Source organism: Methylobacter tundripaludum SV96 (assembly GCF_000190755.2).
Taxonomy (GTDB): domain Bacteria; phylum Pseudomonadota; class Gammaproteobacteria; order Methylococcales; family Methylomonadaceae; genus Methylobacter_A; species Methylobacter_A tundripaludum.
This window is the reverse complement of record NZ_JH109153.1, coordinates 57,672-173,014: the sequence shown is the minus strand read 5'-3', so window position 1 is coordinate 173,014 and position 115,343 is coordinate 57,672. Positions and strand designations below refer to the sequence as shown.

At 49.1% G+C, this 115,343-nt stretch carries 81 protein-coding genes and 1 tRNA gene (2 of these 82 cut by a window edge); 55 read left to right on the top strand and 27 right to left on the bottom strand.

Features of this window, described 5'->3' with window-relative positions:
- Together carB and greA are read left to right on the top strand one after the other, a co-directional pair.
- Positions 1 to 2,023: the 3' portion of a carbamoyl-phosphate synthase large subunit gene (gene carB / locus METTU_RS13795; protein WP_006892335.1), read on the top strand. 1,196 nt of this gene lie to the left of the window's left edge; 2,023 of the gene's 3,219 nt are visible here — the last part of the coding sequence; the start codon falls outside the window, past its left edge; the stop codon is at positions 2,021 to 2,023.
- Positions 2,024 to 2,109: 86 nt separating this feature from the next.
- The gene (greA, locus tag METTU_RS13790) at positions 2,110 to 2,586 is read left to right on the top strand and encodes a transcription elongation factor GreA (protein ID WP_006892333.1); all 477 of its coding nucleotides are present in this window, start codon (positions 2,110 to 2,112) and stop codon (positions 2,584 to 2,586) included.
- Positions 2,587 to 2,656: 70 nt separating this feature from the next.
- Here the strand turns inward: greA and yhbY are convergent, their stop codons facing one another.
- Entirely contained in the window at positions 2,657 to 2,923 is a 267-nt protein-coding gene (gene yhbY / locus METTU_RS13785; protein ID WP_006892331.1) for a ribosome assembly RNA-binding protein YhbY, read from the bottom strand.
- A 48-nt stretch (positions 2,924 to 2,971) separates the two neighbouring features.
- Here yhbY and rlmE point away from each other — a divergent pair, with 48 nt between their 5' ends.
- The 19 genes from rlmE to METTU_RS13690 all read left to right on the top strand — a co-directional run bounded on the left by rlmE (position 2,972) and on the right by METTU_RS13690 (position 20,953).
- Entirely contained in the window at positions 2,972 to 3,589 is a 618-nt protein-coding gene (gene rlmE, locus METTU_RS13780) for a 23S rRNA (uridine(2552)-2'-O)-methyltransferase RlmE (protein WP_006892330.1), read from the top strand.
- A 172-nt stretch (positions 3,590 to 3,761) separates the two neighbouring features.
- On the top strand, positions 3,762 to 5,687 hold the full coding sequence (gene ftsH, locus METTU_RS13775) for an ATP-dependent zinc metalloprotease FtsH (protein ID WP_217182904.1): 1,926 nt from the start codon (positions 3,762 to 3,764) through the stop codon (positions 5,685 to 5,687).
- A 127-nt stretch (positions 5,688 to 5,814) separates the two neighbouring features.
- Positions 5,815 to 7,155, top strand: coding sequence for a phosphoglucosamine mutase (gene glmM / locus METTU_RS13770; protein WP_006892326.1), 1,341 nt, complete (start codon positions 5,815 to 5,817; stop codon positions 7,153 to 7,155).
- Between the two features lie 55 nt (positions 7,156 to 7,210).
- Positions 7,211 to 7,957, top strand: a complete 747-nt coding sequence (gene tpiA, locus METTU_RS13765) for a triose-phosphate isomerase (RefSeq protein WP_006892325.1) — start codon at positions 7,211 to 7,213, stop codon at positions 7,955 to 7,957.
- 18 nt (positions 7,958 to 7,975) lie between these two features.
- Positions 7,976 to 8,386 (top strand): preprotein translocase subunit SecG, encoded by a 411-nt coding sequence (secG, locus tag METTU_RS13760; RefSeq protein WP_006892324.1) that lies wholly within the window; start codon positions 7,976 to 7,978, stop codon positions 8,384 to 8,386.
- A gap of 87 nt (positions 8,387 to 8,473) precedes the next feature.
- Positions 8,474 to 8,558, top strand: a tRNA-Leu gene (locus METTU_RS13755).
- A 192-nt stretch (positions 8,559 to 8,750) separates the two neighbouring features.
- Positions 8,751 to 9,113 (top strand): response regulator, encoded by a 363-nt coding sequence (locus METTU_RS13750; RefSeq protein WP_006892323.1) that lies wholly within the window; start codon positions 8,751 to 8,753, stop codon positions 9,111 to 9,113.
- Positions 9,114 to 9,304: 191 nt separating this feature from the next.
- Positions 9,305 to 11,413 carry a chemotaxis protein CheA gene (locus METTU_RS13745; RefSeq protein WP_006892322.1) on the top strand — a complete coding sequence of 703 codons (2,109 nt, stop codon included), beginning with the start codon at positions 9,305 to 9,307 and terminating at the stop codon, positions 11,411 to 11,413.
- A 19-nt stretch (positions 11,414 to 11,432) separates the two neighbouring features.
- Positions 11,433 to 11,948, top strand: a complete 516-nt coding sequence (locus METTU_RS13740; RefSeq protein ID WP_006892321.1) for a chemotaxis protein CheW — start codon at positions 11,433 to 11,435, stop codon at positions 11,946 to 11,948.
- 60 nt (positions 11,949 to 12,008) lie between these two features.
- On the top strand, positions 12,009 to 14,342 hold the full coding sequence (locus METTU_RS13735; RefSeq protein ID WP_006892320.1) for a methyl-accepting chemotaxis protein: 2,334 nt from the start codon (positions 12,009 to 12,011) through the stop codon (positions 14,340 to 14,342).
- A 46-nt stretch (positions 14,343 to 14,388) separates the two neighbouring features.
- Positions 14,389 to 14,880, top strand: a complete 492-nt coding sequence (locus METTU_RS13730) for a chemotaxis protein CheW (RefSeq protein WP_006892319.1) — start codon at positions 14,389 to 14,391, stop codon at positions 14,878 to 14,880.
- Positions 14,881 to 14,883: 3 nt separating this feature from the next.
- A complete protein-coding gene (locus METTU_RS13725; protein WP_006892318.1) occupies positions 14,884 to 15,651 on the top strand; it encodes a ParA family protein in 768 nt (255 codons plus the stop codon).
- Positions 15,638 to 16,192 carry an STAS domain-containing protein gene (locus METTU_RS21830; protein ID WP_006892317.1) on the top strand — a complete coding sequence of 185 codons (555 nt, stop codon included), beginning with the start codon at positions 15,638 to 15,640 and terminating at the stop codon, positions 16,190 to 16,192. Before METTU_RS13725 ends, METTU_RS21830 begins: the two co-directional genes overlap by 14 nt.
- A 28-nt stretch (positions 16,193 to 16,220) precedes the next feature.
- On the top strand, positions 16,221 to 17,060 hold the full coding sequence (locus tag METTU_RS13715; RefSeq protein ID WP_006892316.1) for a CheR family methyltransferase: 840 nt from the start codon (positions 16,221 to 16,223) through the stop codon (positions 17,058 to 17,060).
- Positions 17,061 to 17,066: 6 nt separating this feature from the next.
- Positions 17,067 to 17,705 carry a chemoreceptor glutamine deamidase CheD gene (gene cheD, locus METTU_RS13710; protein WP_006892315.1) on the top strand — a complete coding sequence of 213 codons (639 nt, stop codon included), beginning with the start codon at positions 17,067 to 17,069 and terminating at the stop codon, positions 17,703 to 17,705.
- A 9-nt stretch (positions 17,706 to 17,714) separates the two neighbouring features.
- Positions 17,715 to 18,134 carry a response regulator gene (locus METTU_RS13705; RefSeq protein ID WP_006892314.1) on the top strand — a complete coding sequence of 140 codons (420 nt, stop codon included), beginning with the start codon at positions 17,715 to 17,717 and terminating at the stop codon, positions 18,132 to 18,134.
- A 187-nt stretch (positions 18,135 to 18,321) separates the two neighbouring features.
- Positions 18,322 to 19,440, top strand: coding sequence for a protein-glutamate methylesterase/protein-glutamine glutaminase (locus tag METTU_RS13700; protein WP_006892312.1), 1,119 nt, complete (start codon positions 18,322 to 18,324; stop codon positions 19,438 to 19,440).
- 146 nt (positions 19,441 to 19,586) lie between these two features.
- On the top strand, positions 19,587 to 20,195 hold the full coding sequence (locus METTU_RS13695) for a hypothetical protein (RefSeq protein ID WP_006892311.1): 609 nt from the start codon (positions 19,587 to 19,589) through the stop codon (positions 20,193 to 20,195).
- Between the two features lie 29 nt (positions 20,196 to 20,224).
- Positions 20,225 to 20,953 (top strand): oxygen-binding di-iron domain-containing protein, encoded by a 729-nt coding sequence (locus tag METTU_RS13690; protein ID WP_006892310.1) that lies wholly within the window; start codon positions 20,225 to 20,227, stop codon positions 20,951 to 20,953.
- A 923-nt stretch (positions 20,954 to 21,876) separates the two neighbouring features.
- On the opposite strand, the gene rnhA is transcribed toward METTU_RS13690, so the two are convergent.
- On the bottom strand, positions 21,877 to 22,332 hold the full coding sequence (rnhA, locus tag METTU_RS13685) for a ribonuclease HI (RefSeq protein WP_006892309.1): 456 nt from the start codon (positions 22,330 to 22,332) through the stop codon (positions 21,877 to 21,879).
- Positions 22,325 to 23,044, bottom strand: coding sequence for a class I SAM-dependent methyltransferase (locus tag METTU_RS13680; RefSeq protein ID WP_006892308.1), 720 nt, complete (start codon positions 23,042 to 23,044; stop codon positions 22,325 to 22,327). The genes rnhA and METTU_RS13680 overlap by 8 nt, the downstream gene beginning before the upstream one ends.
- A gap of 234 nt (positions 23,045 to 23,278) precedes the next feature.
- Between METTU_RS13680 and METTU_RS13675 the strand changes: the two genes are divergently transcribed.
- Positions 23,279 to 24,757, top strand: coding sequence for a lytic transglycosylase (locus METTU_RS13675; protein ID WP_367301505.1), 1,479 nt, complete (start codon positions 23,279 to 23,281; stop codon positions 24,755 to 24,757).
- Positions 24,758 to 25,066: 309 nt separating this feature from the next.
- Here the strand turns inward: METTU_RS13675 and METTU_RS13670 are convergent, their stop codons facing one another.
- Positions 25,067 to 25,654, bottom strand: coding sequence for a DUF2780 domain-containing protein (locus tag METTU_RS13670; RefSeq protein WP_006892305.1), 588 nt, complete (start codon positions 25,652 to 25,654; stop codon positions 25,067 to 25,069).
- Positions 25,655 to 26,235: 581 nt separating this feature from the next.
- Here METTU_RS13670 and METTU_RS24540 point away from each other — a divergent pair.
- Together METTU_RS24540 and METTU_RS24535 are read left to right on the top strand one after the other, a co-directional pair.
- Positions 26,236 to 26,709 carry a helix-turn-helix domain-containing protein gene (locus METTU_RS24540; RefSeq protein ID WP_254257816.1) on the top strand — a complete coding sequence of 158 codons (474 nt, stop codon included), beginning with the start codon at positions 26,236 to 26,238 and terminating at the stop codon, positions 26,707 to 26,709.
- A complete protein-coding gene (locus METTU_RS24535) occupies positions 26,706 to 27,305 on the top strand; it encodes an IS630 family transposase (RefSeq protein WP_050897785.1) in 600 nt (199 codons plus the stop codon). The genes METTU_RS24540 and METTU_RS24535 overlap by 4 nt, the downstream gene beginning before the upstream one ends.
- 183 nt (positions 27,306 to 27,488) lie before the next feature.
- Here METTU_RS24535 and METTU_RS13650 read toward each other — a convergent pair whose 3' ends face one another.
- Entirely contained in the window at positions 27,489 to 28,613 is a 1,125-nt protein-coding gene (locus METTU_RS13650; protein ID WP_040580771.1) for a fatty acid desaturase family protein, read from the bottom strand.
- A gap of 411 nt (positions 28,614 to 29,024) precedes the next feature.
- On the opposite strand from METTU_RS13650, the gene METTU_RS13645 reads away from it, so the two are divergent.
- Positions 29,025 to 30,959: an NACHT domain-containing protein gene (locus METTU_RS13645; protein WP_006892302.1), complete on the top strand. Its 1,935-nt coding sequence runs from the start codon at positions 29,025 to 29,027 to the stop codon at positions 30,957 to 30,959.
- A 27-nt stretch (positions 30,960 to 30,986) separates the two neighbouring features.
- On the opposite strand, the gene zapE is transcribed toward METTU_RS13645, so the two are convergent.
- The 4 genes from zapE to METTU_RS13625 all read right to left on the bottom strand — a co-directional run bounded on the left by zapE (position 30,987) and on the right by METTU_RS13625 (position 36,850).
- Entirely contained in the window at positions 30,987 to 32,141 is a 1,155-nt protein-coding gene (gene zapE / locus METTU_RS13640) for a cell division protein ZapE (RefSeq protein WP_006892301.1), read from the bottom strand.
- 63 nt (positions 32,142 to 32,204) lie between these two features.
- Positions 32,205 to 32,537, bottom strand: a complete 333-nt coding sequence (locus tag METTU_RS13635) for a GIY-YIG nuclease family protein (RefSeq protein ID WP_040581137.1) — start codon at positions 32,535 to 32,537, stop codon at positions 32,205 to 32,207.
- 580 nt (positions 32,538 to 33,117) lie between these two features.
- Positions 33,118 to 35,676 (bottom strand): bifunctional aconitate hydratase 2/2-methylisocitrate dehydratase, encoded by a 2,559-nt coding sequence (gene acnB / locus METTU_RS13630; protein WP_006892299.1) that lies wholly within the window; start codon positions 35,674 to 35,676, stop codon positions 33,118 to 33,120.
- A gap of 160 nt (positions 35,677 to 35,836) precedes the next feature.
- A complete protein-coding gene (locus tag METTU_RS13625) occupies positions 35,837 to 36,850 on the bottom strand; it encodes an isocitrate/isopropylmalate dehydrogenase family protein (protein ID WP_006892298.1) in 1,014 nt (337 codons plus the stop codon).
- A gap of 215 nt (positions 36,851 to 37,065) precedes the next feature.
- On the opposite strand from METTU_RS13625, the gene icd reads away from it, so the two are divergent.
- Both icd and METTU_RS13615 read left to right on the top strand, forming a co-directional pair.
- Entirely contained in the window at positions 37,066 to 38,367 is a 1,302-nt protein-coding gene (icd, locus tag METTU_RS13620; RefSeq protein WP_006892297.1) for an NADP-dependent isocitrate dehydrogenase, read from the top strand.
- A 187-nt stretch (positions 38,368 to 38,554) separates the two neighbouring features.
- Positions 38,555 to 39,034 carry a PilZ domain-containing protein gene (locus METTU_RS13615; protein WP_150107855.1) on the top strand — a complete coding sequence of 160 codons (480 nt, stop codon included), beginning with the start codon at positions 38,555 to 38,557 and terminating at the stop codon, positions 39,032 to 39,034.
- Between the two features lie 13 nt (positions 39,035 to 39,047).
- Here METTU_RS13615 and METTU_RS13610 read toward each other — a convergent pair whose 3' ends face one another.
- Positions 39,048 to 39,428: a YajD family HNH nuclease gene (locus METTU_RS13610; RefSeq protein WP_006892295.1), complete on the bottom strand. Its 381-nt coding sequence runs from the start codon at positions 39,426 to 39,428 to the stop codon at positions 39,048 to 39,050.
- A gap of 191 nt (positions 39,429 to 39,619) precedes the next feature.
- Here METTU_RS13610 and dnaQ point away from each other — a divergent pair, with 191 nt between their 5' ends.
- Positions 39,620 to 40,345 (top strand): DNA polymerase III subunit epsilon, encoded by a 726-nt coding sequence (dnaQ, locus tag METTU_RS13605; RefSeq protein ID WP_006892294.1) that lies wholly within the window; start codon positions 39,620 to 39,622, stop codon positions 40,343 to 40,345.
- A gap of 141 nt (positions 40,346 to 40,486) precedes the next feature.
- Here the strand turns inward: dnaQ and METTU_RS13600 are convergent, their stop codons facing one another.
- Complete coding sequence (locus tag METTU_RS13600) at positions 40,487 to 42,277, bottom strand: DEAD/DEAH box helicase (RefSeq protein ID WP_006892293.1); 1,791 nt, start codon at positions 42,275 to 42,277, stop codon at positions 40,487 to 40,489.
- Positions 42,278 to 42,397: 120 nt separating this feature from the next.
- Between METTU_RS13600 and METTU_RS13595 the strand changes: the two genes are divergently transcribed.
- The 11 genes from METTU_RS13595 (at position 42,398) to METTU_RS13545 (ending at position 62,976) form a co-directional block, all read left to right on the top strand.
- The gene (locus tag METTU_RS13595) at positions 42,398 to 42,844 is read left to right on the top strand and encodes a YaiI/YqxD family protein (protein WP_006892292.1); all 447 of its coding nucleotides are present in this window, start codon (positions 42,398 to 42,400) and stop codon (positions 42,842 to 42,844) included.
- A gap of 86 nt (positions 42,845 to 42,930) precedes the next feature.
- Positions 42,931 to 43,806, top strand: coding sequence for a 4-hydroxy-tetrahydrodipicolinate synthase (gene dapA, locus METTU_RS13590; RefSeq protein ID WP_006892290.1), 876 nt, complete (start codon positions 42,931 to 42,933; stop codon positions 43,804 to 43,806).
- Between the two features lie 8 nt (positions 43,807 to 43,814).
- Positions 43,815 to 44,459, top strand: coding sequence for an NlpB/DapX family lipoprotein (gene bamC, locus METTU_RS13585; RefSeq protein ID WP_006892288.1), 645 nt, complete (start codon positions 43,815 to 43,817; stop codon positions 44,457 to 44,459).
- Positions 44,460 to 44,551: 92 nt separating this feature from the next.
- Positions 44,552 to 48,421 (top strand): phosphoribosylformylglycinamidine synthase, encoded by a 3,870-nt coding sequence (purL, locus tag METTU_RS13580; RefSeq protein WP_006892287.1) that lies wholly within the window; start codon positions 44,552 to 44,554, stop codon positions 48,419 to 48,421.
- Positions 48,422 to 48,805: 384 nt separating this feature from the next.
- The gene (locus METTU_RS22550) at positions 48,806 to 49,744 is read left to right on the top strand and encodes a PilZ domain-containing protein (RefSeq protein ID WP_006892286.1); all 939 of its coding nucleotides are present in this window, start codon (positions 48,806 to 48,808) and stop codon (positions 49,742 to 49,744) included.
- A 193-nt stretch (positions 49,745 to 49,937) separates the two neighbouring features.
- On the top strand, positions 49,938 to 51,002 hold the full coding sequence (locus METTU_RS13570) for an HD domain-containing phosphohydrolase (protein WP_006892285.1): 1,065 nt from the start codon (positions 49,938 to 49,940) through the stop codon (positions 51,000 to 51,002).
- Positions 51,003 to 51,112: 110 nt separating this feature from the next.
- Positions 51,113 to 51,865: an Hpt domain-containing protein gene (locus tag METTU_RS13565; protein WP_006892284.1), complete on the top strand. Its 753-nt coding sequence runs from the start codon at positions 51,113 to 51,115 to the stop codon at positions 51,863 to 51,865.
- Between the two features lie 43 nt (positions 51,866 to 51,908).
- Positions 51,909 to 55,745: a PAS domain S-box protein gene (locus METTU_RS13560; protein WP_006892283.1), complete on the top strand. Its 3,837-nt coding sequence runs from the start codon at positions 51,909 to 51,911 to the stop codon at positions 55,743 to 55,745.
- A 35-nt stretch (positions 55,746 to 55,780) separates the two neighbouring features.
- Positions 55,781 to 57,004, top strand: coding sequence for an urea ABC transporter substrate-binding protein (locus METTU_RS13555; RefSeq protein ID WP_006892282.1), 1,224 nt, complete (start codon positions 55,781 to 55,783; stop codon positions 57,002 to 57,004).
- Positions 57,001 to 59,790 (top strand): ATP-binding protein, encoded by a 2,790-nt coding sequence (locus METTU_RS21825; RefSeq protein ID WP_006892280.1) that lies wholly within the window; start codon positions 57,001 to 57,003, stop codon positions 59,788 to 59,790. Before METTU_RS13555 ends, METTU_RS21825 begins: the two co-directional genes overlap by 4 nt.
- 99 nt (positions 59,791 to 59,889) lie before the next feature.
- On the top strand, positions 59,890 to 62,976 hold the full coding sequence (locus tag METTU_RS13545; protein ID WP_006892279.1) for a sensor domain-containing protein: 3,087 nt from the start codon (positions 59,890 to 59,892) through the stop codon (positions 62,974 to 62,976).
- Between the two features lie 159 nt (positions 62,977 to 63,135).
- On the opposite strand, the gene METTU_RS13540 is transcribed toward METTU_RS13545, so the two are convergent.
- From METTU_RS13540 to METTU_RS22545, 7 genes are all read right to left on the bottom strand, one after another.
- Complete coding sequence (locus tag METTU_RS13540) at positions 63,136 to 64,071, bottom strand: HD-GYP domain-containing protein (RefSeq protein WP_050897784.1); 936 nt, start codon at positions 64,069 to 64,071, stop codon at positions 63,136 to 63,138.
- Between the two features lie 261 nt (positions 64,072 to 64,332).
- Positions 64,333 to 65,733, bottom strand: a complete 1,401-nt coding sequence (nosR, locus tag METTU_RS13535) for a response regulator c-di-GMP phosphodiesterase, NosR family (protein ID WP_006892275.1) — start codon at positions 65,731 to 65,733, stop codon at positions 64,333 to 64,335.
- A 42-nt stretch (positions 65,734 to 65,775) separates the two neighbouring features.
- Positions 65,776 to 67,566 (bottom strand): bacteriohemerythrin, encoded by a 1,791-nt coding sequence (locus METTU_RS13530; RefSeq protein ID WP_006892274.1) that lies wholly within the window; start codon positions 67,564 to 67,566, stop codon positions 65,776 to 65,778.
- A 74-nt stretch (positions 67,567 to 67,640) separates the two neighbouring features.
- Entirely contained in the window at positions 67,641 to 68,459 is an 819-nt protein-coding gene (locus METTU_RS13525) for an HDOD domain-containing protein (protein ID WP_006892272.1), read from the bottom strand.
- Position 68,460: 1 nt separating this feature from the next.
- Positions 68,461 to 69,309 carry a response regulator gene (locus METTU_RS13520; protein ID WP_006892270.1) on the bottom strand — a complete coding sequence of 283 codons (849 nt, stop codon included), beginning with the start codon at positions 69,307 to 69,309 and terminating at the stop codon, positions 68,461 to 68,463.
- Between the two features lie 655 nt (positions 69,310 to 69,964).
- Positions 69,965 to 70,375, bottom strand: coding sequence for a glycine zipper 2TM domain-containing protein (locus METTU_RS13515; RefSeq protein WP_006892269.1), 411 nt, complete (start codon positions 70,373 to 70,375; stop codon positions 69,965 to 69,967).
- A gap of 92 nt (positions 70,376 to 70,467) precedes the next feature.
- On the bottom strand, positions 70,468 to 70,779 hold the full coding sequence (locus METTU_RS22545) for a glycine zipper 2TM domain-containing protein (protein WP_006892268.1): 312 nt from the start codon (positions 70,777 to 70,779) through the stop codon (positions 70,468 to 70,470).
- Positions 70,780 to 71,038: 259 nt separating this feature from the next.
- Here METTU_RS22545 and rapA point away from each other — a divergent pair, with 259 nt between their 5' ends.
- From rapA to METTU_RS24525, 5 genes are all read left to right on the top strand, one after another.
- Positions 71,039 to 73,855 (top strand): RNA polymerase-associated protein RapA, encoded by a 2,817-nt coding sequence (gene rapA, locus METTU_RS13510; RefSeq protein WP_006892267.1) that lies wholly within the window; start codon positions 71,039 to 71,041, stop codon positions 73,853 to 73,855.
- 156 nt (positions 73,856 to 74,011) lie between these two features.
- Entirely contained in the window at positions 74,012 to 74,842 is an 831-nt protein-coding gene (locus METTU_RS13505; protein ID WP_006892266.1) for a CvfB family protein, read from the top strand.
- 39 nt (positions 74,843 to 74,881) lie between these two features.
- A complete protein-coding gene (locus METTU_RS21820) occupies positions 74,882 to 75,970 on the top strand; it encodes a J domain-containing protein (protein ID WP_006892265.1) in 1,089 nt (362 codons plus the stop codon).
- A gap of 400 nt (positions 75,971 to 76,370) precedes the next feature.
- Positions 76,371 to 76,844: a helix-turn-helix domain-containing protein gene (locus METTU_RS24530; protein ID WP_006893918.1), complete on the top strand. Its 474-nt coding sequence runs from the start codon at positions 76,371 to 76,373 to the stop codon at positions 76,842 to 76,844.
- Entirely contained in the window at positions 76,841 to 77,440 is a 600-nt protein-coding gene (locus tag METTU_RS24525) for an IS630 family transposase (RefSeq protein WP_050897783.1), read from the top strand. Before METTU_RS24530 ends, METTU_RS24525 begins: the two co-directional genes overlap by 4 nt.
- 4 nt (positions 77,441 to 77,444) lie before the next feature.
- Here the strand turns inward: METTU_RS24525 and METTU_RS13485 are convergent, their stop codons facing one another.
- The 3 genes from METTU_RS13485 to METTU_RS13475 form a co-directional block, all read right to left on the bottom strand.
- Complete coding sequence (locus METTU_RS13485; RefSeq protein ID WP_006892263.1) at positions 77,445 to 79,649, bottom strand: putative bifunctional diguanylate cyclase/phosphodiesterase; 2,205 nt, start codon at positions 79,647 to 79,649, stop codon at positions 77,445 to 77,447.
- A gap of 2 nt (positions 79,650 to 79,651) precedes the next feature.
- Positions 79,652 to 80,422, bottom strand: coding sequence for an oxygen-binding di-iron domain-containing protein (locus METTU_RS13480; RefSeq protein ID WP_006892262.1), 771 nt, complete (start codon positions 80,420 to 80,422; stop codon positions 79,652 to 79,654).
- Positions 80,423 to 80,734: 312 nt separating this feature from the next.
- Positions 80,735 to 82,441, bottom strand: a complete 1,707-nt coding sequence (locus METTU_RS13475) for a glycoside hydrolase family 17 protein (protein ID WP_006892261.1) — start codon at positions 82,439 to 82,441, stop codon at positions 80,735 to 80,737.
- A 245-nt stretch (positions 82,442 to 82,686) separates the two neighbouring features.
- On the opposite strand from METTU_RS13475, the gene METTU_RS13470 reads away from it, so the two are divergent.
- Complete coding sequence (locus METTU_RS13470) at positions 82,687 to 83,286, top strand: GNAT family N-acetyltransferase (RefSeq protein WP_006892260.1); 600 nt, start codon at positions 82,687 to 82,689, stop codon at positions 83,284 to 83,286.
- Positions 83,276 to 84,136 carry a carbon-nitrogen hydrolase family protein gene (locus tag METTU_RS13465; RefSeq protein WP_006892259.1) on the top strand — a complete coding sequence of 287 codons (861 nt, stop codon included), beginning with the start codon at positions 83,276 to 83,278 and terminating at the stop codon, positions 84,134 to 84,136. The genes METTU_RS13470 and METTU_RS13465 overlap by 11 nt, the downstream gene beginning before the upstream one ends.
- A 55-nt stretch (positions 84,137 to 84,191) precedes the next feature.
- Here the strand turns inward: METTU_RS13465 and rpoS are convergent, their stop codons facing one another.
- Genes rpoS through METTU_RS13450 form a run of 3 tightly spaced genes read right to left on the bottom strand, consistent with a single transcriptional unit; the run spans position 84,192 to position 86,653 of the window.
- Positions 84,192 to 85,220 (bottom strand): RNA polymerase sigma factor RpoS, encoded by a 1,029-nt coding sequence (gene rpoS / locus METTU_RS13460; protein WP_006892258.1) that lies wholly within the window; start codon positions 85,218 to 85,220, stop codon positions 84,192 to 84,194.
- 41 nt (positions 85,221 to 85,261) lie between these two features.
- Complete coding sequence (locus tag METTU_RS13455; RefSeq protein WP_006892257.1) at positions 85,262 to 86,155, bottom strand: peptidoglycan DD-metalloendopeptidase family protein; 894 nt, start codon at positions 86,153 to 86,155, stop codon at positions 85,262 to 85,264.
- Positions 86,156 to 86,161: 6 nt separating this feature from the next.
- Positions 86,162 to 86,653 carry a DnaJ domain-containing protein gene (locus METTU_RS13450; protein ID WP_006892256.1) on the bottom strand — a complete coding sequence of 164 codons (492 nt, stop codon included), beginning with the start codon at positions 86,651 to 86,653 and terminating at the stop codon, positions 86,162 to 86,164.
- Positions 86,654 to 86,887: 234 nt separating this feature from the next.
- On the opposite strand from METTU_RS13450, the gene mobB reads away from it, so the two are divergent.
- Positions 86,888 to 87,415 (top strand): molybdopterin-guanine dinucleotide biosynthesis protein B, encoded by a 528-nt coding sequence (gene mobB / locus METTU_RS13445; RefSeq protein ID WP_006892255.1) that lies wholly within the window; start codon positions 86,888 to 86,890, stop codon positions 87,413 to 87,415.
- Complete coding sequence (moeA, locus tag METTU_RS13440; protein WP_006892254.1) at positions 87,408 to 88,652, top strand: molybdopterin molybdotransferase MoeA; 1,245 nt, start codon at positions 87,408 to 87,410, stop codon at positions 88,650 to 88,652. Before mobB ends, moeA begins: the two co-directional genes overlap by 8 nt.
- Before the next feature lie 117 nt (positions 88,653 to 88,769).
- Here the strand turns inward: moeA and METTU_RS24050 are convergent, their stop codons facing one another.
- The 3 genes from METTU_RS24050 to METTU_RS13430 all read right to left on the bottom strand — a co-directional run bounded on the left by METTU_RS24050 (position 88,770) and on the right by METTU_RS13430 (position 90,361).
- The gene (locus tag METTU_RS24050; RefSeq protein WP_217182902.1) at positions 88,770 to 88,940 is read right to left on the bottom strand and encodes a hypothetical protein; all 171 of its coding nucleotides are present in this window, start codon (positions 88,938 to 88,940) and stop codon (positions 88,770 to 88,772) included.
- A 29-nt stretch (positions 88,941 to 88,969) separates the two neighbouring features.
- Positions 88,970 to 89,311: a zinc ribbon domain-containing protein YjdM gene (locus METTU_RS13435; RefSeq protein ID WP_006892253.1), complete on the bottom strand. Its 342-nt coding sequence runs from the start codon at positions 89,309 to 89,311 to the stop codon at positions 88,970 to 88,972.
- A 261-nt stretch (positions 89,312 to 89,572) separates the two neighbouring features.
- Positions 89,573 to 90,361 carry a secretin GspD/PilQ domain-containing protein gene (locus tag METTU_RS13430; RefSeq protein WP_006892251.1) on the bottom strand — a complete coding sequence of 263 codons (789 nt, stop codon included), beginning with the start codon at positions 90,359 to 90,361 and terminating at the stop codon, positions 89,573 to 89,575.
- A 323-nt stretch (positions 90,362 to 90,684) separates the two neighbouring features.
- Here METTU_RS13430 and cysC point away from each other — a divergent pair, with 323 nt between their 5' ends.
- The 7 genes from cysC to METTU_RS13395 all read left to right on the top strand — a co-directional run.
- Complete coding sequence (gene cysC / locus METTU_RS13425) at positions 90,685 to 91,335, top strand: adenylyl-sulfate kinase (protein ID WP_006892250.1); 651 nt, start codon at positions 90,685 to 90,687, stop codon at positions 91,333 to 91,335.
- A 165-nt stretch (positions 91,336 to 91,500) separates the two neighbouring features.
- Positions 91,501 to 92,058: an ankyrin repeat domain-containing protein gene (locus METTU_RS13420; RefSeq protein WP_006892249.1), complete on the top strand. Its 558-nt coding sequence runs from the start codon at positions 91,501 to 91,503 to the stop codon at positions 92,056 to 92,058.
- The gene (locus METTU_RS13415) at positions 92,003 to 97,540 is read left to right on the top strand and encodes a non-ribosomal peptide synthetase (protein WP_254257969.1); all 5,538 of its coding nucleotides are present in this window, start codon (positions 92,003 to 92,005) and stop codon (positions 97,538 to 97,540) included. The genes METTU_RS13420 and METTU_RS13415 overlap by 56 nt, the downstream gene beginning before the upstream one ends.
- Before the next feature lie 566 nt (positions 97,541 to 98,106).
- Complete coding sequence (locus METTU_RS13410; protein WP_006892247.1) at positions 98,107 to 99,714, top strand: MBL fold metallo-hydrolase; 1,608 nt, start codon at positions 98,107 to 98,109, stop codon at positions 99,712 to 99,714.
- A gap of 460 nt (positions 99,715 to 100,174) precedes the next feature.
- Positions 100,175 to 103,579 (top strand): non-ribosomal peptide synthetase, encoded by a 3,405-nt coding sequence (locus METTU_RS13405; RefSeq protein ID WP_006892246.1) that lies wholly within the window; start codon positions 100,175 to 100,177, stop codon positions 103,577 to 103,579.
- Between the two features lie 168 nt (positions 103,580 to 103,747).
- Complete coding sequence (locus METTU_RS13400; RefSeq protein WP_006892245.1) at positions 103,748 to 111,637, top strand: non-ribosomal peptide synthetase; 7,890 nt, start codon at positions 103,748 to 103,750, stop codon at positions 111,635 to 111,637.
- Positions 111,634 to 115,343: the 5' portion of a non-ribosomal peptide synthetase gene (locus tag METTU_RS13395; protein ID WP_006892244.1), read on the top strand. It continues 2,965 nt past the right edge of the window; only the first 3,710 of its 6,675 coding nucleotides appear in the window; it begins with the start codon at positions 111,634 to 111,636; its stop codon lies beyond the right edge, outside the window. Before METTU_RS13400 ends, METTU_RS13395 begins: the two co-directional genes overlap by 4 nt.

Genomic DNA, 115,343 nt, shown 5'->3' with positions numbered 1-115,343 from the left:
GCGCGGCTTGGAAATCGGCATCAGCGGTCTCGATGAAATTATCGATTTGAACCGGGAAGACGCGCGGGAAAAAATGCAGCGCGAAATGCGCCATCCGGGACCGGATCGTTTGCTTTATGTCGCCGATGCGTTCCGTAGCGGCATGAGTCTGGAAGACGTGCATGAGGCCAGTAAAATCGATCCCTGGTTTTTGGCGCAGGTTGAAGATTTGGTCATTACTGAAAAGTCATTGTCGACTAAAACCCTATCGACCTTGAAAGAAGGTGAGCTATATAAATTAAAACGCAAGGGTTTTTCCGATATACGTCTGGCCAAATTGCTGGATACGTCCGAGTCTGAAGTCCGCAATGTACGGCATAAACAGAACATTCGCCCGGTTTATAAACGCATAGATTCCTGTGCCGCCGAGTTTTCGTCCGACACGGCTTACTTGTATTCGACTTACGAACAGGAATGCGAAGCGCGGGTTTCCGACAGGGAAAAAATCATTATTCTCGGTGGCGGGCCTAACCGTATCGGGCAGGGGATTGAGTTCGATTACTGCTGCGTACATGCCGCGTTGGCATTGCGAGAAGACGGCTATGAAACCATCATGATCAATTGCAATCCTGAAACGGTTTCTACCGATTTCGATACCTCGGACCGGTTGTATTTTGAGTCGTTAACGCTGGAAGATGTGTTGGAAATTGTTCATATTGAACAACCCAAAGGCGTGATCGTGCAATATGGCGGCCAAACGCCGTTGAAACTGGCGCGCGCATTGGAAGCGGCGGGCGTGCCCATTATCGGTACATCGCCGGATTCGATTGATTTGGCTGAAGACCGTGAGCGTTTCCAGAAGTTGCTGGAAAGACTAAATTTAAAACAGCCGCCCAATGCAACGGCCCGTTCTGTCGAACAGGCGATTAATGCGGCAAAAGAATTGGGTTATCCTTTAGTCGTTCGGCCTTCTTATGTTTTAGGCGGTCGGGCTATGGAAATCGTCTTCAATGAAGAGGGTTTGCAGCGTTATATGAAAGAAGCGGTCAGCGTTTCCAATGATTCGCCGGTATTGCTGGATCGTTTCCTTGACGATGCTGTCGAAATGGATGTTGACGCCATTTATGACGGGGAGCAAGTGTTGATCGGCGGTTTGATGGAGCACATCGAACAGGCGGGTGTGCATTCGGGAGACTCTGCGTGTTCGCTGCCTCCGTATGAATTAGCGCCGGAGCTTCAGGATAAATTGCGTGAGCAAGTGACCAAGATGGCCGAAGCGTTGGGCGTTGTGGGTTTGATGAATACCCAGTTTGCTATTCAGGGCGAAGATATTTACGTGCTTGAAGTTAATCCACGGGCTTCGCGTACCGCACCTTTTGTATCCAAGGCGACCGGTTATGCGCTGGCTAAAATTGCGGCGCGTTGCATGGTCGGACAAACTTTGGCACAACAAGGCATTACCAAAGAGCGCATTCCTGATTATTATTCGGTTAAAGAAGCGGTGTTTCCGTTTGTTAAGTTTCCAGGCGTTGACCCTTTATTGGGGCCTGAAATGAAGTCGACCGGTGAAGTGATGGGGGTGGGCAAAACTTTCGGTGAAGCTTTTGCTAAATCTCAGCGTGCTGCCGGTGTCAACTTGAATCATAGCGGCAAAGTGCTGATCAGTATTCGCGATGCGGATAAAGCAAAAGCGCCTGATGTTGCCAGAATGCTGGTCGATAAGAAGTATGAAATTGTTGCTACCGGTGGGACGGCAAAGTTTCTTAAAGACGCAGGTATTCCTTGTGAAGTGGTTTATAAGGTTAACGAAGGTCGCCCTAACACGGTTGATATGATTAAAAACGATCAGATTCAGCTGATTATTAATACGACGGAAGGCAAGAAAGCAATTTCGGATTCATTTACCATGCGCAGAGAAGCCCTGCAGCACCGCGTAACTTATTACACGACCATGGCCGGAGCAAGAGCGGCCTGTTACGCGCTGGGTGAATTGGATGCAGGCGATGTGAATTGCTTACAGGATCTGCATAAGAGTCTGGTTTGAGGCAAAAGACTAAAGGCTAAAAGAGCGGCGACTTTCGCTGTTTGCCCTTAGCCTTTCGCCTAAAAAATAATTATTGGAGTTTTAAAATGAATAAAGTACCTCTCACCGTCAAAGGTGCGGAAAAATTACGTGCCGAATTGGAAGAATTAAAGTCGGTTGTGCGTCCGCGTATCGTTGCATCGATTGCTACGGCTAGAGCGCACGGCGATTTGAAAGAAAACGCCGAATATCATGCTGCGAAAGAGCAACAAAGCTTTGCCGAAGGACGTATTTCTGAAATTGAAGGTAAACTTTCTAATGCGCAAATTATTGACATTACCAAGGTGGATGCCAATGGGAAGGTGGTGTTTGGCGCGACAGTGGAAATAGAAGATATTGAATCCGAGAGAAAGGTGACGTATCAGATTGTTGGCGAAGATGAGGCCAATATCAAGGAAGGTCGCATTTCAATCGGCTCGCCAATTGCCAGGGCTTTGATCGGCAAAGAGGTTGAAGATGTTGTTACGGTTAAAGCGCCGGGCGGCAATGTCGATTATGAAATTATTTCGATTGAATATATTTAAGTTAAAGGCGAAAGGCTAAAGGAGGCGTGTTTATTCCCTTTTGCCTTTCGCCTTGTATCTTTGGCCTTGTTTATTTATCAGGGTTTAATCTGTAAATAACTGCAATTTGCCCAATACTCTGAATGAGCTCTGCTCCGGTATCAGCGCAGATTTTCTCGCTGATCAGCTTACGATCTTCCCTTTCAGCGCGTATTCGCACTTTAATCAGTTCGTGGCTGTTAAGTGCCAATTCAATCTCTGCCAGCACGGCGGCTGTAAGTCCTGATTGGCCAATCATAATGACAGGCTTTAAGCTGTGCGCTTGAGCCCGGAGTTTTTTCTTGTCTGCAGAGTTCACTCTTTAATTCCTAAATCAAAATCCTAAATTTTACACTAAAATACAGTTATGGGACGAAGTAAAAGCAGTAGTCGTTGGATGCAGGAGCATTTTGAGGACGAATACGTCAAAATGGCGCAAGCTCAGGGTTATCGTTCGCGTGCGGTTTTTAAATTGAAAGAAATTCAGGATAAAGATCAGCTTATTAAGCCGGGGATGAATATTATTGATTTGGGCGCGGCTCCCGGGGGATGGTCTCAGTTTGCACGGCAGATTGTCGGGAAAAAAGACAAAATTATTGCTTTGGATATTTTAGCGATGGATCCACTGGAGGGTGTTGATTTTATTCAGGGCGATTTTCGTGAACAAGCCGTTCTGGATCAATTGTACGCTGTTCTTGACGGGGCTCCGATTAATCTGGTGATGTCGGATATGGCGCCCAATATGAGCGGCAATAAGGGCGTAGACCAACCTCGATCAATTTATTTGGGAGAGTTGGCATTGGAGACGGCCAAGACTGTGTTGGCAAAAGATGGGGTTTTTCTGGTTAAACTATTTCACGGGGCGGGTTTTGAGGATTTTCATAAGGAAGTTCAGCAGTCTTTTACAAAAGTGATTATCAGAAAGCCAAAAGCGTCAAGACCGCGAAGTAATGAAGTTTATATTTTAGCTAAAGGCTTTAAATAATCTTATGTGGCCCTAATATCAGTGAAACGAGGTGCCAGGTATGATGAAGTCGTATTTTTCATGTACGGGTGATCCAGATAAATAACGACAGTCAGGAAAGTTAACTCCTGATATAATTACTTAGTTTTTAAATCGAGAGCCGTTCAGGCCCAGGGTGTGTAAATTGAACGATATGATGAAAAATATAATCCTATGGGTCGTCATTGCAGTGGTATTGATGTCGGTCTTTAATAATTTCGGTCCGCAAAATGATAGGACTGATTCTTCGATGTCTTATTCGCAATTTATCGAGTCGGTAAAAGCAGGCCAGGTTCAGCAGGTGATGATTGAAGACAATATCATCAAAGGCAAGATGCAGGGTGGTCAGATATTTAAAACCTACGCACCTTCAGATCCCCATTTAGTAGACGATTTGCTGGCAAATGGCGTCGAAATCAAGGCCGTTCCGCCCGAGCAGCCGTCTATGTTAATGCAGTTGCTGGTTTCTTTTGGGCCGATGTTGTTGCTTATTGCTGTGTGGGTTTTCTTCATGCGGCAAATGCAAGGCGGCGGCGGTGGCGGTCGCGGCGCAATGAATTTTGGTAAAAGCAAAGCCCGAATGCTCGAAGAAGACCAGATTAAGGTGACTTTTGCTGATGTGGCTGGCTGTGACGAAGCTAAAGAAGAAGTCGTCGAAATGGTCGATTTCCTTAAAGATCCGGCAAAATACCAAAAATTAGGCGGTAAAATCCCTCGCGGCGCGTTGATGATCGGTCCTCCGGGAACAGGAAAAACCTTGCTGGCCCGAGCTATTGCCGGTGAGGCCAAAGTGCCGTTCTTCACCATTTCCGGTTCGGATTTCGTTGAAATGTTTGTCGGTGTGGGCGCGTCCCGTGTGCGTGACATGTTTGAGCAAGCTAAAAAACACGCGCCTTGCATTATTTTTATAGATGAAATTGATGCAGTGGGTCGTCAGCGCGGCGCCGGTTTGGGTGGCGGTAATGATGAGCGTGAGCAGACATTAAACCAATTGTTGGTTGAGATGGATGGCTTTGAGGGTAACGAAGGTATTATCGTTATCGCTGCAACAAACCGCCCCGATGTATTGGATAAGGCTTTATTGCGTCCAGGTCGGTTTGATCGTCAGGTAACGGTAGGCCTGCCGGATGTCAGGGGGCGTGAGCAGATTCTTGCTGTGCATATTAAAAAAGTGCCGATTGCCGATGATGTTGAGGTTAAGTATATAGCGCAAGGTACACCGGGTTTTTCCGGAGCCGATTTGGCTAATTTAATTAATGAAGCCGCTTTATTCGCCGCAAGAATGAATAAGCGTGTGGTTAATATGTCGGATCTTGAAAAAGCCAAGGACAAATTGATCATGGGGGTTGAAAGAACCTCTATGGTCATGAATGAGAAAGAAAAGAAAATGACTGCTTATCATGAAGCAGGGCATGCAATTGTCGGTAAGCTGGTCCCTGAACATGATCCTGTCTACAAAGTTAGCATTATGCCTAGAGGCCGTGCGCTGGGTATTACCATGTTTTTGCCTGAGCGAGATCAGTACAGTGCCAGCAAACAAAAATTGGATAGTATGATTTCCAGTTTGTACGGCGGACGTATTGCCGAGGAAGTGGTTTTTGGTCGGGAACAAGTGAGTACTGGCGCATCTAACGATATTGAGCGTGCTACCGAGTTGGCCAGAAACATGGTGACTAAATGGGGTTTTTCTCAGCGTCTTGGGCCATTGTCATACAGTGAAGAAGAAGGTGAAGTCTTCCTGGGACGGTCGGTAACGCAACATAAAACGGTTGCCGAGGAGACTTCTCATACCATTGATGAAGAGATTCGCTCTTTTATTGACCGGAATTATGAGCGTGCCGAAACAATTCTGAAAGAGAACATAGATATTCTTCATGCTATGGCGGAGGCCTTGATGAAGTATGAGACTATCGACAAATATCAAATTGAGGATTTGATGGCTCGTAAACCGGTAAGGACTCCGCAAGGTTGGGATGATAAGCCCCCATCTTCTCATGGTGATGTCATAACAGATGATGTTAAGAGCAAGGATGATATAAAAAATGAAAAATCAATTGGCGGGACTGCAGAGCAAAGCTGAGGGCTCCCTGAATTGACACTAAAGGAGAGGCGTAATGTCTCTCCTTTTTTTATGTAATTTATAAAGGTCAGGCGGAAACAGTAAGCTGTTATCTTTAGCCTTTTACCTGTTTTTAGATTTTAGAGCTATGATAAAAAAATACTTTGGAACTGATGGTATCAGAGGAAAGGTGGGTGAACATCCAATAACAGCGGATTTTTTCTTGAAGCTGGGTTGGGCCGCTGGGCGAGTGTTTGCGAATGAAGGACATGGTTTTGTCCTGGTTGGTAAAGACACGCGCATTTCGGGCTATATGTTTGAATCTGCATTAGAGGCAGGGTTGACCGCTGCGGGCGTCGATACGCGCTTGTTAGGGCCTATGCCGACGCCGGGAATAGCCTATTTAACGCGTACTTTAAGGGCACAGGCCGGTATTGTCATTAGCGCCTCTCATAATCCCTATTATGATAATGGCGTTAAGTTTTTCTCGGTCCAGGGAACGAAATTACCGGATGAAATAGAACAAAAAATAGAAGAGTATATTGATTCGCCGATGACAACGGTAGAGTCGTCAAAGCTGGGTAAGGCGAAACGGTTGGTTGATGCTCCTGGCCGTTATATTGAGTTTTGCAAGGCCAGCGTGCCGACTCGGCTTGATTTTAGCGGTATGAGGATCATAATCGATTGCGCTCATGGGGCGACTTACCATATAGCGCCGCATGTATTTAGCGAAGTAGGTGCGGAGGTCGTTACGATTGGGGCGGAGCCGGACGGACTTAATATTAATGATGAGTGTGGTGCAACTAAGCCGGAAAAATTAGCCGCAACAGTTTTATCTTATCGTGCCGATTTAGGTATTGCCTTGGACGGTGATGGCGACCGATTGGTGATGGTCGATCACAAAGGCGAAATAGTTGATGGCGACGAGCTTATTTATATTATTGCCAAGGCAAGATTGGATGCAGGATTAATGTCCGGGCCTGTTGTAGGTACTTTAATGACAAATTTGGGTATGGAGCATGGCTTGAAGAAGTTGGGGCTCAATCTGCTTAGGGCTAATGTGGGCGACCGGTACGTCATGGAAATGCTGACAGAACACCAAGGGATTTTAGGTGGCGAAAATTCCGGTCATATCATTTGTCTTGATAGAACAACAACGGGTGATGGCATTATTGCTGCCTTGCAGATTATGGCGGAAATGCAAAGCAGTGGTAAGAATTTACATGAATTGAAATCCGGGATGCAAAAATACCCGCAAGTTTTGGTAAACGTCAAAACTGATAAGAAAATAAATCCGGATGAGAATGAGAGCATACAAAAAGCGGTGAAAGCTATCGAGAAGAAGCTGGGAGATAATGGCCGGGTATTGCTTAGAGCTTCGGGAACAGAGCCATTAATTCGGGTAATGGTGGAAGGTCAACAGGCAGAGTTGGTTAAAAATTACGCGCATCAAATAGCTGATGATGTTAAGAAGGCAATGGGAGCTTGAATTGAACGCTATTAATATATATCATAGATGGTTTGATTCTATGTGAGGAGTAGTGATGCGTCGGTCTCTAGTTGTAGGAAATTGGAAGATGAATGGAACTCTCGCCAGTGCTGAGTTGCTTGCAAAAGGTATTATTGCCGGATTAGGGGGTAATAGTGCGGATATCGCAATATGTGTACCTTATGTGCATTTACCCCGAGTTAGTGAATTAGTTAAAAATACCTCATTGGCGTTGGGCGCGCAAAACGTTGCGGATAAATCTTCAGGTGCTTATACTGGGGAAGTTTCGGCGGCGATGCTAAGTGAATTTGATTGCAAATATGCTCTTGTAGGACACTCTGAAAGACGCAGTTATTACGGCGATACCGATGAATCGGTAGCCGCCCGTTTTTGTCAGGCGCAAGAGCAAAACATTATTCCCGTTCTGTGCGTAGGTGAAACGCTGGAACAACGCGAACAAGATCAGACTTTTGCGGTTATTAATACACAGCTTGATGCGGTTATTAATTTGGCTGGTATAGCTGCTTTTAGTGCGGCAGTGATTGCCTATGAACCGGTTTGGGCCATAGGGACAGGAAAAACAGCGACTGATGAGCAGGCTCAGGAAGTTCATCAGTACATAAGACAGTACATTGCTGCTAAAGATCAGGCTATTGCCGATAAAATACAAATTTTATACGGCGGTAGTGCTAAACCGGATAATGCAAAAGGCTTGTTTGCTATGCCGGATATTGACGGCGGTTTAATTGGTGGGGCTTCGTTGGATGCGGAATCCTTTTTAAAGATTTATCATTCAATTTAGAGTAGTTTAGACTTTATTATGTATCAGGTAATTATTGTTGTTCATGTGCTGTTGGGTTTAGGGGTTGTTGGATTAGTATTAATGCAGCAAGGCAAAGGAGCTGACGCAGGCGCAGCTTTTGGCACAGGATCTTCAGGGTCTGTTTTTGGTGCTCAGGGGGCGGCGTCTTTCTTGTCTAGAGCCACAGCAATTCTGGCAACTTTGTTTTTTATGACCAGCTTGGGGCTTGCAGTGTTAAACGGTAAGCAGGGTGCGGCTTACGACTTAATGAACGCCCCCAAGGTTGAACAGGATACGCTTGGCATTCCTGATGTGAGTGGCGCAAAAGGATCTGGCAGCGCTGCCCCAGTGACTGACCCGAAGTCTGAAGAAGTGCCTGTTGCTGCTCCGGCGGTTACCGGAGCTGAACAGGCAGTTGAAGAAAAGTAATAAATATTGTTTATGACGCAAGTAAATACACTGTAGAAAATAATTAAAATAGTGTGTATTAAATAGTATCTTTGCAATCATGTTTTAGCCGATGTGGTGAAATTGGTAGACACGCCATCTTGAGGGGGTGGTGACGAAAGTTGTGCCGGTTCAAATCCGGCCATCGGCACCAATATATACCCTGCTAGGGATTTTCTCTAGTGGGGTGTTTTTTTGTTTGCTGCAATGAAAATGCAGAAATAAGTTTCTAGATTAGAAGTGCGATACAGAAAAATAATTAGGCTATACTTAGTCAGTTAAATGTAGGGCGCTGTATATTCGTACGGGGTTTTGCTTTGAAAATTAGAGATTAATGGAGAAAACAATGGCAAGTATTCTTGCAGTTGACGATTCAGCTTCAATGAGAAAAATGGTTTCATTTACTTTAAGGGCTGCTGGATACGATGTCGAAGAAGCAGTAGATGGAGTTGATGCTTTAGAAAAAGCGCAAGCCAGGAAATTTGATTGTGTAGTAACTGATGTCAACATGCCAAATAAAGACGGGATTACTTTAATTAGAGATTTACGGGCACTCCCAGATTATAAATTTATTCCCATGCTGATGCTGACGACAGAGTCAGGAATCGAAAAAAAGCAAGAAGGTAAAGCTGCTGGTGCAACAGGGTGGATGGTTAAACCTTTCAATCCTGATCAATTATTAAAAACATTACTAAAAGTTTTGGGTTAGTTGATGCTATCGTGCCTAAGTGTGTTAATCGCATGCAGGAAAGCCTATGCCTATTGATATATTTCAGTCCCATGCGGCTTTATTCTGAATGTTTAGATGAATGCTTTAGGTGTTTATCCAGACAAGGATCAATAAAGAAAGTTTTCGGGTTAATCTTGTTTAAATGAATTTAGGCGCACACAGGTAAGTCTATGTCTATTGATATGTCACAATTCCATCAGGTCTTTTTTGAAGAATGTTTCGAAGGACTGGAAGCAATGGAGTCAGGATTGTTAACGCTCGATATGGGGGATATTGATTCAGAAATAATCAATACCATTTTCAGGGGAGCCCATTCGATAAAAGGCGGCAGTGGAACTTTTGGTTTTACTGTTGTTGCTGAATACACTCATATTATGGAAACCCTGCTTGATGAAATGCGAGACGGGCGTAGAAAGGTAACCCAACCTGCAGTAGACGTTTTACTTGGATCCGTTGATTGTCTCAGAGAGATGTTGACTGCGATACAGAATGAACAGAATGTTAATAATGCCAGTGTAGAAAAACACAAAACAGCATTGGAAGTTGTGCTTAATGGTGGTTCGGTGGCAGAAGAGCCAGCGCTTCCTGTTGAACAGGAATTCACAAGTGAAGAGGTTTCCTTCAATGATGCTCCTGATGTTGATGAAGAAGAATCCGTTGAATTAGAAGAGCAGGGCTGGAAAATAGCTTTTTGCCCTTATTTGGATTTGCTTAAAACCGGTAATGATCCGGTCCGACTCTTTCGAGAGTTGAATGAACTCGGTGAATTGACAACCACTGTTAATATTCAGGATGTTCCCGGTTTTTATGAATTAGATCCAGAGGAATGCAATATTTCTTGGGATTTAAAAGTTGTTGGGGATATTTCCGGCGATGAAATCAGGGAAATATTTAATTGGGTTGAAGGCGACTGTGAAATGGAAATTCAGCCCCTTGCCAAAGCCGTAAAATTACCCCCCGTTGTAAAAAAAATCGATCCTGAACCTACCCCGGTAATCATACCTAATAATCCTGCCCCAAAATCCGTTGAGGTCAAACCTAAGCCGGTTACAGAAACCAAAAAGCCTGATTCTCAAGATTCTGACAATGAAGCGGCAAAAACCACGGCAAAAGCCAGTTCGATTCGAGTAGATACTGACAAGATTGATACTTTAATCAATATGGTTGGTGAGGTTGTGATTACACAATCTATGCTGGGTTTAGTTGGCGAGAACTTTAGCATGGATAAGGTGGGGCAACTTAAAAGAGGTCTTGCTCAATTAGAACGGCATACCCGGGATTTACAACAAAGCGTCATGAATATTCGGATGCTGCCTATTAGTTTTGTGTTTAGCCGTTTTCCACGTTTAGTGCATGATATTAGCAGTAAATTAGATAAAAAAATTGTGCTGAAACTGGTCGGGGAAAATACCGAAGTTGATAAGGCCGTTGTTGAACTGATCAATGATCCGCTGGTTCATTTAATTAGGAATAGTCTGGATCATGGTATAGAAATGCCGGCGGACAGGGTTGCAGCAGGTAAGCCTGAAACAGGAACCATAGAGCTGAAGGCGTATCACCGCGGTGGGCACATCGTCATAGAAATTATTGACGATGGTCGCGGATTAGATAAAGACAAATTGCTAGCAAAGGCCATAGAAAAAGGATTGATTGAAGAAAATAATCTTCTTACCGAAAAACAGATATTTGAATTGATCTTTATGCCGGGTTTTTCTACGGCTGAACAGCTCACTGATATTTCCGGTCGCGGTGTGGGTATGGATGTCGTGAGAAGGAATATCCAGTCATTAGGCGGCAACATAGAAATTATTTCAGAGCTGGGTAAAGGAACGACCATAGCAATCCATTTGCCGTTAACGTTGGCAATTCTTGACGGTCAGTCTGTCGCCGTCGGTGATGAGACCTACATTGTGCCGTTAGTTTCTATTATCGAATCAATTAATATTACGGAAAGAATGCTGAACAAGGTTGCCGGTAAAGGGGAAACTTTTCGCCTACGCAATGAATATTTACCCGTTATTAGAATGCGCAGTATTTTTAATGTCCATTCCGGCAATCCGACCAAGTCGAAAGAGGGTGTCCTTGTGGTCGTCGAGGGGCAGGGTGAGCTGTGTTGTTTGCTCGTAGATGAGTTATTGGGCCAACAACAGGTTGTTATTAAATCATTGGAAGCAAATTACCGGCGGGTGGAAGGTGTTTCAGGTGCAACTATTTTGGGTGATGGTTCTGTTGCGCTGATTCTAGATGTTCCAGGTTTAGTGCGTTTTTCAATTCGCTAATATATAGATAAAAGCAGATATGGCACAAGAAGCTGAAAATAAAGATATAGATCAATATCACTATAGTAGAAACCTGGATAACGCTGTGCAATATCTGAGTTTTGCCTTAGGTAAAGAAGAGTATGGCGTTGATATTCTTAGAGTACAGGAAATACGAAGTTGGGAGCCTGTTTCCAGAATACCTAATGTTCCTTGCTATGAAAAAGGTGTTGTTAATTTACGCGGTTCTATTGTGCCGATTCTCGATTTGAGAGAAAGGTTTAATTTGAGTAAAGCCGAATACACACCATTGACGGTAGTTGTCGTACTGCAAACCGGCGATAGCAACAAAACACGCATAATGGGCGTTGTTGTCGACTCGGTCTCTGATGTCATTAGTGTGGATAAAACCGAAATTCAAAGTGCTCCGGATTTTGGAACTAAAGTAAGCAATGAATTTATTAACGGATTGGTATCGGTTAATGAACGCATGGTGATGCTGCTTGATGTGGACAAATTGCTGAAGTTGGAAGAGCTTGACCAGGATGAAAGTTAATGATTTTCAAACACCCCGTGTGGGTAAATGTATTTGGCATGGTGTGAGAGGTAAGGTAACGTGAAAATTAATATGCCGTTAACTAATAATGAGGTCATTCTGAAAAAAGGCACCATTTTGGTTTCAAGAACCGATTTGATGGGACGTATTACCTACGTCAATGATGCATTTGTTGAAATCAGCGGATTTACCCGTGATGAGTTGATGGGACAGGAACATAATATAGTTCGTCATCCCGATATGCCCGCTGAGGCCTATGAAGATTTATGGATAACCTTAAAACAGCTTAGACCCTGGCAGGGACTGGTGAAGAATAGGTGTAAAAACGGCGACCATTACTGGGTCGAGGCAAATGCCATGCCGTTGTTTAAAGATGGAAAAGTCTATGAATACCTTTCTGTTCGACACCCTCCGAAGCGTGATGTGATTCCGGCAACTGAGCAGTTATACAAGAAAATCAGTGCCGGTGAAGTAAGGTTAAAGCCGACCGGTTTAACTGCAATGTTCAAATCAATTAGCGAAATTGCAATAGCGAAAAAGAATGCTTTTGTAGTTTCCGCTTTCTTGACACCTATCTTTTTTCTGATGTATCGATTGTTCTTGACGCAGGAGTACGTCTTGTTAACAGGTGTGGCCTTGTTAGCTATGACGGCATCGGCACTCAGTATCAATATGACCAAGGTAATAACCGATACGCTGGAAGCTGCAATCACCATTTGTTACCGGTTGAGCAGCGGAAGCTTCGGAAATAAGGTGAACTTGAAACGGGACGATCAACTGGGCGATTTTTTGCGTGGATTGTACTGTATGGAAGTCAAGCTGGGTGTAGATTTGGCCGATTACAAGCAAGGCCTCTCAGAGTCCAAACGGATTACGCAGGCTCTGGATAATGTTCAGTCTCCTGTCATGGTAGCGAATAAGAATTTTGAAATTATTTACATGAACGATAGCGTTCAGAGAATGTTCAAGACAGCGGAAAGCGATATTCGCAGCCAGTTACCTGATTTTTCCGCCGATAAGTTGATGGGGTCAAATGTTGATCTATATCACGCTACTATTAAAAGTGGAAAATTGGAAAAATCACAAGAATCACTTAGATCGCAACTGGTCATTGGCGGTCGGCATATGAGTCTTATCGCTAGCCCCGTTAATAGCGATGGTGAGCGTATTGGTTATGTGACTGAATGGCAGGATAGAACCCATGAAGTTTTAATTGAGCAAGAAATCGATCAATTGGTGCAGGGTGTTAAAGCCGGTGACTTGAGTGCGCGCATAAAATTAAGTGATAAGCAGGGATTTACCAAAGCACTGTCTGCCGGCATCAATGAATTAACGGATGTTATAGAAAGTGTGTTTGGCGACGTTAACAGGGTCATGGAAAACATGGCTGAAGGTGATTTAACCACCGCTATTACTAATGAATACCAAGGTGTTTACGCTGAATGCAAGAATAATATTAATGCTACCTTGGCAAAGCTCAGCGAATTTATCATTCAAATCAGGGATGCCGCTGACTTTATAGATAGTTCATCACAAGAAATGGCCAGTGGTAATAACAACCTGTCACATCGAGCCGAGCAACAAGCGGCCAGTCTTGAAGAGACGGCAGCCAGTATGGAAGAGCTGGCCAGTACCGTAAAAAATAATGCGCAGAATACGGTGCAAGCGACTGAGGTTGTTAATTCAGCAAGTCAACTCGCTCAAAAAGGCGGTGGCGTAGTTAAGTCTGCTATCGCCGCAATGCAGGAAATTAATGAAAGCAGTAACAAAATCGCTGAAATTATTGGTGTCATTGATGAAATTGCATTCCAAACTAATCTATTGGCATTAAACGCATCTGTAGAAGCGGCCAGGGCAGGAGAGCAGGGGCGTGGATTCTCGGTTGTTGCAACAGAGGTTCGTAATCTGGCCCAACGCAGTGCAACCGCTGCACAGCAAAGTAATGAACTGATCCAGAACAGTGTACAGAAAGTGCGTGCCGGAACGGCATTCGTTAATGAAACAGGTGCAGCGTTAACTGAAATTGTCGATAGTGTTGCAAAAGTTGGCGACATCGTTGCGCACATTGCCAGTGCCAGTTCGGAGCAATCAGCAGGTATTGAGCAAGTCAATCAAGCGGTTTCTCAAATGGACGATATTACTCAGCAAAATGCGGCTTTGGCCGAACAGGCCGCTGCCGGTAGCATTGCCATGAGTGAGCAGTCTACCAACATGACCCAGTTGCTTAGTTTCTTTAGAGTCAATTCAAAGAATATTTCTGCAGCGACCAGGCAAGTTGCGCACAGTAAGGCGCCTGTAACACCAATAAGAGCAACAGTAAAAAAACCTGTAGTTTCTGTTTTATCACCAAGTAAGCCTAAAAGCGATAGCAACGACGAATGGGAAGAGTTTTAATGATGTTTAAAGCTGCAAACTATATAACCGACAGGAAACTATAACAATGACAACAGATGTGCAGTCAAATAATAGTCGGGTAGAGCAATTTCTCACCTTTCAACTCGCAGGCGAAGCGTATGGCGTTGAGATTTTGAAAGTACAAGAGATTCGTGGCTGGGAAGCTGTTCGCGTGATACCGAATACGCCGGCTTTTGTTAAAGGCGTGTTGAATTTACGCGGGTCCGTCGTGCCTATCATCGATTTACGGGAACGATTTTCTCTGGAGCATTTCGATTATTCTCCAAAAACGGTAGTTATTGTGCTCTGCGTTGAACATGGCGCAAACCAGTTTGTAATGGGCATAGTGGCAGATGCGGTTTCTGATGTGCTGGATATTAATTTGGAAGACATCAAAAAAGCCCCAAACTTCGGTTCAAAAATTGATACGCGCTACATGCGAGGTATGCATGTGTATAAGAAAAAGATGATTATGCTGCTGGACGTTGATAAATTGCTCAATCCCGATGAGGTTGAGGGTATTGAAAGTTTGGTGTGACAGGTGAGAATTGTCGCAATAATTAATCAGAAAGGCGGTGTTGGCAAGACGACTACGACTGCAAATTTATGCCATGCGATTGCAGAATTGGGATCAAAAGTTACCGCTATCGATCTTGATCCACAAGGCCATTTAGCCGTTTCTTTAGGTATTACAGCGCAGGATATTGGCGGTATTGATGAAGCTATGCTGAAAAAGAAAGAAGTTCATCAGCAGCTCATTTCCGTCAGGGATAATCTGCAATTAATTGCATCAGGATCAAAACTTAAGGATATTGAGCAGTTAACCGGCAATAATTCACCTCGCGGTGTTTTATTAAAAAATGCCTTGCATGGAAATCTTACTGATCAGGACTTTGTTTTTATTGATTGTCCACCCTCTTCAGGATTGCTGGTTGCGAATGCATTGATTGCAGCTGACGAGATTTTAATTCCTATGGCCAGTGATTTTCTTGCCTTGCAAGGGTTATCCCATCTAATGGGTACGATTAAGAGGTTTGAGAAGGCTTTGCAGCGGAAATATAAAACATTATTGGTGATGTCGCGATATTCACCCAATAGAAGAATATCGAGTCAGGTATTAAATGTTTTACTTACGCATTTCCCTGAGCAAATATTAGCAACAGTCGTTAGAGAAACGGCATTGCTTGCAGAATGTCCCAGCTTTGGTAAAACAATTTTAGAATATAGTCCGAAAAGTCGTTCGGCAAGGGATTTTCGTAGCCTTGCTCATGATTTTCTTGAAAGCAAGGTGATGTATGGCAACAAGTGAAGAAAATAATTTAATCGGATACGATCCTCTAGCGTGGATGGATGGGGATACCGATAAAAATGAAGAGCATTTGGTTACGGATGATTTAATAGGGGATAGCGATGAAAGTGCAATTTTAAATATAACTAAAGAGAATGAATTAGTAATAGATGAAATTGAGGACGAAAGCGCTAGTGCTTTGATAGAAGAAATGGCTGACGACTATGCCATGGATACACGCGCGCCGGAAGCAGCTGCCGATGATTCGGTATCAGGGGAAACGGAGGATTCTCAAATTGATTTAGACGCTACGTTGACTATTCAGAATGTAGTCAAGTTACACGAAAAGCTGAAGAATTCATTGGCCATGCATGATGAAATCGAAATAAATGCATCCGACGTATCATCAATAGATACAGCTACTTTACAATTGCTGGTTTCATTGAAAAAAAGTGCAGTTAAGTTGCAAAAGAAAGTAACCATTATTTATCCATCCCCACGATTTGTTGAGTCTGCCCAGTTGCTGGGTTTGTTGGATGTACTCGATGTTCATGACGCGTGATTTTTGACGGACGGGAAATAGTTTAAAGATGGCCATTGTTGAGAAGGTTCGCGAATTTAAATTCACTGCGGATGACTTTAATTTTTTAAGAAAATTGTCCAATGAACATTCAGGTATCCAGGTTCCTGATGAAAGATTTGATATGTTCTATTCCAGGCTGTCCAAGCGGGTAAGGAAACTCGGACTAGCGGATTTTAAGGAGTATTGCCAGTATCTTAAGAATTACCCGGATCACGAGTTTACTGAATTTATCAACGCCATAACAACCAATCTAACCGCATTTTTTAGGGAAATGCATCATTTTGACTATGTCCGTGATGTTGTTATTCCGGAAGTCTTGATTAGGAATAAAACCTCAAAGCAAATCAGGGTGTGGTCCGCCGGTTGCTCGACTGGTGAAGAGCCTTATTCCTTAGCGATTACCTTGTTGGAAAATGTACCCGCCGACTGGGATATTAAGATCTTGGCAACTGATTTGGACACTAATGTTTTACAAACAGCATCGGAGGGTATTTACACCGAAGATCGTGTCAGTGACTTATCAGAAGAGATACTTAAACGGTGGTTTATGCGCGGTAAATCATCGCAGTCCGGCCAAGTAAAGGTAAGGCCTCAATTACAGCAAATTATTCAGTTTAAAAAGTTAAATTTGATGCAAGATTGGCCGATGAAATGCCATTTTGACTTTATTTTTTGTCGCAATGTTCTTATTTACTTTGACCGTGAAACCAAGACATTGCTTGCGCAAAGATATGCTCAAATGTTGTCTAGCGGATCATGGTTATTTATCGGACATTCAGAATCATTAAACCAGCTTTCAAATGAATTCGAGTTGGTTGCATGTACCAGTTACAGGAAAAATACGTAAATACTAATGAGTGCTAGCAATGAGATTGGTCTACCTTCCATCGACGGTTTTGATCACATTAACAGGTATATGGATAAAGAGCGTGGTGTGATTGCCGCAAAGATTTTGCCCGGTGAATACTACGTAACTCAAGATGATGAATTGATTACAACCGTATTAGGGTCTTGTATATCGGCATGTATTAGGGACAAGGTATCAGGATTAGGTGGAATGAATCATTTTATGCTGCCGGAAACCACAGCCGACAAACTGAGACAAGGCAATGAAGCGGTTGTCGGCAACGCAACCCGCTACGGGAATTATGCCATGGAGCATTTAATTAATACCATTTTGATGAATGGCGGCAAAAGAAAAAACCTGGAAGTTAAAGTATTTGGCGGCGGTAAAATCATTCCAACCTTGACTGATGTCGGTCTTAAAAATATTGACTTTATCCTGGAATATATTGATACAGAAGGGTTGCCGCTATTATCTCAGGATTTAGGCGATATTTATCCTAGGAAAATAATTTATTTTCCTAGGACAGGCAAAGTCGGGATGAAGAAAATCGAGCATTTGCATAATGATACAATTGTAAAAAGAGAGCGACAGTATTTTAACAATATTAAAAATGCACCTGTTGAAGGTGATGTTGAGCTTTTTTAAGAGTATGCAATGAACAAAATACGTGTATTGATTATTGATGATTCATTGTTAATCAGAAAGGTACTAACCGAGATTTTAAATTCCTCTTCAGATATCGAAGTAGTTGGCACTGCGGAAGATCCTCTTATTGCCAGAGAGATGATCAAGGAATTAAATCCGGATGTATTGACCTTGGATATTGAAATGCCGCGCATGGATGGAATAACTTTTTTACGTAATTTGATGCGACTCCGGCCCATGCCTGTTGTGATGATTTCAGCGCTCACAGAAAGTAACGCTGAAGTGACTTTAACTGCCCTGGAGTTGGGAGCGGTAGATTTTATAGCTAAACCGACAATGGATGTAGAAAATACATTGAATGACTATGCCGAGGACATAATCGCTAAGGTAATAGTAGCATCGCAGGCTAATATTAGAAGACTTGAATAATGAAGTTTAAAATCGGAAATTCTGAAGTGGCCGCACTGGGTGTTACACGGAAAAAACGTGTGAATGTCGGGGCAAAAAAACTTCATGAATTCCAGCAATGATGCAATCGCTTAAAGTAAAGTGGTAGCAATCGATATTAAAAATGCACCTATTGACGGTGACGATGGGCTTCTTTTAGAGTGAGTTTATGGGTAAGATACGCGTACTGATCATTGATGATTCTGCATTAATCAGGAAAATACTGACTGAAGTGCTAGGTTCGTCACCCGATATTGAGGTAGTCGGCGCGGCAGCAGATCCCCTTATTGCCAGGGAAATGATCAAACAATTAAATCCAGATGTGTTGACTCTGGATATTGAAATGCCGCACATGGATGGGATAACCTTCTTAAGTAACTTGATGCGCTTAAGACCAACTCCGGTTGTGATGATCTCCACACTGACTGAACATGGTGCAGAGGCGACTTTAAATGCTCTGGCACTAGGCGCCGTAGATTTTATTGCCAAGCCTAAAGTTGATGTTGTTAATACTCTGAATGACTATGCTGAGGAAATTATTTCCAAAGTTATCGTTGCGGCACAAGCCAAAGTAGGAAATATTCAGAATAGAGCGGTTAAACCCAAAAGTCCTGCAGCCACAGTTCCTGAGATTTCAGAGAAACATTCAGTTGATGTTATTCTGAAACCGGCCCCCATAAAAACACATATTAGTCCCACCAATAAGATAATTGTCTTAGGGGCTTCAACGGGGGGAACGGAAGCGATTAAAACAGTGGTTAAAGGATTTTCGTCAGATACCCCGCCTATTTTAATAACGCAACATTTACCCGCTGCATTTAGTCAATCATTTGTTCGGCATATCGACCTTGCAACGGAAATGTCAGCTTGTATTCCCCAGCATGGTCAGACGGTTGAACCCGGCAATATTTACCTTTCTCCCGGAGACAGACACATGTTGGTGATCAGAGAGGGAGGTAAATATATTATTCATTTGAGCGATGGACTGCCCGTGAATCGTCATAAACCAGCAGTTGATGTTTTATTTCGTTCAGCCGCGCAATGTGCGGGTGCTAATGCCATTGCTGTGTTATTAACCGGGATGGGCGCTGACGGTGCAATGGGCATGAAAGAAATGCATGATGCGGGCGCTAAAACAGTTATTCAGGATGAACAATCCAGCGTGGTTTGGGGTATGCCGGGTGCTGCATTCAAGTTGGGATGCACTGACTATGTCGTATCGTTAGAAGAGGTTTCGCATAAGGTTTTAAGCTTGGTTAAATCAGGCAATGCCGGCAAGGTTCTTTAACAGTATCTGACCCGTTTTTTCGGATGTAGTTGGCAACGTTTTCTTATATGGATATATTCGTAAGGACTTACCCTAACAGGATCGGTAACGTATTGCGCCACATACAGAATTTTAAAAAATGTTACTTTCACGCTGTGTAATTAAATATGACTAATCAGACTAAATCACAATTTATTGCAGTAGCTTCAATTACCTCGGAGCTAAGTGCGGTCATGGTGGTGGCTAAGGAAATATCATTAGCAGCGGCCAATGCCAAGGCTATTGCATTTAGGGCAGGGGATAAAGCAAAAGGATTTCAGCCGATTACCGACTTTATTAATGAATTGGCTAAGGAAACAATTGAGCTGGTTACTAATATCAATATATATGCGTTGGTGCTATATCGATTAACTGTCGATGAATTCCAAAAAACGGCTGCTTATAATAAATTCGAGTTGGCAGCAAAAATGGCTGAAGGTGCCGTTTATGCCAAATCTATGCAGGAGCCGGTGGATCATGCAAGACTTTCAATGCAAGATTGTCAGAGGCAGTTTAAACGGGATGTTTCGCAACTGCTAGGCCAACTTGAAGCGGTGATGCATCATGCGCGTGCCGCACGGGTTATCGCTGCAAACTCAAGAATCGAGGCATCACAGGCCGGTGAATATTTGCAGAGTCTGCAGGCAGTTGCTGAAAGTGTGGATAAAGCCGCACATACCATTCATGATAATGTGCAGCGTTGCAGAATCGCATTATCCATTTATCGCAATAGCTGAATAGCTTAACTCAAAAGGCATTGTTTTTTATGAAAACGACCAAGATATATGAAGGATCGCATCAATGGATTATGTTTGGAAGGGATGAAGGCAAGCCCAACAATGTAATCGATACCAACCAATATGTAGTACGTACGGCTAACCGCTGCCTGCTTTTGGATCCAGGTGGTGCTGAGCTGTTTGCTCCGATGATGGCGGCTGTGTTGCATCACGCTCCTGTAGATCAAATAACGGATCTATTCGCTTCGCACCAGGATCCTGACGTGATCTCATCGCTGGGTTTATGGGATCAGGCTTTAACAAATGCCAAGCTCCATGCGCCGGCAATTTGGGAAGGTTTTTTGCGGCATTACAGCTGTGAATCAATAGAATATGTGCCTATTCCGGATAACGGCGGAACCATTAAATTAGACTCTGTGGAATTGCAGATTATACCCGCCCATTATTTGCATTCGTCCGGGAATTTTCATGTTTATGACCCTCAAGCTAAAATTCTGATGACAGGGGATGTAGGAGGAGCTATTGAGGGTCCTGATGCCCCTGTGTTTGTTGATAATTTTGCTGCGCATGTTGAAAAAATGCGTTATTGGCATCAGCGATGGATGCCGTCAAATCAGGCAAAAAGAGTCTGGATTGAACGGGTAAGAAATCTTGATATTGATATTTTGGCTCCACAGCATGGGCGGATGTTTAAAGGTGATGATGTCAAACGGTTTTTAGACTGGTTTGATGCTTTACAGGTAGGAATTGCTGTTTAATCAATTTTAAAAACGTGACCAGTTACATTTGAAGAGGGAACGATATCGAAGCCTATTGGTTCATTAACGTTTCGTGTTTGTATTGAGAGCTGGTTACGATCTAAATTAGATAACTGAATGTTGTTAGACTTTTAAGGGCGGTATCAATTTAGCGTCTTTTTTGCTACGAGTCATCTGAAATAAGTCTTTGCATCAAAAGCGTCATCGACCGGATAGCGTAGATAATGCGACTGGTTATGACACAAACCATCACAACTCAGGGTTGAATGTTGGCCTCTTTTAGAGGCAAAGTTCTCACCGCCCCATCTTTCGATCTTTCGCGGAGTTTTTTGGAAATTATTCCAAAATTCCGATCATGCTTAAAGCCTCCAGTTGTAAATAAGCGGGGCGGTATCAATTGTTTTGAGCTGGATTTGAAATACATCTAAAGCGTATCGGGTTAAAAGCGATAAAAAATTGTAACTGGTTAACGGTTGAATAGCTTATCGGCTTATTGGATGTTGTTTATGCACAGATTGATTTTGTTGTAATAAATGCTGAGCCACAGCTTGAGGCAGGTGCCGTTTATTAAGATTTTATAATGGCAACCTATTGATTATTAATTGTAATGATTTTTTGTATAAAAATACTACAATTTAACAAAGAAGCAGGTTTTATCGAGGCTGAACGGCGTTATTTATAGCTTATGCACAAAGTTATACACAGAAGTTGTGGAAAAGCTTGTAGGTGCTTGATTGTTGAATTTGAATGATGAAGTGAGCAGAAAAATTCAAAAAAGGGAAGGCTAATAAACAATTAAGTTTTCCTCTCATAAATAGCCAAGTGGTAGTGGCCTAATAAAAACGGACATCCGATAGGGCTGAGTTGAGTAAATCACCCTAAAAACGGGTGTTCTAAAGATGAATGAATTCCCCCTAAACTGCTCAAGTCATTTCGTGTTCGTTCTTTAACGAATCAATGCCAAGATTAGCCAGTTCATCCGCCCTGTCGTTATCTTTATGGCCTGAATGGCCTTTTACCCAAAACCATTCGATATTGTGCCGTTGAATGGCGGCATCCAGCCTGCGCCACAGGTCTTCATTTTTAACCGGTGTTCTGGAGGCGGTTTTCCAACCGCGTTTTTTCCAGTTGCTTATCCATTCTGTAATGCCCTGCATGACATATTTCGAATCGGTATTGATCTGCACCGAGCAGGGCTTGGTCAGGATTTCCAGCGCCTGGATTGCCGCCATCAACTCCATGCGGTTGTTGGTGGTGTCCGGGTCGCCGCCGTAGATTTCCTTAATAGTTCCCTTGTAGCAGAGTATTACGCCCCAGCCACCCGGTCCAGGATTGCCGCGGCAGGCGCCATCGGTGTAAATAATGACGGAATCAGTCATGTTTGTTTAGTTGTGTAGTCGGTGAGTTAAGTGGGTTTGTCAGAATTAAACGGGGGTTTAACGCGCGTACCGGCGTTAATGGAATCAGGTTGTAACGGCGCTTGATAGCCTTAATCGCATAAGCGGTCGATGTGAGCGAGTGCCCTCGGGTTATAAATTTCCCATGAGTCGATTTCACCGTATCCAAATTAAATTCCGACGATACAGTTACTTCAAAATTTAATAACTTTAGCCAGTCCAAAATTCTTGAGCGGGAAATAAAGTGCCCCCCCCAGGAATCGGCCATTTTTTTATCCCACAAATACTGGTATCGAATCCATAGGCTCCAAGGATTAAAATTCAGTATGACCAATATTCCTTCCGGCTTCAAAACACGTTCTATTTCCCGCATGGTTTGAAATCGAAAGGCATCAAACTCCAATAAATGAGGCACTATAATCATATCAATGCAGTTACTTTGCAAGGGCAGGCTGTATGCTTTGGCCTGGATTTTTCTGGCCTTATTGCAGCCCATGCTTTTAGCATCGAGTACCGTAAAATTTTTGTATAAAGTACAGTCGATAAACTCACTTTCCCAGTCTAATCCGCCAATCTGCAAGATGGTTTGCTGACAACTGACGGTAATGGACCGTTGTAAATAGTCGGCTTCAAGCTGTTGTAGCAGCTTGCCTCTAGGAGTTTGATACCAGGCAAATAAGAAATTACGTTTCATGTGCGAATTCTACACTATCTGACTTTGATGATTTTCAATAAAAACAAGCTATAATAGTAACATTCTAATAATAAACTTCACTCTTAATAGGCTTAGACGATGCGCGTTAACTTTAACAGGTCAGTCAAATTTTTATTAGTGTTGATCTTTTTAATTGCAACAGGCTGCTCTACAACCTCAAAAGACTCTTTTAACGATAGGCCGCCTGCCAGTGCTGAAATGGATAACAGCTATGTGAGACATGCTCTCCATCCGTTCGGCAAACAAAAATACAATGTACCATCAAAATACAAAAATACGGTTTGGGAGCGATTAATATCGTTATATTCGCTACCCGAAATTGAAAACGAGCGGATTGATCGCGAGATAAACTGGTATTTACGACACCCAGCCTATCTTGCCAGAGTTCAGCAACGAGCGGAACCATATTTGCATCTTATACTCGACGAAGTCGAAGCAAAAAATATCCCCGGCGAACTGGCTTTATTGCCTATCGTTGAGAGCGCCTTTCTGCCGGAAGCCTACTCAAAAAGCGATGCGTCAGGACTCTGGCAATTTATACCGGCTACCGGTCGTCTGTATGGTCTTCAACAAAACGCCTGGTACGACGGTCGCCGCGATGTTTATGCCTCAACCAAAGCGGCAACCTCTTTTCTCAAACACTTGGGCGAGACTTTTGACGGCGATTGGCATCTTGCGCTGGCCTCCTATAATTACGGCAAAGGCAATGTAAGAAAAGCGATCGAAAAAAATGAAAACCTCAATCTGGCAACCGATTACTGGTCATTAGATCTTCCCAAGGAAACGGCGGACTATGTGCCGCGGTTGCTGGCTATCGCCAGAATATTTGCCAATGCCGATAAATACAATATTGATTTACAACACATCCCCAATAAGCCTTATTGTGAGCTTGTCGATGTCAAATCCCAACTGGATTTAAACAAAGCTGCGGAACTGGCTAATACGCCGCTGAATGAATTTTTAAAATTAAATCCCGGTTTTAACCACTCAAGCACAGCGCCGCAGGGGCCGCATCACTTACTAATTCCCGTTGCCAAAGCGCAATCATTCAAACAAAACCTGGCTCAACTGCCCTATGATGAACGGGTCGATATGAAGCGTTACCATGACGAGACAATGGCGCAAATTCGACATGATCAAATCCAGACTATCCCAAACCAACACAAAGTTAAAGCCGGGGAAAACCTCGTATCTATTGCCGACAAAAATAATACAACGCCCCAGTCAATTCGTCAGGCCAATCATTTAACCAGTAATTCCATCCACTCCGGCATGCTTTTAAAAATGCCGACGGCACAAAAATCAGCGGATACCCAACTCGCCGTCAAAACAGCGAGCAATAAACCCGGAAGCGCCCAGACCTATGTCGTAAAACCAGGCGATACATTCTGGAATATCGCGCAGAAGTTTTCGGTTAGCGTTAATGATATAGCGAGCTGGAACAAAATCACTGCAAAATCTGCATTGGTTTCAGGCCAGAAGTTGACCATTAAAGCCGCTAATCAACAGGCTGTAGCTGCATCTGCTGCCGGGATTCGTTCAATTAGTTATACCGTTAAGCAAGGCGATTCGCTGGCACAAATTTCCCGTAAATTTAATGTCTCAATCGCAGACCTGCGTAAATGGAATCCACCGACCATAAGCAATGCGCTTACTCCAGGTAAAAAACTGAAAGTGATTCTTAATACTTGATGGGCGGCTGTACAGTCTACGACCTTTTGGAAAGCCTCAACCTATACGATGACATAGGTACCTATACAACTCGGTATCCCTGTTGGGATGATGGTACATTTGTCTCGGTGCCCTTAAAGCCGATATTCGATCTTCAATTTAACATGGAGTATTTAGATTCAGCCGTTCGTGGTGAGCTTGTCGAACCATGAACGGCTAAACGTCTACCCTTTCGACAAGGCACTCCCTGGCAGCGTCGAAGGACTTAGAGCGAATGGTTAAGCCATACGCGCATCCCGCTTTAAGTGGGAAGTCCGATATTCTTCTAGATCAACGCCCGATTAATGCAGTGCTTAAGGTATTTACCAAAGCGTCATTGCCGCGGGCTTTGACGTAATCAATTACCACCGGGATAAACTGTTGAACCATCGCAGGCGACATGCCCTGCTGCTGAAAAGCGGAAACCACAGAAATCAAATTCCCTGCCGTTCCACCCGAAGCGCCTGCTATAGAAGACAATTGTCCCGCCAAACCACCCTGTTGCGATAGGGCGGGCGCAGCAGCCCCCAGCATTCCCTGCATACCCGGAACCGACTGCTCCAGCTGGGTAAATGAATCCGTCGACATCTTGGTTTTAGCAATCTGAAACAAAGCGCCTGCGCCTCCTTGAGCCTGAGCTCCCGTCACGCCTGTTCGCTGCATTAATAACTCGGCCAGACTGCCGGGCTGCACCGTTTGGGCTGCATTAACAGCCTGTTGACCCTGTTGCAATGCTTGGCCTGTATTATTTGCCTGACCATTGACGTTGCTATTGACAGCATTAAGCACATCTTTCCAATTTGCGGCATCGGCATTGTTGACCAAAGCCACAGAAATAGCCAGCGACGCACAGAGCGTTAGAATCATTTTTTGCTGCATAGTTTCCTCTCATTGAGTTAAGTCAGCGTTTTAAAAGCCGATAGAGTACCGGATAAAACTTATATTGAGATTAAGCCGGGAGTTTTCGAATGATGCGCCTCGTACTGCTGTAGAGTGGGATTTTGCGCCAGCAAACCGTCAACAATGCACAATATCAGAAAAGATCGGGCATATTGGAAAAGTCCGGAGTTAAAGGCCCCGTTCATGGCGGATTGCTTAAAGGCGAATCTGCCCAGCTTTATCGCACAATCGCCAGAACAATCGACAGCGCAAAGAAGCACCAGCCCAATACCCGAAATGTATCAGCAAACCGCTTATAGTTTGTTTCATTGTTGCGTTTATCGTAATGGTCAACAACCACGGATAGCATTACAAAAGATGCGCAAATAAAAGCGTCATACATAACCCATGCGGGAACATCGTGAAGATGAATGCCTTTGCTTCGCTTGCCTGGAATGTAGAGATCGTTAACCCAAGTCCCATCGCTGCTGTAGAGCAACAGGATTATCGAGAATAACGTGTTCGTGATCCGTTCATTCGGAGGTAAGTAGTAATGCGAAAGTTATTAGGAAGTAAATTTATTGTGTCAAACTGGAAACGATTGCAATAACAGACAAAAATTAGGAGTCCACCTGAAATTCATCGCCAAACTGACCCCGGAAGAGGAAGTAACGTTAACCGAAGCCTATCGTAACCACCCATTATTCCGGGTTAGACAACGGGCACATGCTATCTTATTGAATAATAGAAGGTATGTAATTGCACGGCTGAGCGAATTGTTTGAGCCCCAGCATGAGACTGTCAGCTCATGGTTAGACAAATGGGAAACAGAGGGATTAATAGGGCTTTACGATTGTCCACGAAGCGGTAGGCCTGTGCGCTTCACGGTTGAGGAACAAGCCGTTTTTCTGGGCTATATTGACAAAAACCCACACCAGCCCAAGGCCGCCGCAGCACGATTGCTGGAGGAGACGGGCAAGGAAGCCAGCCTTGACACCTTTAAACGAATTTTAAAAAAAGTGCCTATGCCTGGAAACGTTGTCGGCAATCAGTGAAGGGAAAGCGTAATGAAGCAGATTTCCAACGTGATAAGGCATATCTGAAGGCCTTGAAACAGCAAGAGGATGATGGGGAATTGAAGCTTTACTACTTTGACGAATCCGGATTTAGCACGACACCCTGTGTACCCTATGGATGGCAACGGATTGGCGAGACCCGACAAATACCCTGCTATCGTAGCAAGCGCATGAATGTGTTAGGTTTTTTGAGTCGCAGCAATGATCTGTTTTTCTACAGCTCCGAACAATCGGTGACAACGGATACGGTTGTCAATGCCTTTGATGCGTTTGTCGAAACGTATGCAGGCAAGTACGAAGAAACTAAAGTGCCGTGCTGTGTGGTGTTGGATAATGCTTCCATTCATCGTAGCGGCGTATTCAAAGAAAAGCTGGCGGGCTGGCAACAACGTGGTGTGTACTTACATTTTCTTCCGCCTTACAGCCCGGAGCTGAACCTGATCGAAATACTCTGGCGTAAAGTTAAGTACGAATGGTTGCCGCTTGATGCCTATCAAAGTTACGGACACTTGAAAAAGTGGGTGTTGGAAATCCTGAGTGACATCGGTAAAAAATTCCAAATAACTTTTGCGTAACTACTTATGTGATTAGGGGTATATGAGTCGCTCATCATGCATCACGAAAAGCTAACCGGGTGCGGTCCGGTTAGCTGAAAAATAAAACGGCATAATAACCTCGCTTCGGTTGCGAGCAAGGTTAGGTATTAGTTTTTACTCTGACTCCAATCAACTTGCAAAAACAGCCCCGGCTTTTCTCATTTACGCAACGACTGGCTTCAACATCGAAGTTTTCCCCACCATAACATCCACCGCTTTCAACAATCTTTTAAAAACGGACTGTTGGAGATAAGGAATGTTATGTTTTTTGCACAACGCCATCACTTGAGGTTGCACTTTTTGATATTGACTTAACGGCATATTGGGCCACAAATGATGCTCGACCTGATAATTCAACCAGCCGTAAAAGAAGTCATTCAAATTAGAACCCGTCGGATAATTCACTGATCCTAAAATCTGCCGCAGATAAAATTCGCCTTTGCCTTTGGCTTTTTCGTCAAACATCATCACGTCATCCCCGGCATGATTCGGGATCATCACCAGAAAACTGTGCATATTGGTGAAAATTTCCGCCAGAATTGAATTGATTAATACGCTGAGAGCGGCAAAACTTCCTAACGGTAAAAACAGCAAAGGCAGCAACACAAAGCGATAGGCGATGTAAGGCAAAATACTTTGCAGCCAGAATGATCTGCCCTGTTCGGTAAACAGACTCCACGCGCCAATGCGGGTCATCACGGGTTTTGGCTCACCTTGCTGCCTGGCAGAATTTAAGTGCAATTCCTTATGGGTTCTGGGCGTGTAGTAAACCAATTTCCATATCCCGGAAAAGAACGCCACGATCACATAGCGTAGCCACATCGGCAGGCCTGATTGTCTTAGCCATTCCATATTGTGTTGCGCATTATTGGGATCGGCTTTTTCACCCAAACTGTAATGATGCAATACGTCATGCTCATGATGCCAGCCCGCGACAGTAAACCAGTCCGGCCAATCCATAAACCGTCGCCAACCTTGCGCGAATTTTTTGCTGGTGTAATTTTTATCGACACCTTCAACTTTGTCGTAGGCTCTATGAACAATCGGATGCCCTACTTGTGTCCAGCGCGTGAAACTGCCTTGGCTGATTAACAGCGCGGAAATGGGATTAGGGAAAATCCAGGCCGTGCCGTAGCCGATGATGGAACAAATTTTCCCCCAGCGTTCCATTCTTGTTAAATGCTCAAAATCGTCAATGCCGATATTGGCTAAAGCTTGTTGATGAATTTCGTTGATGTCCTTGGCTAATTGCTCGCGATCTACCGATTGATAACTGTGTAAACTCAAAACTTGCTGCCCCTGTAAGTGCAATTGGTGGGAGGTTGAATAACTTCGCTGTTGCGGTGAAGTTGGTGATGGTTGAAAAACCGACCAGAATAGGGCTTTATCGGTTATTTTCCTAATTATATTGTCGTCCCGGCGCTCGACGGCGCTATTCACGGTTAGGAATTTATAATTTTATTTTCAACAAGATATTTTGCGGGGGTAACCTTTCATTAGTCGCCGGTAATTTGGAGTACAAAAGAGGGCATATTCAAAGTATCTATGTGTGATATTGCAAGGCCTGACACTGTTTTGTTCGATTGTTGTTGGCATCCGACAAAAGTAATAAAATCAACTGAGCTTGAGCTCCAAATGGTATTATTACAAAGAAAGATCATGTTCAAATGATTAGAAATTAACCAAATTGGAGGATTTATGGCACTAACTACCGCCACAATAGCTGTTTTAGCTAAACCTGTAGCTGATTTATTAAAACCTGTTATTGATAAGTTAACTTCAAAAATTAACGAAGAGCTAAAACTAACTTATCACCATATTTTTAATTCTTATGGGAAATATTTAGAAAATGAATATGAAAGACATTCACGATTTACATCGATAGTATTTAAAAATGAACAAAAACGCCTTGATGATTATTATATTCCGCTAACACTTGTGAAGCATACATCTGGAAGCGATAAAACAGTTGAAGAAAAAATAAATTCATACCCACTCAAAACCGTAAATAAATTAAACAAACTACTTATTGTCGATACGGCTGGAATGGGTAAGTCGACTTTACTTAAATACTTGTTTATTAATTGTGTTAAACAAAAATCTGGAATGCCGGTATTTATCGAACTTCGTAAGTTATCAAGAGAAAAATTGTTACTTGATTTTATTATAGAACAACTGGCAGAAATTGATGGTAGCAGTGAGCGTAGCTTAATCATTAATTTGTTAGAATCAGGAGAGTTTGTGTTTTTCTTTGACGGTTATGATGAAATAGCTGATAGCGAAAGACCTGAAGTAACAGCAAATTTACAAACTTTTATTACGAAAGCTCCAAAGAATAAGTATTTTATAACCTCTAGGGACGAAAAAGGGCTGATTGCATTTGCTGATTTTCAACGTTTCACCATCAAACCGCTATTAAGAGAAGAAGCATTTTGTTTATTACGGAAGTATGCAGAAAATAATTTAGCAGAAAAATTAGTCAGTAAATTGGAACAACCAGAATATAAAAATATCGAAGAATTTCTTGTTAATCCATTGCTGACTTCACTCCTTTATAAGTCTTTCGAGTACAAGGCAATAATTCCTTTGAAACGGCATATTTTTTACCGTCAAGTATTCGAGGCCTTGTATGAGTCACATGACTTGACTAAAGAAGGTGGAGAATTTCAAAGAAATAAACGAAGTAAACTTGATATTGATGCATTTGAACAAGTGTTACGTTATTTAGGGTATTTATCCTACAGAGAACAAAAGGTTGAGTACACAAAAGATGAGCTGCTTAAATTTGTTGATAAGGCAAAACAACTAGCAGCGTTACCTACAGCAATATCCTCCGATATTATTCATGATTTAACTCATGCAGTTCCATTAATGATTCATGAAGGTAATTATATTCGATGGGCGCACCGTTCAATTCAGGAGTATTTTTCGGCTTTATGTATTTGTAGAAATATGCAAGGAAAACAATTAGAAATATTGCTTAAATATTATAAAGAAGTAAACTTTGATAGTCATATTAATTTAGTTTCTTTATGTGCTGATATTGAGTCATCCTATTTTAGACAATCAATTTTAAAAGACATATTAGAAAATTTATTAAAAGAGTTTAACTCAATTTATACGAACATGCCTAACAAAATTAACCGAGAGTTAATTATAAAAAGAAAAAAATTGTTAGTAGGGAATAAGTTGTATCTTATCAATGCCAAAAGTAAAGAGTTATCTGAAAAATTGTGTGATAATTTATTTCGTGATTTAGGGGGAAATAATAAATTTAATTTTGGAGGTTACCATAGGCATTTAGATGGAAATTCCCAAATATTTGTTTTTAATACATTAATCTCTAATTCAATCAATGTATTGCATAGTCAATCAATAGAATTATTTTTTATAAAAAAAATTAAATACTCAGAAGGCCTGGATATTATTTTCAATACTTATAACGGAATTGATGGGGTTTATGAAATTGATGAAAATCAATCAACCATTGTTAATCAAGCAGAATATTTTGAAAATATAAACAAGCTTATTGAATGTAGTATTGAGTGGCAATTTGATGAAATAGCAGCTCAAAAATTACTAGAGGAAATTAATAATGAAATTGATGTGCAGCAAGAGTTTTTAGAATTGTAGGTCATGAGAAGAATCGTCCCAGTAGATTCAACGGCTGGCATGTTCAATATGCAAATAACTCTCCGACTGCATATCGATCAACCTTGACACCGTCCGTTCGAATTCAAACGAGCCTTCGCCGGAGGTGTAAAGTTCCTGGGCTGGGACTTCGGCGGTGCAGATCAGTTTCACTTTATGCTCGTACAGCGCATCGATCAGCGTGACAAAACGCTTGGCTTCGTTACATTTTTCGTTGGTCAGTTTGGGGATGTCAGCCAGGATCACGATGTCGAAGCGGTTGCCGATTTCCAGGTAATCGGCCGGGCCTAAGGCGTGCATGCACAGTTCATCAAAGGAGGTCAGGGCGACATTGCCGTGTACCGCTGACAGCACTACTTTTCTGCCTAATACCTCCACAACGCCCGGTTTCAGCGGGGCAAAATTAGTCAATTCGTTATAACTTTGTCGTATGAAGTTGGCGGCCTGCTCATCCAGCGGATAGTAATAAGTGCTCTTCAGCGCATGTAAATGGCTGAGCCGGTAATCCCGGTTTGCAACCAGTTCTATGACTTTGGCTTTTTCCTGCAGGAGTCCGACAAAAGGCAGGAACAGCTCGCGTTGCAGGCCGTCATGATAGAGTTCGTTTGGATGGCAGTTGGAGGTGATCACGACCACGATGCCCAATTCGAACAGCCTGCGGAACAGCCGCACCAAAATCATTGCGTCGGCTATGTCGGAGACATGAAACTCGTCGAAGCAAAGCAGCAATTCCGATTCCCTGATATGTTTTGCCAAGGCGGAAATCGCGTCGGTGTTGTTTTTCCTGCGCCATTGGTGGATGAAGGCGTGGACTTCCTGCATGAAAGCATGGAAATGCACCCGCCGTTTTTGGCGGATCGGGCAGGCCTCGAAAAACAAATCCATCAGCATGGACTTGCCTCGGCCTACGTTGCCGTAGATGTAGAGGCTTTGGTAGTTGGCAGGTCTGGGTAGGATGAGTTTATGTAGTGTTGATTTTTGCTCGTACTCGATAGTTGCCAGCAAGTTGTCTAGTAAGGTTTGCAGGTGGTGTAAGGCGGTGATTTGCATGGACTCGTGTTGGATGTGGCCTTGCGCTACCAGGCCGTTGTATTGCTTTTCCAGCAAGCCGGGGTTGTCTTGGGACAGTTTTGTGATTGTTTGTTGAAAGGTTATTTCTGGCATGGTTGCTTTTGCAAGTGGAGGAGCATGTTTCCCAGCGAGGGGTACAGATACCAATGTAGCTTGTCATCCCGGCAGGGAATGCCGGGATCCAGCTGCCAGGGATGGCAACCCCAGATCAGGCGACAAGTCATGCCACTGGGGATTAGTCAATTCAATCAACCGCTTTTTTGCCACGCGAGACCAATTTTTGAGTTGTTTTTCCCGCAAGATGGCGCTTTCCAGTTGCTCGTGTGGTTCGTACCAGACTAGGTTATGTACGTTGTAACGCTGAGTAAAACCGGCAATTAAATTCTGACGGTGTTGATATACGCGCCCGATTAGATTGGATGTGACTCCAATATAAAGCGTCCCATTAGGGCGGCTGGCAAGAATATAAACACAGGGTTGTTTTTCCATAGGTTCACTGTAGCACATCCCTGTGTTCTGGTTCCCGGCATTCCCTGCCGGGATGACGTTGATGCAATTTGTGCAATGATTATAAGCACACGATACACGCGGTTGTTTTTCCATACGTTCACTCTGGCACATCCCTGTGTTTTGGTTCCCGGCATTTCCTGCCGGGATGACGTTGATGCAATTTGTGCAATGATTATAAGCACACGATACATGCACGGTTGTTTTTCCATACGTTCACTCTGGCACATCCCTGTGTTCTGGTTCCCGGCATTCCATGCCGGGATGACGTTGATACAATTTTTGTGTAATGATTATAAGTACACGATACACGCACGGTTGTTTTTCCATACGTTCACTCTGGCACATCCTTGTGTTCTGGATCCCGGCATTCCCTGCCGGGATGACGTTGATACAATTTGTGCAATAATTATAAGCACACGATATACGCACGGTTGTTTTTCCATACGTTCACTCTGGCACATCCCTGTGTTCTGGTTCCCGGCATTCCCTGCCGGGATGACGTTAATACGAATTGTGCGATACTTCTGAGTCTCGGTCTAATAATCCAGCAGTCTAAGTTCTATGCGTGGTTAGCCTTTTGCCGATAACTATCCATCCGGTCAAAATTCAAATAACGATAGGTATCCTCGGCTGTTTCGTTAATCTGACTTGCATAGTGCATGTATTCGTCAAAAGTCGGAATTTTGCCCAGAATCGAACATACTGCCGCCAGCTCTGCCGACGACAAATACACATTAGCGCCATTACCCAAACGGTTAGGGAAGTTCCGTGTTGAAGTGGAAACCACGGTAGCGTTTTCGGCGACCCGCGCCTGATTACCCATGCATAATGAACACCCCGGCATTTCGGTGCGCGCACCGGCTTTATCGAAGGTGCTGTAATAGCCTTCCTCGGTTAATTGGGTTTGATCCATTTTAGTCGGCGGGGCTACCCACAATTGGGTCGGCAATTCGCCTTGGTGTTTTTCCAGCAATTTACCGGCGGCGCGGAAATGACCGATATTGGTCATGCAGGAACCCAAAAACACTTCGTCGATTTTAGTGCCGGCGACAGCAGACAGCGTTTTCACATCATCCGGGTCATTGGGGCAGGCCAGCAACGGTTCCTTGATTTCACTCATGTCGATTTCGATGATTTCAAAGTATTCCGCGTCGGCATCCGGCTCCAGCAATACCGGATTAGCCAGCCATTCTTCCATGGCTTTGATCCGGCGTTCGATGGTGCGTACATCGCCGTAACCTTCGGCTATCATCCATTTCAGCAGGGTAATGTTTGAATTCAGATACTCGCGGATCGGCGCTTCGTTCAAGCGCACCGTGCAGCCACCGGCAGAACGCTCGGCCGAGGCATCGGACAATTCAAAAGCCTGCTCCACTTTCAAATCCGGCAAGCCTTCGATTTCCAGGATGCGGCCTGAAAACACGTTCTTCTTGCCCTGTTTTTCAACGGTCAGCAAGCCGCGCTGTATCGCCACGTAAGGAATCGCATTGACCAGATCGCGCAAAGTAATGCCTGGCTGCATCTCGCCTTTAAAGCGGACCAAAACCGATTCGGGCATATCCAGCGGCATCACGCCGGTTGCTGCGGCAAACGCGACCAAGCCTGAACCGGCGGGAAATGAGATGCCGATAGGGAAGCGGGTGTGCGAGTCGCCGCCGGTGCCGACGGTATCCGGCAACAGCATCCGGTTCAGCCAGGAATGAATAATACCGTCGCCGGGACGGAGCGACACGCCGCCGCGGTTCATAATGAAATCCGGCAGCGTATGCTGCATGGTGACGTCAACAGGCTTCGGATATGCCGCGGTATGGCAGAACGATTGCAGCACCAGATCGGCTGAAAAACCCAAACAGGCTAAATCTTTCAACTCGTCGCGAGTCATGGGTCCGGTGGTGTCTTGGGAACCCACGGTTGTCATGTGCGGTTCGCAGTAAGTGTTGGGACGAACACCCGCAACGCCGCAAGCCTTGCCGACCATTTTTTGCGCCAGCGTATAACCTTTGCCGCTGTCTTTGGCGTCAACCGGACGGCTAAAAACCGTGGATGCGGCCAAGCCCAGCACCTTACGCGCACGGTCAGTCAAACCCCGGCCGATAATTAACGGAATACGGCCACCGGCGCGTACTTCGTCCAGGATCACATCGGTTTTCAGTTCGAATTTGCAGATCAGTTCGCCGCTGTCGTGACGCTTAACTTCGCCCGCATACGGATAAATGTCGATCACATCGCCCATCGCCATTTGGGTCACATCGCATTCAAAGGGCAGGGCGCCTGAGTCTTCCATGGTGTTAAAGAAAATCGGCGCGATTTTGCCGCCGATGCAAACGCCGCCTTCGCGCTTGTTGGGGATGTACGGAATGTCATTGCCCATGAACCACAATACCGAATTGGTCGCCGATTTGCGCGAAGAACCGGTGCCGACCACATCGCCGACATAAGCGACCGGAAAGCCTTTTTGCTTGAGTTCGACGATTTGCTGTTCGGCGTTGGTAATGCCTTCGCGCGGCATTTTCAGCATGGCTTTGGCATGTAACGGAATGTCGGGGCGCGACCAGGCATCGGGAGCCGGTGACAGATCGTCGGTATTGGTTTCGCCGGTTACTTTAAACACGGTCACCGTGAGTTTTTCAGGCATTTTGGGCTTGCTGGTGAACCATTCCGCTTCCGCCCAGGCATTAAGCACCTGCTTGGCGAATGGGTTCCCTGCATCGGCTTTTTCCTGCACATCGTGGAAAGCATCGAATATCAGCAGGGTATGGGACAGCGCTTTGGCGGCAATCGGAGCCAGCGCTTGGTTATCCAGCAGATCGATCAACGGCGCGATGTTATAACCGCCCAGCATGGTGCCCAGCAATTCGGTGGCGCGCGCCGCATCCAGAATCGGTGAGCTGATTTCGCCTTTTGCGATGGCTGCCAGGAATCCCGCTTTAACATAAGCCGCCTCGTCAACACCGGCAGGAACGCGGTTAGCCAACAGATCGAGTACGAATTGCTCTTCTCCTGCGGGCGGTTGTTTAATCAGCTCGACCAAAGCGGCAACCTGCTCTGCATCAAGCGGCTTGGGTACGATGCCTTCGGCGGCGCGTTCTGCTACGTGTTTGCGGTATTGTTCTAGCATGGGGAGTTCCTGGAAGAGGGTTTAAAACATTTTATCGTTCCCACGCTCCGGCGTGGGAATGCGGTAAGCGATGCTCCAGCGTCGCATTCAACATCAGTAGTGGACGCTGGAGCGTCCATGACTGCGTTCCCACGCCCGGAAGCGTGGGAACGATGCCGTTTTACTTCATCGCCTCAACAATCGCATTGCCCATTTCAATGGTTCCGCATTTGGATTGCGGATTTAGATCCGGCGTAACAAACTTGCCTTCATTAACCACTTTTTCAACCGCTGCTTTTATTTTAGCGGCCGCTTCGTGTTCGCCGAGATGATCCAGCATCATCACGCCTGCCATGATCACAGCGGTAGGATTAGCCAGGTTTTTCCCGGTGATGTCGGGCGCGCTGCCGTGTACGGCTTCAAACAAGGCCGCATCGTTACCGATATTGGCGCCGGGGATCAAGCCCAGTCCGCCCACCAGACCTGCGGTCAAATCGGACAGGATGTCGCCGAACATGTTGGTGCAGACGATGACGTCAAACTGCGACGGGTCCATCACCATGTGCATGCAGGATGCATCAATGATTTTTTCGTCAAACTGAATGTCGGGGTAGCGCACGGCTGTTTCCCGGGCGACATCCAGAAACAGTCCCTGGGTAAATTTTAAGATATTGGCTTTATGGCAAACGGTTACTTTTTTACGGTTGTTATCCTGCGCGTATTTAAAAGCATAGTCGATCACGCGTTGCGAACCGGTTCGGGTGACGACGGCCAGACTTTCTGCGATGTCTTTTTTAGGGGTTAGATAATGCTCAAGCCCCGCGTAGAGTCCTTCGGTATTTTCCCTGACGATAACAATATCGACATCGTCATAGCGGGTTTTTACGCCTGCCCAGCTTTTGGCGGGACGGACGTTGGCATACAGCTCATACTTCTGCCGCAATGCCACGTTAATGCTTCTAAACCCGGAACCGCCGACAACCGTGGTTAACGGGCCTTTAAATGCCAGACGGGTTCTGTCTATTGATGCCATGGTTTCATCCGGCAGCGGCGTGCCGAATTGTTCAAAAGCGGCCAAACCGGCAAACGCTTCTTCCCACTGAATTTTTACGCCGGACGCGTCAATAACTTTAACAGCTTCATCCATTATTGATGGGCCAATTCCATCACCTTTTATCAACGTAACTGCGTGCATTCATTTCTCCAAGTTTAAAAAAAACAGATCATTGTGTAAATTATAGTGCTTTAGGCCTGTGTTTATCCAGCTGCAGTGGTTAAATGGTGCAAATCGCCAGCCTTTTGCTATGATGCGTTAAGTCCATGGAGACGTCGCCTAATGCGCCTACTGTTGGTGCGGTCCGACGTCGCTACCTTGCGCAACATTGCTCAATATTATTTGAAGGAGTTGTTATGGCTAGTCTCACACTCAACCCACCCGCAAACGGCAGCGCTATCACTCTACAAAACGGCAAGCTGGTCGTGCCGGATAATCCGATTATTCCATTTATTGAAGGCGACGGTACCGGGCCGGATATTTGGCGCGCCGCCGTTCGTGTTTTGGATGCGGCCGTTGCAAGCGCCTATTCCGGGCAAAAGAAAATTCACTGGATGGAAGTGTATGCAGGAGAAAAATCCCACCGCTTGTTTGATACCTGGCTTCCCGATGAAACCGTCGAGGCTTGCAAGCATTATCTGGTGTCCATTAAAGGCCCGTTGACCACGCCGGTAGGGGGCGGCATCAGTTCTCTGAACGTGGCTTTGCGCCAATTACTGGATATGTATGTGTGTTTGCGGCCAGTCAGATGGTTTCAGGGCGTACCTTCGCCGGTAAAAAATCCCGGAGCCGTCGATATGGTGATTTTTCGGGAAAATACCGAGGATATTTACGCCGGTATCGAGTTTGAACAAGGCAGCGACGATGTAAAGATTTTTCTAACACTGTTAAAAGAAAATTTCCCCAAGCAATACGCAAAAATCCGATTCCCGGAATCTTCCGGCATCGGCATAAAACCGGTCTCGCAGGAAGGCACAGAGCGCCTGATTCGCTCCGCTATCGAGTATGCCGTCACCAATAAACGCAAATCCCTGACGATTGTACATAAAGGCAACATTATGAAATTTACCGAAGGGGCGTTTCGTAATTGGGCTTATAAGTTGGCGGAGCGCGAATATCCCGAGCACGTCTATACCTGGGGACACTGGGAAAAAACCCGTGCCGAGTTTGGCGTAGAGGCGGCAAACAAGGTTCAGGCCGAAGCGCTGGCAAAGGGGCGCATTTTAATTAAAGACTCTATCGCCGACATTACCTTGCAGCAGGTTTTGACCCGGCCTGAAGACTTCGATGTGATCGCTACATTGAATTTGAACGGCGACTATTTATCCGATGCCTTGGCCGCGCAAGTCGGCGGCATCGGCATTGCACCCGGCGGCAATATCAATTATCAAACCGGCACCGCTGTTTTTGAGGCCACGCACGGCACGGCACCGAAATACGCCGATTTGGATAAAGTGAATCCCGGTTCATTGATCCTGTCCGGCGAAATGATGTTGCGCTATATGGGCTGGACAGAAGCCGCCGATGCGGTCATTAATGCCATGGATGTCGCTATTGCCGGTAAACGGGTGACTTATGATTTTGCCCGGCAGATGGAAGGGGCGACAGAAGTCAAATGTAGCGAGTTTGCTGATGTATTGATTGAAAATTTGAAGTAGCCGCCAAGAACAGACCATTGCGCCTAATTTTTAGGTAATGATACGAATAGATGAACGTTAGCTTTGACCTTATTATTGAGAACAAGTTGAGTTGCTATCAACTTGTTCTCAATGGATAATTCCTTTTCAACATGGCCTTTAAAACCATCAGCGATTTCTATGAAGATGCTTTATTTGGAAAGGGAATTTGGGTAAATCAAACGCATCTGGAGTAGACGTCATGGTGGAAAAAGCGGCCCGAAAACAAGTACGGTACGAAAGAACCGACATCAATGCTGTTTTGAAAAAAACGCCGGTTTTCTTTCACCGCGAGCAGCCGGTAAAAATACTTAACATTAGTAAACAAGGTATCGCCATTTGTAGTAATCAGGCGTTAAAAAGAAACAACCATCTTAAAATAACGCTTTGTTTTATAAAGGGCGACAGTTTTTTTCTTGATGGGCAGGTGGTGCATTCGTTTAATAAGTCAGGTAATGCCGAGGATGATGAGTTTGTAGAATTGTTTCTTGGGGAATCGGCGTTACCTATTGCGTTGCCTTTTAAATACGGTATTTATTTTGAACAGCATTATCCCCAGTTCAGGGATTATCTTATCGAATCCGGTTGTAAAAACGGCTTTGAAGTTCAGCGACGAGGCTTTTATCAAAGGCAAACGCGTTTCAAATAATGTCCAACGCTTATTATTTCTTGCTACCCAGTAGGGATTTTAGATCTGCGAACGGGTTGTGGGTGGCGACAGGCGCGGTGGATTTACCCGATTTTGAGCTGTCAAAGCGGGTTTCTTCGTATCGTGAATGCTCATTATCATGGCAATAAAGGCACAATAATTCCCAGTTACTGCCGTCGGATGGATTGTCGTCGTGGTTATGGTTTTTATGATGCACGGTCAATTCGGTCAGGGTTTTATGATCGAATTCGCGGGTGCATCGACCGCATACCCAAGGGTATAACTTAAGAGCCTGACCGCGATAAGACTGCTCCCTGAGTTCCTGATTGCGCCTGGCATCGGTCACGATTTGATCCAGTTTATTTCTATCGGGCTGGGTTTTTTTGATGGTCATAACAATGTCTTCTGTAATGTGCGGAAAGGTCACGCTAAACGGTATGATTAAATTCTAACAGAAAAACAGTAAAGGATAGGATTGACTTTTGTTGGGGCGAAGGTGATCGATTGGCTTTGAAAAATTAATAAGTAATGTCGGCTTAAAAAATTTATACTAAAAAATGATTAATAAAAGTCTTAAGGTGACGTGTGGATAAACGAACATTTACAAATCGATTGGTAGTTCTCGATACCGAAACGACCGGCTTAAATCCGCAGGAAGGACACAGAATTATTGAAATTGGCTGCGTGGAGCTGGTTAATCGCCGCTTAACCGGCAAGCGGTTCCATACCTATATTAATCCAGAGCGGATAATTGATGACGGTGCTATTGAGGTTCATGGCATTACCAACCAGTTTTTGGAGGATAAGCCTTGTTTTGCGGATGTTGTTAAGGACTTTATTGCCTTTATTCAGGATGCCGAGTTAGTCATTCATAATGCGCCGTTTGATGTCGGTTTTATCAATTATGAATTTTCACGGCTGAATAGTCAGACGGGAACGGTCACGGATTACAGCAAAGTATTCGACACGCTGACCTATGCCAGAAAAAAACACCCTGGACAGCGTAATAGTCTGGATGCGCTGTGTAAGCGGTATGGGATCGATAACAGCCACCGCGATCTGCATGGCGCATTGCTGGATGCCGAGATTCTGGCCGATGTGTTTTTATTGATGACTGGCGGACAGTCTTCGTTGCTGGATGAAGGGCAGGGAAGGCAGGAAGGGGCGGCTGTTAATAGGGAGATTAAACATTTGTCTGCGGATCGTCCCGCATTAAAAATCATACGTTGTACGGAAGAGGAATTAAACGCGCATCAACAACGTCTGGAGGCTATTGAAAAAGCCGGAGGGGGGTGTATTTGGAATCAGTAAGTGTATTAACTAAAAGCATAAAACCACGAAGAGCGCTAAGTTTTTACCTTGGCTTTCTTCGTGGCTGGTTAAGCAATGTTATTGATTGAATCTGTTTAACCGGATGCGTATGAGGCAGCCGGTCTTTCACAACGTTGTAGGTTATTCAGCCGCTTTTGGCTTTGCCCGTCTGGATGGTGAACCGACCCTTTTTTTGCTTTTATCCACTTTTTTAGCGCTATCGTCGTCTTTCGCCGCTTTTTTAGCGCCTTCACTCATTTTGGAGATGTTAAGTTGCTGTCCGGCTACCCTGACTTTTTTCAATTCCTCAAACAATTCTTTCGGTATGCCTGCCGGTAATTCAACGGTGCTGTAGTCGTCCTGGATTCTGATGCGGGCGATATGGTCGCCGTCAATACCGGTTTCATTGGCTATGGCGCCAACGATGTTACCGGGTTTTACGCCATGGGTGTGGCCGACTTCAATCCGGTACGTTTCCATTTCAATATCCGCTCCGCCGCCGAATGCGCGCTTTGGCTTGCGGTCTTTTTGCGGCCTGTCGGGTCTTGCCGATCTATCGTCCCTGGACGGTCTGTCGTCCCGGCTGTCTTTAGATTTTTTAGGCAGATTTTGCAGTAACAAAGGCGTTTCGCCCTGAACCAGTTTTGCCAGTGCGGAGGCTATTTCCAATGCGGTTACATTGTGCTCTTGTTGGTATTGTTCCAACAGTTGGCTGAAAAAGCTCAGCTCTTCTGCGGCCAGCGTATCGGTAATGTTTTGTTTGAAGCGAGAGATACGTTTATTGTTAATGACCTCGGTTGAAGGCAAGCCCATTTCTTCAACTTTTTGCTTGGTCGCTTTTTCAATATTAGCCAGCAGATTTCTTTCTCTGGGGGCAATAAACAAAATGGCGTCGCCGGTGCGTCCTGCGCGTCCTGTTCTGCCGATACGGTGAACATAAGATTCGGTATCGTAAGGAATGTCGTAGTTAACGACGTGGGTGATACGGTCTACGTCCAGTCCGCGAGCAGCAACGTCAGTCGCTATTAAGATGTCCAGTTTGCCGTTTTTCAGGTTGGCAATGGCGCGCTCACGTAACGCTTGAGACATGTCGCCGTTAATCGCGGCGGCGGAATAACCGCGCGCTTCCAGTTTTTCTGCCAGCTCAACGGTTGAAGTTTTGGTTCTGACAAAGATAATCATGCCGTCAAACGTTTCCGCTTCCAGAATCCGGGTTAGCGCGTCCAGCTTATGTACACCGCTGACCAGCCAATAGCGTTGGCGTATGTTTTCAGCGGATGCGGTGGTGACTTTGATGGTGATATGTTCAGGCTCATTAAGATATTGCTGAGCGATTTTGCGAATAACCGAAGGCATGGTCGCAGAAAATAAGGCTATTTGTCTTTTTTCCGGAATTTGGTCAAGAATCCATTCCACGTCATCAATAAAGCCCATACGCAGCATTTCGTCGGCTTCATCAAGAACCAGAAAGCCGAGACCTTTCAGGTTTAACGTGCCTTTACGCATGTGATCCATAACCCGGCCTGGTGTGCCGACAACCACATGAGCGCCGCGTTTTAGCTGGCGTAGCTGGGTAGTGTAGTCTTGTCCGCCGTAGATAGGCAGAACATGGAAACCTTTTAAGTGCGCGGCATAACGTTGAAACGCTTCTGCCACCTGAATGGCCAGTTCGCGAGTTGGCGCCAGAACCAGCACTTGCGGGTCTTTTTGCTTGAGGTCGATGCGCGACAAAATGGGTAATGCAAAGGCGGCGGTCTTACCGGTGCCTGTTTGTGCTTGCCCCAGAACGTCTTTGCCTTGCAGTAGGAGCGGGATGGTTTGTGCTTGTATGGGCGAAGGTGTTTCATAACCGACATCTTTCAGTGCTCTTAGCACCGGTTCAATCAGAGCTAAATCACTAAAAGAGGGTAATGTAGAAACATCATTGGACATGGATTTACCTGTTGGAAGCTAGAAGGCGCGTAAGCGCGGAGAAATGTGTTTGTTTATCAGAGTATTATAACGCACTATATTAACATTTGCAGCAAAATTAACTGGATAAAGAGCTTGATTATGAGGATTTGGGTTGATGCGGACGCGTGTCCTAATGCGATTAAAGATGTTTTATTTCGCGCGGCGGAACGAAGGCGGTTGCCGCTGACATTGGTGGCCAATCAGTTTTTAACCATACCGCCATCCAAAGTTATCAGTGCGGTGCAGGTCTCGGGCGGCTTCGATGTAGCTGACAATTACATTGTCAAACACTTGCAGAAAAATGATCTGGTGATAACCGCTGACATTCCGCTGGCGGCTGAAGTGATAGCCAAAAATGCCCATGCCATTAATCCCAGAGGCGAGCTCTATACTAAAGAAAATATCAGGGAGCGATTAGCCATGCGTGATTTTATGGAGGAAATGCGCAGTGCAGGACAAACATCGGGAGGGCCTCCGCCTCTTGGACAGCGAGACAAGCAGGATTTCGCCAATGCGCTGGATCGGTTTTTAGCTAAATACCCGTAAAATTACGTATCAGGCTGAGTTTTAGTTATTTGCTTGTTATAATGGCGACAATTTTGTAACAGCATTAATTCTGATCGAGAGATTTCATGATTCAAGGTAGTATCGTCGCTTTAGTAACACCGATGGATGAACGCGGTGCGGTGGACAAGGAAAGCTTAAGAAGGCTGGTGGAATTTCATATCACAGAAGGGACCGATGCCCTGGTTGCCGTCGGCACCACAGGCGAGTCGGCGACGCTGGATGAGCACGAGCACTGCGATGTGATCAAGTCGATTGTTGAATATGTCGGCGGCAGGATACCGGTTATTGCCGGAACCGGTGCAAACTCAACTACCGAAGCGATCAACCTGACCCGCCTGGCCAAAGAAGCCGGCGCCGATGCCTGTCTGATTGTTACCCCCTATTACAACAAGCCGACTCAGGAAGGCTTGTACCTGCATCACAAAGCCATTAGCGATGCCGTCGACATTCCCCAGATTTTATACAATGTGCCGGGACGTACCGCTTGCGATATGCTGCCGGAAACCGTTGGACGCCTGTCTCATGTCAAGAATATCGTCGGCGTTAAAGAGGCGACCGGGGATTTGTCCAGAGTTAAAAAAATCCGCGATCTGACCGGTGACGATTTTGCGATTTATACCGGCGACGATGCGACCAGTCGCGAGTTTTGTTTGTTGGGCGGCAACGGCAGCATTACCGTAACGGGCAATGTCGCGCCAAAGCTGGTGCATGAAATGATTATGTTGGCGATAGTGGGCGATGAAGAAAACGCTTTAGCTATCGACAAAAAACTAGCCGCGTTGCACAAAAACCTGTTTATTCAGTCTAACCCGATTCCCGTTAAATGGGCGGTTGCCGAAATGGGCTTGATGGGGAAGGGCATTCGTTTACCGTTGACGTGGTTGACCGAAGATTGCTTTGATGCGGTTCGTGACGCAATGCGTCAGGCCGAAGTTATTTAACACAGATTATGAAAACTAAAATCAGGTCGCTTATTATCGTTGCTGTTTTGGTCAATGTATCGGCCTGCAGCACTATAAAGAATTTATTTCCGGATAAAGAAAAAGATTATCAGTTTACGACTGAAATTCCACCGCTGATCATGCCGCCCGATCTTGCAGGCGATTCAATCGCAAACGTTCCTGCCGCCGCTCCGGTTGCTGAAAGCCCTGATGTCGCCGCCGCTGTCCCGCCAACTGAAACAGCTCCGACTGTAGACCGGAAATTAACTCAGGTTGAACTGGTTGACGCGGGTGAGGGAACAAAGCGCTTGCGCATCGGTGCGCCCTCAGCAATAGCATGGCGTATGGTGGGTAAAGCATTAAGCAGAAAGTCTATTGAAGTGACCAATCGCAATCAGGACGAAGGGCGGTTTGATGTCCAATATGACCCGAATAAAAAGGAAGTGGAAGACGGTTCCGTTTGGGACGAGGTCCAGTTTTTTTTCAAAGGGTTTGAAGTCACTGAACAAGAGTATGTTCTTAAATTAGTGGAAAACAACCGGCAGACCGATGTTGTTATCTTGAACAAAGAACAAAAACCGGTGGCTGACGAGACGAGTTTAAGTTTGCTGACGCTTTTGCACGACACTATCAAAGCTGATTTGGCTAAGTGATTTATGAGGCGAAAGGCGAAAGGTGAAAGGTTAAAAAACCCTTTTGCCTTTCGCCTTTCGTCTTTCGCCTTTAATTTGAATCTTTTTTACCCATGTTAAAAATCTCTGGAACTTCCGCGCTTTCTGTCTTCCGTATTAATAAATTGCTGGCCGAACTTCAGGCTATAGAACCCGCAATCAAGGCCGTCTCAGCGCGGTTTATGCACTTTGTGGATATTGATAATGACTTGGATGACCGTCAAACCGGGATTTTAAAACAGCTGCTGGCTTACGGTTCCACGGAAGCAGGCGTTGATGTTCCGGGCGCACGTTTACTGGTCGTGCCGCGCCCAGGCACGATTTCACCCTGGTCCAGCAAGGCGACCGAAATTGCCCAACGTTGCGGATTATCCGAGGTTAAACGGATCGAACGGGGTATTGAGTACACGTTGGATGTCGATGGGCCGTTATCGGCATCTGTGAAAGTGTTATTGCATGACCGTATGACCCAAACCGTTTTGGACGGCGACATCGAACCTGAACTGTTCGTTCAGCATCAGCCCAAGCCGTTACTGCATGTTGCTATAACAGTACAGGGACGCGACGCGCTGGTTAGCGCCAATACGGAACTGGGTCTGGCCTTGTCCGATGATGAAATCGATTATCTGACCGAGAGCTTTCAAACGTTGGGCAGGAATCCGACCGATGTCGAATTGATGATGTTTGCCCAAGCCAATTCGGAGCATTGCCGACACAAGATTTTTAATGCCGACTGGACGATTGACGGCGTAGAGCAAGCGCAATCCCTGTTCAAAATGATCCGCAATACTGCGGAAAAAAGCCCGGAAGGCATCTTGTCAGCCTACAGCGATAACGCCTCGGTAGCGGTAGGTTCAACTACGCAGGTTTTTTTACGCAATCCCCAGACCGGCGAATACGGCTATGTCGAAGAAGACGCGCATTTGCTGATGAAGGTGGAAACCCATAATCATCCTACCGCCATTTCGCCTTATCCGGGCGCGGCAACCGGTTCCGGCGGTGAGATTCGCGACGAAGGAGCGACCGGTCGCGGTTCTTCGCCCAAAGCCGGTTTAACCGGTTTTTCCGTATCGCATTTGAAAATACCCGGCTTCCCGCAACCCTGGGAAGCGGATAACGGCAAGCCGGAACGTATCGCCTCGGCGTTAACCATCATGCTGGAAGGTCCGCTCGGCGGCGCAGCCTTTAATAATGAATTCGGCCGACCCAATCTGGCCGGTTATTTCCGCAGCTTTGAGCAATCCGTACCGGGCAAGGACAATGAATTTCGGGGCTATCATAAACCGATCATGATCGCAGGCGGCATGGGTAACATCCGGCCGATGCTGGTCGATAAACACCCGATCCCCGCCGGTTCGTTGATCATCATCCTGGGCGGCCCGGCTATGTTAATCGGGCTGGGCGGCAGTGCCGCTTCCTCGCAGGCTTCCGGCGAAGGTTCGGAAGACCTCGATTTTGCCTCGGTGCAACGGGAAAATCCCGAAATGGAACGCCGTTGTCAGGAAGTCATTAATCACTGCAATGCCATGGGCAACGATACGCCGATAGTCTCCATTCATGATATTGGCGCGGGCGGTTTGTCCAACGCGGTGCCGGAAATCATTCACGACTGCGATCGCGGCGGCCGCTTTGAATTGCGCAATGTGCATAATGCCGATAAAGGCATGTCGCCGATGCAGATCTGGTGCAACGAAGCGCAGGAACGTTATGTGGTTGCGATTAAACCCGAATCGTTGGAACTATTTACCGCTTTTTGCGAGCGCGAACATTGCCTGTTTGCGGTGATCGGCGAGGCGACCGAAGAAGAGCATTTAACGCTCGGCGACGAGTTGTTGGGCGACAAGCCGGTCGATATTCCGATGTCGGTATTATTCGGCAAATCGCCCAAGCTGCACCGTAATGTCGAGCATGTTAAACCCAACACCAAGTCACTGGATTTCAGCGGCATCACGCTGGACGAGGCGGTCAAGCGCGTCTTGTCATTCCCGGCCGTCGCCGATAAGAGCTTCTTGATCCATATCGGCGACCGCTCGGTCACCGGACTGGTTGCGCGGGATCAAATGGTCGGTCCCTGGCAGGTGCCGGTGGCCGATGTCGCCGTCACTGCAACGGGATTTTATGCCGTGACCGGTGAGGCGATGGCGATGGGCGAGCGTTCGCCGATCGCGGTGATCGATGCTCCGGCATCCGGGCGTATGGCGATAGGCGAGGCCATCACCAATATCGCCGCCGCCAGCATAGATTCGCTGAAGAAAATAAAATTGTCCGCCAACTGGATGGCCGCGGCCGGTTACCAGGGCGAAGATGCGGCATTGTTCGATACCGTCAAGGCGGTAGGCATGGAACTGTGTCCGGCGCTGGGTATCGCGATACCGGTGGGCAAGGATTCCTTGTCGATGAAAACCGTGTGGAAAGATGATTCCGCCGAAAAAACCATGACTGCGCCGTTGTCATTGGTGATTACCGCGTTTGCGCCGGTTGCCGATATTAGCCTTACCCTGACCCCGCAACTGCGCCGCGTACCGGATGAAGACAGCGCCTTGATCCTGATTGATCTGGGCGCGGGTAAAAACCGTTTGGGCGGTTCGGTATTGGCGCAGGTTTATAACCAGCTCGGCGATAGCTGTCCCGACCTGGATGAAGCGGGCCTGCTGAAAGCCTTCTTCGATGCGATACAAACGCTTAATAGCCAAGACAAACTGCTTAGCTACCATGACCGTTCCGATGGCGGCTTGCTGGCTACGGTGGCGGAAATGATGTTCGCGAGCCGATTGGGCGTGACCCTGACGCTCGATAGCCTGGGCGATGATGTGCTGGCGGCATTGTTTAATGAAGAGTTGGGCGCGGTATTGCAAGTACGTCAGAGCGACTGTAAGGACGTCGTGGAGCTGTTAAAACAATCGGGCCTGATCGATTGCATTTATGTCATAGGCAAGGTCATGGAAGAACAGCAACTGACCGTTCGCCATTTGGGCGAGGTTGTTTATTCCGCCGGCCGGGCCGAATTGCAGGGCAGCTGGTCCGAACTCAGCTACCAGATGCAGGCCTTGCGCGACAACCCGGAATGCGCGCAGCAGCAGTTTGAACGCATCGCCGATGATCAGGATCCCGGCTTGAATGTTGCGTTGACCTTTGATGTTAACGACGACGTGACAGCGCTGTTTAAAAACGCAATAAGACCCAAAGTCGCGATACTGCGGGAGCAGGGCGTTAACGGCCATGTGGAAATGGCGGCGGCATTCGACCGCGCCGGATTTACCAGTATCGACGTACACATGAGCGATATTGTTCATGGCCGGGTGAGCTTGGCTGATTTCACCGGCCTGGTTGCCTGCGGCGGTTTCTCCTACGGCGACGTACTGGGCGCGGGCGGCGGCTGGGCAAAATCGATTTTGTTCAACTCGCGTTGCCGCGATGAATTCGCCGCATTTTTCCAGCGACCCGACACTTTCGGCTTGGGTGTTTGTAACGGTTGCCAGATGATGTCGGGATTAAAAGACATTATTCCCGGCGCGGAACATTGGCCGCGTTTCATGCGCAACACCTCGGAACAGTTTGAAGCGCGGGTGGCCTTGGTTGAAGTGCAAAAATCGCCGTCCATCCTGTTTGCCGGTATGGAAGGTTCCAGAATGCCGGTCGCCATTGCGCATGGCGAAGGGCGTGCGGAATTCGCAGTGGATCCGGCGGTTGCGCTGGAGGCGGGCGCTGTTGCCTTGTGTTATGTCGATAACTATGGCGAATTAACCACGGAATTTCCCGCCAACCCCAATGGTTCGCCGTTCGGCATTACCGGACTGACCACCACGGACGGGCGGTTTACGATTATGATGCCGCACCCGGAGCGCTGCTTCAGAACGGTGCAAAACTCATGGCACCCGGATGACTGGAATGAATATGGCGCGTGGATGCGTCTGTTTAAAAACGCCAGAGTTTGGGTAGGTTAAAAGCGTTTTATTAACCGATGTTACGCACCGTCCATGAAAACATGGAGGGTAAAAATGGAAACCTAAGGCGCTTTCCGCCACAACGGGAGCGCATCAGGTGCAGTAGACTGTGAAGGCATTATCGGAATCAGGCTAAAGAATTATTTAACACAGAGACAAGAATGACGGCATGGAGCAGTTGCCGAGAACACCAGGTGAATAATTATATTAATTCAATAGAGTGAAAGCTTCGTGAAAGTAGCGGACGAACGGATTGTGCTATAAAGCTCTCTCGTGCCGCCGTCTAAAGGTGCCTACTTGAGGGTTTCCTGGACAGCGTGTAACGATTGAAGTGTGATAAGGGTATTCAAATCCTGGCAATATAAAGTTTAGAGGTTGTAGATTATGGATAAGATCAACGTGACGAAAAATAAAAACCGAAGAGTTTTTTTTCGAATTTATGATGAAGTTAATCTGTTTTACCAAAAAATAGATGAAAAACTGCTGACCGAACCGCAACCTGTTTTCGATAATATTTCAAGCACCCTTTCATCGTCTACAGGTCTTGAAAAGGTGTCTCAGGATTCGGCATTGCTATTGCCGAGGCTGGAAAAAAACTTGCCGGATATCATGGCGCCGGACTTTCAATCTAATGAAAGCGAAACCCGCAACGTTAACATCAGTGCAAGCGGCATGGCTTTTGATTGTGAAGATGCGCTTGAAGAAGGCGACTGTCTGGTCATCAAAATACTGCTGGCATCCGGCATGACTGCCATCGTGACTTACGGCAAGGTTGTTTATTGCAAAAGCATCGGCAGTCAGTATCCTTATTTTGTCGGCACGCATTTCATCAATATGAAAGATGAAGACCGCGAATTATTGGCCGCACATGTCGCTAAAAAACGATCGCAACAAATCAGGGTTAGAGGATTGATCCTGGCCGCTATCATAGCCTTTATCGCTGCCCCTGATGTCGCATTCGGCTTATTGTTCGAACTGGTTCATTTTCTGTTCGAGCATCTCCTCGAGATCATCCATCTTACCTTTGAGTTTATCGAGTCCAATCTTGATCACCTTATCGAACATCTTTTTCATACCGATCTTCATCAAACCCAGGTTATTGTTTTTTATGTCATAGCGTCTTCTGCCGTCTATGGACTTTACCGGCTGTTGCGGGTGCTGCCGTCTTTTTACCGGCGTTGTAAAGACAATCTGTTGGCAGCCTGTGCGCATCAGAAAGCAAGTTGGCTTTATTATTGGCGGGAGCAGTCTTTGGTCAATAAACTCAAACTGGCTGTAATCGGCGTGGCGGTCATTACCGGCTACATTTTTTTTGGCATGTAGGAGTTGCGACTAGATCCCCTTCGTCGTCGGCAACCGCCTCTGCATTTGCGCATGCAATGCTTTATCCCCTCCATCCTTGTAGTCGTAAACGGATTTACCAAGTCGATCAAAAATGAGCGTTAAAGTTTGAAAAGTTGGCGCGTTGATCTACAATCACGGCAGACCGATCAGAGATAAATATAAGGTAAACATCATGTACAAGAAGGAGGTCGCACGTATTCTCATTGTAGATGATGAGTCGGTAAACCTGAAATTACTGGATAAAATGTTGTCGGCTCAAGGCTATAGTAATCTGGTGTTGGTACAGGATTCCAGGCAGGTATTGGAGCTTTACCGACAGGCCCGTACCGACCTGATTTTGTTGGACATTAATATGCCTCATCTGGATGGTTTTGAGGTGATGGAACAACTCAAGGCGCTTGACGACCCGCTATTTCCGCCCGTAGTGATACTCACCGCACAGCATGGTCAGGATTTTTTGCTGCGAGCCCTTAATTCAGGTGCGCGCGATTTCATCACCAAACCTTTTTATTGCAATGAGCTGCTGGCGCGAGTGCGCAATATGCTTGATGCACAATTGATGCATCGTATGCTTTACGATCAAAAAGCCGTGTTGAATGAAATGGTGCAGACGCGTACCGACGAGCTGCGTCGCACCCGGTTACAGGTTGTACAACAGCTGGGCCGCGCCGCCGAATATCGCGATAACGAAACCGGCAACCATATTCTGCGGATGAGCCACATCTCGGCCTTGTTGGCAAAATCCATCGGTTGGAATGAGGCCGATTGCGAACTAATGTTACATGCCAGTCCCATGCACGACATCGGGAAAATCGGCATTCCCGACCATATCCTGCTTAAGCCCGGCAAATTCGAACCCGAAGAATGGGAAATCATGAAGACCCATGCCGTCATCGGCGCCAATATTCTCGAAGGCGATGATTCCGAGTTGATGAAGTGCGCCGGCGAAATTGCGCTTACGCACCATGAAAAATGGGACGGCAGCGGCTATCCTTACGGCCTGTCCGGTGAGGCTATCCCGCTGGTCGGGCGAATTGCGGCGCTGGCTGATGTATTCGATGCGTTGACTTCGGTACGGCCCTACAAAGAGGCGTGGACGGTTGAAGCGGCCGTTGACCTGATCAAGGAAAATCGGGGGACGCATTTTGATCCTGATCTGGTGACTGTGTTTTTGGAGCAATTACCCGGAATCCTCAAGATTCGCGATCAGTTTTCCGAGCCGGAAAATAACGCATGACCGCGAACCAACCCGTTGAGCTGTTGAGCAGTGTTCTCGATGCTGATTCATTCACGTAATGAGTTAGACTTTCTAATAAATGCGAGTTTAAAAATAAAAGAGATTTTTTGATGAATGCTGACTTTGCTCTATTACTTGCCGGGATGCGCGACGAATTCGTGGTGGAACTGCCTGAACGGTGCGACCTTCTTGAAGACGGTGTATTGGCTCTGGAACGGGGTGTGGCGAACGCTTTTGATGAGCTTTATCGTAACGTTCATAGTCTTAAGGGCTCAGGCGGCACTTTCGGCTTGCCGCTTATTGCCCGTATTTGTCATCAGTTTGAGAGTTTCGTCAGTGAGGCTCGCGGGCGATTTGATTCTTTGGCGGTCAGCTATGCCCTGAGTTATGTGGACTTGTTGCGCCGCGTTGCTGAGATGCCGCAACTGGACGGCGTTTTTGCAACGGCTATCGAGCAGGATTTGGAACAACTGCGCATCTCCAGCATGCCGGGGTGTGCGGCAGTGTTATTGGTGGAGCCATCGGTTGCTACACGAAAATTCTGTCAGGGAGTGCTGGAGCCGCTGGCGGTGCGTTTGGTGAGTCAGGACCGAGGGTTGTCCGCACTGGAATTACTGCTTCATCAACCTTTCGATCTGCTGGTCGCCGCACGCGAACTACCCGATCTTAACGCTCTCGCACTGGTGGCGGCGCTTCGGGAATCGGATAGTCGTAACAAGAATATTCCGGTCATACTGATCAGCAGCAACTCAATTCCGGCGCCGGGTTACCTGAATATTCGCACCACCATTAAGCGCGACGCGGAATTTGTGTCCACGCTTGCCCGATGCGCCGGTGATGTGTTGGCTAGCTGTAGCAATTAGGATTTGGCGCGCGGCGATCGACCAGCCGTAACAAAAACTGATCATGGAAAATGCCATTCAGACTACTCTTTTCCAAATGCGGGAGGCGTTTATTGCGCGTCTGCCGGATCGTTTAGCTATTCTCAGGACTCTGCTGGAAGATATTGAACGCGGCCGACATGAGTCGCTTGAGGGCTTGCATCGGGCGGTGCATAGCCTGGTGGGTTCGGCGGGTATTCACCAACTGATGCCGGTTTCCGAGGCGGCGCGCAATTTGGAACGGGTCGTGGCGGCTATACCCGCTGACGAAGTGCAGGATGAACATGGGCTACATGCCATGCGTAAAGCGCTGGCGAATCTGGAAGCTCAGGCGGTCAATCCGGGCCACGGTTTCGTTCCTCAAATATCGAGAAGGCGGACGGAAATTCCACGCATCGTGATTGTGGACGATGACGAGGAACAGGCCGGTTGGCTGCGTTCCATGCTGGAGCGGGCGGGTTACCGGGTTGACGTGTTTCACGAACTTGCGGCTTTTGCCGCCGCCGACCTGACAACCGAACCGCCGTCTGCGGTGATCATGGATAGGGTGTTGCTCGAAGGCGATAATGCCGGTACGCGAGTTATAGCGAAACTGAAAAAGCAGAGCCTTAACGGTTTTCCGGTTATCGGCATCTCAATGCGGCGGGATATGGCGGCGAAGCTTGCGGCCTACCGGGCTGGCGCTAGCTGTTTTCTGACCAAGCCGGTGGATAGCGACGCTTTGTTGCGCGTAGTTGCCGACTCTGCCGCGCTGATGCCGATGGAGCCTTTTCGCGTGTTGCTGGTTGATGACGACGCCGACCAGCGGGCGGCTTACGGCTTAATTTTGCGGCAAGCCGGCATGACGGTGCTGGATGCGGGCGATCCCCTGGAAGTTCCTGAAATGCTGGAGGATTTCGCGGCCGAGGTGCTGGTATTGGATATGGTTATGCCGGAATGTTCTGGGCCGGAGCTGGCAGTCATTCTGCGTGATGATGAGCGATACGCTCAGGTGCCGATTGTTTATCTGTCGATGGAAACACGTGCATCCAGACAATTTTCAGCGCTGAATTGCAGTGGCGACCATTTTTTGGCCAAACCGGTTGAACCGCACCCTCTGGTTGCGGCGGTGGCTTTGCACGCACGGCGTTTTCGGCAAACGCGGGAACAGACGGAGTCATTGCGCGCGACGCTGTATGAGCGGGAACGACAGCAACAGCAACAGGCGCTTGATGCCCATGCTATCGTCAGTGCAACGGATGCTGCCGGTACGCTTATTTATGTTAATGACCGGTTTTGCGAGATCAGCGGTTACAGCCGGAATGAGTTGGTGGGTCAAAATCATCGTATCGTCAAGTCGAGCGAACATTTGCCCGAATTTTATCTCGACATGTGGAATACCATCGTATGCGGCAATATATGGCGAGGCGAAGTGTGCAATCGGCGTAAAGACGGCCGCTTATATTGGGTGGAAACCAGTATTGTGCCTTTTTTGGATAATACCGGGCGACCCTATCAATATGTTTCCATTCGTACCGACATCTCCCGCATCAAGAAAGCCGAGCTGCGCCTGCGCTTGCTGGAGCGGGCCGTGGAGGCCAGCGCCAGCAGTATCAGTATGGTGGATGTCAACAAGCCCGGCATGCCGTTGATTTACGTCAATCCCGCCTTTGAGCGCATCACCGGCTATAGCCGCGATGAAGCGATCGGTCGTAACCCTCGTTTTTTACAGGGCAAAGAAACCGATCAGCCCGGGGTAGATGAAATTCGTGCCGTGTTACAGGAAGGGCGCGCCGGAGGCGCTTTGTTGCACAACTACCGCAAGAATGGCACGCCGTACTGGAATGACTTGCGCATCGCGCCGGTGCATGACGAGCAGGGCCGCCTGAGCCATTTCATCGGTATTGCCGATGATGTCACCGAGCGTCGCGATGCCGGTGATGCTCTACTTAAAAGTGAAGAGCGCCTGCGACGCAGCCAGCATTACGCTAATATCGGCACCTGGGACTGGAATATTCAGACTGGAAAAGTCATCTGTTCTGAACGTATCGGGTCATTGTTCGGTTATCCCGAGGATAAGCGGGAAATTTCCTTCAAGTATTTCCTTGATGGAATACACCCGGACGATCGGCAGAAAGTGATTGATGCGGTTGATGCCTGTGTGCAACAGGGCGCTGAATACAACATTGAGCATCGCTGCGTATGGCCGGACGGCACGGTGCGTTGGTTGCTGGAACGTGGCGATGTGGTACGCGATGGAGACGGAACGCCGCTGAATATGCTGGGCGTGGTGCAAGACATCACTCACCGTAAGTTTGCCGAGCTCAAGATTTTAGAGAAACAGGCTCGATTGGTTATTTTTAATCATATCATCGAAAACGTGGCGGACGCTGTCATCACTATCGATTCTGTCGGTACCATCAGCTCTTTTAATCCCGCCGCGGAAAAACTCTTTGGTTATAGCGCCGCTGAGATAATTAACCGCAATGTTAATCTGTTAATGCCGGAACCCTATCGCAGTAAACATGGTCGATACATTGACCTGCACAATGCCGGACAACCGTCGGGTATCATTGGTAAACAACTTGAACTGCCGGGGCAACACAAGGACGGTACGATTTTTTCGCTGGAGCTGGCCGTTACATTAATGGAAATCGACGACAGCAAACATTTCGTCGGTATCTTGCGCGACATTAGCGAGCGCAAACAGTATGAGCAGGAAATAATCGCCGCCAGGGATGAAGCGGAGAGCGCCAACAATGCCAAGTCCGAGTTTTTGTCCAATATGTCGCACGAATTGCGCACACCGATGAATGCTATTCTGGGCTTTGGACAGCTGCTGGAAATAGAAGCCGGACTTAATGAGGATCAAGCGGACTATGTTGATGAGATACTTAAGGCCGGTCACCATTTGCTTGAGCTTATTAACGAAGTACTGGACCTGGCCAGGATTGAGTCAGGCAACATCAATCTGTCACTGGAACCGTTGTCTTGCGCTGAACTCATCGGGGAATGCCTGACGCTGATTAAACCGATTGCCCAAGTGCGAGGCATTACCATAAATGATGCGGCAATTGGCGATTATGTGATCCGCGCCGACCGCACCCGATTAAAGCAAGTGCTGATAAACCTGCTTTCCAATGCCATTAAATACAACCGTCCGCAGGGGGAAGTGTTGGTTCAGGTGGCTGTACAGGACGGTTTCGTGCGCCTGGAAGTGTCCGATACCGGCTACGGTATCCCGGCAACGCGGCGGCAGGAACTTTTTCAGCCGTTTTCACGTTTGGGCGTGGAAGACGCTGATATTGAGGGGACCGGCATCGGCCTGACCATCAGCCGTCGGCTCATGAAAATGATGGGCGGTGCTATCGGCATGGACAGCGAGGAGGGGCGGGGCTGTACTTTCTGGATTGAGTTGCCGGAAGTCGCTGCGGAGCCGGATATTCGCAGCAATAACGTAGAACAGGTAATGACATTCGAGGCGGCATCCGGCGGTGAATGTCGTTATACGGTGCTTTATATAGAGGACAATCCGGCTAACCTCAGGTTGATTGCCCAGATTCTGGGCAGGAACCCGCAAGTACAGTTGATTACGGCGCATACTTCTGAATTAGGGCTGGAGCTGGCTTCGGCGCATTATCCCGAGCTGATCCTGCTCGATATTAACCTGCCGGGCATGGACGGCTATCAGGTGTTAAATGTATTGCGTTCCCTGGATTCGGTAAAAAAGACGCCGGTGATCGCTATCAGCGCCAACGCCACGCCACGCGATATTGAACAGGGCATGGCGGCGGGTTTCGATGAATACATTACCAAACCTGTTAATGTGATGCGCTTTCTTGCGGTCGTGAATCGTTTGCTTTCCGATAGTACGGAACAATGAGTCATTTAGGCGCGAATAAATTGAATGATTGAGTTGTGAAAAAATACCTTAAAGTCAGCGCAGCACTGGCGCTAATAGCTATCCTGATTGTTGCCGGGTTCATGATGAGGCAACATTATCCGGTTGTTTCAATTCCCATTAAAATCGGCGTATTGCATTCGTTGACCGGCACCATGGCGGTCAACGAAAAACCGCTGGTGGATGCGGTACGCTTGGCGGTAAAGGAAATTAACGCTCAGGGCGGTTTGCTGGGGCAATCGGTGGAAATGGTGGTGGCCGATGGCAAGTCCGACCCGAAAGTGTTTGCTGCGGAAGCCGAACGTTTGATTGAAAAAGACCGGGTCAGTGTCTTGTTCGGTTGCTGGACATCGGCCTGTCGCAAAGCGGTGAAACCGATAGTCGAAAAACACCGACATCTGTTGTTTTATCCTGTGCAGTACGAAGGCATGGAGCAATCAGCCAATATTTTGTACACCGGCGCCGCGCCCAACCAGCAGATCGTACCGGGTACCCGCTGGGCTATGCGGACATTTGGGCCGCGCGTTTATCTGGTGGGTTCGGATTATGTTTTTCCCCGCACCGCCAATATTATTATTGGCGATCTGGTTAACGCCTCGGGGGGGAAGATTCTCGATGAACGCTATCTGCCGTTGGGCGGAACCGACGTGGCAGAAATCATCAAGGATATTGCCCGGAAACAGCCTGACGTAGTGCTCAACACGCTCAACGGCGACAGCAATGCCGCGTTCTTTTCCGCTCTGGTCAAAGCCGGGCTGGGCGACCTGCCGCTGGTATCTTTCAGCGTGGAAGAAAGCGGAATGCAGGCTTGGAACGGTGGGCAACTGACCCGGCACTACGGTGTCTGGAGTTACTTTCAGTCCTTGACGGGGGAAGGGAATGATCGTTTTGTTACTGCGTATAAGGCTTGTTTTGGCGCTGACCGAGTCATCAGTGCTCCGATGGAAGCCGCCTATGCGGGCGTAAATTTGTGGGCGCAAACGGTGCAGGAGGTGAACTCCAGCGAACCGGGCCGGGTCGATCCGGCTTTGCTGCGGCAGAGCATCAAGAGTCCTGCCGGGATAACAGCGGTGGATGCGGATACCCGCCATTTATGGAAGATGATGCGGGTGGGGAAGGTAAGCCCCAATGGCCAGTTCGAACAAGTGTTTGCTTCGAGCGCGCCGCTCCGGCCAAGTCAGTGGCCCGGCTATCGTAGCCGCGATTCATGGCAAGCTTTGCTGGAAGGAAGTCGGCCATGATGACTTTCGGCAAAATTATTCCGCGCCTGATGCTGGGTTTTCTATTGCTCTCGCCATTGCCGCTGGCTGGACTGGCTTGGCTTTACGTCCAGGCTTTTGAGCGCACCTTGCAGCAGTCCGAACAAGAAAATCTTTCTTCCTTCGCTGACAAAAAGGCGGATCAGATTGACGCCTATATTAATGAGCGTATGGCTGATGTCCGGTTGCTGACGCAATTATTTGTCGCTTTCGACGCACTGCAAGCTCATTCCATTCTATTAGCCAACCAAGAAGACCTCGGTTCGTTACGCTACCGGGCAGAGAACGGTGTTTATAGTCATTTTTTTCGTACCCTGTTTGAGAGCAGTCATTACTACGATTTGTTGCTGACCGATACGGCCGGTAATGTGGTGCTTTCTATTCTGCATGAGCCCGATTTCGGCAGTAATCTCAACACCGGCCCTTATCGCGAGACTGCGCTGGCCAACGCTCATCGGGAAGCTATCGCGCTGCTCGACATCCAAATTACGCAGGCCCATTCCTATGCGCCATCCGCCGGCAAACCGGCCATTTTCATCGTGGCTCCGCTGTTTAAGGCAGGCAAGGTAATCGGTACTCTGGCACTGCAAATGGATTTGGATAAACTCACCGCCGTCACCAGCGATACCACCGGTTTGGGCAAGACAGGCGAAACGGTTTTGGCGCAACTCGACGGTGATGAAGCACTTTATGTCGGTGCCTTGCGACACATTCCGGATGCGGCCTTCCATTATCGTGTGCCGCTGGATAAGGTAGCCAAACCGATGCAGTCGGCTCTTTCCGGCGGCCATGACCAGGGTATTACTCGTGACTATGCGGATGTGGAGGTTATCGGCGCGTGGCGGTACCTGCCCGCTTTGCGCTGGGGCATGGTGGTGAAGATGGATGCCGTCGAAGCTTTCGCTCCGCTTTACCGCTTACAAACAATCAGCCTGATCGCGCTGGGTTTTTTGTTGCTGGTTGCAGGCATAGTGGCGCTGCTGTTTGGCCGTACCCTGGTTGCCCCGATCCGGCAACTGATAACCGCCACGGAGCGAATTGCAGGAGGGGATTTGAATCGCCGGGTTCCGCTAGTCGGGTGTGATGAATTTCAGCAACTGGCTGTTTCCTTCAACACCATGGCGGAACATTTACAATTTCATTACACGGATCTTGAACGGCAGGTTGAACAGCGTACAACCGATATCCGGCTGGCTATGGAACAGTTGAATGATGCGCAGCATATTGCCCAAGTAGGAAGTTGGGAGCTGAATTTAAGCAACAGTCTATTGATCTGGTCCGATGAAATCTATCATTTGTTCGAAATCGACAAAGATCAATTTGGCGCGACTTATGAGGCGTTTCTCAATGCCATACATCCGGAGGACCGCGATGCCGTTAATGAGGCTTACAGCGGATCTTTACTGACTCAGCAACCGTACGAAATCACCCATCGTTTGTTAATGCCCGATCGACGGGTTAAGTACGTGACCGAACGGTGCGCATCGTACTTCGATACTGACGGCAAACCGGTTCGCTCGGTGGGTACGGTGCAGGATGTGACCGAACTTAAGCGGACGGAGCTGGCGCTTAAACACCTTAATGAAGAACTCGAACAGCGTGTACAACAGCGCACCGAGCTGTTACTTAAGGCGAAGGAAGAAGCCGATCGAGCCAATAACGCCAAGTCCGAATTTTTATCGCGCATGAGTCACGAACTGCGGACACCGATGAATGCCATTATGGGGTTTGCGCAATTATTGGAGACCGATCGGGAAACCCCGATCACGCTCGATCAGGCTGACAATGTCCGCGAGATCCGCCATGCCGGGCAACACCTGCTGGAATTGATCAACGAGGTGCTGGATTTGGCGCGTATCGAGACCGGCCGGATCGAGTTATCGCTGGAGCCGGTAGAAGTGCCGTTGCTAATCGGGGAGTGTATGGCATTGCTACAGCCATTGACTTTGGGACGCCGGATCGAACTTAAGCTGGATATAGACGGCACCGGTACCGTGCAGGCCGACCGGTTAAGGTTGCGTCAGATTCTGCTTAATCTGTTATCCAATGCTATTAAATATAACCGCGATCGGGGGAACGTCCATATTACCTGTCAACCCGTAGCCGCGGGCCGGATTCGGATTGCGGTGTGCGACAGCGGGCGCGGTATTGCGGTTGATGCCATGACGCGTTTGTTTAAACCTTTCGAGCGTATCGAATCGGCTTATGACGGTATTGAGGGGACCGGAATCGGACTGGCGCTGTCCAAGCGCCTGGTCGAGGCGATGGGCGGAACTATCGGCGTGGAAAGCGTTGTCGGTGCCGGCAGCACTTTTTGGGTGGAGTTGCCCGCGGCTGAGGCAAAAGATTATCTGCCATCGGATTTTCGTTCCACTGAAGACATGCAGAACACCTATGCTACGGCGCGTACTTTGCTTTATATCGAAGATAACCCGGCCAATCTGCGTTTGATACAAAAAATAATTTCTACGCATACCCGTCTGTTGCTGCTTGATGCCCGTACCGCAGAGCAGGGGCTGGACATTGCAACAGCACATCCCCCCGATCTTATTTTGCTCGACATCAACCTGCCGGGCATGAATGGATTTGAGGCATTGCGTCATTTACAGGGCAATCCCGTTACTTGCGCTATTCCGGTCATCGCTATCTCCGCCAACGCCATGGAGCGTGATGTAAAAAAAGGCCTGGCCGCCGGTTTCACCGAGTATTTGACCAAGCCGCTGGATGTTCCGAAGCTTCTGGCTTTGCTGGACACCTTACTGAAATAAAAAGAGATTTACATGTTGCCTGTCGGAGATCAGCCAAGTTGTCCTTGTTTCTGCCGATAACGCCGTCGATGTTTTTTATTCAACTCAATCATCAATCACATGCAAGATTTTATTAACATACCTGCCGCTGGGGAGGCGGCAGCGATTCGCACTGAGCAGGTAAGATCGCTTTACGCCAACACGCCAACGGCGGTGGTCGGGAATGTGCTGGTAGCATTGATTCTTGCGGCTATGCAGTGGAGTATTGTGGCCCCGCCTGCTGTCACCGGTTGGCTGATGCTGCTGATGGTTACATTGGGCGCACGTATGCTGCTGTTTTTTGCGCATCGTCGCGGCGCGCCGGGCGATGATAGCGTCTGGTTGCAGCGTTTCCGTATCAGTATCGCTGCAATCGGCGTGGTGTGGGGGTTGGCAAGTCTATTGATGTTTCCCCCGCATGATCTTCCGCATCAGGTATTTTTGACTTTTGCGCTTGGGGGGATGGCGTCTGCCGCCATTACTACGCTGTCAATTGACAGGGTATCCTTACTGGTATTCACATTGCCTGCGCTGACAGCGGTGATTGTGAGATTGTTACTTGAGGGTACGGAAATCCAGACCGCGATGAGCGTGATGATTACGCTATTTCTGCTGCTCACCGACATGATTTCGCAACTCACCTATCGTACTTTGCGCGAGAATGTGATGCTACGTATTTCCGTCGCCAGCCGCGAGCAGGAACTTCATTCCCTGGTGGACAGTTCGCCGGACAATATCATTCGCTACGATCTGGATTGCCGCGCGGTTTACGTTAACCGTATGATGGAAATGACGGTGGACGTCAAGCCTGAATTGCTGATCGGCAAGACCCCTATGGAAAGCAGATTCGATGGCTGCATCGGCGTAGAGAACTATCAAGCGAAGCTGCAACAGGTGATCTCTACCGGTGAATTGCAAGATATCGAGGTTCTGGTAGTAGCGCCTAACGGCGACCTGCGTATCCATCATGTCCGTTTTGTTGCCGAACGCGGTAGTGACGGGGAAATTATGGGGGCATTCGCTTTTGGCCGCGACATCACCGAGCAAAAGCAGGCGGATGAGGCGGTGCGCCATTCTGAGACAAAGTTTCGCACCCTCTACGATATGACCGGCGATGCAATAATGCTACTGGATGATAAAGGTTTTTTCGACTGTAATAAGGCGACTCTGACAATCTTTGGTTATACGACACCGGAAGAGTTCTATTCAAAACATCCCTCCGATTTGTCACCGCCGCTGCAAGCTTGCGGTATCGACTCGATGACGCTGTCGGCCCGCTGGATCGATGCCGCAATCGAGAAGGGTACGCATCGCTTTGAGTGGATGCACAAGCGAGCCGATACCGGCGAGAGTTTCCCTGCCGATGTGTTACTGAGTGCCATGGAACTGGATGGCAAGACGGTTCTCCAGGCGGTTGTCCGCGACATCTCCGAGCGTAAGCAAGCGGAAGCGGATTTGCGTATCGCCGCAATTGCATTAGAGTCTCTGGAAGCCATAGCCATTACCGATGCAAACCAGGTTATTCTAAAGGTCAATCAGGCCTTCACCCGGATCACCGGATATGCCGCCGAGGAGGCTATCGGTCAGACTCCGGGTCGCCTGCTTAAATCCGATTGCCAGAGCGCCCAGTTCTATCAGGCGATGTGGAAGCGTCTGAATCGCGACAAGTGCTGGCAGGGAGAGATTTTGAACCGTCGCAAGAATGGCGAGGTTTATCCACAATGGCTCAGCATTATCGCTGCGACTGTCGAGGGTAAGCAGGTGACTCACTATGTCGCCACGTTTTCAGATATATCGCAGAAAAAACAGGCCGAAGAAACGATTCACAATCTGGCGTTCTATGATCCGCTTACCGATTTGCCCAATCGCCGCCTGATGCAGGACAGGTTGCAGCAGGCCTTGGCGTTCAGCGCACGGCACCATAACCACGGCGCAATCCTGTTCATCGATCTGGATAATTTCAAGGAGTTGAACGATACCAAGGGGCATCATATCGGTGATTTGCTGCTGATTGAGATTGCTACCCGGATGCAAGCCTGTGTCCGCGCCGATGATACTGTTTCCCGTTTGGGCGGCGATGAATTTCTGATCATTCTGGGTGAGCTCAGTGTGGCAGCCGAAGAGGCAGCGGTACAGGCCGAGACTGTCGCCGAGAAAATTCGCGCGGCCATCGATCAACCTTTCGATTTGCAGGGACACGAATACCATAGTTCATCCAGTATCGGCATTAGCTTATTCCTCAACCATGAACTGACGGCGGACGAACTGCTTAAGCGCTCCGACATCGCCATGTATCAAGCCAAGCGATCCGGGCGCAATGCTATCCGCTTTTTCGATCCGGCCACCCATGCCGCGATGGAGATTCGAATAGCGCTTGAAGCGGATCTGCGTCGTGCCTTGCCGGACAACCAGCTCAAGCTTTATTACCAGATGCAGGTCGATAACCTCGGCGCGATTTTTGGCGCCGAAGCGTTGTTGCGGTGGCAGCATCCGGAACAGGGAATGGTTTCCCCCGCCCAGTTCATTCCTCTGGCTGAGGATACCGGATTGATTGTTCCGATCGGCCTGTGGGTGCTGGAAACCGCATGTAGTCAACTCAAGGCTTGGGAACTCGATCCTGACTTGAGTTATTTGCATTTGGCCGTCAACGTCAGCGCCTGCCAGTTTCACCAGTCCGGCTTCGTCGATCAGGTATCGGCCTTGCTGACAAAGACCGCCATTGATCCCGATAAGCTCAAGTTGGAACTCACGGAAAGTTTGGTATTGGGCGATATTAACGAGACTATTTTTAAAATGCAGGCGCTCAAGAAGATCGGCGTGCGTTTCTCTATAGACGATTTCGGCACCGGCTATTCATCACTGGCTTATTTAACGCAACTTCCGCTTGATCAGTTGAAAATAGACCAGAGTTTTGTACGTAATGTGGCCATTAAACCCACCGATGCGGTGATTGTGCAGACTATCATCGGTATGGCCACCAATCTGGGCATTGAAGTTATTGCCGAAGGTGTGGAAACGGAAGAACAGCGGGATTTCCTGGAAAGTAACGGCTGCTTCACTTATCAGGGATTCTTATTCGGTAAGCCTGTGCCGGTAGAGGAATTCGAAAGCGCGTTCATCCAAAAACACGCTTATGTTTCAGGTACGCGGCAAGTTTCAAGCGTTTAACGGGGGGAGTCTGCCGAGTTTTCTGCCTGAGACCGGTTGAACCGCTTACCCACAGAACAACACAAATCGGCATGGCAGGGACAGCCATGCATGACAAATCTGCCTGGAGCAGATCTGCATTTACCCGGAGGGCGCATGGCAGGGATAGCCATGCATGAATCACTTCACACTCAGGAAAATTTTAATGATGGGATATTTACCGTTGGTTTTTGTTAACCGGGTGACGTTGTCAATTATCGTTTGATCCACAATACAATTTCTAATATAAGGCTCACTCCCAAAATAGATGCTATCCACTTTCATCCCGAGTCTCAGTTGCGGCAATGAAATCTCAACAATTGTCGAGGAATGGAGATCCTTATTCCGCGAATTAAGCAGGACTCCTTTCCTCCATCGCTCTGTAGCCACAGCGAGTAGTTTCGATTTAACGAGTGCGTCTTTGAGTTCATCAACGGTTGCGCCTTTGAGCACATTAATGAAAACGTCGACAACATCAGGATCATAACAGCTGTTTTTCCGAATCATTAATTGACTGAGTGCGGCATCGGCAAACAGTTCTGCCCCTGTCATTGAACCATCAAGAAACGCGATATAGTCACCGACCACACTGAGGATACGCGATCCTAAGGGAATATCGTGTTCAACCAGGCCATCAGGGAAGCCTTGGCCGTCATAGTGTTCGTATTGATGGCGGATTAAAGTAACGGCACCTTTAAACTGCGTCAATCCATGCAATAAAACTTCACCGTCTATCGCGTGCCCTAAATAATGGTATTTTTCGACAGTAGACATTGAATAAAAAGGCTTTATCAGCAACCTATGCGGCAAATTTATCTTGCCGAGCTGTAGCAGCAATCCAGCATAGAGAATATCTACCTTTTCTTCTGCATTCATGTCCAATCCACCCGCAATCAGCAAGGCGTTTTCGGCGATAAATTTTGACTGTCCGCTTTTTATGCCGGGGTGCGTTTCAATGATATGTGAGAGTTTTCTGACGAAATCAATATCCAGTTTTTTCAGACGCATATCTGCATGGTCAAGATGTTGCGTAGCCTTTTTGAACTCTTCGATATATTTATTGATTTTTTCTTCCATTCGTTGAGTTTCTTTAAGTGTTTATTTAGCTGCATTTCCATGCAGGAGCGATACATTGCCATGCATGACAAACCTGCCCGGAGCAGATTTGCATTTACCCGAAGGGTGCATGGCAGGGATTGCCATGCATGACAAACCTGCCCGGAGCAGATTTGCATTTACCCGAAGGGTGCATGGCAGGGATAGCCATGCATGACAAATCTGCCCGGAGCAGATTTGCATTTACCCGGAGGGTGCATGGCAGGGATAGCCATGCATGAATCATTTCTTGCCCATACGAATTTTAATGACCGGGTTTTTACCGGTGTTCTCTCTTAATGAGTTGATATTATTAATTATTTTTTGATCGATAATGCAGTTTTTAATATAAGGCTTGTTCTCAAAATGAACACTTTCGACTTCCATGCCGGGTTTCAGTTGCATCCATGAAATTTCCATAACCGGACGCTCCACGGTAGTATTTTGTGATCCATTAAATAGTTTGCTGTTCTTCCATGATTTTTTAACCGTAGGTGGTTCCACAACCACATCCTCTTCAATGGATGTGTCTTCCTTGAGCACCTTAATAAAAGTGTCGATAACATCAGGATCGTAATAGCTTTCTTTTCGACTCATTAATTGATTGATCGTGGCGCTGACGGACATGGCTTCACCTGTCATTGAACCCTCAAGATAGGCGATATAGTCGCCGACCACATTCAGAATACGGGAGCCCAGGGGGATTTTTTGTTTCGCCAGACCGTCGGGAAAGCCTGAGCCGTCATAACGTTCGTATTGATGCCGGATTAAAATAGATGCGCCTTTTAATTGAGTCAATCCCTTCAATAAAGCTTCACCTTCTACCGCATGTTTTAAATAACGGCGTATGTCGATAAGAGGTATTGAGTAGTAAGGCTCTGCCAGCAAGCTATCCTGCAAACTCATCTTGCCGATTTGTATCAGCAATCCGGCATAAAAAATATTTTGCTTCTCTTCCGTGTTCATGTCCAGTTTGCGCGCAACCAACAAGGATTTTTCAGCGATATATTTCGACTGTCCGCTTTTAATGCCGGGGCGCATTTCAATAATACGTGAGAATGCCTTAATGGAATCAATATATTGCTTTTTTAGATTGTTATTTGCCCGGTCAAGATGCTGCATAGTGTTCTTGAGCTGTTCGGTACGCTGCTCGACTTTTTCTTCCAGATGTTCGTTGAGCTCTTTTAATTCTGTATTTTGTTGGAGAACAATGCCGGATAAACGATCCCGCTCCTCGCGCAGATGCTTTTGTTCCAGGGCATTGCGAACCAGTAATTTAAGTTCCTCATCATTCCAGGGCTTATTGCAGTAATTGTAAATACGGCCCTTATTGACGGCATCAATCGTTGATTGAAAATCGGCATAACCGGTCAGTAAAATGCGGATAGTCTCAGGCCATTGCATGAAAACCTGGGCTAAAAATTCCGCACCGCTCATTTCCGGCATACGCATATCGGAAATAATCAGGTCAACGGCATTTTGTCGCAATATCTCCAGCCCTTCTGCACCGCTTGAGGCAAAGTAGGCGGTATACGGTTCATTATGAAATAAGCGTCGCAAGGCTTTAAGCACATTCGCTTCATCATCGACAAACAATATGGCAGCAGATTTGTCAGGCGCGTCGCTAGCCGGGGCAATTAGCATAATAATAGCTCCGGATTTATGTTAATCGGCATGGCTGCTATGTTACGCATTTTCAAGAATCGCTCCGGCAATAGGCAGGATAATCCGAAAGGTTGTCCCTTGACCTAACTGGCTGGTCAGTTGGATTTCCCCTTGGTGTTTTTTGATAATAGTGTAGGAAACCGAAAGTCCTAATCCGGTGCCTTTACCGACCGGTTTGGTAGTAAAAAAGGGATCGAAAATTTTACTTTGGTGCTCAGCGGCTATGCCTTTGCCGGTATCGCTTATTTCCACCCACGCGCAATCGTTTTCCGTTCCGGTGCGTAAGGTGATAGTGCCTTCGTTTTCAATGGCGTGTGCGGCATTGATCAGCAAATTCATGAATACTTGGTTAAGTTGGTGTGGCAGGCATTTTACTTCAGGCAGGTCGCCATAGGCCTTAACAATTTTTGCTTTGTATTTAATTTCATTGTTAACAATATTGAGCGTACTTTCAAGTCCGGCGTGCAAATTAGTCCATTGCCAGTCATCATTGCTATCAAGGTGGGAGAAGTCTTTAAGATCTTGAATGATTTTTTTCACCCGTGTCGCGCCTTCATGCGACTCTTCCAATAAATCGAGTACATCGGTCTTCAGAAACTCCAGATCTATTTTTTGTTTAAAGGCTTTAACTTGTGCAAGTTGGTCGATATTTTCGCTGGTTGCTTCAGACTTTTCGTAAAGCGCAATCAGTGCCAGTAAATTATCGATATAGTTTTTTAAGGAGGTCAGATTGGAATTGATATAACCAATGGGATTATTGATCTCATGCGCCACGCCGGCAGCCAATTGACCGATGGACGCCATTTTCTCCGATTGCAGCAGATGCGATTGCGCTTCTTGTAATTGAGTATTCAGCAGCAACTGTTGGTTTTTTTCAAATTCCAGGGTTTGATTGGTTTTGATCAGTTCCCGGGTGCGCTTTTTAACTTCTTCTTCCAATTGCAGATTGCTGCGAGCCAGCACCGTTTCGGCTTGTTTTTGCGAGGTAATGTCCATGCCGCAACCCATCAACCCGGCAAAGCTCCCGTTCTTGCGCACTCTGGGGGCTGCTGTTTCATAGATCCAGGTGATTTTGCCGTCGGTGCTCAACAAACGGTATTGAATTTTGAATTTACTGCGTTCTTCAGCCGCACGAATATAGGTTTGGGTTACTTTGTCCCGGTCTTCAGGATGAATGGCGTTTAGCCATTGCTCGCGGCTGGGTATGTCGGGCGGTAAATTAAAAGTGGCGAACCAAAAGTGATTGCAAAAGATCGGTACATGATTAGCGTTGGTGATCCAGATTAATGCGGAAATATTTTCGGCTAATTCCTTAAAGCGGCTTTCGCTCTCGCGCAAGGCCGAGTACAGATTGCTCTGAATGATTTCGCTGTGCTCGTGTTTATCGATGCTGATTTGTGCGGCATCAATACCGCTGATCAGGCTGATCGCCATTTTTTTGTCGGTATTGAGGATATGATGGTAAAGCCAATTGACCATATAATCCATCAGGTCCACTGAGATGGCGTTAATATCGGCCTGGACTTCGAGTTGGACCACCATCATTTTCGCTACAAATTCTTTATGTTCAGCGTCATGTATGGCGTGCATCGTTGGATTGAAATTTGCAGCCGACATCAGTTGATCTTCGTGCTGAAAGTGGTACACCGTATAATCAATCAAGCCGTTTACAATTTTGATGATGGTGTCGCGGTCGGCGCCGATGGCGACAGCTTCGTCTAATTGGTTAGTTAAATCGATAAGATGTTTATGTTGCTTGTCAACGGATTCTATACCTAGTACCAGTTGATTGTTCCAATTCAAAATGGCCATATTGTTTGCAAGAAATTTAAGAAGGGGACTCTATGCATTATGGCACAATCCTTTAATGACATATTTTTTCCTGTTTAATGCAGGGTAAGGATTTGGTCGGCAAACTGTCGCCCACTGTCAGTACAATGTGCAGCTTGGTCAATTGAAACGTTGAGTAGGGTAAGCGCGGTGCAAATGGGCTCGTGTTCCTCCAGAGCGGATTTATTCGGCTGTTCAGTATTGACGATCAACAAGTTGGCGGTATAGACCAGTAATCCGAGCGACTTGGTTGTAGCGGACTCAGGATAGGTTTCATGTTGTTCAATGGCTTCTTGAATCTCCTGAGGAAAATTCCAGTAATGTGCGGCTTTGCCGCCTATGATCGTATGATTAAAGCCTAATACTTTTTGTTCTTCCTCGATTCCGAATTTTTCAGCCATTTTAACCAGTTGGCTGAATTCGTCAGGAAAAAGCATGACAATCACCAAGTCTCCGATGTCATGTAACAATCCGGCTGTGAAGGCAAAATCAGGGCTGGTAGATGTACAGTTTGCAAGTTGCCGGGTGCATTCGGCAACGGCCATGCTGTGATGCAGGAACAGGTCATAGTTAAAATCTTTATGTGGTGCAGGTAACATTCTTGAAAAACATAGACTTATCAACATGTCTTTGATTCGGTTAATGCCCAGTAACACAATGGCTTCGCGCAATGAACCTATTTCCCTGGACATGCCGTAGAAAGGTGAATTGGCAATGCGTAAAATCCGAATCACTATTGATGGGTCTTGACCAATCTTATCAACCAGCAGAGTTAAATTTTGCTTGCCGTTAATCTGCTGTAACGCTTCCATAAGCAGTGTCGGCATTGACGGCAAATTCGCCAAGCATGCAAATTTGTTTTTTAGGGCGGGCATTTCAGCTCTCCTTTAATGGCGACAAGACAATAATGATGCCTTTCGATTGGCTGATATCTCCCATTGTGTTTATTAGCACTCGTATGGAAACGCCTTCATTCAAGGTTACGATTTCGTCGTCAAGTTGTACAAGGTCACCAGGATAGATTTTTTGCAATAATTGTAAAAGCACGTCGGGTAAAGCGTCACCCGCCATAAGGCCGAGTAGGCACGTGCCGGGAGGTTGGCCGAATATTTCTTCGGCGCATTTGTTGGAGACTACTATCATATTCTGTTCGTCGATACCAATAATGCCTATCGGTAAATGCTCAAGGATTTCCTGTGAAATTTGCAATAAATTAATGCTGTGTATAATTTCGTGGGATTTATCGACTACTTTTTGTTCAAGATACTGATTCAGTATGGAAAGTTTTTCATTGGCAGAGCGAAGTTCCCGGCTTAAGCGCAAATTTTCCTGTTCCATTTCATGGTACTGAAATGCCTCGCGAATGTTATCCCGAAGTAAGTCATCATCCCAGGGTTTAGTTAGAAATTTATAAATCGCACCTTCGTTAATGGCGCTGGTGACTGATTCAAGTTCGGTATAACCGGACAATACAATGCGTAATGTCTTGGGATAAAGTAATTTAACTTTACGTAGGAATTCCACGCCGGTCATGTGCGGCATGCGTTGATCGGAAATGATGACGCCCACTTCGTGCTCCGCCAATAAGGCAAGACCTTCTTCGCCGTTATTGGCGGTCAGGATGGTATAGCCATCAGGCCGTAAAGTGCGCTTAAGGGCATTAATGATGTTGACTTCATCATCTACCAGCAGAAGGGTGCGTGAAATTTGTGATAATTCACTCATGAATGGATCTCTAAAAATTGTATTTCAGCGCCCGCCACTAGTGGAGGAGGGCTTCGAAAAATTCAAAAATCAGGACGTCTTATGCAGAATCACAACGGGTTCCAGGCAGAACGTGGAAACGAATGTATTTATATAAAATCTTGCTGATTTTTGAGCTCTTAGATTTAGACGCCGTCTCGGTATATTAGATTAGCGTCTCGGCAGAGTCGAAAGTGTCAATCATAATAGTCGCTTAGATTAATGATAATTGAACGATCCGGCCGCGCAGTTTATCTTGATAATATCAGGTTATTCTGCTTCCAAGGCATTGAGTATAGCACCTTTTTCTCCGGCAGAGGAATTGCCTGCCGGTGTGTTACCTGCTGCGTGATCAAGGCTGCGTGATCAAGTATGTGATACTGCACCGGTTGATGCCAAGGGTTGCTGGAAATGGAAGTTAGCGGTATCAATTGTGTAAATGATTGTTGCCATGCTACCGAAAAATCCTACGATGTATGATGAGTTCGGGTGTTTGAACGCAACGGGTTTCAATCGTTTATCGGGGGATTTTCTTGCTGGAGACAGGTGGTTTGAGTAAGAGGATTCAGCCTCAAAATTCGTGCCGAATCCTCTTGTTTGTTTAGCGAGTCCAATATTTCATGGCTGATTTGGATGACTATCTTTGGTAACCGTCGCTCATTCCATTGCCCAGAAAAGAACCGGCGGCGGCACCCAGTCCGGTAGCAATAGGATCGCCGCTACCCAGTTCATAGCCGAAAACACTGCCTATCACGCCTCCCGCCAATCCCTGATGGGAGCGTGGATCGGCTGAATACTGTGCCTGCCGCTGATAATAATTAACCTGGGGCTGGGGATAATAATTAATTTGCGGCGCCGGGTAATAGTTGACCTGCGGTTGCGGGTAATAGTTTATTTGCGGTTGAGGATAATAGTCGTCGTGATGGTGGTGGCCATGATGATGCCCCCAACCGTGACCACGGTGTCCCCAATCGCCATCAGCATAAGAGGGTGGTGAAAACAGGATTACAGCGGCAGTTAATTGAATTAAAAAGAGTAGCTTTTTCATGGGATTTTTCTCTCTAAATTATTGGGTTTGTTGTTAAGTTAACAAAATCAAGCGTGCCGGTTAAACAGATACGTCATTAAAATCAAATCGGGTTAGCGTCTTCCAGCGACGCCATTGCCGAGATAAGAACCTGCGGCGGCCCCCAGTCCTGTAGCAATAGGGTCGCCGTTACCTATTTCGTAGCCTAAAACGCTACCTACAACACCACCGGCCAAACCTTGGTGAGAGCGTGGATCCTGGTAGTTTGAATACCGGGGCTGTTCCGGATAATACCTAGGCCCTTCGGAATGATGATTGCGGTGTCCTCTGCCGTGACCATGACCTTCTCCCCCAGACGCGCAGGATACAGATGAATAAATAATTGCAAGCATAAACAGTGGGCTTAAAAAGAACGATTTTTTCATGAGTATCTTCCTTAAATAATTGATTTAATATAGGTCTGGATTGAGTCGGCAAAGACGGTTGGCCAGTGATAAACTTTGGATTCATATTATTCGCCTTAACCTTAATGGCCGCTTAACAAATGCAATCGTTTGATGGGTGTTAAAGCCCATTCTCGAATCACAATATCGCCAATTAATTGCCGGAATAATTCCGCTGTGTCGCTTATAATAATAGCTTACTTGAATCAATATTTACCCAATCTTAATGGCATCTTAATAAATGGAACAGTTTATCCCCGGTCAACGCTGGATTAGTAACACCGAGTCTGAGCTCGGCTTAGGTCTTATTCTTGATGTAGCGCACAAGCGGGTCACAGTGCTTTTTTTGGCGTGTGACGAAAAGCGTATGTATGCGCAAGATAACGCGCCGTTAACACGCGTCCGGTTTTCGGCAGGAGACGTTATCGAGTCGATTGATGAGTACAAAGTGATCGTCACCGGTTTAACTGAGCAGGATGGCTTGATTACCTATCTAGGTAAGGATGAGGATGGACAGGACGTTCAGCTGGACGAGGTAGAACTGAATCATCATATTCAATTTAACAAGCCCCAGGATCGGTTGTTTATCGGGCAAGTCGACCCTACTGCCTGGTTTTTGCTGCGTTATGAAACCTGGCGCAGATTGCAACAACATCAGCAATCGCCGGTTAAAGGCTTGCTGGGCGGCCGCGCCTCGCTTATTCCTCACCAGTTGTTTATTGCGCATGAATCGGCTAACCGGTCTGCGCCACGCATCATGCTGGCCGATGAAGTGGGTCTGGGTAAAACCATCGAAGCCGGTTTGATTTTGCACCATCGGCTGATTAACGGCTTGAGCAGCCGGGTCTTGATTATCGTGCCGGAAACATTGTTGCATCAATGGCTGGTGGAAATGCTCCGACGCTTTAATCTGCGTTTTAGTATTTTTGACGAGGCGCGTTGTCTCGATACCTATGCTGAAGACGACATGCTCGCTGAAGCGGAACCGGATGATGACGTTGCCGATAATCCGTTTTTAACCGAGCAATTGATTCTATGCAGTCAGGGCTTCTTTTCCAATTACCCGCGCCGCCAACAGCAGGCCATAGCGGCGGGTTGGGATATGGTGATTGTCGATGAAGCCCACCATCTGGAATGGAGCGAACAAGCGCCCAGCCCCGATTATCTGTTTGTCGAACAACTCGGCCGGATTTCCCCCAGCCTGATATTGTTGACAGCTACGCCGGAGCAATTGGGCAAGGAGAGTCATTTTGCACGGTTAAGATTGCTCGATCCCGACCGGTTTTACAGTTTCGCGGCTTTTGTGGAAGAAGAGCGCTTGTTCGAGCCGGTGGCGAACGCGGCCAAGTTGTTGCTGGCAGAGGAAGCGTTGAACGAAGCCGCGCAGCAACATTTAACCGTGCTGCTCAAAGATGACAATGTTGACGGCTTGCTGAAAAATCTGAATGATCCTGAACAATCGGCAGCGGCACGCGATGCCTTGATTAAGGTGTTGCTGGATCACCATGGCACCGGGCGGATTTTGTTTAGAAACTCGCGGCAAACCGTGCAGGGTTTTCCCGAGCGGGAACGTTATGGATATGCCTTAACCGGATCGGCTAATGTCGATGATTTGCAACAAGATCCGCGCTACGTATGGCTGGTGGACAAGGTTAAACAGTTGGCCGGTCAAAAAGCCCTGGTGATTTGTAAACAGGCGCAAACTGCGATCGATCTGGAGCAAACCCTGAAAAACCGCGCCGGTATTGCTTCGGCGGTGTTTCATGAAGGCATGAGCATTATCGAGCGCGACCGGGCGGCGGCTTACTTTGCCGACCCGGACAGCGCGGCGCGGCTGTTGATTTGTTCCGAAATCGGCAGTGAAGGCAGGAATTTTCAGTTTGTGCATCATTTGATACTGCTGGATTTGCCGACCAATCCCGATTTATTGCAACAGCGGATAGGCCGTCTTGATCGTATCGGTCAGAAACATATTATCCAGATTCATGTGCCGTATCTGGAGCATACTGAGTGTGCCGTGTTGTACCGTTGGTATGACGAAGGCCTGAATGCATTTGCCTGCAACAGTTCATCAGCCCAGCGGGTTGCCGATTTGTTGCACGATGAGCTGGCGGCGGTTTTGGATAGTAAAAATCCAGCCGACATTGATGCACTTATCGCCCGGACCCAAACACTCAGCGTCGAACTTGAAGCGCAAATGCATAACGGTCGCGATCAATTGCTGGAGTTGAATTCCTGTCGCAAGGAATTGGCCGATGAGCTTATCGAGCAGCTGAATAGCTACGAGAAAGAAGGGGTGCTTTGGCCTTATATGGAAGACGTCTTTGAATGCTACGGCGTGGATACCGAGTTTCATTCGCCCGATTGCTTTATTGTCCGTCCCAGCGACCATTTACGCGTTTCGCATTTTCCCGGATTGACTGAAGACGGCTTGACTCTGACCGTTAACCGGCAGATTGCGCTGGCGCGGGAAGACATGCAGTTCATGACCTGGGAACATCCGCTGGTTACTGCGTCGATGGATATGGTGCTGTCCAGTGAGACCGGCAACGCCGCGATCAGCGTGATCAAGCATAGCGATCTTAAAGCCGGGCAGTTTTTTCTGGAATGCTTGTTTATTGTCGAGTGCAGCGCGCCTGCCGAATTGCAAATCGGACGGTTCCTGCCCCATACCCCGATTCGCGTCTTGATCGATCAAAACCAAAAGGATGTAAGCGCGGACATTGATCATCGCGATTTGGTTGAAGTCGGCATCAAGTTTGATAAACATAAAATCATTGCTTTTTTGAACAGCCAGCGTCCGCACCTCATCAATATCTTGAGCGTGGCAGAGCAAAAAGCCAAAACCGATATGCAGCAGTTAGTCGATGAGGCGACCCAAGCCATGCTGGAATCGCTAAGCAATGAGATCAAACGTCTGGTCAGGCTGAAAAAAGTGAACCCGACCATCAGGACTGAAGAAATCGAGCAGCTAAAGGATATGACCATGCTGGCGCATGAAAACATCCAGGCCGCGCAGCTAAGACTGGATGCGGTCAGGTTTGTGATTACCAGTTGATGTTGAAGATTTACCGCGAACGAAGCTAAAAGGATTCACCACGAAGACACGAAGGACACGAAGAAAAATATAAAACTTCGTGACCTTCGTGGTGAGTTAAAAACTCTTTGTTGAAAATGATGGCAATGCATTAAACCCCAATCTATCCAATAAATTATGATAAATATCGGCAAAATAAATAAGCTGAATGTAGTTAAACAACAAGGCGCTGATGTCTACCTTGATGACGGCACCTCCGGAAAAGTGCTGCTGGCGGACAGAAAACTGCCCGCCAACTGTAAGGTCGGCGATAGTCTGGACGTATTTGTTTATGTGGATTCGGAAGGCCATCTGGCCGCCACCGCCAAAAAACCGTTAGCCGAGGTGGGTGATATTGCCTGGCTGAAAGTAGTGTCGCTTAATTATGTGGGGGCGTTTCTGGATTGGGGGCTGCCTAAAGACTTGCTGGTGCCGTTCAGTGAACAATACCATGAGATGGAAGTAGGGAGCTCTTACCTGGTCAAAGTGTTTCTCGACGACAAAAATCGCATCGCCGCGACCACCAAGATTGATAAAGTGCTCAGCGACGAATCGGTCGATTTCGAAGTCGGCCAAAAAGTGTCGTTGATCATCGCCGATGCCTCTGATTTGGGCATCAAAGCGATCATCAACAATAGCCATTGGGGCATGTTATATCAAAACGAGTTGTATCAGCCGGTCAGGAAAGGCCAGAAACTGGACGGCTACATTAAGCAGATACGGGAAGATCGTAAAATCGACCTCAGTCTGCATCAGCCGGGATACGGCAAAGTCGTATCGCTCACTGACAGCATTATAGCCAAGCTGAAAGCCAATAACGGCGAGTTGAAGCTAAGCGATAAAAGCCCTCCGGAAGCCATTTATGCAACATTCGGAGTGAGTAAGAAAGTATTTAAACAGGCGATCGGCGCACTGTATAAGCAGCAATTAATCACCATTGATAAAAGCGGAATCAAGCTTGTTGGTTGATAATCGTCAGGCACAATATCCCACCTAAGTGAAAGCTGTATGGCTAAGATCAGAACCCATTACGACAATTTAAATGTGTCGCGCAATGCACCTGCAAGCGTTATCAAGGCCGCTTATAAAGCACTTTGCCAGAAATATCATCCCGATAAATATATCGGCGGGCATGAAGAAGCGCTTCGGATAATGAAAAGTATCAATAGCGCTTATGCGGTGTTATCCGATTCCGGAAAAAGAGCGGAGCATGATCAATGGATAGACCGGCAAGAAAGGAAACGCGCGACCGATGATGCGCAGCGGATAATGACAATTATTAGCCAAAGCTATGTAGCTCCACCGGTAACGGCCACAAAAAATCTCCCCGCCTACCTTGCAACGATCAATAAACTCAGGAAAAAGGTCAGCTCGGTCGGCAATAAGGTGCGGCTTGGCAGCACCCGGGTATTCAACAAAATAAACACGGCTCTTTGGGGTAAGGGTGTTGTCGGCATCGTATTGGCGGCAACTATTTGGTATGTAGTTGACTTACAAACAACGACGGCACCGGTTAATCAAGATGTCGCGGACCGGCTGCAAAAAGCCAATCAACTGCTTAAACAGGGCCAAGTGGTCAAAGCGTTGCCGCTTTATTTGCCGCTGGCTGAGCAGGGCAATGTAGATGCGCAGTTTCAAGCAGGCATGATATACGCGATGGGAAAGGGTATCGTCGAGGATGATAAACAGGCGGCCGGCTGGCTTGGCAAAGCCGCCGGACAGGGGCATAGGGAGGCGCAAACCAAACTCGGCTTTATGTATGCGACCGGAAAAGGCGTGGCGCAAAATTATAATACGGCCGTTGATTGGTTTTACAAAGCTGCCGAACAAGGTGATGTCACTGCGCAATATAATCTGGCCCTGATGTACGCATCAGGGCAGGGGGCTGCGAAGGATAATAGCCTGGCTTTTTCCTGGTACAACAAGGCGGCTGCACAGGGCGATCCCCGCGCCCAATATAAGTTGGGCGATATGTACGCAAATGGCTTGGGAATGGAAAAAAACAACAAGCAGGCGACCGATTGGTATCGCAAGGCGGCAAAACAGGGTTTGGCGGAGGCAATCGCCGCTTTAGAAAAAGGGGGAAGTAGTGAGTAGCGGCACGATTTTCGCTCCTCACTTACTACCTGATGTTACGCAGTTAGTCGAATTTCGACCGCTTTAACATTAAGGAGTCGCTAGCGCGACACTTGATTGAATCGGGTTGTCGCACCCGAAAGCGAGTTACTTTCTTTTGCTTCGCCAAAAGAAAGTAACCAAAGAAAAGGCGACCCGGTTGCCGCTTACTTCCTGTGCTCCTCGCTTTTATCGAGGGTCAGCAGAAGGGGCTCCTGCCCCTCTGCTGACGCGCGGCATCCCTGCCGCGCCCCTAACGGGCCGCTCTCGATAAAAGCTCCGGTGCTCGGCGCGGCAAACGGGAGAAATACCATCCGTGCGTAACATCAGTTACTACTTTTCCACTAAGTAGTAATGCGAAAGTTATTAGGAAGTAAATTTATTGTGTCAAACTGGAAACGATTGCAATAACAGACAAAAATTAGGAGTCCACCTGAAATTCATCGCCAAACTGACCCCGGAAGAGGAAGTAACGTTAACCGAAGCCTATCGTAACCACCCATTATTCCGGGTTAGACAACGGGCACATGCTATCTTATTGAATAATAGAAGGTATGTAATTGCACGGCTGAGCGAATTGTTTGAGTCCCAGCATGAGACTGTCAGCTCATGGTTAGACAAATGGGAAACAGAGGGATTAATAGGGCTTTACGATTGTCCACGAAGCGGTAGGCCTGTGCGCTTCACGGTTGAGGAACAAGCCGTTTTTCTGGGCTATATTGACAAAAACCCACACCAGCCCAAGGCCGCCGCAGCACGATTGCTGGAGGAGACGGGCAAGGAAGCCAGCCTTGACACCTTTAAACGAATTTTAAAAAAAGTGCCTATGCCTGGAAACGTTGTCGGCAATCAGTGAAGGGAAAGCGTAATGAAGCAGATTTCCAACGTGATAAGGCATATCTGAAGGCCTTGAAACAGCAAGAGGATGATGGGGAATTGAAGCTTTACTACTTTGACGAATCCGGATTTAGCACGACACCCTGTGTACCCTATGGATGGCAACGGATTGGCGAGACCCGACAAATACCCTGCTATCGTAGCAAGCGCATGAATGTGTTAGGTTTTTTGAGTCGCAGCAATGATCTGTTTTTCCACAGCTCCGAACAATCGGTGACAACGGATACGGTTATCAATGCCTTTGATGCGTTTGTCGAAACGTATGCAGGCAAGTACGAAGAAACTAAAGTGCCGTGCTGTGTGGTGTTGGATAATGCTTCCATTCATCGTAGCGGCGTATTCAAAGAAAAGCTGGCGGGCTGGCAACAACGTGGTGTGTACTTACATTTTCTTCCGCCTTACAGCCCGGAGCTGAACCTGATCGAAATACTCTGGCGTAAAGTTAAGTACGAATGGTTGCCGCTTGATGCCTATCAAAGTTACGGACACTTGAAAAAGTGGGTGTTGGAAATCCTGAGTGACATCGGTAAAAAATTCCAAATAACTTTTGCGTAACTACTTACCTGCTTTTCAAGGTTTGCTTCATCTCCGGCAGCGGCATGCCGATATGATAGCCTTGGGCGTAATTGATACCCATATTCTTGAGCGCCTCCCAAATTTCCTGATTTTCGACAAATTCGGCAACGGTGAGAATGTCGATGTCCTGGCATAACCGGGACAGGTTATGCACCAACGCGTAATCCACTTTAGAGGTCAGTATGTTGCGTACGAATGCGCCATCGATCTTGACGTATTCAAAACGCAACTCACGCAAATAATGAAACGAATTATAACCGGTGCCGAAATCGTCCAGGGCAAAGGCAAAGCCTTTGCGGCGCAAATTGGTCAGGAACCGGCGCATGTTGGTCATATCGCCAATTGCATCGCGTTCCAGTAATTCAAAGACAATGCTTTCGGGGGGGAGTTCCAGTTTCTGGCAGAGTTCTTCGGCATAACCTAAAATGCCGCGGCCTTGAATTTCCTGCACCGATAAATTGATAAAAATTTTCGCGTTTGCCTCCGGGCGGTTGGCATCCATGCAAGCGCGTTTAGCGGCAAAAGAGTTGTTGATCATGGCGAGATCGAGTTCACGCGCCAAACCGTATTTGTCAATGGTTTCGATAAACATCGCTGCCGAAGTTGTTTCTCCCGTTGGAGATTTAAGTCGGGCCAGCGTTTCAAAAGCAAATAATTCGCCGGATTGGCAGTTAACAATCGATTGATAATAGGGGACGATACGCCCTTCCTTTAAGGCTTCGCGCAGGTTTTCTGCATTATCGCGCGTTTCGCGAATACTGACGCGTGTTTCCGTTGCGTCAAAGGTACAGACGCTATCTTTACCCATGTCCTTGGCTTTGTACATGGCGGCATCGACACCCTCCAACAGGGTATCTATGGTTTGCCCATCAACGGGATAGCTGGTCACGCCTATGGAGACGGTTAAATGAAAACGGTTGCCTTGTGACGATGTTATAGCCATTTCCCGTAGCGCACGGCTTACATTTTCGGCGACTACCCGCGCGCCTTCGGGGCCTGTTTCAGTCAGGATAATGGCAAACTCATCCCCGCCAATGCGGGCGCACAAATCGCCATTGCGAGTATGCTCAAGCAGGGCGTCGGCGATTGCGCACAGCGCTGTATCGCCGGTGGGGTGCCCGTAGGAGTCGTTAATGTCCTTGAAGTCGTCCAGGTCGAGCATCAAGACACTAAACTCATGTTTATGGCGCTCGGAACGACCGATTTCGTAGTGCAATATGTCATTAAACTGGCGGCGGTTGTGCAACCCGGTAAGGGGGTCATGCACTGCATAGTATTCAAGTTCCAACAGCGTACGCGATAACACCTTGCTGGACCCCACCACCATCACCATGACCGCAAGTATCGCGCGGATGACGCTGGCTTCTTGCGCGGATAGGTTGTTTTCAGCGGCGTAAGCGACCCCCAGTAAGCCCGCCAAATTGGGGGAATGATCAGGCACAGGTACACTGATCATGCGAATATTGAGATCTGTTTTGGTTTTGATTTCGGCTCCACAGTGGATATTGAATTCTTCAATATCCAGTGCCGAATCAGCGGGCAAGCCGATACTTTGAAGCATCTGTTGACTCAGTAAGCCGCGCGCCTGTGCGCGCACCTCGTCCGAGCACTGACCCAGGTAATACAAATAGAGGGATAAGCCATTCGCTTCTGCAAAAGCGATGTAAAAAAAGTTAAACGGGAAGATGGCGTAAAAATCCGCCAGAATTTCTTGCACAAACTCTTTCCATTGCGAGATGTGTTCGTGCGACAGGATGATTCGTTCCAACACCCGGCTTTGTCGTTCCAGCAAGTCTTTTTCAATCAAGACGGAAGACAGCTCAAGCAAGGTTTGGTTAAACTCGATCATCAGGTTCTGGATGTGCTGATCGCTCGATGCCCACTGCTGACTGCGTTGCCGGAATAATAAGTCAAGACTTTGATCCAGCCGGGAGCAGGTATCAATGACCTGTGAAATCGTTGGGATCATGGCAATCATGGCAATCATGGCGGCAGAGTCGTCGGTAGCCATAGTCGCCATGGCCGCTACTAATTTACTGACAATCTCTTGATGCATGTTATGGTTAAGTTCGGATAAACCTATTGCATAACGTTGGGTGTGAGTTTGATTTTCCAGGATTTCGGCAATCTGGCTGATAATTCTCAAGCGCAAGGCTTCAAGATGAGTGGGCTGCGATAGATAACTCATAATCAGTCCTCAGGCGGAAAGTACCCGCCAGGTTGCATGATATCAACGCCGCATTGCAGGTCTTTGAGCCAGTTTAGAAAATCCTGCACCGCAGCGCCCCGGTAAATCGGGCCGTGTTGCGGGGCGATCATCGCAATATCCAGGTCGGCAATGGTGTCCAACCAACAGCGTATCGCCTTGTTAGAGCACATATAGCGGCGGTGAAATCCCTTGATATAGGGGATGTGAGCGGCAAAATCATCTACAAATGCTTCGTTTTTATCTACGGGCAGCATTGCCGCACCGATGTCGCCGGTGAACAGGATTTTAGAAATCGGGTCATAGACATTAATCTGGCCTTCGGAATGCAAAAAATGCGCGGGTACGATTTTTAGTTTAAAACCGGGTGCCGGCTCGCAATCCTTGCCTTCGTTGGGCACCCCGATAAATCGCGTCATGTCTTTTAAACCGTAATGGGGCAAAAAGCGTATCCAGATGCTGGAAACATAGACGGGCGAGTGACACAGTTCCAGCCAGGTTGACAGACCGCCGACTATATCAGGGTCTTGATGAGACAGAAAAATGGCTTTAATTTGCTCCGGCCCCACGTAACGCAACATTTCCGCCAGTACCCGGGGCATTACCCCAAAACCGCCTGGATCAAGTAACACGCCGTCATTATGATGTGTGATGAGGTACTGGTTGGAACGTATGCCGTCCTCTTCGCCCGGTTCACTCTCGTTGAGCAAAATAAAACGGTGATCAACGGATTCAAATAATTTAATGTTGCGCATATTTTCCCTAATCTTCTGGCAGGCTAGAATTTTCACATTTTCCCTAGTTTACTTCAGGTTATTTCAAAAAGTATAGGTATAGTCTTTTTTTAATAAATAAGATTGGAAAATCGTGTATTGCCGACGCAAAACGGATGTTAAAAATAGCCATGAGCCATGAGCCATGAGCCATGAGCCATGAGCCATGAGCCATGAGCCATGAGCCATGAGCCATGAGCCAGGCGATCGGCGACAAGACGGTGTGCCGATTATTTCTCGGCACACCGCGCTACACATGCTCCATGCATTGCTGTTCGTGGAGGGTATTGCTTCTTATCCGTGCAGTCGTTTGCCGGTTTTATTGCCGCTAACCAGAAGCGGTAACGCAAGAATGGCAAGGCACATTAGCCATACCATCAGTTGACAATTGGTTACGGAAAAAACAAAAGCGATGCCAAGTCTCTCGCCGACATTAGGATAAGCAAGGATAAAGTCGCGGCTTATCAGGAATGCTTTGGTTTCCCAGATAATAAGAGTCAAGCCTACGACCAGCAAGGCGTAGCCCATTATCTTATCTTGATCGGCCTTGGCCTTAAGGTGTCCACCCAATCGGTTAATCTCAATGGCCTTTAGCGACCACGGACGTTCAGTCATATAGCTGATGAGCATTAAGCCGAAGATACCTATAACAGGGATGTAAACGGCTACCGTGGGGAAACTGATATAACGCCCATTTATTGCCAGGCCGAAGGTTTTATAAACGGCATAGCCGGCAAACAGCATGCAGAGTGTATATATCCAGGCGCCGAATTTGGGATTGGCGGCCTTGTTGGCTAACAGGCCGTAGCCGCGCTGCAATATCAATCCGGCCAAGATGGCGTTTAAGCCCACGATTAACAGGGTCTGAAAACGCTGCCAGTCGCTATAACTGGTGTACCACAGGTTTTCGAGCATGTTGGGCAGCAAAAAAGACAGCAGTTGCGAGAAGGCCAAGAAAAACGCTAGACGCATTGTGGATAAAGCTTTTAACGATTTCCAGCCGAAGGCAACGATGATCAGGAACAGTATCGTTGACGCTATAACGCCGTTAAGCCAATCAGGATTTTCGTAGACCTTGCCGGTCAGGGGAAAAACTTCTTTACGATCAACCGAAAAAAGCCCCCAGTTAGCGCCGACCACGCCTTCAAGTTCGCTTTTCCATGATTGGTTAAAGGCTTCGACAATGTTGTAATCAAAGCCGTTTTTAGTGGCGACTTTAATTAATGCACGGATGAATTTCGCTTCGTTGACCACGCTCGGCACCGACCAGCCGCGTTGACGACCTTCGCCCGGCCATCCCGATTCGCCGATCAGTATGGGTTTGCCGGGAGCAATGGTGTCGGCCTCCTGCTGAACCTGCTTGAAAATACGTTCGATATGCGCCGGCGCCTGGTCTACGGTGATAGGTTCGTCTTCCCAGTAAGGCAGAATGTGGATGGTAATAAAATCCACTTCCTTGATTAATTCCGGGTATTTCATGTACATGGACCATACATCCGCATAAGAAACCGGTTGTTTAACAGACCGCTTTACTTCCCGTATGTATTCAATCAGTTTCTCCGGTTTCAGGTCGCCGCGCAACAATACTTCGTTGCCGACGATAACCCGCTTGACTACATCGGGGTTTGCGTTGGCGGAACGGATGACTTCGGCGATTTCCACTTGATTGTCTTCTTTAATATTGCCCAGCCAAGCGCCTTGAATCATCTTCAAACCATGCTTTTGCGCCAAGGAGGGAATGATCTGCATACTGCCTTCCGCACTGGCATAGGTGCGGATAGAGTGGGTTGTTTCACCCATCAAACGCAAGTCAGCGTCAATTTGTTCGGCAGTCGGAAATTTTTCATCCAAGGGTCCTTGGCCTTCCCGAAACGGCGCGAATGATAGGCTGTTGAGTTTTCCTGATGGGACGTCCGGCCCTACATCTTGGGGTAAGTTGATTGACCAGCTCAGCAAGCCGTTGAGCAAAACAACCAATAAAGCGAATGAAGCAATTTTCATAAATAAAAGTAAGTAGGGGTTGTGAGTCGTGAGTGGCGAGTGGCGAGTGGTGGCTGTGTGATTTTCACTCTCCACTCACTATTTTCTACTCCCCGCTTTTCATTGCTCATCATCTCATAATTACCACTTTTTGAATACGGGCAGCGGTGTTGAGAAGGCTGGCGGAAATCGATTTTTTACCGCTTAAACTACGCAAACCATGAGCAGTTCAGCTAAAATGCGATTCTTTTTGCTTTTGTAATCTTATGGCTAAAGATATTCGTATTGAAAGATGGAGCGGCCCGGCTTTGGAACAATTTATCCCGGAACTGGCACGGCTCAGAATTGAAGTGTTTCGCGACTTCCCGTATTTGTACGACGGGGATATCGATTATGAAAAAAAATATTTACAGACTTATATTAACTGTCCCGAGAGCGTTATTGTCATCGCTTTTGATGGCGATAAAGTGGTCGGGGCATCGACAGCCATCCCGATGAAATATGAAACCGATGAACTGAAAAAGCCGTTTCTCGACCAGGGTTACAATCTTGACGAGGTGTTTTATTGCAGTGAATCGGTGCTGGACAAAAATTATCGCGGCCTGGGTATCGGCGTGCGTTTTTTTGAGGAGAGGGAAGCTCACGCGAAAGATTTGGGCGGCTTCAAGTATATTTGTTTTTGTTGTGTAGAACGGCCTGTAGATCATCCCAGGCGACCGGCCGATTATGTGCCGTTGGATCAATTCTGGAACAAACGCGGCTACGTCAAACATCCTGAGCTTAACACAACCTATATCTGGAAAGACCTGGATGATGTTAATGAAACGCCTAAACCCATGACCTTTTGGCTGAAACATGAACGTTAAAATTGCGACCGCCCAATACGACATCAGTTTTCTGGAAAACTGGTCTTCGTATCAAAGCAAAGTTGAACGCTGGGTTGTTGAAGCGGCTGAACAGGATGCGAAAATTCTGCTTTTTCCCGAGTATGCCAGTATGGAACTGGCCTCGCTATTCGGCGAGGCCGTTTATTCATCGTTAAGCCGGCAACTGGCCGCCATGCAGTCATTGCTTGATGATTATCTGGACTTGTTCCGGAGCTTGGCTAAAAAATACCAATGCATCATCCAATCGGGTACGTTTCCGGTAAAAACGGATTCCGGCGCTTATCGAAACCGGGCTTACCTGTTTATGCCGGACGGTCAGATTGATTATCAGGATAAACTGATGATGACCCGTTTTGAAAACGAGCAATGGCTGATTCAAAAAGGTGAGGAATTAAGGTATTTCGATACCGAATACGGAAGAATCGCCATCAACGTTTGCTATGACAGCGAATTTCCGATGCTGGCCAGAAAGCAGGTCGAAGCCGGAGCGAATCTGATTTTAGTGCCCAGTTGCACCGATACGCTTGCCGGTTATCATCGCGTTAAAATAGGCTGTCAGGCAAGAGCCTTGGAAAATCAGTGTTATGTCGTTCAATCCACACTGGTAGGCCATGCGCCGTGGTCTGAAGCCGTGGATGTCAATATCGGCGCGGCGGCTATCTATACGCCTGTGGACCGCGGTTTTCCTGATAACGGCATTCTAGCGGAGGGCAAGCTCAATGCCGTGCAATGGGTCATTGCCGAAGTATCGCTCAGTGCTTGCGGTACAGTTCGGGAACAGGGGCAGGTTTTTAACTACAGGGACTGGCCGCTGCAAAATGCATTTTAGGTTCAAGGTTCAAGGAATTATTGCGCCCTTCACCTTGAACCTTTTACCTTTATCATCAATTAAAAATAGCTTCAAAAGAATAGCCGTTAAATTCCAGAATTTCCTTCATTCTTTTTAAGCCATCCATTTGAATCTGTCTGACCCGTTCCCGGGTTACGCCCAGCTCTTGAGCAACTTGCTCAAGGGTTGAGCCTTCATAACCGCAAAGTCCATAGCGACGGCAAATGACTTCGCGCTGTTTTTCGGAAAGTTGGAATACCCATTTGGCAATATTGTGTTTAATGCCGTCTTCTTGTATTTTTTCAGCGGGCGACAAGCTCTCGCCATCGGAAATGGACTCGACTAAAGGCTTGTCGAAATCCTTGCCGCCCGGCATATCGATGGATGTAACCCGCTCATTGAGTTTGAGCATCTTTTCAACTTTATTGACCGGTATATCCAGATGCTCCGCTATATCTTCGGCATTGGGTTCATGCTCGAGTAATTGCGACAAATGGCGTTGGGCTTTAAGATAAGTATTCATTTCTTTCACGATATGAATCGGCAAACGAATGGTTCGCGTCTGATTCATAATGGCGCGTTCGATGGTTTGCCTGATCCACCAAGTTGCATAGGTTGAAAATCTAAAACCTCTTTCGGGATCGAATTTTTCAACTGCGTGCATCAGGCCAAGGTTACCTTCCTCAATCAAGTCAAGTAACGGCAAGCCTCTATTCAGGTAACGGCGGGAAATTTTAACGACTAGGCGTAAATTACTTTCGATCATGATTTTGCGGGCAGCCTCATCGCCCAGCAAGGCCCTGGAACCGTAGATTTTTTCCTGGTCCGCGGTCAGTAATTGCGAGCGGGACAGCTCATTTAAATAAACCCGCGTCGCATCCATGCTTTTGTCTTGCCGCGATTCAATGGTAATTATCTCATCAATATCATCGGCTTGCGCTCCATGCACTGCTCTGCTTCCTGCATTCATGCCATCGAATACTTCACTGATAGCTGATGTCTGGAGTTCATCGTCGAAAGACAAATCGTCATCAAATAATACACAAACATCATCGTCTAATAGCTCAACCAATTCTGCTTTCATGATAACCTCTACATTGTTCGACCTAAGTCGAAATGGTTTTATTATTTTTCCGGTAAAAAACTAAGTGGATTCACCGGTTTGCCGTTTTTTCTTATTTCAAAATGCAGCGATGTTTTGTTTGATCCTGCTTGCCCAACTTTTGCAATAACCTCACCTTTTTCTACGGTGTATCCTTCGGCAACGAGCAGTCGGCTATTATTTGCATAAGCGCTTAAATACAAATCGTTGTGCTTGATAATCAGCAAATTACCGTAGCCAATCAGGCCTTGTCCGCTATACACAACTTTACCCGCTTCCGCCGCACTTACGTCCTGCCCCATTTCGCCGGCTATATCGATGCCTTTGTTATCGGCTTGAGAAAAAGATTTTAAGACTTTTCCCCTTACCGGCCATTGAAAGTTTAACTTTAACATGTTTCCATTATCAATTGAAATAATTGGTTTTTTTTGTGGACTACTTCCGTTTTTTTCAGTGATATTATTAAAAGGTTGGATCTTATAGGGCGGTTTGTAAGTTGGACTGGGTTTATTATTTAATGAAATAGCGGTTTTTTTCTGTGAGCTGATTCTATTTGTTGCAGTGGCAGTTACGAGGTTTTGTTTTGTTTTTGTTGGTGCACCCGCATCCGTGCGATCATGGATGGGCGTGTTGTTTCCCAAATTCGGGTCGGAGAGCCTTATTTTTTGACCTATTTCTATCGTATAAGGTGGCGCAATCCGGTTCCATTGCGCTAATTGCCGATAATCCAGGTCATAAATCAAGCTTATTGCATATAAGGTGTCGCCTTTTCTTACCTGATGATATTTTGTCTCGTCTTTAGCAATATCAGGATAATTTGTGCTGACAGGGGCATAGTTTGGGCTGACAGGGGCACAGCCATTCAATAAAGCCGACAGCATGGCAAGGAAAATAAGCTTTGAAGTAGTGGATGTCATAGCGGGTTATTTTTTTAACAAAAGCTTTTTAGCCAGATTTATTTTTGCGGCCAAATAATCCGATCCACCACGATCGGGATGCATTTTTTGCATCAATTTGCGATGCGCGGCAATAATTTCAGATTCCGATGCGCCCATCTTTAAACCCAATACTTCATAAGCCTCTTCAACCGACATGTCGCCTTTGGCGCTGGCTTTATTTTGCCGTTGCGAGGTGTTCTGTTTTGCAGCGTTGAAGTCTGACCATAGCCGCTGTAAATAGGGCGAATAACGTAACAATACCGGCATTAAGCGGAATAAGAAGGCGATAATCACCCCCGCCAACGCAAAAAAACCGTTCAAGCGTCCGGTTGCGGCCAAATAAAGCACGATCAGCCCGGTAACGAATAGAAATAAGACCTTGCTATAACGGGCCAATACGGTCGGCGAGGTTTTTAAAAGCTTACGTATCCCAAAAAATGCGATGATAAATAACAAAATCAGATAAATTCGAATCAAGGTTTACTCCTGAATTAATGATCTGTTTAAGATCGTTCACAAGGCTTCCACTCCTTGGCAATTGCTCCCGCATTACTCTCTACCTCCTGCATCCCTTACCTGGATTTGATCGCCCTGGAGGGTGGAAATATAGCAAGACCCCAACAGCAGCCACAGCCATGTAGGCATAGTATTTGGATAAATAATACCTTAGAATATGACATCTTATGATAACAATCTAATAATTTGGTTGATATGCAGAATGCTCAAATTCCGATTTTAGGTTTTGTTGCCGCAAGCGGAACCGGCAAAACTACGTTACTGACCGAATTGATCCCGATTTTAAAACAAAGCGGCTTGCGCATCGGCCTGATCAAACACAGTCATCATGATTTTGAGATTGATCAGCCCGGAAAAGACAGCTTTCGTCTGAGGGAAGCCGGTGCCTCGTCCGTCATGCTGGTATCCCGGTACCGACGCGCGATCATTACCGAATTCACCCCGGAAAAAGAACCCCGCTTGGATGAGCAGTTAAAGCAATTCGATCAATCTGAACTGGACCTGATCCTGGTTGAAGGCTTTAGGGCGGAACAGTTTCCTAAAATTGAATTGCATCGACCCTCGCTCGAAAAAACCTTGCTTTACCCAAACGACCCGGACATCATCGCGATAGCGACAGATGCCGCACTGGACACGCCGGATTATTTAGTGCAACTTGAACTTAACCGGCCTGAAATGATTGCCGCCTTTATCCAAAACCATGTTATGAAAAGCCATGATTGATGCATGCAGCCAGGAATCCAGGCCGTTATTGTCTATTGACGACGCGTTGGGCAGAATCAAGACGGCCGTAAACCCAGTAAACGGCACAGAAAAAGCGGCGTTAAAAAACGCCTTGGGGCGGGTGCTGGCAGAATCGGTTTATTCACCGGTCAATATTCCCCATGACCGGAATGCGGCTATGGATGGCTATGCTTTTGCAAGTCGAGATATGGCTGACGGGCAAGCGTTTACGTTGGCTTTGGCCGGAACTTCCTGGGCCGGGCGGCCATTTCAGGGACAGTTGCAAGCCGGTCAATGCGTCAGGATTTTTACCGGCGCGGTGGTGCCGGAGCAAGCCGATTCAGTGATCATGCAGGAACATGTGCAGGTTCAGGAACAAACCGTACATTTTCCGGCTGACACACGAGCGCTACAAAATGTCAGGAAAATCGGCGAAGACGTTAAACAAGGCGAGTGCTTAATAGCCCAGCCTAAAAAGCTGACAGCGGTTGATCTGGGTTTACTGGCCTCAGCCGGTATTGATGAAGTTACCGTTAAGCGCCAGTTAAAAATCGCTCATTTTTCCACCGGCGACGAACTGACCTCATTAGGCCGACCGCTGGAGTCGGGTAAAATCTACGACAGCAACCGCGCTATGCTGGGCGGATTGTTGTCGGATCCCGGCTACAGCGTTGTTGATCTGGGTGTCATCCCCGACAATAAACAGTTGCTTGAAGACCGCTTTATCGAAGCGTCCCTGAGCTATGATGTGATCATAACCACCGGCGGCGCTTCGGTCGGCGAAGCCGATTATGTCAAAGAAATCCTGCAAAGCTGCGGCGAAGTCAATTTCTGGAAAATTGCGATAAAACCCGGTAAACCGCTGGCTTTCGGCAAAATAGGGCAGTGTCATTTTTTCGGGTTGCCCGGCAATCCGGTAGCCGTCGTCGTGACCTTTCAGCAGATTGTAGCGCCCGCGCTAAGGCAGCTTTCCGGCGCACCGTCTGTCAAACCGTTAAGGTTTACTGCGACTTGCACCTCGGCATTAAAAAAATCTCCCGGACGGCAGGAATATCAGCGCGGCATCCTCAGTCAAGATGAAAACGGCGAGTTCTTTGTTGCTTCAGCAGGTCAGCAAGGCTCGCACATCCTCAGCTCCATGAGCCAGAGCGGCTGCTACATCGTCTTGCCGGAAGGGTGCAAGGGCGTACAAGCCGGTGACAGGGTAACGGTTGAACCGTTCAGTTTGCTGATATAGCGGGTTGCAAGCGGACGGGACTGTGAAGGTATCATCTAAATCAGGCTAAAAGCGTTATTCACCACGAAGGCACGAAGAACACGAAGTTTTCAGGTATTTTTCTTCGTGCCTTCGTGGTTATACTGGTGTGGTACGTTCACAGTCTCTGATGTCCTGAAACACGGATTTTCCGGCATCACACAGCTTGTTGCCGTTGGTTTCGCGCTCGCCATGGTCGGGTCCGTGACGAAGCTCAAACAAATTATAAAAACGGGCGCATTCGAGTAACGCAAAGCGTTCGCTCTTCATCAATTCCTTAATGAGCTCGAGCTTATATATCAGGCTTTTTTAACAAATTCCGATTTAAGTTTCATTGCGCCAATACCTTCGATTCTGCAGTCAATATCATGGTCGCCGTCGACCAGACGGATGATTTTGACTCGAGTGCCGACTTTGACCACCGACGATGAGCCCTTGACTTTAAGATCCTTGATTACGGTGACGGTATCGCCGTCTTGCAACACGTTGCCGTTTGCATCCTTAACGATACGGACATCGGAGCTATCTTCGGCTGTCCCATCTTTTGGCCATTCGTGTGCGCATTCAGGGCAGACATACATCATATCGTCTTCGTAGGTAAATTCTGAGCCGCATGCGGGACATTTGGGGAGACTATTCATTGCTTTCCTTAATGTAGAGTTGTTTCAACCTTGTGGAATACAAGGCGTATTGAGGCGACATAATGCCAGATTTAGGCGTTTATTTCCATTTCACGAGGGATTATGTCTATTCGGGACGTGCAGATTCAGGCCATTATGGGGGAAAGCGGCGGTATGCGAAGAGGGCATTCGGCGATTTTAGATAATGCTTATTTCATTCCGCCAAAAACTAAACAACCACGGGTTTTTGCAGCGCCGGTTTCAATTTTGTAACAAGACCCACTAATCCACCCGCTCGACTTTAACCAAAATATGCATCTGGCTTTTGTCGCTTTGGCGGGTATTAACAAGTGCGCTGTTTGTACTGCTGCTACTGCTTTCGCCAGCGCCCCCAAGTTCCACCCATTCGCCAAGATTAATCCTGATTGTTGATTGCGCATCCCGGGTCTCGATCTGTCCCCGTCCGTTCATTTTGTCCGACCAGGGCGATACGCTCAGAATGACTTGTTGTCCGGCCAGTCTGGGTATTACCGCAAAACCGGTGGTTGCTTCAGTATATTCGGTCGTCGTGGGGTAACCGTAACCGGAAAAATTTTGTCTCGGGTAAACATTGCCCGCTTTAATCTGAGCCGGGACGCCTTCCATGGTTCGAACGGTCTGGGTGTTTTCGTCGGCGCCTTTATCTTGAGTCTGATACAAATGGCCGATTATCCTGCCGCCGGATCTTGATGGGTCATTGACCGGGATATTCAGTTGAGCCCTGGCGGCCGCGTTAAGTTCATCGGCGGTAGTCTGCCTGCTCTGAATGACGGTGATGAGCAGATTGCTTTGGCGCACATCCAGTTGATTAATGATGGCCTTGATTTCAGCCAGCTTATCAGGCGTAGTTTTGACCAGTAGATTGGAGCCGTTATCGACCAGTTGGGCGGTATCCCCAAGCAATGGCGCGAGCAACGGCACTATCTCGAACGCCGGTCGATTGGTTAAGGGAATTACTTCGATAACTGTTTCTGCGGCAACAGCACTGCTGCCAAGCAGGGTTATAAAAATCAAGGCTAAAAGTTTTTTCAAGGCGATGCTCCGGTGCAGTAACCATTAATCGCTATGGTATAACGTTGTGTGTGCCATCCGAAATTCTTTTTCGCGATACCGGTCGGGTGATTTGATGCCAGCTTCCGGCAGCCGATTTTTCCATGGCCAAGCCGGATCGATTACCTGGAAAACAGTGGTGAGGGAAAAATCACAATCAATCGTCCACCCTGTGTTGGAGCAATTTAGTTCCGAACGGGTATTGAGTTTTCAAATATATTGGGGACGTTTATGAATGAACCACAACGTATCGAAGCGGCGAAAACCGGCGACGCTAATCGGCGGCAAGCCGGACAATTGTTGATATGAATGCACAACTATCGGTCTCAACCAACGTCGTCTGGCATCGCGCCACCGTAACCCGCGCTCGGCGTGAAGCGCAAAACGGCCATCGCGGCGCGATCTTATGGTTCACCGGATTATCCGGGTCGGGCAAATCGACGCTGGCTCATGCCGTCGAAGAGGCGCTGCACCATCGGGGCTGTCGCACCTTCGTGCTGGATGGCGATAATGTTCGCCACGGCTTGTGCGGCGACCTGGGCTTTTCGGCGCAAGACCGCCAGGAAAACATTCGTCGCATCGGTGAAATGGCCAAGATTTTTATGGAAGCGGGCATCATTGTGCTGACCGCCTTCATATCGCCCTATTGTGCGGACCGTGAACGGGTGCGCGGCATAGTGGAGCGCGGCGACTTTATCGAAATTTATTGCGACACACCGATCGAAATTTGCGAGTCGCGCGACGTAAAAGGCCTTTATAAAAAAGCTCGGGCCGGACAATTAGCGGAATTCACCGGCATCACCTCACCTTACGAAATACCCGAAAATTGCGAACTCACCGTGGATACCGGAACAACAGAGCTGGGCGCCTGTGTGCGACAGGTTATCGATGAAATGACGCAGCATGGCATTATTGCCACTGCAAATTCCAACCGGGAACGCGGCAGAAAAGCATGAGCCTAAAAACTGCAATCGGCTCACGAATAGGCAACTATGAGGAAAAAATTACCGCCAGTCGTCTGCTCTGTGTTGGGGTAATTTAATCCCGGTTCGGCGATGTCATGAGATTCTTCAGTATTTTTAACATTATTGAGTTTTCCACCTGGTTATAGGGAATGATTTATGAATGAAGCGCAGCTGATCGAAGCCGCGAAAGCGGGCGACATTAATCGGGTGCAAGCCTTGATTGATGATGGCGAGGATTTGGAGCAAAAGGACAATTACGGTTGGACGGCATTGAACTGGGCCGCCGGTCATGGCTATTTGGCTATTGTTCAGCTTTTACACAAAGCCGGAGCCAATGCAGTCAATAGCGGCCGCGATCTTAGAACGCCTTATCAAATCGCCTTGGCGGCCGCACAGGTGGAAGTCGCAAGCCTGCTGCAACAGGTGGAGCAAGACAGCGGCATTGGGTCGGAAAGGCCTGTTCGTCCGTATTGCAAAGCCTACCCGGTCAAAGTGTTCGATCAATTTTCCAGTTGGCGGCCAACGCTGGCGGACGACGCCGTGGTCTATCTGCATCAGGATTTTAGCGTCACCGCGTCGATGTGGCATGGGGAGGATGTGGTATTTGACCGGGTTTCGGAAGACTGGCGAAATTATTGCCGGGATCGGCTGGGTTTTCATGTGCCGACCGATTTGGAACTTGCCGCCGATTATCGGCAACGTAGGCCGGAATAAGGCCACCCAAGCCTGTCCTGAGCTTGGCGAAGGGCATAGCGCGAGGTGGCTTTTCCGGCGATTCCCGATGGTGTTTTGCAGGAACCTCCCGTTTTCGCTGTCGCTCAAGCGGGCTTATTACGGCCTACAGGGCGGCAATTCAACAGACGACTCATTCAAAGAGAGTAGGGCGAATATGTTAAACAAACAACACAGTTTTGACGGCGTAGATGAGGATATATCATTCAGCAACGCCGCATCCCTGATTGAATTATTGCAGTTGCGGGCGGAGCGGCAAACGCATCGCACCGCCTATACGTTCCTGGAAAACGGCGAACAACCCATTCAGTCGATGACTTACGGCGAGCTGGACTTACAGGCCAGACAGCTGGCCGCGCAGTTGCAGGCGCTGGGATTGCAGGGCGAACGCGCTATTTTGCTGTATCCGCCGGAATTGGACTATATCGTGGCGTTTTTCGCCTGCCTTTACGGCGGACTGATTGCGGTGCCCGCGTATCCGCCGAGCAACGGCCGACACATGCCGCGGTTGCAGGCGATCATCGATGACAGTCAGGCGGCGGTGATACTCAGCACGCAAAGCGTCGCCAATGCGGTGCGCCAGTTTGCGGTCGACAGTGCCGGTTTGTTAGATAAACGATGGCTGATTACCGACAATCTTGCCGCCGTCGACGCAAGCGCCTGGCGCTTGCCGACCTTGCACGACCATGATCCGGCTTTTTTACAATACACCTCGGGTTCCACCGGCAACGCCAAGGGCGTAATAATCAACCACGGCAATTTGATGGCGAATCAGCAGCTGATCAAGCGGCGCTTCGGCCACAATGCCCAGTCGACGGTGGTCGGCTGGTTGCCTCTGTACCATGACATGGGCTTGATCGGCAACGTCATGCAGCCTTTGTATTGCGGGGCCAGCGCCATTTTAATGTCGCCGATGGCGTTCCTTGAAAAACCCGTCCGCTGGCTGCAAGCCATCAGCGATTACCGCGCCCATACCAGCGGCGGGCCGAATTTTGCGTTCGAGCTGTGCGCACGGAAAATAACCGCCGATGAAAAAGCGGGGCTGGATCTTGGCAGCTGGCGTCTGGCTTTCAACGGCGCAGAACCGATTAGTCCCGACACGATGAACCGATTTGCTGCCGCTTTCGCAGCCTGCGGATTCAGCCGTAAAGCTTTCTATCCCTGTTACGGTTTGGCGGAAGCAACCTTGCTGGCTACCGGCGGCGATAAAAATGCCGAGCCTACGGTGGCGGCTTTTTATAAGGCCGGTCTGGAACAAGGCAAGGTGCGTCCGGCCATCAGCGGCGATGATGAGACCCGCCGGCTGGTCGGCTGCGGCGGTATCGATGTTGACGCCGCGCAACGGATTCGTATCGTCGACCCCGAAACCGGCGAGCCGTGTAGAGACGATCAAATCGGCGAGATTCAACTCGGCGGCCCCAGTATCAGCCAAGGTTATTGGCAAAATGCGTCGGCCACCGGGCAGGCGTTTATCGGCGCTGCAAACAGTCAACACCGCTGGCTGCGCACCGGCGATTTGGGCTTTATCGAGGGCGGCGAATTGTTCGTTTCAGGGCGCTTGAAAGACCTGATCATCATCCGCGGCCGCAATTACTACCCTCACGACCTGGAATATGCAGTCGAAGCCGCGACCGATGCGTTAAACCCCGGCTGTGCGGCCGCCTTTGCGGTGAACGGAAACGACGGCGAAAAGCTGGTCGTGTTGGCCGAGCTGAAACGCAACCGCTTAAGACAGCCCGACTACCGGACCGAGTTTGCCGCGATCCGTACCCGGCTGGTCGAGGAATGCGGCATACAGGCCGATACCGTGATGCTGTTGAAACCGGGAGCGATCTTGAAAACCAGCAGCGGCAAAATCAGGCGTTCGGCTTGTCGGCAGGCCTTCGAGCAGCAGCAATTTAAGGTTGTTGCCGTCGATGAGCTGAATGGCGGAGGTAGCGTAGAACCCGACACGGCTAAACCGACGCAAAGCGTGGAGCCGACTTTATTGAGGCAGGTATTGCTGTCGATTGCCGATGCGGAGGGCGCTCGTTTACTGGCGCAAGTTCTGGTTGAAAAGGCGGCGGCTTTGTCCGGCTTGGCGGTCGAAGCTGTCGATATAGCGCAATCGCTCCCAAGTCTTGGCATGGACTCGCTGAAAGCCGTGGAGCTGAAATACTTTATCGACGAGTTGCTGGCTATCGATTTGCCGGTGGCGCAGCTGCTCGGCAATCATTCCCTGGCTACGTGCGCCGAACAGGCTTTAACGTTGGCGAAATCCGGCCAAGCGCAAATCGCCCCGTCGGCAGTTGAAGACAACGATGAGCAGCCGTTATCATTCGGGCAGCAGGCGCTGTGGACAGTCAACCGTATAGAAACCGACAGCTCGCTGCATAACATGCCGGTTGCCATGCACGTCCGCGGCAAGCTGGATAAGTCGGCGTTAAACGGCGCACTGGCCGCGCTGTTCGAACGCCATGCGCAATTACGCAGCGGCTTTGGGCTTAACCGGCAGACCCAAACGGTGCGTATCCCGCTGGCGGAGCCCCAGTATCGATTGGTCAGCGTGACTTGCTACGACGAGCGGCAACGCAGAGAAGCTATCGCCGCTTTCGTGCGCAAACCGTTCGATTTAGAGCAAGGTCCGTTACTGAAAGCCGCCTTGTTCAGTTGTGCCGACGACGATCATGTGCTGGCATTTTGCGCGCATCATATCGTCGTCGATTTCCGCTCGTTGTCGATTCTGTTGGAAGAGTTCAAGATGCGTTATCTCGGGCAGGCTCCGGATTTGCCGGAGCCTGCGGTGAGTTATGCCGATTATGTCGCCTGGCAATCGGCGTATTTGGCCGATCAGCGCGCCGAACAGGACTGGCAATACTGGCAACGGCAGTTGTCCGGCGATCTGCCGAAACTGGCTCTGCCTATCGAACGGCAAACCGCCTGTTCGTCGTCATGCCGGGGGCAAGCGGAAACACTGACTATCGCACCGGATACCCTGCAAAAACTCAAGCAATTGGCTGCCGAGCAGCACACGACCTTGTATACGCTGCTGCTGACCGTGTTCAAAACCCTGCTTTACCGCTACAGCGGCCAGCAGGACATCATCGTCGGTTCACCGACGCTGGGCAGGCCGAAGCGGGAGTTCGCCGATACCGTCGGTTATTTCGTCAACCCGGTGGCGCTGCGTTCGCACCCCACTGCCGAGCAGCGCTTTAGCGATTATCTGGCCGAAGTCAACGCGACCGTGCTGGGCGCATTAACGCATCAGCATTATCCGTTTTCGTTGCTGGTGGAAAAGTTGCAGCCCGAGCGTGAGCAGGGAACGTCGGCGTTTTACCGCGCCTGGTTCGTGCTGCAAAGCGGCGGCGCATCCGACGCTGCCGAACTGGCCTTGGGCATACCGGGCAGCGCACTGGATTGGGCCGGATTGTCGGCCGAAAGCTATGCGCTGGAGGAGGTTGCCGCGCAATTCGATATGGCCTTGCTGATGGCTGAAACCCAGCAGGGCCTGGCCGCTTCGTTCCAGTACCGCAGCGAGCTTTTATCCCGCACCACAGTGTTAAGATTTATAGCCCATTTCCAATGCCTGCTGCACGGCATGCTTGCCAATCCCGACAGCCGCTTGTCGGAACTGCCGCTGCTGACAGCGCCCGAGCGCAAACAGTTGGCGGAATGGAACGCAACCGGTATCGATTATCCGCACAGCAACACGATACACAGTGTTTTCGAAGCCGTTGCCCGGCAGCACCCGGACGCCGTCGCGCTGGTTTACCGGCAGCGGCGTCTTAGTTATGCCGAACTGAATGCCCAGGCCAACCGTCTGGCGCAGTGTCTACTGGCGCAGGGCGCGGGGCCGGAAAGGCGCGTTGCCCTGTGTATTTCGCGCTGTCCGGAACTGGTGGTTGGGATCTTGGCGATACTCAAAGCCGGTGCGGTGTATGTGCCGGTCGACCCCGCTTATCCAAAGGATCGGCAAGCTTATTTGATGCAGGATGCCGGTTGCAGATGGCTGTTGACCGATACCGCGTTGCTGCCCGGTCTCGACTGCGGCACGATGGCGACGATATGCGTCGACGATGTTGACGCTTACGGCAATTGCAGCAACGACAACCCGGAAATACCGCTGCATGCCGACCATGCGGCCTATGTTATTTACACCTCGGGTTCGACCGGCAAGCCCAAAGGCGTGGTGGTTAGTCATGGCAACCTGATGCATTCGACCAGGGCCAGAAATGCCTATTACCAGGAGCCGGTAGGTTGTTATCTGTTGCTGTCGTCATTCGCGTTCGACAGTTCGGTGGCGGGGATTTTCTGGACGCTAAGTCAGGGCGGCTGTTTGTGTTTGCCGGAGGAGAACCAGGTTAAGGATCCGGCCGCTCTGGGCGCACTGATCGAATACCGGCGGGTAACGCATCTGCTGGCGCTGCCGTCGCTTTACGAACTGCTGCTGGAGCATGCGCCGACGGTCGCGCTGAAAACCTTGAACACCGTTGTCGTTGCCGGTGAAGCCTGCGCCAACCCGCTCACTGAACTGCATTTCAAACGCCTGCCGGATGCGGCGTTGTTCAACGAATACGGCCCGACCGAAGCCACGGTGTGGAGCAGCGTTTACGCGGTTACGCAGCCGCAAGGCGAGGCCAACGTGCCGATAGGCAAGCCGATCGGCAATATGCATATCTATGTGGTGGACGATGCGCTGCAACTGCTGCCGGTCGGCGTCGCCGGGGAATTGCTGGTCGGCGGTGAAGGCATCAGTCGCGGTTATCTCGATCAAGCCGGGCTGACGGCGGAAAGATTCATCCCCGATCCGTTCGGCGCGACAGGCGGCAGGCTGTATAAAACCGGCGACCGGGCGCGTTATCTCGCCGACGGCAATATCGAATTTTTAGGCCGTCTCGATCAGCAGGTCAAAATCAGGGGTTACCGGATAGAGCTGGGCGAAATCGAAGCTTGTCTGCTGCGGCATCCGTCGATAAAAGCGGCGGCGGTAGCCGTTCGCGAGGAGGTGCCGGGCAATAAACGCCTGACCGCTTACCTGGTTGCGGAATCCGGCAATACGACGGATACGGAAGATTTAAAAGCGCACATCAGGCACTGTTTGCCGGAGTACATGCTGCCCTCGGCTTGGCTATGGCTGGACGCGATGCCGTTGAACGCGAACGGCAAACTGGATCGCAACGCATTGCCCGCGTCGGCAAACCAAACCGACAACGCAGCGTCGTATGTTGCGCCGCGCGATGAGGCGGAACAAGCGGTGGCCGACATTTGGCGGGAAGTGCTGGGTGTTCAGCAATTGAGCATTCATGACGACTTTTTCGAGCTGGGTGGGCATTCCCTGTCCGGCGTGCAGGTGACCGCAAAAGTGCAGGAGCTGTTCAATATCGAGGTGCCGGTCAATATCTTGTTCGAGGCAGCGACCGTCGCCAAGTTTGTCGACCGGATGGCGGAATATCAGGCGACGGAGGCCTTTGAGATTGCGGAATGAACAATGCGTATAAACCGGGGAAAACCGATTAGTCCACGAAAAGTACGAAACTTATTCCCAAAGCCGGACGGGGCATGTTGCCCCGTTCGAAACGTTTGGCGGCTGTTACGTGTTGTCGCATAGCTTAAAGATTGAAGAAACGTTAGGGACGGGGTTACAAACCCCGTCCCGCTTGGAAAAAAAAGCACCCTCTCCTGCTGGAGAGGGTTGGGGTGAGGAGAATATAAATAAGGCAAAAGCTTTATTTGATCCCCTCATCCTAACCTTCATCCAAAGCCGGACGGGGCATGTTGCCCCGTTCGAAACGTTTGGCGGCTGTTACGTGTTGCCACATAGCTTAGAGATTGAAGAAACGTTAGGGACGGGGTTACAAACCCCGTCCCGCCTGTTAAGAACGCTGCCAGTTAGACCTTCCAGGTTTTTAAAACCTGGAAGGTCTGCCTATCGACATGTTTCCCGCCTAACGCCAGGCAAGAGACTGCCGGAATGACGATCTATCGCAGACACTTGTGTATAACGATGAGAGCTGGAGCTTGGGAACTAGCACCTAACTGGAGAGCAACATCATGAACGATAAAACCCTGTACCGCCTGGCCGACTCGACAGCAGTAGAGGCGCTGGTCGACAACTGGGTGGCCTGGCCGCATACCTTTTCGCCGGTGCCTTACAGCTTGCACATGCTGAACTACCAGAAGAAAAACCTGAGTTCGTATCTGCAAAGCCCTGAGATTCACGTTAAATCCAGCGCCAATCCCAAGTTGCTGGGCGGCGCGTTTGTCAATATTCCGGTCGAGCGAAAAGCGGAAGTCGCGAAGATGCTGGAACGGATGGACAGCGAGCACGGCGGCAACTTGCAAATGGCGCAGGATTTGATCGATTTCCAGAACCTGTTGGACCGGGAAGCCGCAGGCCAAAGCCTGGAACCGTATTACGCGGTGCTGCCGGAGTCGATGCGCGGCTATGTCGAATTGCTGTACGACTACAACAACCGGCCTATCGTGCGCTGCATCGAAAGCCTGTTCTACAAAAGTCCGCATTACAAAAATCACCTGCAATCGCTGCGCCTGTTTACCCAGACCCACGACCGCGCCCGGCCTTATTACATGAGCACGCCGCGCCTGCCGGAACACGACAGCGTCGAATGGGCCATACCGTTTGCCCAAGCGCAAATCGACGAACTGTTCAAACTGGACAGCCGGCCGCAATCATTGGCTTACATACGCGAGCTGTTGGGGCTCGATGCCGGTGACGACGAAAAGCTGATCGATCTGCTCACCGACCAACCGCCGCGTGCGGCCGAAGTCTGGCAAGGCAGCGGCGTACGGGTGCGCTATCTCGGGCATGCCAGCGTGCTGGTCGAATATAACGGCGTTGCGATTCTGATCGACCCGTTCATTGCCGTGCAGCCCAGCCAGGGCGGCATCGGCCGTTACAGCTTCCAGGACTTGCCGCCGCATATCGATTATGTGCTGATCACCCATGTTCATCACGATCACTACGTATTTGAAACATTGCTGCGGCTTCGGCACAAAATCGGTTGTCTGGTGGTGCCGAAAAGCTCGGGCATTTTCTACGGCGACATTTCGATGAAACTGCTGGCCCGCGAACTGGGTTTTACCGATGTGATCGAAGTCGATCCGCTGGATACGATCGCGTTTCCCGGCGGCGCAATCATCGCCGCGCCGTTTCTTGGCGAGCATAACGACCTGCCGTTTGCCAAAAGCGGCTACCTGATCAGCGCCGGTGAGCAGCGCCTGTTGTTTGCCGCCGATTCCAACTGCCTGGACCGGCGTATGTACGAGAACCTGTGCGCCGAGTACGGCCCTATTCAGACCGTATTCTTGGGCATGGAATGCATAGGCGCGCCGTTGTCCTGGGTGTACGGGCCGCTGTTGCCGAAGTTGCCGGAGCGCAAGCATTGCCAGACGAGGCGTTCGAAGGGCAGCGATGCCGATGCGGCTTTGAGCCTGCTGGACGCGGTGCAATCCGAGCGGGTTTACATCTATGCGATCGGCCGCGAACCCTGGCTGCAATATTTCATGGCCTTGGAGCCGGAAGATGATGACGCCTATATCAGGGAAATCGGTAAGGTGTTGGCCGCTTGTCAGAGTAAGGGCTTTGCCGATGCGCGAAGGCTGTATGGCAAGGATGATATTCATTTGGGCGGCAAGTGAGTGATGCGCAAGTCCTCGTTCCCACGCGCCGCGCTTGTCGTTATCACAAGTATCTAAGTAACGCGTCATACCCGCCGGGAAGCCGGTATCCAGTGCCATGGATGGCGAGCTGTATACGTCCATGTGGCCTGGATCCCGGCAATCCCTGCCGGGATGACGTGCTTTTCAATACTTATGTATAACGACGAGCGCGCCTCGTGGGAATGCAGTCAAACGTATAGAAAATTACGCTGGTTCCCAAGCTCCAGCTTGGGAACCTAGATGCCGAAGCTCCAGCTTCGCGAGACGGGAAGCTGGAGCTTCCTACACTGAATTCCCAAGCTGGAGCTTGGGAACTAGCGCATACGGGACGCTACGCGTCCGGCACTGCATTCCCACGCGGCGCGTGGGAACTAGGGTATCTCGCAGACACTTGTATATAACGATGAGCGCAGCGCGTAGGAACGAGGGTAAACAAATCATGACCGACACAACAACACAAGTCGAGCAACAGCAAGCTAATCGCACACAGCTGATTGCCAGACTCAGGAAAACCGATGCCCCGGCCGACGGCGTTATTAGTAAACGTAGCGGCGACCAACCGGCGCCCTTATCGTATTCGCAGGAGCGCTTGTGGATCATGTCGCAGCTGGAGCCGGACAACCCGATCTACAATGTCGCCGGTGCCGTGCAGTTCGACGGCTTGCTGAACACGCAAGCCTTGCAGCACAGTCTGGACGAGGTGGTCAGACGCCATGAAATCCTGCGCAGCCGTTTTACCTCAGAGGGCCAGCAGGTCGAACCGGGCGGCGGATTGCCGCTGACCCGCCTGAATCTCGCCGGCTTCAATCAGGATAGTGCGATGGCGCAGTTCCAACATTGCGCCGACGCTTTTATCCGTCGCCCGTTCCTGCTTGCCGAACAACCGCCGCTACGGGCGCTGCTGGCCGTATTGGGCGAGCGTCGGCATATCTTGCTGTTGACTTTGCATCACATCGTCTCGGACCGCTGGTCGGTCGGCGTGCTGATGCAGGAAGTCGCCGCATTGTACGGCGCATACAGCCAAGGCAAGCCGTCGGCCTTGCCGGAGCTGCCGATTCAATACGGCGATTATTGCGTCTGGCAACGCGGACAGCAGGAAAAATGGGCCAAGCATCTGGATTACTGGCGGCAAAAACTGACAGGCGCGTCGCCGTTGCTCGCGTTGCCGACCGACCGGCCGAGACCGCCGACGCCCAGCTACCGCGGCGACATGCACTATTTCGAACTTTCCGCCGAGCTGAGCCGCGCGCTGAAACAACTGGGCAAACAATACAAGGTCACGCTGTTCATGGTGATGGCCGCCGCGTTCAACGCGCTGCTGTACCGCTATACCGGCAGCAAGGATATTTGCATCGGTTATCCGGTGGCCGGGCGCAGCCAAAGCCAGACGGCGGCTTTGATAGGCTATTTTGTCAATACGCTGGTGCTGCGTTGCCAAGTCGAGGCCGAGCTGCCGTTTTCGGAGCTGCTGTTGCAACTGCGCGGACAGGCCTTGCAGGATCAGGATCATCAGGGGCTGTCCTTCGGCCAATTGCTGGAAGCGCTGAATCCGGTTCGCAATACCAGTCATGCGCCTTTGTTCCAGGTGATGCTGGCGGTGCAGAATGTGCCGATGGCGGATTTTCGGATGCAGGATGTCTCGGCCGTGCCGCTGACCATGAATAACCGGGTAGCCCAATTCGACCTGAGCCTGTTTGTCGATGAACGCGACGGCAAGCTGCTGGGGAGTTTCGAATACAGTACCGATTTATTCGACGCGGGGACTATCGCCAGAATGGCCGGGCATTTGCAAATACTGCTGGCAGGCGCGGTCGGCAACCCCGAACTGCTGGTGAGCCAATTGCCGCTGCTGCCTGAAGCGGAAACCAGGCAGTTGCTTGACGACTGGAGTGGCGTAGGGCGCGCCGCGCGCGCCTTGGCTTCGACAGCGCATTTTACAGAGGATGCCCTTTTGATTCAGCAGGCTCCCAAGGCGCGCGCGGCGCGCCCTACGGATGGTTTATTAATTCACCGGCTTTTTGAACAGCAGGCGCAACTGACGCCGGACAAAACGGCGCTGGTTTTTGCCGGTCAGCGCATCAGTTACGGCGAACTTAACAGCCGTGCGGCATTATGGGCCGAACGTTTGCTGGATTTGGGCATCGGTCCCGAATGCCGGGTTGGCGTCTGCGCCGAGCGTTCCGTAGAGTTGATTGTCGGCTTGCTGGCCGTGCTCAAAGCAGGGGCCGCTTACGTTCCGTTGGACCCGAGCTATCCCGAAGACCGGCTGGATTTTATGCTAAGCGATGCCGGTATCGAGTTGTTACTGACCCAAAGTGCATTAGTCGATAAGTTTAAGCATCGCGCCATCGAGATGCTTTGCCTGGATAACGATTCAGCCAAAGGCCAAGCGAAGCGCACGTTGTCCCGCTCGCTATCGCCGGACAATACCGCCTATATCATCTATACCTCGGGTTCCACCGGGCAGCCTAAAGGCGTCGCGGTCAGCCACGGAAATCTGTTGCACTCGACACTGGCCAGGACGAATTATTACCGCGAACCGCTGGGATGCTTTTTGCTGCTGTCCTCGTTTGCCTTCGACAGTTCGGTTGCCGGAATATTCTGGACGCTAAGCCAAGGCGGATGTTTGTGCCTGCCGCAACAGGAGGACTTGACCGATCCCGCCGTCTTGGCCGAATTGATCAAGCAACACCGGGTCACGCATCTGCTGGCCCTGCCTTCGTTTTATACGGCCATTATTAATGACGGAAATCTTCCAAAGTTAAATACCCTGCAAGAGGTTATCGTTGCAGGGGAGGCTTGTTCGGGCGACATCGCCGCAGAGCATCACCGCAAGCTGCCGGAGGTCCGGTTTTACAACGAATACGGCCCTACGGAAGGCACGGTTTGGAGCAGCGTTTATCGCAGCACAACAGATGACACCGGCGTCACGCTGCCGATAGGCCGGGCCATCGACAAGGTGCGGACTTATATTCTGGACCGGCAACGCCAGCCGGTACCGATAGGCGTCAGCGGCGAACTGTGCATTGGCGGCGCCGGTTTGGCGCAAGGCTATTTGAACCAGTCGGCGTTGACTGCGGAAAAGTTTATGCCCAACCCGTTTGCTGCGAACGGCGAGCGGCTTTACAAAACCGGCGACTTGGCGCGCTTTCGCGCCGACGGCGAGATTGAGTTTCTGGGCCGCATCGACAACCAGGTCAAGATTCGTGGCTATCGGATCGAGTTGGGCGAAATCGAAGAGCGCCTGCACCAGCATCCTGCCATTAAGGATGCCGTTGTTCTGGTTACAGAGGAAGTATCCGGCAATAAAAGGCTGGTTGCCTATCTGGTTGGGCGGCAATCCGCCGTGATGCCGGAAGCCTCCGTTTTACAGGCCTATCTTAAGCAAACGCTGCCGGATTATATGGTGCCGTCGAGCTATGTCGCTTTGGACGCATTGCCGCTAATGCCGAACGGCAAGCGGGATCGCCTGGCATTGCTAAACATCAAACAACCGGCTGCCCAAGCACGGGCATTTAAACCGGCGTCGAATTGGATCGAGGCCGATCTGGCGGATATTTGGCGGGAAGTATTGGGCCTTGAAGCAATCGGCGTCGATGCTGATTTTTTCGAACAAGGCGGACATTCGTTGGCGGCGATTCAAGTCAAGTCGCGTATTCAATGCGTTTTCAATATGGATGTTCCGGCGAAGATGCTGTTCGAATCGCCGACCATCGAATTGCAGGCTGCCGAGATAGCCCGGCTGCAAATTCAACAGCACGATGACCGTTCTTTGGACGAGTTGATAAAAGAACTCGAACAGCTTTCGGATGAAGAAGTCAGTCATTTTCTGGTTGGCAAGTGATAGTTGCCCATTCAAAAATTTTAAACGTTACGGTCGGGGCGAATGCCCAGACCGGCATCTGGAGCCATGCAGCTCAGACATCGCAACAAACGTTAGGGACGGGGTTGCAACCCCCGTCCCGCCAGAGTATTTCACGAGACTAACCTTGATAATCAGGATTTTTTAAACATGCCCAGCCCTACCGCACGAATCGCCGATCTGTCTAAAGACAAACAAGCCCTGCTGTTGAAACGCATTAAGGAAAGATCGGTTTCCGTCAACCAGTCCATTGCTAAGCGAGCGGATGTTGCGCCGTGCCCGTTATCGTTCGCGCAGGAAAGGCTATGGTTTTTGGCGCAAATGGAACCCGATAACCCGTTTTACAACATGGCCGGGGCGGTGCAGGTACAAGGCAACCTGAACGTACCGGTATTGGAACAAGCGCTGAACGAAGTCGTCCGCCGCCACGAAGCGTTAAGAACCACGTTTCGGATCATCGAAGACGAAGCCCGGCAAGTCATCGACGACTCGGCCGCAATAACCGTTGACGCTATCGATTTAACGGCGCTGAACGCAGTTCAACAGGAAGACATCCTCAAAATCCTTGAAGCGCAGGAAGCGCACCGCGTTTTCGATCTTGAGCAAACGCCGCTGTTAAGGGCGGTCATGGTTAAGCTGGATGACGAGCGCTATGTATTGCTGATGACCTTGCATCATATCGTTTCGGATGAATGGTCGCTAAGGCTGCTTATCAAGGAAGTGGGCACTTATTACCAAGCCTTCAAAAACGGCAATCCGTCATTAGAACCTGAGTTGCCGATTCAATATGCCGATTTTGCCGTTTGGCAACGCGGCGAGCTGTATGACAAGCAAATCGCTTTTTGGAAACAATACCTGGAGGCCGCGCCTACAGCGCTGGAGTTGCCGACTGACCGGCCCAGGCCATCGGGCATGTCGTATCGCGGCGCAAACCATGAGTTCGAGCTGAGTCCTGAAACCTCGGCCGCGCTGATCCGCTTAAGCCGTCAGGCCGACACGACGTTATTCGTGGTGATGATGGCCGCATTCAATGTCTTGTTGTCGCGTTGTTCCGGGCAAGACGATGTCTGTGTCGGCTACCCGATCGCAAACCGCAACCGGCGGGACATCGAAAACCTGATCGGCTTTTTCGTCAATACCCAGGTGTTGAGAACCGATTTATCCGGCAATCCGACCTTTATCGAACTGCTGAACCGGGTCAGGAAAAATACTCTCGACGCACAAAACAACCAGGACCTGCCGTTCGAGCGCTTGATCGAAGCATTGAAACTGGAACGGGAGCTAAACCGGACACCGTTGTTCCAGGCGATGCTGGTTTACCAGAACGCGCCGATGGATGCGCTAAGCATCTCGGAACTGCATTTTAAGTTGGCCGATGCCAACATGAAGGCCGCCAAGTTTGATTTGACCTTGAATGTATCGAAGTCGGAAGACGCCTTGCGTTGCGGTTTTAATTACAGCACCGATTTATTCGACGCAGCAACTATTGTTCGAATGGGAAACCACTTGCAGCAGTTGCTGGAAAGCATCGTCAACTGCCCGGATGTCCCCATTTCCGAGCTGCCGCTGCTGACTTTGGCTGAAACACGTCAGATTCTGTTCGACTGGAATGCGACTGAAGTCGACTATCCGAAGGACAACTACATTCATCAACTGTTCGAAGCGCAGGCGGAAAAAACGCCGGATGCAGTTGCGGCGGTTTTTGAAGGGCAGACGCAAAGTTACGCGGAACTGAACGCCAGGGCTAACCAGTTAGCCCATTATCTACAGGGCAAAGGCGTCGGGCCGGATGTACTGGTCGGCATTTGCGTCGAGCGTTCGGTGGAAATGGTGGTCGGCTTGCTGGGGATTTTGAAAGCCGGGGGCGCTTATCTGCCGCTGGACCCGAGCTACCCGCAAGACCGGCTTGAGTTCATGCTGCGCGATGTCGCCCCGCCGATTGTTTTGACCCAGGCGGGATTGCTGGAAAGACACGGTTTCGGCTCGGCAAAAGTGCTGTGCCTGGATAGCGACTGGCCGAAACTTGCGCACGAAATGGCGACCAATCCCGGCGTAAAACTGAGGCCTGAAAATCTGGCCTACTGCATCTACACCTCCGGTTCCACCGGGCAACCGAAAGGCGCGGGCGTGCCGCACCAGGGCATACTCAACCGGCTGCAATGGATGCAGCAACAATACCGGCTGGATGACAGCGATTGCGTCTTGCAAAAGACCCCGTACAGTTTCGATGTTTCGGTCTGGGAATTCTTTTGGCCGTTGATGACCGGCGCGCAACTGGTCGTTGCCAAACCCGACGAGCACAAGGACAGTCTGGCGCTGATCGATACCGTTATGCGCGAGCAAGTCAGCACAATTCACTTCGTGCCGTCGATGCTGCAAGCCTTTATCGACACGCCGGGCGTGGAAAACTGCACCTCGCTAAAACGCGTGATCTGTAGCGGCGAAGCCTTGCCTGCCGACTTGGTGTCGCGCTTTCAGCAAAAATTACCGGCCGAACTGCACAACCTTTACGGCCCGACCGAAGCCTCGGTAGACGTCAGTTATTGGCCCTGTTTGCCGGGCATCGCAGAAACCGCGATTCCGATAGGCCGACCGATAGCCAATATTACACTCTACATTCTCGACCGACAGCTCAACCCGGTTCCGGTCGGCACGCCCGGCGAACTGCATATCGGCGGCATCGGCTTGGCGCGCGGCTATCTCAATCGCCCTGAGTTGACGGCGGAAAAATTCATTCCCAATCCTTATGATCAACAGGGCAGTCGGCTGTACAAAACCGGCGATTTGGTTCGTTACCGGCCGGACGGCAACATCGACTATTTGGGGCGAATCGATCACCAAGTCAAAATTCGCGGTTTCAGGATTGAGCTGGGCGAAATCGAAACCCGGCTGCTTGAGCACCCAGCTATTAAAGAAACGGCAGTCATTGCACGGGAAGACCAGCCGGGCGACAAGCGGCTGGTCGCTTATCTGGTTGCCGCCCATGAGGATTCGCCTGACAGCGAGCTATTGAAAGCTTGGCTCAGGGAAGCGTTGCCTGAATACATGGTTCCAAGCGTCTTTGTGACGCTGCAAAGCATGCCGCTCAGCGCCAACGGCAAGCTGGATCGCAAGCGTTTGCCGCAACCGGATAGGAGCGGCCTGTCGATGCCGCGCTATCAGCACGCGCAAACGCCGGTTGAAGGTATTTTGGCCGACATTTGGCGCGAGTTGCTGGCTGTTGATCGGGTCGGGCGGCACGATAATTTCTTCGAATTGGGCGGCGACTCGATTATGAGCATTCAGGTCGTAAGCCGCGCACGGCAGGCCGGTGTTGTCATTACCCCTAAACTGCTATTCCAGCACCAGACCGTCGCTGCCTTGGCGTTGGCGGCCGGGCAAAGTCGGCGCATTTCGGCCGAACAAGGGCCGGTGTTCGGCAAGGTGCCGTTGACGCCGATCCAGCAATGGTTTTTTGAGCAAAACCTGGGTAATCCTCAGCACTGGAATCAGGCGTTGTTTCTGGAAATCAATCCCGGCTTGACCGCGGATATTGTAGAGCGCGCCATCAAGCAGTTGTTGATTCACCATGACGCGTTGCGGATGCGCTTTAGCCGGGAAAGCGGCGAGTGGCAACAACACATGCTTAAGGCCGAAACGCAGGTGGTTTTCGAATGCATCGATTTATCCGGCGTCCCGGCGGAACGGCAAGCAACGCTGCTCGAATCGGCGGCATCGATTCAGCAAGCCCGGTTGCATTTAAGCGAGGGGCCTTTATTGCGCGCGGTGTGGTTCGATTTGGGCGAGGGCAAAGGCAGTCGGGTATTGATCGCGATTCACCATTTAGTCGTCGACGGCGTTTCGTGGCGGATTTTACTGGAAGATTTGGCGGCCGCCTGTCGGCAACTGATGTCGGGACAGACGCCGGAATTACCGGCAAAAACCACCTCCTTCAAACAGTGGTCGGAACAAATCGTTAAACAAGTAAGCTCCGGCGGTTTGCAGCTCGACAAAGCGTATTGGCTGGATGTCCGACGCAACCCGGTTTTAGTGTTACCGGTAGACCGGCCCGGAGGCGGCAACAAGGTTGCCATGGAAGAGGAAGTCACTATGATGTTGACCGACGCCGAAACGCGCGCCTTGTTACAGGATGTTCCAGGCGCTTATCGCACCCGAATAGATGAAGTGTTACTGACCGCGTTAACGCTGACATTGCGCGACTGGATGTACTGCGAATCGGTGTTGATCGATTTGGAAGGCCATGGCCGCGAGGACATAGTAGGCGAGCTGGATGTGTCCCGCACTGTGGGCTGGTTTACGACGGTTTATCCGGCGTTATTGAGCATTGCCGACCATGCTGCGTTGGGCGATGCGCTGAAATTGGTGAAGGAGCAATTACGCGCAATTCCGATCAACGGCATGAGCTACGGCTTATTACGCTACGTTGCGCAGGATGCGGAGTTTATAGCGCAGCAGCCTAAAGCGCAGATCATGTTCAACTATCTCGGCCAGCTGGATACGGTCATGGCGGTCGATGCGCCGTTCGTACCGAGCCGCGAAGCGACCGGCCTGAGCTGCGATCCGGCCGGTATCCGGACTCATGAGTTGGCAATCGTCGGCACTATTTCGGAGGGACGGATGCAGCTGAGCTGGCGATACAGCCGGGAGCGCTATCGTAAGGATACGATTGAAAGCCTGGCCGGTAATTATGTGCGGCAGCTTAAAGCGTTAATAGCGCATTGCGTATTGCCCGATTCCGGCGGTTATACGCCGTCGGATTTTCCGTTAGCCGCCTTAGCGCAACCCGGCCTGGATGCGATGGCCTTGAAGCCGCGCCGGATTGAGGATATTTACCCGTTGGCGCCGTTGCAATCCGGTCTGATGTTCCATAGTTTTTACGATCCCGAACCCAGCGTTTACTGCATTCAACTGGGTTGCCGCTTGCTCGGCGAGCTCAATGTTCCGGCCTTCAAACAAGCCTGGCAGCAGCTGGTTGACCATCACCCGGTTTTGCGTGCACGGTTTCAGCTTGAGCATCAGGATCAACCGTTACAAATCGTACACAAACAGGCGCAACTGCCGATTACCGAATACGACTGGCGCGCCGATTCAGCGCCGCAGCAAGCGCTGCGCTGGCGGCAGCTGTTGGCCGACGATCAGGCCAAGGGTTTCGATTTCACCCGAGCGCCGTTGATGCGTTTGGGCTTAGTGCAATGCTCGGATAAGGACTATTATTTTTTATGGAGTTATCACCATGTGTTGCTGGATGGCTGGAGCGGGCCGTTACTGTTAAAAGGCGTATTTGCCGCCTACGAGGCGTTACGGCGCGGGGATGCGGCCTTGTTACCGGCAGTGCGGCCTTATCGCGATTATATCGGCTGGTTGCAAAGTCAGTATATGGGGGCAGCCGAAGCTTACTGGCGAACGGCGCTGAGCGGCTTTACCGCCCCGACGCCGTTAATCATCGATAAATCGATCGATAACATCGCCCAACAACACGGCTATGCCAAACACAGCCTGACTTTATCGGCGGCGCACAGCCAGGCATTACAGAATTTCGTCAAACAGCGGCAACTAACCTTGAATACGCTGGTACAAGGCGCATGGGCGGTATTGCTCAGCCGTTACAGCGGCGACAACGATGTCGCCTTCGGCGTTACGGTGTCGGGAAGACCGGCTGATTTAATCGGCGTTGAAGACATGGTCGGGCTGTTCATCAATACCTTGCCGCTCCGCATCAAGATAGCGCCGGAGTGCACGGTGCTGGAGGGGTTGCAGGCAATCCTCGAACAAAACCAGGACATGCGCGCTTATGAATTTGCGCCGCTGACGCAAATTCAAGGCTGGTCCGAGGTGCCGCGCGGCACGGCGTTATTCGAAAGTTTGCTGGTTTTCGAGAACTACCCGATCGATCAGGCCTTGACCGAAAATTTAGCCGGTTTGGCTATCGACGCGGTGAGTGTTGTCGATCAAACCAATTATCCGTTGACCTTATCCGCTTATCCGGGAACAACCCTGCGCCTGGAAATAAGCTATGCCGCCGGTCGATTCGAAGCCGAAACGGTCAAACGGATGCTGCTGCATTTGCAAGGCCTGCTTGACGCTTTTGTCGAGCAACCGCAAACGCGTTTATCCGAATTGTCGTTGCTGAGCGTAGCGGAGCGGCAACAAATCCTGCTCGACTGGAATGCAACGGCAGTCGACTATCCGCAGGGCCGATTCATTCATCAGCTGTTCGAAGCGCAGGCGGAAAAAACTCCGGATGCTCTGGCAATAGTTTTTGAGGGACAAACGTTAAGTTACGCAGAACTTAACGCCAGAGCTAACCGGTTAGCCCATTATCTCCGAGGCAAAGGCGTCGGGCCGGATGTGTTGGTAGGCATTTGCGTTGAGCGTTCGCTGGAAATGGTGGTCGGTTTGCTGGGCATCCTTAAAGCCGGAGGCGCTTATGTGCCGCTCGACCCCGGCTATCCGCAAGACCGGCTGGACTTCATGCTGCATGATGTCGGCGCGCCGATAGTGCTTAGCCAGGAATCCTGCAAAGCAAAACTTGCGGCGAGTACTGCGGCCGTTCTGTGTCTGGATAGCGAATGGGACCTTGTCGCCGATGCCGACGATAAAAATCCCGACATCCTGCTGATGCCTGAAAACCTGGCCTACTGCATCTACACGTCCGGCTCCACCGGACAGCCGAAAGGCGCGGGCGTGCCGCACCAAGGCATACTCAACCGGCTGCAATGGATGCAGGACGCATACTCGCTAAACCCAACAGACCGGGTATTGCAAAAAACGCCGTACAGCTTCGACGTTTCGGTTTGGGAATTCTTCTGGCCGTTGATGACCGGCGCGCAGCTGATCGTTGCCGAACCGGACGCGCACCAGGACGCTTCGGCGCTGATCGATATTATCAACCGACGGCAAATCACCACGCTGCATTTCGTGCCGTCGATGCTGTACGCCTTTATCGGTACGCCGGGCGTTGAAACCTGCACCTCGCTAAAACGCGTGGTCTGTAGCGGCGAAGTTTTACCGGCCGATTTGGTTGCCCGTTTCCAGCAAAAATTACCGTGCGAACTGCACAATCTTTACGGGCCTACCGAAGCTTCGGTAGACGTCAGTTATTGGGCCTGTTTGCCAGGCTGCGTCGAAGCCGCGATTCCGATAGGCCGCCCGATAGCCAATATCTGTCTCTATATCCTCGACCGGCAGCTTAACCCGGTAGCGGTCGGCACGCCGGGCGAGCTGCATATCGGCGGCATCGGTTTGGGACGCGGCTACCTTAATCGCCCCGGGCTGACCGCGGAAAAATTCATCCCCAATCCCTACGGCTCAACCGGAAGCAGGCTGTACCAAACCGGCGATTGGGTGCGTTACCGGGCGGACGGCAATATCGATTACCTGGGCCGTATCGACCATCAAGTCAAAATTCGCGGTTTCAGGATTGAGTTGGGGGAAATAGAGGCGCAACTCGTCAACTGTCAGGGAGTGCGCGAAGCGATTGTTATCGCGCGTGAAGATAAACCGAACGACAAGCGGCTGGTGGCTTATTTGCTGACTCAAAACAACATCGAACTGTCGGCTGCGGAATTACGCAGCCAACTGGCCGGGGTTCTGGTCGATTACATGATACCCGGCGCTTTTGTTTGTCTGGCGGAATTCCCGTTGATGCCCAACGGCAAACTTAACCGCAAAGCCTTGCCCGCGCCGGGTATCGCTTCGGTCATCACCCGCCACTATGAAGCCCCGCAAGGCGATGTGGAAACGGCTATTGCCGCTATTTGGCAAGACCTGCTCGGCCTCGAACGCATCGGTCGACATGATCATTTTTTCGAATTGGGCGGACACTCGCTGATGGTCGTTACCTTGATCGAACGCCTGCGTCAGCAAGGACTGTCGGCGGATGTACGCACAGTATTTATCGCGCCCACCCTCGCGGCCATGGCGGCGGCTATCGACGCTAACCGGCATCGTTCCCGCGTTTTCGAAGTGCCGCCTAATTTGATACCTACGCATTTTGAACCGTCATTAACCAGTACAAATACCGAGGAGTTTCGGCTATGAATTTGCAAGCGGTGTTTGCTTACATGCAGGAAAAAAATATCATCCTGGCTGTGGATGATGGGGAATTAGTGGTTCGTGCAGCACAAGGTGTTATCGATTCGAAAGTCATGGCTTTATTAAAACAGCATAAGCATGAATTGCTGGTTGCGCTTGGTCAGAATCAAGGGCAGGATCAAGCCGCGCGGGTATCGGAAGACGCTGCGCAACCAGCGTTACCGGCTAAAATCACCCCGGATATGCTGCCCTTAGTCGATCTCACGCAAGAACAAATCGACCGGATTGTGCTCAGCGTTCCGCAGGGTGTCGCCAACATTCAGGATATTTACCCCTTGGCTCCTTTGCAAGAGGGTATTTTGTTTCATCACCTGCTTGAAACCCAAGGCGATACCTACTTATTACGCTCGGTTGTCGCTTTCGAAAAACGTAAGGGTCTGGACGATTTTCTGGCTGCATTGCAGACCGTGATTAACCGTCACGACATTTTGCGTAGCGCGGTGTACTGGCAATATCTGCCGCAACCGGTTCAAGTGGTGCATCGGCAAGCCCCGCTATGTATTGAAGAACTCGCGCTCACCGGCGACGATGACGCACTACAGCAGTTGCTCAGCCATACCGACCCGCACCACCGGCGTTTAGACTTGCAACAAGCACCTTTACTGGCGGCTTATATCGTCGCCGACCCGCATTCGGAAGAATGGCTGCTGGCGCTGCTGAGCCACCATATCGTCTGCGACCATATCAGCCTGGAACTGATCATCGCCGAGATTCAGATGTTGCTTCAAGGGCGGGGCGATAAGCTGCCCGCATCCTTACCCTATCGCGACTTTATTGCTCAAGCGCGTTCCGTCTCTCCCGCCGAACACGAGGCTTATTTTCGTAGGCAGCTTGGCGACATCAATGAGCCTACCGCCCCCTTCGAACGGCTCAACGTCCAGGGTAGCGGGGAGCCGGTCATCGAGGCTGGCTTAACGCTGAGCGATGACTTGGCGCAGCGCATTCGCGATAACGCGCGTCAGCAAGGCGTCACCGCCGCAGTCCTGTTTCATGCGGCATGGGCGCAGGTTTTGGCGCAGTGTACCGGCCGCGAAGATGTCGTTTTCGGCACGGTCTTGTCCGGCCGGCTGCAAGGCTCGGTAGGGGCGGATCGGGCTTTGGGCATGTTCATCAACACCTTGCCCGTACGCGTATCCCTGGCTGACGGCAGCGTAGCGCAAGTTGTCGGCGAGACCTACCGCTGTTTGAGCGAGTTGCTCATCCATGAACAAGCTTCGCTCGCTTTGGCTCAACGCTGTAGCGGGGTTGCGGCCTCCATGCCGCTGTTCACGACATTGCTTAATTACCGGCACAGTCGTAAAACAGACGGCCCGCTGGATTGGAACGGGATGCGTATTATCCGCAACGGTGAAGAACGCACCAATTATCCGGTTACCGTTTCGGTAGATGATTTTGGCCAAGGTTTTAGCTTGACGGCCCAATGTGTTCAGGGGATTGACCCCGAACGTATCGCCGCTTATCTCGGTACTGCAATAGAAGAACTGGTTAATGCGCTGGCTAAAAATCCCCAAGCATTGCTTGGAAGGCTCAATATTCTTCCCGGCGCAGAGCGTCGGCAATTACTGGTTGGCTGGAACGCTACAAGCGTCGATTACCCGCGAGATCAATGCATTCATCAGTTATTTGAACAACAGGTAGAAAAAACGCCGGATGCGCTTGCGGTTATTTTTGAAGATGCCGCGTTGACTTATCGGGAGCTGAACGTCAAAGCCAACCGGTTGGCGCATCATCTATTGGGACTCGGCATCCAGCCCGATGACCGGGTGGCTATTTGTGCGGAACGCAGTCTTGAGATGGTCGTGGGCTTGTTCGCCATTCTGAAAGCCGGAGCCGCGTATGTGCCGCTGGACCCCGATTACCCGTCCGAGCGCTTGGCGTATATGCTCGACAACTGCTCGCCTGCGGCATTGCTGACCCAAAGCAGCTTGGTGAATATCCTGCCGAACCTGTCCGTGCCGCTGGTCATGCTGGATGACGAATCAGCAATCGGGCGACAAGCCGAGTGCAATCCCGATCCTGTTGCGCTCGGCTTGACCTCAGGGCATTTGGCTTATGTGATCTATACCTCGGGTTCGACCGGACTGCCCAAGGGCGTGATGAACCAGCATGACGGCGTCGTCAACCGGCTGCTGTGGGCGCAAAGCGAATACCGGCTCGGCGCTGATGACCGGGTTCTGCAAAAGACGCCGTTTAGTTTCGACGTGTCGGTCTGGGAATTCTTTTTGCCGTTGCTGGTTGGTGCTCGGTTGGTCATGGCGCGTCCGAAAGGCCATCAAGATCCGCATTACCTGGCCGCATGCATCGAGTCGGCGGGCATCACGACGATGCACTTTGTGCCGTCGATGCTGCACGTTTTCTTGGATCAGGTCGGGGCAGGGCGATGCCGTAGCCTCAAGCGCGTGTTGTGCAGCGGCGAGGCCTTGTCTTATGCGCTGCAACAACGGTTTATGGCGCAATGGCCGGGCATTGAATTGCATAATCTGTACGGACCGACGGAAGCGGCGATAGATGTCACTTCCTGGCGTTGCAGTCCCGATTTGCATGCGGGCATTGTTCCCATCGGTCATCCAATCGCCAACATCCGTATTTACATCCTCGATGCCCGGCTGCAACCGGTGCCTTTAGGCGTGTCGGGCGAGATTTACATCGGCGGGGTCGGCGTTGCCCGCGGCTACCTCAATCGGCCTGCGCTGACCGAAGAGCGTTTTATCAGCGACCCTTTTAATGCGGATGCTAACGCGCGACTCTACAAAACCGGCGATTTAGGCCGTTGGCTGCCGGACGGTAATGTCGAGTACCTGGGCCGCAACGACTTCCAGGTCAAGATACGCGGTTTCCGCATCGAACTGGGTGAAATTGAAGCCTTGTTAGCCCTGTGTCCCGGCGTGCGCGAGGCGGTCGTTATCGCCCGTGAAGATAAGGCCGGAGACAAGCGGCTGGTTGCTTATCTGGTGGCGCAAGACGAGGGCAAATTGGCCGCAGCCGATCTTCGGGCCCGGCTGGCCGAGAGCTTGCCCGACTACATGCTGCCCGGCGCCTTTGTGATGTTGCCCGCCTTTCCTCTGACCGCCAACGGCAAGCTGGATCGGCAAGCGCTGCCGGTGCCGGATGGCGATGCACTGATCACACGTCCTTACGCAGCGCCTCAAGGTCCGGTCGAAACAGCGATTGCCCGCATCTGGCAAGCGCTGTTGGAGATTGAACAAGTAGGCCGAGATGATGACTTTTTTGAGCTGGGCGGTCATTCCCTGCTTGCCGTGCAACTGATTGCGCGGCTGCGGCAAGAGCTCAATGTCGAAGTGGCATTGCGCGAATTCTTCGCCCAACCGACACCGGCAGCTTTGGCCCGCGTTGTAAGCGATGCCGGTTTGGCGGTTTTGCCGCCGATTATACCGGTTGACCGCAGTCTGCCGCTGTCCTTGTCTTGGGCGCAGCAGCGCTTGTGGTTTGTCGACCAGCTCGATCATGCGGCGGCCGGGGCGGCTTACCACATCGCCGCCGGAGTGCGTTTGCAGGGCGGTTTAGATCGCGATGCATTGCGGGCGGCACTCGGCCGCATTGTTACGCGTCACGAAGGCTTGCGCACCTGCTTCGTCTGCATCGACGGTCAGCCGCTTCAAGTCATAATCCCTGAGAATGTCGGCTTTGCGTT

What these genes read in the sequence shown, in the direction of transcription:
- METTU_RS21830 (WP_006892317.1), top strand. Translation starts at nt 15,638, where the DNA reads ATGGCAACAAGTGAAGAAAATAATTTAATCGGATACGATCCTCTAGCG.
- METTU_RS13470 (WP_006892260.1), top strand. Translation starts at nt 82,687, where the DNA reads ATGGCTAAAGATATTCGTATTGAAAGATGGAGCGGCCCGGCTTTGGAA.
- METTU_RS13410 (WP_006892247.1), top strand. Translation starts at nt 98,107, where the DNA reads ATGAACGATAAAACCCTGTACCGCCTGGCCGACTCGACAGCAGTAGAG.
- METTU_RS13740 (WP_006892321.1), top strand. Translation starts at nt 11,433, where the DNA reads ATGGCACAAGAAGCTGAAAATAAAGATATAGATCAATATCACTATAGT.
- METTU_RS22550 (WP_006892286.1), top strand. Translation starts at nt 48,806, where the DNA reads ATGGATAAGATCAACGTGACGAAAAATAAAAACCGAAGAGTTTTTTTT.
- acnB (WP_006892299.1), bottom strand. Translation starts at nt 35,676, where the DNA reads ATGCTAGAACAATACCGCAAACACGTAGCAGAACGCGCCGCCGAAGGC.
- nosR (WP_006892275.1), bottom strand. Translation starts at nt 65,733, where the DNA reads ATGCTAATTGCCCCGGCTAGCGACGCGCCTGACAAATCTGCTGCCATA.
- bamC (WP_006892288.1), top strand. Translation starts at nt 43,815, where the DNA reads ATGAAAACTAAAATCAGGTCGCTTATTATCGTTGCTGTTTTGGTCAAT.
- greA (WP_006892333.1), top strand. Translation starts at nt 2,110, where the DNA reads ATGAATAAAGTACCTCTCACCGTCAAAGGTGCGGAAAAATTACGTGCC.
- METTU_RS24050 (WP_217182902.1), bottom strand. Translation starts at nt 88,940, where the DNA reads ATGAAGAGCGAACGCTTTGCGTTACTCGAATGCGCCCGTTTTTATAAT.
- METTU_RS13670 (WP_006892305.1), bottom strand. Translation starts at nt 25,654, where the DNA reads ATGCAGCAAAAAATGATTCTAACGCTCTGTGCGTCGCTGGCTATTTCT.
- METTU_RS13415 (WP_254257969.1), top strand. Translation starts at nt 92,003, where the DNA reads ATGTGCCGACCGATTTGGAACTTGCCGCCGATTATCGGCAACGTAGGC.
- zapE (WP_006892301.1), bottom strand. Translation starts at nt 32,141, where the DNA reads ATGCCAGAAATAACCTTTCAACAAACAATCACAAAACTGTCCCAAGAC.
- METTU_RS13695 (WP_006892311.1), top strand. Translation starts at nt 19,587, where the DNA reads ATGACTAATCAGACTAAATCACAATTTATTGCAGTAGCTTCAATTACC.
- rpoS (WP_006892258.1), bottom strand. Translation starts at nt 85,220, where the DNA reads ATGAAAGCAGAATTGGTTGAGCTATTAGACGATGATGTTTGTGTATTA.
- METTU_RS13455 (WP_006892257.1), bottom strand. Translation starts at nt 86,155, where the DNA reads ATGACATCCACTACTTCAAAGCTTATTTTCCTTGCCATGCTGTCGGCT.
- METTU_RS21820 (WP_006892265.1), top strand. Translation starts at nt 74,882, where the DNA reads ATGGCTAAGATCAGAACCCATTACGACAATTTAAATGTGTCGCGCAAT.
- icd (WP_006892297.1), top strand. Translation starts at nt 37,066, where the DNA reads ATGGCTAGTCTCACACTCAACCCACCCGCAAACGGCAGCGCTATCACT.
- METTU_RS13715 (WP_006892316.1), top strand. Translation starts at nt 16,221, where the DNA reads ATGGCCATTGTTGAGAAGGTTCGCGAATTTAAATTCACTGCGGATGAC.
- METTU_RS13745 (WP_006892322.1), top strand. Translation starts at nt 9,305, where the DNA reads ATGTCTATTGATATGTCACAATTCCATCAGGTCTTTTTTGAAGAATGT.
- METTU_RS13480 (WP_006892262.1), bottom strand. Translation starts at nt 80,422, where the DNA reads ATGCGCAACATTAAATTATTTGAATCCGTTGATCACCGTTTTATTTTG.
- rlmE (WP_006892330.1), top strand. Translation starts at nt 2,972, where the DNA reads ATGGGACGAAGTAAAAGCAGTAGTCGTTGGATGCAGGAGCATTTTGAG.
- tpiA (WP_006892325.1), top strand. Translation starts at nt 7,211, where the DNA reads ATGCGTCGGTCTCTAGTTGTAGGAAATTGGAAGATGAATGGAACTCTC.
- METTU_RS13435 (WP_006892253.1), bottom strand. Translation starts at nt 89,311, where the DNA reads ATGAATAGTCTCCCCAAATGTCCCGCATGCGGCTCAGAATTTACCTAC.
- METTU_RS13405 (WP_006892246.1), top strand. Translation starts at nt 100,175, where the DNA reads ATGACCGACACAACAACACAAGTCGAGCAACAGCAAGCTAATCGCACA.
- METTU_RS13570 (WP_006892285.1), top strand. Translation starts at nt 49,938, where the DNA reads ATGTACAAGAAGGAGGTCGCACGTATTCTCATTGTAGATGATGAGTCG.
- METTU_RS13530 (WP_006892274.1), bottom strand. Translation starts at nt 67,566, where the DNA reads ATGGCCATTTTGAATTGGAACAATCAACTGGTACTAGGTATAGAATCC.
- METTU_RS13625 (WP_006892298.1), bottom strand. Translation starts at nt 36,850, where the DNA reads ATGCACGCAGTTACGTTGATAAAAGGTGATGGAATTGGCCCATCAATA.
- METTU_RS13475 (WP_006892261.1), bottom strand. Translation starts at nt 82,441, where the DNA reads ATGAAAATTGCTTCATTCGCTTTATTGGTTGTTTTGCTCAACGGCTTG.
- METTU_RS13690 (WP_006892310.1), top strand. Translation starts at nt 20,225, where the DNA reads ATGAAAACGACCAAGATATATGAAGGATCGCATCAATGGATTATGTTT.
- METTU_RS13560 (WP_006892283.1), top strand. Translation starts at nt 51,909, where the DNA reads ATGGAAAATGCCATTCAGACTACTCTTTTCCAAATGCGGGAGGCGTTT.
- secG (WP_006892324.1), top strand. Translation starts at nt 7,976, where the DNA reads ATGTATCAGGTAATTATTGTTGTTCATGTGCTGTTGGGTTTAGGGGTT.
- METTU_RS13520 (WP_006892270.1), bottom strand. Translation starts at nt 69,309, where the DNA reads ATGAGTGAATTATCACAAATTTCACGCACCCTTCTGCTGGTAGATGAT.
- METTU_RS13515 (WP_006892269.1), bottom strand. Translation starts at nt 70,375, where the DNA reads ATGAAAAAGCTACTCTTTTTAATTCAATTAACTGCCGCTGTAATCCTG.
- METTU_RS13525 (WP_006892272.1), bottom strand. Translation starts at nt 68,459, where the DNA reads ATGCCCGCCCTAAAAAACAAATTTGCATGCTTGGCGAATTTGCCGTCA.
- METTU_RS13705 (WP_006892314.1), top strand. Translation starts at nt 17,715, where the DNA reads ATGAACAAAATACGTGTATTGATTATTGATGATTCATTGTTAATCAGA.
- METTU_RS13730 (WP_006892319.1), top strand. Translation starts at nt 14,389, where the DNA reads ATGACAACAGATGTGCAGTCAAATAATAGTCGGGTAGAGCAATTTCTC.
- METTU_RS13545 (WP_006892279.1), top strand. Translation starts at nt 59,890, where the DNA reads ATGCAAGATTTTATTAACATACCTGCCGCTGGGGAGGCGGCAGCGATT.
- dapA (WP_006892290.1), top strand. Translation starts at nt 42,931, where the DNA reads ATGATTCAAGGTAGTATCGTCGCTTTAGTAACACCGATGGATGAACGC.
- rapA (WP_006892267.1), top strand. Translation starts at nt 71,039, where the DNA reads ATGGAACAGTTTATCCCCGGTCAACGCTGGATTAGTAACACCGAGTCT.
- METTU_RS13485 (WP_006892263.1), bottom strand. Translation starts at nt 79,649, where the DNA reads ATGAGTTATCTATCGCAGCCCACTCATCTTGAAGCCTTGCGCTTGAGA.
- cysC (WP_006892250.1), top strand. Translation starts at nt 90,685, where the DNA reads ATGAATGCACAACTATCGGTCTCAACCAACGTCGTCTGGCATCGCGCC.
- METTU_RS21825 (WP_006892280.1), top strand. Translation starts at nt 57,001, where the DNA reads ATGATGACTTTCGGCAAAATTATTCCGCGCCTGATGCTGGGTTTTCTA.
- METTU_RS13610 (WP_006892295.1), bottom strand. Translation starts at nt 39,428, where the DNA reads ATGACCATCAAAAAAACCCAGCCCGATAGAAATAAACTGGATCAAATC.
- METTU_RS13465 (WP_006892259.1), top strand. Translation starts at nt 83,276, where the DNA reads ATGAACGTTAAAATTGCGACCGCCCAATACGACATCAGTTTTCTGGAA.
- ftsH (WP_217182904.1), top strand. Translation starts at nt 3,762, where the DNA reads ATGATGAAAAATATAATCCTATGGGTCGTCATTGCAGTGGTATTGATG.
- moeA (WP_006892254.1), top strand. Translation starts at nt 87,408, where the DNA reads ATGATTGATGCATGCAGCCAGGAATCCAGGCCGTTATTGTCTATTGAC.
- METTU_RS13680 (WP_006892308.1), bottom strand. Translation starts at nt 23,044, where the DNA reads ATGAAACGTAATTTCTTATTTGCCTGGTATCAAACTCCTAGAGGCAAG.
- purL (WP_006892287.1), top strand. Translation starts at nt 44,552, where the DNA reads ATGTTAAAAATCTCTGGAACTTCCGCGCTTTCTGTCTTCCGTATTAAT.
- METTU_RS13540 (WP_050897784.1), bottom strand. Translation starts at nt 64,071, where the DNA reads ATGGAAGAAAAAATCAATAAATATATCGAAGAGTTCAAAAAGGCTACG.
- METTU_RS13420 (WP_006892249.1), top strand. Translation starts at nt 91,501, where the DNA reads ATGAATGAAGCGCAGCTGATCGAAGCCGCGAAAGCGGGCGACATTAAT.
- METTU_RS13645 (WP_006892302.1), top strand. Translation starts at nt 29,025, where the DNA reads ATGGCACTAACTACCGCCACAATAGCTGTTTTAGCTAAACCTGTAGCT.
- METTU_RS13635 (WP_040581137.1), bottom strand. Translation starts at nt 32,537, where the DNA reads ATGGAAAAACAACCCTGTGTTTATATTCTTGCCAGCCGCCCTAATGGG.
- mobB (WP_006892255.1), top strand. Translation starts at nt 86,888, where the DNA reads ATGCAGAATGCTCAAATTCCGATTTTAGGTTTTGTTGCCGCAAGCGGA.
- METTU_RS13700 (WP_006892312.1), top strand. Translation starts at nt 18,322, where the DNA reads ATGGGTAAGATACGCGTACTGATCATTGATGATTCTGCATTAATCAGG.
- glmM (WP_006892326.1), top strand. Translation starts at nt 5,815, where the DNA reads ATGATAAAAAAATACTTTGGAACTGATGGTATCAGAGGAAAGGTGGGT.
- cheD (WP_006892315.1), top strand. Translation starts at nt 17,067, where the DNA reads ATGAGTGCTAGCAATGAGATTGGTCTACCTTCCATCGACGGTTTTGAT.
- METTU_RS13400 (WP_006892245.1), top strand. Translation starts at nt 103,748, where the DNA reads ATGCCCAGCCCTACCGCACGAATCGCCGATCTGTCTAAAGACAAACAA.
- METTU_RS13505 (WP_006892266.1), top strand. Translation starts at nt 74,012, where the DNA reads ATGATAAATATCGGCAAAATAAATAAGCTGAATGTAGTTAAACAACAA.
- rnhA (WP_006892309.1), bottom strand. Translation starts at nt 22,332, where the DNA reads ATGACTGATTCCGTCATTATTTACACCGATGGCGCCTGCCGCGGCAAT.
- METTU_RS22545 (WP_006892268.1), bottom strand. Translation starts at nt 70,779, where the DNA reads ATGAAAAAATCGTTCTTTTTAAGCCCACTGTTTATGCTTGCAATTATT.
- METTU_RS13600 (WP_006892293.1), bottom strand. Translation starts at nt 42,277, where the DNA reads ATGTCCAATGATGTTTCTACATTACCCTCTTTTAGTGATTTAGCTCTG.
- METTU_RS13595 (WP_006892292.1), top strand. Translation starts at nt 42,398, where the DNA reads ATGAGGATTTGGGTTGATGCGGACGCGTGTCCTAATGCGATTAAAGAT.
- METTU_RS13750 (WP_006892323.1), top strand. Translation starts at nt 8,751, where the DNA reads ATGGCAAGTATTCTTGCAGTTGACGATTCAGCTTCAATGAGAAAAATG.
- METTU_RS13565 (WP_006892284.1), top strand. Translation starts at nt 51,113, where the DNA reads ATGAATGCTGACTTTGCTCTATTACTTGCCGGGATGCGCGACGAATTC.